This window comes from Acinetobacter sp. CAU_H_S139_7 (assembly GCF_058599305.1).
Map to the genome: position 1 here is coordinate 807,402 of NZ_CM178651.1, position 115,343 is coordinate 922,744.

Annotated in this window: 107 protein-coding genes, 9 tRNA genes, 1 other RNA gene, 3 pseudogenes and 1 riboswitch (2 of these 121 cut by a window edge); of the genes and pseudogenes, 65 read left to right on the forward strand and 55 right to left on the reverse strand. The window is 41.4% G+C overall.

Annotated features, from left to right (window positions below; translation table 11 throughout):
• The 3 genes from serS to AC4MC0_RS03945 all read left to right on the forward strand — a co-directional run.
• A protein-coding gene (serS, locus tag AC4MC0_RS03935) for a serine--tRNA ligase (protein ID WP_078425288.1) crosses the window boundary here: on the forward strand, window positions 1-880 show its 3' portion. It extends 392 nt beyond the left edge of the window; only the last 880 of its 1,272 coding nucleotides appear in the window; its start codon lies beyond the left edge, outside the window; it ends in the stop codon at window positions 878-880.
• 76 nt (window positions 881-956) lie between these two features.
• The gene (gene cysG / locus AC4MC0_RS03940) at window positions 957-2,333 is read left to right on the forward strand and encodes a siroheme synthase CysG (RefSeq protein ID WP_114837045.1); all 1,377 of its coding nucleotides are present in this window, start codon (window positions 957-959) and stop codon (window positions 2,331-2,333) included.
• A gap of 32 nt (window positions 2,334-2,365) precedes the next feature.
• Window positions 2,366-2,845 carry a tRNA (cytidine(34)-2'-O)-methyltransferase gene (locus tag AC4MC0_RS03945; RefSeq protein ID WP_201706651.1) on the forward strand — a complete coding sequence of 160 codons (480 nt, stop codon included), beginning with the start codon at window positions 2,366-2,368 and terminating at the stop codon, window positions 2,843-2,845.
• A 24-nt stretch (window positions 2,846-2,869) separates the two neighbouring features.
• Here the strand turns inward: AC4MC0_RS03945 and AC4MC0_RS03950 are convergent, their stop codons facing one another.
• Window positions 2,870-3,256: a winged helix-turn-helix transcriptional regulator gene (locus AC4MC0_RS03950; RefSeq protein WP_201706650.1), complete on the reverse strand. Its 387-nt coding sequence runs from the start codon at window positions 3,254-3,256 to the stop codon at window positions 2,870-2,872.
• 115 nt (window positions 3,257-3,371) lie between these two features.
• On the opposite strand from AC4MC0_RS03950, the gene AC4MC0_RS03955 reads away from it, so the two are divergent.
• Window positions 3,372-4,142: an SDR family NAD(P)-dependent oxidoreductase gene (locus tag AC4MC0_RS03955; protein WP_333641521.1), complete on the forward strand. Its 771-nt coding sequence runs from the start codon at window positions 3,372-3,374 to the stop codon at window positions 4,140-4,142.
• Window positions 4,143-4,249: 107 nt separating this feature from the next.
• Entirely contained in the window at window positions 4,250-4,804 is a 555-nt protein-coding gene (locus AC4MC0_RS03960) for a flavodoxin family protein (protein ID WP_333641523.1), read from the forward strand.
• A 67-nt stretch (window positions 4,805-4,871) separates the two neighbouring features.
• Here the strand turns inward: AC4MC0_RS03960 and AC4MC0_RS03965 are convergent, their stop codons facing one another.
• The 6 genes from AC4MC0_RS03965 to rpoD form a co-directional block, all read right to left on the reverse strand.
• Window positions 4,872-6,266 carry an APC family permease gene (locus AC4MC0_RS03965; protein WP_004695470.1) on the reverse strand — a complete coding sequence of 465 codons (1,395 nt, stop codon included), beginning with the start codon at window positions 6,264-6,266 and terminating at the stop codon, window positions 4,872-4,874.
• A gap of 265 nt (window positions 6,267-6,531) precedes the next feature.
• Window positions 6,532-7,716 (reverse strand): iron-containing alcohol dehydrogenase, encoded by a 1,185-nt coding sequence (locus AC4MC0_RS03970; RefSeq protein WP_004982825.1) that lies wholly within the window; start codon window positions 7,714-7,716, stop codon window positions 6,532-6,534.
• A gap of 1 nt (window position 7,717) precedes the next feature.
• The gene (locus AC4MC0_RS03975; RefSeq protein ID WP_392453258.1) at window positions 7,718-8,197 is read right to left on the reverse strand and encodes a hypothetical protein; all 480 of its coding nucleotides are present in this window, start codon (window positions 8,195-8,197) and stop codon (window positions 7,718-7,720) included.
• 132 nt (window positions 8,198-8,329) lie between these two features.
• Window positions 8,330-8,989 (reverse strand): lipoyl(octanoyl) transferase LipB, encoded by a 660-nt coding sequence (gene lipB / locus AC4MC0_RS03980; RefSeq protein ID WP_335997514.1) that lies wholly within the window; start codon window positions 8,987-8,989, stop codon window positions 8,330-8,332.
• A gap of 162 nt (window positions 8,990-9,151) precedes the next feature.
• Window positions 9,152-9,439 carry a YbeD family protein gene (locus AC4MC0_RS03985; protein WP_010327321.1) on the reverse strand — a complete coding sequence of 96 codons (288 nt, stop codon included), beginning with the start codon at window positions 9,437-9,439 and terminating at the stop codon, window positions 9,152-9,154.
• Between the two features lie 122 nt (window positions 9,440-9,561).
• Window positions 9,562-11,448, reverse strand: a complete 1,887-nt coding sequence (gene rpoD / locus AC4MC0_RS03990) for an RNA polymerase sigma factor RpoD (RefSeq protein ID WP_335997512.1) — start codon at window positions 11,446-11,448, stop codon at window positions 9,562-9,564.
• A 433-nt stretch (window positions 11,449-11,881) separates the two neighbouring features.
• On the opposite strand from rpoD, the gene AC4MC0_RS03995 reads away from it, so the two are divergent.
• Together AC4MC0_RS03995 and AC4MC0_RS04000 are read left to right on the forward strand one after the other, a co-directional pair.
• Window positions 11,882-12,091 (forward strand): PA3496 family putative envelope integrity protein, encoded by a 210-nt coding sequence (locus tag AC4MC0_RS03995; protein WP_004982817.1) that lies wholly within the window; start codon window positions 11,882-11,884, stop codon window positions 12,089-12,091.
• Window positions 12,092-12,161: 70 nt separating this feature from the next.
• A complete protein-coding gene (locus AC4MC0_RS04000) occupies window positions 12,162-12,686 on the forward strand; it encodes a YecA/YgfB family protein (RefSeq protein ID WP_201952167.1) in 525 nt (174 codons plus the stop codon).
• Between the two features lie 117 nt (window positions 12,687-12,803).
• On the opposite strand, the pseudogene AC4MC0_RS04005 reads toward AC4MC0_RS04000, so the two are convergent.
• A pseudogene (locus AC4MC0_RS04005) lies at window positions 12,804-13,407 on the reverse strand (LysE family translocator).
• A gap of 103 nt (window positions 13,408-13,510) precedes the next feature.
• On the opposite strand from AC4MC0_RS04005, the gene AC4MC0_RS04010 reads away from it, so the two are divergent.
• On the forward strand, window positions 13,511-14,404 hold the full coding sequence (locus AC4MC0_RS04010) for a LysR family transcriptional regulator (RefSeq protein WP_333641534.1): 894 nt from the start codon (window positions 13,511-13,513) through the stop codon (window positions 14,402-14,404).
• Window positions 14,405-14,469: 65 nt separating this feature from the next.
• Here AC4MC0_RS04010 and AC4MC0_RS04015 read toward each other — a convergent pair whose 3' ends face one another.
• From AC4MC0_RS04015 to trhO, 4 genes are all read right to left on the reverse strand, one after another.
• Window positions 14,470-14,883, reverse strand: coding sequence for an ABZJ_00895 family protein (locus tag AC4MC0_RS04015; RefSeq protein WP_333641536.1), 414 nt, complete (start codon window positions 14,881-14,883; stop codon window positions 14,470-14,472).
• Window positions 14,884-14,905: 22 nt separating this feature from the next.
• On the reverse strand, window positions 14,906-15,520 hold the full coding sequence (locus tag AC4MC0_RS04020; RefSeq protein WP_317109800.1) for a DedA family protein: 615 nt from the start codon (window positions 15,518-15,520) through the stop codon (window positions 14,906-14,908).
• 78 nt (window positions 15,521-15,598) lie between these two features.
• A complete protein-coding gene (locus tag AC4MC0_RS04025) occupies window positions 15,599-15,898 on the reverse strand; it encodes a hypothetical protein (RefSeq protein WP_004695491.1) in 300 nt (99 codons plus the stop codon).
• A gap of 214 nt (window positions 15,899-16,112) precedes the next feature.
• Entirely contained in the window at window positions 16,113-17,045 is a 933-nt protein-coding gene (trhO, locus tag AC4MC0_RS04030; RefSeq protein ID WP_151835873.1) for an oxygen-dependent tRNA uridine(34) hydroxylase TrhO, read from the reverse strand.
• A 180-nt stretch (window positions 17,046-17,225) separates the two neighbouring features.
• Between trhO and AC4MC0_RS04035 the strand changes: the two genes are divergently transcribed.
• Together AC4MC0_RS04035 and AC4MC0_RS04040 are read left to right on the forward strand one after the other, a co-directional pair.
• Complete coding sequence (locus tag AC4MC0_RS04035; RefSeq protein WP_317109806.1) at window positions 17,226-17,711, forward strand: DUF1289 domain-containing protein; 486 nt, start codon at window positions 17,226-17,228, stop codon at window positions 17,709-17,711.
• An 81-nt stretch (window positions 17,712-17,792) separates the two neighbouring features.
• Entirely contained in the window at window positions 17,793-18,407 is a 615-nt protein-coding gene (locus tag AC4MC0_RS04040; RefSeq protein ID WP_394804186.1) for a LysE family translocator, read from the forward strand.
• 62 nt (window positions 18,408-18,469) lie between these two features.
• Here the strand turns inward: AC4MC0_RS04040 and ribB are convergent, their stop codons facing one another.
• Complete coding sequence (ribB, locus tag AC4MC0_RS04045; protein WP_333641543.1) at window positions 18,470-19,129, reverse strand: 3,4-dihydroxy-2-butanone-4-phosphate synthase; 660 nt, start codon at window positions 19,127-19,129, stop codon at window positions 18,470-18,472.
• Between the two features lie 105 nt (window positions 19,130-19,234).
• Window positions 19,235-19,397, reverse strand: a riboswitch (FMN riboswitch).
• A gap of 264 nt (window positions 19,398-19,661) precedes the next feature.
• Here ribB and AC4MC0_RS04050 point away from each other — a divergent pair.
• Together AC4MC0_RS04050 and AC4MC0_RS04055 are read left to right on the forward strand one after the other, a co-directional pair.
• Complete coding sequence (locus tag AC4MC0_RS04050) at window positions 19,662-21,446, forward strand: DUF2157 domain-containing protein (RefSeq protein ID WP_333641544.1); 1,785 nt, start codon at window positions 19,662-19,664, stop codon at window positions 21,444-21,446.
• A complete protein-coding gene (locus AC4MC0_RS04055; RefSeq protein ID WP_333641546.1) occupies window positions 21,443-22,045 on the forward strand; it encodes a GDYXXLXY domain-containing protein in 603 nt (200 codons plus the stop codon). The genes AC4MC0_RS04050 and AC4MC0_RS04055 overlap by 4 nt, the downstream gene beginning before the upstream one ends.
• A 64-nt stretch (window positions 22,046-22,109) precedes the next feature.
• Here AC4MC0_RS04055 and panD read toward each other — a convergent pair whose 3' ends face one another.
• The 11 genes from panD to AC4MC0_RS04110 form a co-directional block, all read right to left on the reverse strand.
• Window positions 22,110-22,490, reverse strand: coding sequence for an aspartate 1-decarboxylase (gene panD / locus AC4MC0_RS04060; protein WP_004695506.1), 381 nt, complete (start codon window positions 22,488-22,490; stop codon window positions 22,110-22,112).
• Window positions 22,491-22,633: 143 nt separating this feature from the next.
• Window positions 22,634-23,215: an aminoacyl-tRNA hydrolase gene (gene pth / locus AC4MC0_RS04065; RefSeq protein WP_004695508.1), complete on the reverse strand. Its 582-nt coding sequence runs from the start codon at window positions 23,213-23,215 to the stop codon at window positions 22,634-22,636.
• Window positions 23,216-23,233: 18 nt separating this feature from the next.
• Window positions 23,234-23,530 carry a 50S ribosomal protein L25 gene (rplY, locus tag AC4MC0_RS04070; protein WP_333641549.1) on the reverse strand — a complete coding sequence of 99 codons (297 nt, stop codon included), beginning with the start codon at window positions 23,528-23,530 and terminating at the stop codon, window positions 23,234-23,236.
• A gap of 101 nt (window positions 23,531-23,631) precedes the next feature.
• Window positions 23,632-24,585: a ribose-phosphate pyrophosphokinase gene (locus AC4MC0_RS04075; RefSeq protein WP_004695513.1), complete on the reverse strand. Its 954-nt coding sequence runs from the start codon at window positions 24,583-24,585 to the stop codon at window positions 23,632-23,634.
• A gap of 36 nt (window positions 24,586-24,621) precedes the next feature.
• Window positions 24,622-24,696, reverse strand: a tRNA-Gln gene (locus tag AC4MC0_RS04080).
• A 90-nt stretch (window positions 24,697-24,786) separates the two neighbouring features.
• Window positions 24,787-24,861 (reverse strand) — tRNA-Gln (locus tag AC4MC0_RS04085).
• A gap of 19 nt (window positions 24,862-24,880) precedes the next feature.
• Window positions 24,881-24,955, reverse strand: a tRNA-Gln gene (locus tag AC4MC0_RS04090).
• A gap of 28 nt (window positions 24,956-24,983) precedes the next feature.
• Window positions 24,984-25,058 (reverse strand) — tRNA-Gln (locus tag AC4MC0_RS04095).
• 1 nt (window position 25,059) lies between these two features.
• On the reverse strand, window positions 25,060-25,890 hold the full coding sequence (ispE, locus tag AC4MC0_RS04100) for a 4-(cytidine 5'-diphospho)-2-C-methyl-D-erythritol kinase (RefSeq protein WP_335997498.1): 831 nt from the start codon (window positions 25,888-25,890) through the stop codon (window positions 25,060-25,062).
• Window positions 25,891-25,901: 11 nt separating this feature from the next.
• A complete protein-coding gene (gene lolB, locus AC4MC0_RS04105; RefSeq protein WP_335997496.1) occupies window positions 25,902-26,483 on the reverse strand; it encodes a lipoprotein insertase outer membrane protein LolB in 582 nt (193 codons plus the stop codon).
• A gap of 5 nt (window positions 26,484-26,488) precedes the next feature.
• Window positions 26,489-28,198 (reverse strand): tetratricopeptide repeat protein, encoded by a 1,710-nt coding sequence (locus AC4MC0_RS04110; RefSeq protein WP_335997494.1) that lies wholly within the window; start codon window positions 28,196-28,198, stop codon window positions 26,489-26,491.
• A gap of 78 nt (window positions 28,199-28,276) precedes the next feature.
• Here AC4MC0_RS04110 and hemA point away from each other — a divergent pair, with 78 nt between their 5' ends.
• On the forward strand, window positions 28,277-29,560 hold the full coding sequence (gene hemA, locus AC4MC0_RS04115; protein WP_335997492.1) for a glutamyl-tRNA reductase: 1,284 nt from the start codon (window positions 28,277-28,279) through the stop codon (window positions 29,558-29,560).
• 25 nt (window positions 29,561-29,585) lie between these two features.
• Here hemA and AC4MC0_RS04120 read toward each other — a convergent pair whose 3' ends face one another.
• On the reverse strand, window positions 29,586-31,481 hold the full coding sequence (locus tag AC4MC0_RS04120; protein ID WP_335997490.1) for a DNA primase: 1,896 nt from the start codon (window positions 31,479-31,481) through the stop codon (window positions 29,586-29,588).
• A 191-nt stretch (window positions 31,482-31,672) separates the two neighbouring features.
• Window positions 31,673-32,656 (reverse strand): outer membrane protein assembly factor BamD, encoded by a 984-nt coding sequence (locus tag AC4MC0_RS04125; RefSeq protein ID WP_335997488.1) that lies wholly within the window; start codon window positions 32,654-32,656, stop codon window positions 31,673-31,675.
• Window positions 32,657-32,727: 71 nt separating this feature from the next.
• Between AC4MC0_RS04125 and rluD the strand changes: the two genes are divergently transcribed.
• The 3 genes from rluD to AC4MC0_RS04140 all read left to right on the forward strand — a co-directional run bounded on the left by rluD (window position 32,728) and on the right by AC4MC0_RS04140 (window position 35,225).
• Window positions 32,728-33,780 carry a 23S rRNA pseudouridine(1911/1915/1917) synthase RluD gene (gene rluD / locus AC4MC0_RS04130; RefSeq protein WP_335997486.1) on the forward strand — a complete coding sequence of 351 codons (1,053 nt, stop codon included), beginning with the start codon at window positions 32,728-32,730 and terminating at the stop codon, window positions 33,778-33,780.
• Between the two features lie 30 nt (window positions 33,781-33,810).
• Window positions 33,811-34,551 (forward strand): peptidoglycan editing factor PgeF, encoded by a 741-nt coding sequence (pgeF, locus tag AC4MC0_RS04135; RefSeq protein WP_335997484.1) that lies wholly within the window; start codon window positions 33,811-33,813, stop codon window positions 34,549-34,551.
• Window positions 34,552-34,658: 107 nt separating this feature from the next.
• A complete protein-coding gene (locus AC4MC0_RS04140; RefSeq protein ID WP_183173031.1) occupies window positions 34,659-35,225 on the forward strand; it encodes a flavodoxin family protein in 567 nt (188 codons plus the stop codon).
• A 41-nt stretch (window positions 35,226-35,266) separates the two neighbouring features.
• Here AC4MC0_RS04140 and AC4MC0_RS04145 read toward each other — a convergent pair.
• Window positions 35,267-35,419: pseudogene (locus AC4MC0_RS04145) on the reverse strand (SsrA-binding protein); the annotation flags it as partial.
• A 233-nt stretch (window positions 35,420-35,652) separates the two neighbouring features.
• Between AC4MC0_RS04145 and AC4MC0_RS04150 the strand changes: the two are divergent.
• The 5 genes from AC4MC0_RS04150 to AC4MC0_RS04170 are packed head-to-tail and all read left to right on the forward strand — an operon-like array spanning window position 35,653 to window position 39,646.
• Entirely contained in the window at window positions 35,653-36,720 is a 1,068-nt protein-coding gene (locus tag AC4MC0_RS04150) for a WYL domain-containing protein (protein WP_335997481.1), read from the forward strand.
• Window positions 36,721-36,745: 25 nt separating this feature from the next.
• On the forward strand, window positions 36,746-37,528 hold the full coding sequence (locus AC4MC0_RS04155; protein ID WP_335997479.1) for a hypothetical protein: 783 nt from the start codon (window positions 36,746-36,748) through the stop codon (window positions 37,526-37,528).
• Between the two features lie 13 nt (window positions 37,529-37,541).
• Entirely contained in the window at window positions 37,542-38,339 is a 798-nt protein-coding gene (locus AC4MC0_RS04160; protein WP_335997478.1) for a PD-(D/E)XK nuclease family protein, read from the forward strand.
• A 21-nt stretch (window positions 38,340-38,360) separates the two neighbouring features.
• Window positions 38,361-39,041, forward strand: a complete 681-nt coding sequence (locus AC4MC0_RS04165) for a hypothetical protein (protein ID WP_335997476.1) — start codon at window positions 38,361-38,363, stop codon at window positions 39,039-39,041.
• On the forward strand, window positions 39,041-39,646 hold the full coding sequence (locus AC4MC0_RS04170; RefSeq protein ID WP_333653377.1) for a hypothetical protein: 606 nt from the start codon (window positions 39,041-39,043) through the stop codon (window positions 39,644-39,646). The genes AC4MC0_RS04165 and AC4MC0_RS04170 overlap by 1 nt, the downstream gene beginning before the upstream one ends.
• A gap of 39 nt (window positions 39,647-39,685) precedes the next feature.
• Here AC4MC0_RS04170 and smpB read toward each other — a convergent pair whose 3' ends face one another.
• Entirely contained in the window at window positions 39,686-40,162 is a 477-nt protein-coding gene (gene smpB / locus AC4MC0_RS04175; RefSeq protein WP_004695532.1) for an SsrA-binding protein SmpB, read from the reverse strand.
• A gap of 141 nt (window positions 40,163-40,303) precedes the next feature.
• On the opposite strand from smpB, the gene coaD reads away from it, so the two are divergent.
• The 4 genes from coaD to AC4MC0_RS04195 all read left to right on the forward strand — a co-directional run bounded on the left by coaD (window position 40,304) and on the right by AC4MC0_RS04195 (window position 41,614).
• The gene (gene coaD, locus AC4MC0_RS04180) at window positions 40,304-40,795 is read left to right on the forward strand and encodes a pantetheine-phosphate adenylyltransferase (protein ID WP_004695534.1); all 492 of its coding nucleotides are present in this window, start codon (window positions 40,304-40,306) and stop codon (window positions 40,793-40,795) included.
• A gap of 1 nt (window position 40,796) precedes the next feature.
• Window positions 40,797-41,060 (forward strand): YfhL family 4Fe-4S dicluster ferredoxin, encoded by a 264-nt coding sequence (locus tag AC4MC0_RS04185; protein ID WP_004695536.1) that lies wholly within the window; start codon window positions 40,797-40,799, stop codon window positions 41,058-41,060.
• A 26-nt stretch (window positions 41,061-41,086) separates the two neighbouring features.
• Window positions 41,087-41,464: RNase P RNA component class A (gene rnpB, locus AC4MC0_RS04190), an RNA gene on the forward strand.
• Between the two features lie 73 nt (window positions 41,465-41,537).
• Window positions 41,538-41,614, forward strand: a tRNA-Met gene (locus tag AC4MC0_RS04195).
• A 162-nt stretch (window positions 41,615-41,776) separates the two neighbouring features.
• Here AC4MC0_RS04195 and AC4MC0_RS04200 read toward each other — a convergent pair.
• Window positions 41,777-42,193, reverse strand: a complete 417-nt coding sequence (locus AC4MC0_RS04200; RefSeq protein ID WP_335997468.1) for a hypothetical protein — start codon at window positions 42,191-42,193, stop codon at window positions 41,777-41,779.
• A 178-nt stretch (window positions 42,194-42,371) separates the two neighbouring features.
• Between AC4MC0_RS04200 and AC4MC0_RS04205 the strand changes: the two genes are divergently transcribed.
• Window positions 42,372-42,448, forward strand: a tRNA-Met gene (locus AC4MC0_RS04205).
• A 117-nt stretch (window positions 42,449-42,565) separates the two neighbouring features.
• On the opposite strand, the gene AC4MC0_RS04210 is transcribed toward AC4MC0_RS04205, so the two are convergent.
• Entirely contained in the window at window positions 42,566-44,191 is a 1,626-nt protein-coding gene (locus AC4MC0_RS04210) for an NAD+ synthase (RefSeq protein WP_335997466.1), read from the reverse strand.
• A 203-nt stretch (window positions 44,192-44,394) separates the two neighbouring features.
• Here AC4MC0_RS04210 and AC4MC0_RS04215 point away from each other — a divergent pair, with 203 nt between their 5' ends.
• From AC4MC0_RS04215 to AC4MC0_RS04230, 4 genes are all read left to right on the forward strand, one after another.
• A complete protein-coding gene (locus AC4MC0_RS04215) occupies window positions 44,395-44,901 on the forward strand; it encodes a type IV secretion protein Rhs (RefSeq protein WP_078425310.1) in 507 nt (168 codons plus the stop codon).
• A 183-nt stretch (window positions 44,902-45,084) separates the two neighbouring features.
• On the forward strand, window positions 45,085-46,041 hold the full coding sequence (locus AC4MC0_RS04220; protein WP_335997463.1) for a metal-dependent hydrolase: 957 nt from the start codon (window positions 45,085-45,087) through the stop codon (window positions 46,039-46,041).
• Between the two features lie 15 nt (window positions 46,042-46,056).
• On the forward strand, window positions 46,057-46,902 hold the full coding sequence (locus tag AC4MC0_RS04225) for an SDR family NAD(P)-dependent oxidoreductase (protein ID WP_279733489.1): 846 nt from the start codon (window positions 46,057-46,059) through the stop codon (window positions 46,900-46,902).
• A gap of 18 nt (window positions 46,903-46,920) precedes the next feature.
• The gene (locus tag AC4MC0_RS04230; protein ID WP_335997462.1) at window positions 46,921-48,513 is read left to right on the forward strand and encodes a flavin-containing monooxygenase; all 1,593 of its coding nucleotides are present in this window, start codon (window positions 46,921-46,923) and stop codon (window positions 48,511-48,513) included.
• 146 nt (window positions 48,514-48,659) lie between these two features.
• On the opposite strand, the gene gltA is transcribed toward AC4MC0_RS04230, so the two are convergent.
• Window positions 48,660-49,934 (reverse strand): citrate synthase, encoded by a 1,275-nt coding sequence (gene gltA / locus AC4MC0_RS04235; RefSeq protein WP_004695551.1) that lies wholly within the window; start codon window positions 49,932-49,934, stop codon window positions 48,660-48,662.
• Between the two features lie 1,027 nt (window positions 49,935-50,961).
• Here gltA and sdhC point away from each other — a divergent pair.
• The 10 genes from sdhC (at window position 50,962) to AC4MC0_RS04285 (ending at window position 63,691) form a co-directional block, all read left to right on the forward strand.
• Window positions 50,962-51,360, forward strand: coding sequence for a succinate dehydrogenase, cytochrome b556 subunit (sdhC, locus tag AC4MC0_RS04240; protein ID WP_005400408.1), 399 nt, complete (start codon window positions 50,962-50,964; stop codon window positions 51,358-51,360).
• Window positions 51,360-51,725 carry a succinate dehydrogenase, hydrophobic membrane anchor protein gene (gene sdhD, locus AC4MC0_RS04245; RefSeq protein WP_004695554.1) on the forward strand — a complete coding sequence of 122 codons (366 nt, stop codon included), beginning with the start codon at window positions 51,360-51,362 and terminating at the stop codon, window positions 51,723-51,725. Before sdhC ends, sdhD begins: the two co-directional genes overlap by 1 nt.
• Window positions 51,726-51,737: 12 nt before the next feature.
• Window positions 51,738-53,636: an FAD-binding protein gene (locus tag AC4MC0_RS04250; protein ID WP_010327291.1), complete on the forward strand. Its 1,899-nt coding sequence runs from the start codon at window positions 51,738-51,740 to the stop codon at window positions 53,634-53,636.
• 14 nt (window positions 53,637-53,650) lie between these two features.
• Entirely contained in the window at window positions 53,651-54,361 is a 711-nt protein-coding gene (locus AC4MC0_RS04255; protein WP_004982744.1) for a succinate dehydrogenase iron-sulfur subunit, read from the forward strand.
• Window positions 54,362-55,165: 804 nt separating this feature from the next.
• Window positions 55,166-57,988 carry a 2-oxoglutarate dehydrogenase E1 component gene (locus AC4MC0_RS04260; RefSeq protein WP_062034018.1) on the forward strand — a complete coding sequence of 941 codons (2,823 nt, stop codon included), beginning with the start codon at window positions 55,166-55,168 and terminating at the stop codon, window positions 57,986-57,988.
• 16 nt (window positions 57,989-58,004) lie between these two features.
• Window positions 58,005-59,219, forward strand: a complete 1,215-nt coding sequence (odhB, locus tag AC4MC0_RS04265) for a 2-oxoglutarate dehydrogenase complex dihydrolipoyllysine-residue succinyltransferase (RefSeq protein WP_062033969.1) — start codon at window positions 58,005-58,007, stop codon at window positions 59,217-59,219.
• 59 nt (window positions 59,220-59,278) lie between these two features.
• Window positions 59,279-60,712, forward strand: a complete 1,434-nt coding sequence (gene lpdA, locus AC4MC0_RS04270) for a dihydrolipoyl dehydrogenase (RefSeq protein WP_279734896.1) — start codon at window positions 59,279-59,281, stop codon at window positions 60,710-60,712.
• Window positions 60,713-60,884: 172 nt separating this feature from the next.
• Entirely contained in the window at window positions 60,885-62,051 is a 1,167-nt protein-coding gene (sucC, locus tag AC4MC0_RS04275; protein WP_279734897.1) for an ADP-forming succinate--CoA ligase subunit beta, read from the forward strand.
• Between the two features lie 11 nt (window positions 62,052-62,062).
• Window positions 62,063-62,953, forward strand: a complete 891-nt coding sequence (gene sucD / locus AC4MC0_RS04280; RefSeq protein ID WP_004982733.1) for a succinate--CoA ligase subunit alpha — start codon at window positions 62,063-62,065, stop codon at window positions 62,951-62,953.
• Window positions 62,954-63,259: 306 nt separating this feature from the next.
• Window positions 63,260-63,691 (forward strand): hypothetical protein, encoded by a 432-nt coding sequence (locus AC4MC0_RS04285; protein WP_078388587.1) that lies wholly within the window; start codon window positions 63,260-63,262, stop codon window positions 63,689-63,691.
• Window positions 63,692-63,990: 299 nt separating this feature from the next.
• On the opposite strand, the gene AC4MC0_RS04290 is transcribed toward AC4MC0_RS04285, so the two are convergent.
• From AC4MC0_RS04290 to trpS, 3 genes are all read right to left on the reverse strand, one after another.
• On the reverse strand, window positions 63,991-65,703 hold the full coding sequence (locus AC4MC0_RS04290) for a flotillin family protein (RefSeq protein ID WP_491887292.1): 1,713 nt from the start codon (window positions 65,701-65,703) through the stop codon (window positions 63,991-63,993).
• A 45-nt stretch (window positions 65,704-65,748) separates the two neighbouring features.
• The gene (locus tag AC4MC0_RS04295; RefSeq protein WP_114836766.1) at window positions 65,749-66,393 is read right to left on the reverse strand and encodes a YqiJ family protein; all 645 of its coding nucleotides are present in this window, start codon (window positions 66,391-66,393) and stop codon (window positions 65,749-65,751) included.
• Window positions 66,394-66,852: 459 nt separating this feature from the next.
• Window positions 66,853-67,866: a tryptophan--tRNA ligase gene (gene trpS / locus AC4MC0_RS04300; protein ID WP_335997453.1), complete on the reverse strand. Its 1,014-nt coding sequence runs from the start codon at window positions 67,864-67,866 to the stop codon at window positions 66,853-66,855.
• A gap of 196 nt (window positions 67,867-68,062) precedes the next feature.
• Between trpS and AC4MC0_RS04305 the strand changes: the two genes are divergently transcribed.
• Entirely contained in the window at window positions 68,063-68,989 is a 927-nt protein-coding gene (locus tag AC4MC0_RS04305) for a DUF808 domain-containing protein (protein ID WP_335997451.1), read from the forward strand.
• A 41-nt stretch (window positions 68,990-69,030) separates the two neighbouring features.
• Window positions 69,031-69,936, forward strand: a complete 906-nt coding sequence (gene ypfJ / locus AC4MC0_RS04310) for a KPN_02809 family neutral zinc metallopeptidase (RefSeq protein WP_004695581.1) — start codon at window positions 69,031-69,033, stop codon at window positions 69,934-69,936.
• A 50-nt stretch (window positions 69,937-69,986) separates the two neighbouring features.
• Here the strand turns inward: ypfJ and AC4MC0_RS04315 are convergent, their stop codons facing one another.
• Window positions 69,987-70,544 carry a hypothetical protein gene (locus AC4MC0_RS04315; RefSeq protein ID WP_114836763.1) on the reverse strand — a complete coding sequence of 186 codons (558 nt, stop codon included), beginning with the start codon at window positions 70,542-70,544 and terminating at the stop codon, window positions 69,987-69,989.
• Between the two features lie 223 nt (window positions 70,545-70,767).
• Between AC4MC0_RS04315 and AC4MC0_RS04320 the strand changes: the two genes are divergently transcribed.
• Both AC4MC0_RS04320 and AC4MC0_RS04325 read left to right on the forward strand, forming a co-directional pair.
• On the forward strand, window positions 70,768-72,267 hold the full coding sequence (locus AC4MC0_RS04320) for a cation:proton antiporter (protein ID WP_078388592.1): 1,500 nt from the start codon (window positions 70,768-70,770) through the stop codon (window positions 72,265-72,267).
• Window positions 72,268-72,381: 114 nt separating this feature from the next.
• Entirely contained in the window at window positions 72,382-72,705 is a 324-nt protein-coding gene (locus AC4MC0_RS04325) for an MGMT family protein (protein ID WP_279043672.1), read from the forward strand.
• Between the two features lie 43 nt (window positions 72,706-72,748).
• Here the strand turns inward: AC4MC0_RS04325 and AC4MC0_RS04330 are convergent, their stop codons facing one another.
• Window positions 72,749-73,189, reverse strand: coding sequence for a universal stress protein (locus AC4MC0_RS04330; RefSeq protein ID WP_335997446.1), 441 nt, complete (start codon window positions 73,187-73,189; stop codon window positions 72,749-72,751).
• 510 nt (window positions 73,190-73,699) lie between these two features.
• On the opposite strand from AC4MC0_RS04330, the gene AC4MC0_RS04335 reads away from it, so the two are divergent.
• On the forward strand, window positions 73,700-74,503 hold the full coding sequence (locus tag AC4MC0_RS04335) for a hypothetical protein (protein ID WP_335997444.1): 804 nt from the start codon (window positions 73,700-73,702) through the stop codon (window positions 74,501-74,503).
• A gap of 34 nt (window positions 74,504-74,537) precedes the next feature.
• Here AC4MC0_RS04335 and AC4MC0_RS04340 read toward each other — a convergent pair whose 3' ends face one another.
• The 4 genes from AC4MC0_RS04340 to carA all read right to left on the reverse strand — a co-directional run bounded on the left by AC4MC0_RS04340 (window position 74,538) and on the right by carA (window position 80,330).
• Window positions 74,538-75,155 carry a CatB-related O-acetyltransferase gene (locus AC4MC0_RS04340; protein ID WP_335997443.1) on the reverse strand — a complete coding sequence of 206 codons (618 nt, stop codon included), beginning with the start codon at window positions 75,153-75,155 and terminating at the stop codon, window positions 74,538-74,540.
• Between the two features lie 214 nt (window positions 75,156-75,369).
• Window positions 75,370-75,846 (reverse strand): transcription elongation factor GreA, encoded by a 477-nt coding sequence (gene greA / locus AC4MC0_RS04345; protein WP_005400425.1) that lies wholly within the window; start codon window positions 75,844-75,846, stop codon window positions 75,370-75,372.
• Window positions 75,847-75,939: 93 nt separating this feature from the next.
• Window positions 75,940-79,173 (reverse strand): carbamoyl-phosphate synthase large subunit, encoded by a 3,234-nt coding sequence (gene carB / locus AC4MC0_RS04350; protein ID WP_004695601.1) that lies wholly within the window; start codon window positions 79,171-79,173, stop codon window positions 75,940-75,942.
• Between the two features lie 14 nt (window positions 79,174-79,187).
• On the reverse strand, window positions 79,188-80,330 hold the full coding sequence (gene carA / locus AC4MC0_RS04355; protein WP_004695603.1) for a glutamine-hydrolyzing carbamoyl-phosphate synthase small subunit: 1,143 nt from the start codon (window positions 80,328-80,330) through the stop codon (window positions 79,188-79,190).
• A 308-nt stretch (window positions 80,331-80,638) separates the two neighbouring features.
• On the opposite strand from carA, the gene AC4MC0_RS04360 reads away from it, so the two are divergent.
• Window positions 80,639-81,085 carry a hypothetical protein gene (locus AC4MC0_RS04360; protein WP_279677702.1) on the forward strand — a complete coding sequence of 149 codons (447 nt, stop codon included), beginning with the start codon at window positions 80,639-80,641 and terminating at the stop codon, window positions 81,083-81,085.
• Window positions 81,086-81,171: 86 nt separating this feature from the next.
• Here the strand turns inward: AC4MC0_RS04360 and AC4MC0_RS04365 are convergent, their stop codons facing one another.
• Together AC4MC0_RS04365 and yhbY are read right to left on the reverse strand one after the other, a co-directional pair.
• Window positions 81,172-81,711: a DOMON-like domain-containing protein gene (locus AC4MC0_RS04365; RefSeq protein ID WP_279733505.1), complete on the reverse strand. Its 540-nt coding sequence runs from the start codon at window positions 81,709-81,711 to the stop codon at window positions 81,172-81,174.
• A gap of 12 nt (window positions 81,712-81,723) precedes the next feature.
• Window positions 81,724-82,047, reverse strand: a complete 324-nt coding sequence (yhbY, locus tag AC4MC0_RS04370; protein WP_335997435.1) for a ribosome assembly RNA-binding protein YhbY — start codon at window positions 82,045-82,047, stop codon at window positions 81,724-81,726.
• 194 nt (window positions 82,048-82,241) lie between these two features.
• On the opposite strand from yhbY, the gene rlmE reads away from it, so the two are divergent.
• The 4 genes from rlmE to AC4MC0_RS04390 all read left to right on the forward strand — a co-directional run bounded on the left by rlmE (window position 82,242) and on the right by AC4MC0_RS04390 (window position 86,376).
• Window positions 82,242-82,892, forward strand: coding sequence for a 23S rRNA (uridine(2552)-2'-O)-methyltransferase RlmE (gene rlmE / locus AC4MC0_RS04375; protein WP_004695608.1), 651 nt, complete (start codon window positions 82,242-82,244; stop codon window positions 82,890-82,892).
• Window positions 82,893-83,024: 132 nt separating this feature from the next.
• Window positions 83,025-84,917, forward strand: a complete 1,893-nt coding sequence (gene ftsH, locus AC4MC0_RS04380; protein ID WP_335997433.1) for an ATP-dependent zinc metalloprotease FtsH — start codon at window positions 83,025-83,027, stop codon at window positions 84,915-84,917.
• A gap of 135 nt (window positions 84,918-85,052) precedes the next feature.
• Window positions 85,053-85,904 (forward strand): dihydropteroate synthase, encoded by an 852-nt coding sequence (folP, locus tag AC4MC0_RS04385; RefSeq protein ID WP_335997431.1) that lies wholly within the window; start codon window positions 85,053-85,055, stop codon window positions 85,902-85,904.
• A gap of 160 nt (window positions 85,905-86,064) precedes the next feature.
• Entirely contained in the window at window positions 86,065-86,376 is a 312-nt protein-coding gene (locus AC4MC0_RS04390) for a DUF5713 family protein (protein ID WP_004982696.1), read from the forward strand.
• A gap of 55 nt (window positions 86,377-86,431) precedes the next feature.
• Here AC4MC0_RS04390 and AC4MC0_RS04395 read toward each other — a convergent pair whose 3' ends face one another.
• Both AC4MC0_RS04395 and AC4MC0_RS04400 read right to left on the reverse strand, forming a co-directional pair.
• On the reverse strand, window positions 86,432-86,800 hold the full coding sequence (locus tag AC4MC0_RS04395) for a hypothetical protein (protein WP_335997429.1): 369 nt from the start codon (window positions 86,798-86,800) through the stop codon (window positions 86,432-86,434).
• 97 nt (window positions 86,801-86,897) lie between these two features.
• Window positions 86,898-86,983 (reverse strand) — tRNA-Leu (locus tag AC4MC0_RS04400).
• A 213-nt stretch (window positions 86,984-87,196) separates the two neighbouring features.
• On the opposite strand from AC4MC0_RS04400, the gene AC4MC0_RS04405 reads away from it, so the two are divergent.
• Entirely contained in the window at window positions 87,197-88,966 is a 1,770-nt protein-coding gene (locus AC4MC0_RS04405) for an alkaline phosphatase D family protein (RefSeq protein WP_335997427.1), read from the forward strand.
• A gap of 40 nt (window positions 88,967-89,006) precedes the next feature.
• Here the strand turns inward: AC4MC0_RS04405 and AC4MC0_RS04410 are convergent, their stop codons facing one another.
• The gene (locus tag AC4MC0_RS04410; protein WP_335997425.1) at window positions 89,007-89,735 is read right to left on the reverse strand and encodes a hypothetical protein; all 729 of its coding nucleotides are present in this window, start codon (window positions 89,733-89,735) and stop codon (window positions 89,007-89,009) included.
• A gap of 174 nt (window positions 89,736-89,909) precedes the next feature.
• Here AC4MC0_RS04410 and AC4MC0_RS04415 point away from each other — a divergent pair, with 174 nt between their 5' ends.
• A complete protein-coding gene (locus AC4MC0_RS04415; RefSeq protein WP_335997423.1) occupies window positions 89,910-90,422 on the forward strand; it encodes a hypothetical protein in 513 nt (170 codons plus the stop codon).
• A 47-nt stretch (window positions 90,423-90,469) separates the two neighbouring features.
• Here AC4MC0_RS04415 and AC4MC0_RS04420 read toward each other — a convergent pair whose 3' ends face one another.
• The 4 genes from AC4MC0_RS04420 to AC4MC0_RS04435 all read right to left on the reverse strand — a co-directional run bounded on the left by AC4MC0_RS04420 (window position 90,470) and on the right by AC4MC0_RS04435 (window position 94,899).
• Window positions 90,470-90,754, reverse strand: coding sequence for a hypothetical protein (locus AC4MC0_RS04420; protein ID WP_335997420.1), 285 nt, complete (start codon window positions 90,752-90,754; stop codon window positions 90,470-90,472).
• Between the two features lie 121 nt (window positions 90,755-90,875).
• Entirely contained in the window at window positions 90,876-92,216 is a 1,341-nt protein-coding gene (locus AC4MC0_RS04425) for a CitMHS family transporter (protein ID WP_335997419.1), read from the reverse strand.
• 236 nt (window positions 92,217-92,452) lie between these two features.
• On the reverse strand, window positions 92,453-93,781 hold the full coding sequence (gene paeA, locus AC4MC0_RS04430) for a polyamine export protein PaeA (RefSeq protein WP_058870077.1): 1,329 nt from the start codon (window positions 93,779-93,781) through the stop codon (window positions 92,453-92,455).
• Window positions 93,782-93,909: 128 nt separating this feature from the next.
• The gene (locus AC4MC0_RS04435) at window positions 93,910-94,899 is read right to left on the reverse strand and encodes a LysR family transcriptional regulator (RefSeq protein WP_004695623.1); all 990 of its coding nucleotides are present in this window, start codon (window positions 94,897-94,899) and stop codon (window positions 93,910-93,912) included.
• Window positions 94,900-95,546: 647 nt separating this feature from the next.
• On the opposite strand from AC4MC0_RS04435, the gene AC4MC0_RS04440 reads away from it, so the two are divergent.
• Window positions 95,547-97,151, forward strand: a complete 1,605-nt coding sequence (locus AC4MC0_RS04440) for an isocitrate lyase (RefSeq protein WP_078388603.1) — start codon at window positions 95,547-95,549, stop codon at window positions 97,149-97,151.
• A 103-nt stretch (window positions 97,152-97,254) separates the two neighbouring features.
• Here the strand turns inward: AC4MC0_RS04440 and AC4MC0_RS04445 are convergent, their stop codons facing one another.
• A complete protein-coding gene (locus AC4MC0_RS04445) occupies window positions 97,255-97,629 on the reverse strand; it encodes a diacylglycerol kinase (protein WP_335997415.1) in 375 nt (124 codons plus the stop codon).
• A 208-nt stretch (window positions 97,630-97,837) separates the two neighbouring features.
• The gene (locus tag AC4MC0_RS04450; RefSeq protein WP_335997412.1) at window positions 97,838-98,983 is read right to left on the reverse strand and encodes a glycerophosphodiester phosphodiesterase; all 1,146 of its coding nucleotides are present in this window, start codon (window positions 98,981-98,983) and stop codon (window positions 97,838-97,840) included.
• Window positions 98,984-99,239: 256 nt separating this feature from the next.
• Here AC4MC0_RS04450 and AC4MC0_RS04455 point away from each other — a divergent pair, with 256 nt between their 5' ends.
• The 4 genes from AC4MC0_RS04455 to AC4MC0_RS04470 all read left to right on the forward strand — a co-directional run bounded on the left by AC4MC0_RS04455 (window position 99,240) and on the right by AC4MC0_RS04470 (window position 104,904).
• Window positions 99,240-102,344 carry a multidrug efflux RND transporter permease subunit gene (locus AC4MC0_RS04455; RefSeq protein ID WP_491887293.1) on the forward strand — a complete coding sequence of 1,035 codons (3,105 nt, stop codon included), beginning with the start codon at window positions 99,240-99,242 and terminating at the stop codon, window positions 102,342-102,344.
• A 133-nt stretch (window positions 102,345-102,477) separates the two neighbouring features.
• Window positions 102,478-103,824 (forward strand): magnesium transporter, encoded by a 1,347-nt coding sequence (gene mgtE, locus AC4MC0_RS04460; RefSeq protein WP_335997410.1) that lies wholly within the window; start codon window positions 102,478-102,480, stop codon window positions 103,822-103,824.
• A gap of 141 nt (window positions 103,825-103,965) precedes the next feature.
• A complete protein-coding gene (locus AC4MC0_RS04465) occupies window positions 103,966-104,532 on the forward strand; it encodes a DUF4112 domain-containing protein (RefSeq protein WP_491887294.1) in 567 nt (188 codons plus the stop codon).
• Window positions 104,533-104,538: 6 nt separating this feature from the next.
• The gene (locus tag AC4MC0_RS04470; RefSeq protein WP_335997406.1) at window positions 104,539-104,904 is read left to right on the forward strand and encodes a bleomycin resistance protein; all 366 of its coding nucleotides are present in this window, start codon (window positions 104,539-104,541) and stop codon (window positions 104,902-104,904) included.
• Window positions 104,905-104,976: 72 nt separating this feature from the next.
• Here AC4MC0_RS04470 and htpX read toward each other — a convergent pair whose 3' ends face one another.
• Together htpX and AC4MC0_RS04480 are read right to left on the reverse strand one after the other, a co-directional pair.
• Window positions 104,977-105,882: a protease HtpX gene (gene htpX / locus AC4MC0_RS04475; RefSeq protein WP_004695643.1), complete on the reverse strand. Its 906-nt coding sequence runs from the start codon at window positions 105,880-105,882 to the stop codon at window positions 104,977-104,979.
• A gap of 117 nt (window positions 105,883-105,999) precedes the next feature.
• Complete coding sequence (locus tag AC4MC0_RS04480) at window positions 106,000-106,872, reverse strand: lytic transglycosylase domain-containing protein (protein ID WP_335997403.1); 873 nt, start codon at window positions 106,870-106,872, stop codon at window positions 106,000-106,002.
• Window positions 106,873-107,374: 502 nt separating this feature from the next.
• Here AC4MC0_RS04480 and ttcA point away from each other — a divergent pair.
• Both ttcA and AC4MC0_RS04490 read left to right on the forward strand, forming a co-directional pair.
• Window positions 107,375-108,298 (forward strand): tRNA 2-thiocytidine(32) synthetase TtcA, encoded by a 924-nt coding sequence (gene ttcA / locus AC4MC0_RS04485; RefSeq protein ID WP_491887295.1) that lies wholly within the window; start codon window positions 107,375-107,377, stop codon window positions 108,296-108,298.
• A 227-nt stretch (window positions 108,299-108,525) separates the two neighbouring features.
• Window positions 108,526-108,909 (forward strand): SCP2 sterol-binding domain-containing protein, encoded by a 384-nt coding sequence (locus AC4MC0_RS04490; RefSeq protein ID WP_004695646.1) that lies wholly within the window; start codon window positions 108,526-108,528, stop codon window positions 108,907-108,909.
• Window positions 108,910-108,976: 67 nt separating this feature from the next.
• On the opposite strand, the gene AC4MC0_RS04495 is transcribed toward AC4MC0_RS04490, so the two are convergent.
• Window positions 108,977-110,089, reverse strand: coding sequence for an MltF family protein (locus AC4MC0_RS04495; protein ID WP_335997398.1), 1,113 nt, complete (start codon window positions 110,087-110,089; stop codon window positions 108,977-108,979).
• Between the two features lie 365 nt (window positions 110,090-110,454).
• On the opposite strand from AC4MC0_RS04495, the gene greB reads away from it, so the two are divergent.
• The 5 genes from greB to AC4MC0_RS04520 all read left to right on the forward strand — a co-directional run bounded on the left by greB (window position 110,455) and on the right by AC4MC0_RS04520 (window position 113,502).
• Window positions 110,455-110,949, forward strand: coding sequence for a transcription elongation factor GreB (gene greB / locus AC4MC0_RS04500; protein ID WP_004695648.1), 495 nt, complete (start codon window positions 110,455-110,457; stop codon window positions 110,947-110,949).
• An 89-nt stretch (window positions 110,950-111,038) separates the two neighbouring features.
• Window positions 111,039-111,128 (forward strand) — tRNA-Ser (locus tag AC4MC0_RS04505).
• 220 nt (window positions 111,129-111,348) lie between these two features.
• Window positions 111,349-111,438 (forward strand) — tRNA-Ser (locus AC4MC0_RS04510).
• A gap of 583 nt (window positions 111,439-112,021) precedes the next feature.
• On the forward strand, window positions 112,022-112,600 hold the full coding sequence (locus AC4MC0_RS04515) for a TetR/AcrR family transcriptional regulator (protein WP_335997395.1): 579 nt from the start codon (window positions 112,022-112,024) through the stop codon (window positions 112,598-112,600).
• Window positions 112,597-113,502 (forward strand): DMT family transporter, encoded by a 906-nt coding sequence (locus AC4MC0_RS04520; RefSeq protein ID WP_335997393.1) that lies wholly within the window; start codon window positions 112,597-112,599, stop codon window positions 113,500-113,502. The genes AC4MC0_RS04515 and AC4MC0_RS04520 overlap by 4 nt, the downstream gene beginning before the upstream one ends.
• A gap of 122 nt (window positions 113,503-113,624) precedes the next feature.
• On the opposite strand, the gene AC4MC0_RS04525 is transcribed toward AC4MC0_RS04520, so the two are convergent.
• Entirely contained in the window at window positions 113,625-114,773 is a 1,149-nt protein-coding gene (locus AC4MC0_RS04525) for an acetyltransferase domain-containing protein (protein ID WP_335997391.1), read from the reverse strand.
• Between the two features lie 171 nt (window positions 114,774-114,944).
• Between AC4MC0_RS04525 and AC4MC0_RS04530 the strand changes: the two are divergent.
• Window positions 114,945-115,343, forward strand: a pseudogene (locus tag AC4MC0_RS04530) (TetR/AcrR family transcriptional regulator); it runs 233 nt beyond the window's last position.

Below are 115,343 nucleotides of genomic sequence, written 5' to 3' on the forward strand. Positions count from 1 at the left end.
GTTTGACTTTGAAATTAAAGATCACACTGACTTAGGTGAGTGGATGGGCGGTCTTGAGTTTGAAACAGCGACCAAATTGACAGGTTCTCGTTTCAGCGTGCTCAAAGGACCACTTGCTCGTTTACAACGTGCGATTACCCAGTTCATGTTGAATACGCATACTTTGGAAAATGGTTATACCGAAGCTTATGTGCCGTATTTAGTCAATGCTGATTCACTCCGTGGTACAGGCCAATTGCCTAAATTTGAAGAAGATTTATTCAAATTACAAGGTGAAAAAGAGTATTACCTCATTCCAACTGCGGAAGTGCCTGTAACTAACTTCGTGCGTGATGAAATCATTGATGCAGACCGTTTACCACTGAAATATGCAGCGCATACGCCATGTTTCCGTAGTGAAGCAGGTTCATACGGTCGTGATACACGTGGTTTGATTCGTCAGCACCAATTCGACAAAGTTGAAATGGTGCAAGTTGTTAAGCCTGAAGACTCAATGCAAGCGCTTGAAGAGCTTACAGGACATGCTGAAGGGATCTTGAAAGCACTTGGTTTGCCGTACCGTAAGATCATCCTTTGTGGTGGTGATATGGGCTTCGGTGCGACTAAAACTTACGATCTTGAAGTTTGGGTACCAAGTCAGAATACGTATCGCGAAATTTCTTCATGTTCAAACATGGGCGACTTCCAAGCGCGTCGTATGAAAGCACGTTACCGTGCAGACCAAAAGAAAACTGAATTTGTGCATACGCTGAATGGTTCAGGTTTGGCTGTGGGTCGTACTTTACTTGCGGTCATGGAAAACTACCAACGTGCTGATGGTTCGATTGAAATCCCAACCGTGCTTCGTCCATATATGGGCGGTGCTGAGTACATTGACTAATAAAGTCGATGTACTGCACAGTTTTGTGCACAATAATTGCTTTAAGACTGTCAGATAAAACTCATTGAGGTCGTGTGTGGATATTTTTCCAATCTCTTTAAAGTTGCAGCAGCAACCTTGTCTGATTGTCGGTGGTGGGCATATTGCTTACCGTAAGGCAGTGTTGTTACATAAAGCAGGGGCAGTGATTCATATCATTGCTCCTGATATTGATGCAAATTTATTGCAACTGGTTGAAGAAAGCCAAGGGCAATATATCCAAGCGCTATATCCTGCGCAGATTCAACTCAATGACTATCGGTTAGTGATTGCTGCAACAGATGATTATGCGGTGAATACTCAAGTCTTTGAGGACTGTGAAGCGCTGAAAATACTGGTCAACAGTGTTGATGATCCACCGCATTGCCGTTTCATGGTTCCTGCTATTGTCGATCGTTCGCCTTTGGTGATTTCAGTGGCCAGCAATGGTACATCCCCCGTCTTATCTCGCCAAATTCGAACCCAGCTTGAAACCAGTATTCCACATGGCATGGGTAAGCTGGCTGAGTTTTCAGGAAAATGGCGTGCAGCGGTGAAAGCGAAGATTTCTAATCCTGATGAGCGCCGTGTTTTTTGGGAAGACTTATATGCAAGTCCCCTGAAAGAACAGGTTTTTCATGACAATCTTGTAGAAGCAGATCGTTTAATCGAGCAAGCGCTGTTGGAGTGGAAAACACCGAAAGGTGAGGTATATTTGGTTGGTGCAGGTCCAGGTGATCCTGAGTTGCTGACCCTCAAAGCATTGCGTTTGATGCAACAAGCCGATGTGGTGATTTATGATCGTTTGGTTTCTCCTGCGATTATGGAACTCTGCCGTCGCGATGCAACAAAAATTTATGTGGGTAAAGCCCGTTCTAACCATGCTGTTCCGCAAGAAGGCATCAATGCTTTGTTGGTAGAATTTGCCTCAAAAGGTCAACGTGTTTGCCGTTTAAAAGGCGGCGATCCTTTCATCTTTGGTCGTGGTGGTGAAGAAATTCAAGAGCTTTTTGCCGCGGGCGTACCATTTCAAGTAGTGCCAGGGATTACAGCAGCTTCGGGTTGTTCGGCTTATGCAGGTATTCCTTTAACACATCGCGATTATGCGCAAAGCGTGCGTTTTCTTACGGGACATTTAAAAGAAGGTTCGCCTGAGTTACCGTGGGATGAGTTGGTCTATCAGAATCAAACGCTTGTGCTGTACATGGGCTTGGTCGGTTTAGAAAAAATTTGTGAAAAGTTAATTGAGCATGGGCAGCGCCCAGACATGCCCGTTGCTTTGATCTCGAAAGGTACCACGTCAGAACAAAAAGTGGTGGTCGGGACCTTAGCGGATATCGCATCAAAAGTTGAAGAAAATCATATTCAAGCGCCTACATTGACCATCATTGGTGATGTAGTAAGCTTGCGTGAACAATTACAGTGGCAAGATTAACTTTTGCCAAATTGAAAGAGTAGAGAAAAGCTGTGATCCATGTTGTTTTATACGAGCCCGAAATTCCTGCAAACACAGGCAATATCATTCGTTTATGTGCCAATACTGGAGCGCAGCTGCATTTGGTTAAGCCTCTCGGCTTTGAACTGGATGATAAAAAACTTAAACGTGCAGGTTTGGACTACCATGAGTGGGCGCGCATGCAAATTTGGGAAACATTCGATGAGTGTTTAGCAAATTTAGCCCTAAAAGGTGTCGATATAAACGCGATTTATCCTCTAACCACCAAAGGAACGGAAACGCCGCATACTTCGGATTTGAATCGTCCCGTGGCTTTACTCATGGGGCCTGAGACGCGTGGTCTGCCTGATCAGGTTCGTATGTTGTTTCCAAAAGAGCATTGGATTCGTTTGCCCATGGCTGAAAACTCGCGCAGTTTAAACTTATCCAATGCGACAGCTGTGATTGTGTATGAAGCATGGCGTCAGCAGGGTTTTAAGCCTTTAGCTTGATCAAATTGCTATGACAGAGCCCGCTTAAGCGGGCTCTATTTTTTCTAGCTTTTGATCGAATCCAGCTCTGGATTTTAAAACTTTAAGCATATTGGCTTCGACCCAATCTTTCATTTGATAGGCATTTTGAGCAAAGTCTTTGCCAATCTCGGTTAACGCATATTCCACTCGAATCACGTTTTCTTCATGAATGGTTCGCGTCAAAAAACCATCGCGCTCTAAGATCTTTAATTTTTGTGACAGCACTTTAGGTGAAATACCTAAAACATTTTTCTTGAGCTCATTAAAGTGTTGCGACTCTTGATCCAGCGTATATACAATCAATAAAATCCACTTGTCTGCAAATTTTTCAAAAAAAAGACGAGCAGGACAATCTGGATGAAAAATATTAAATTTCATTGGCTTATTCATTTCTAACCATGCTCATTTTACATTCTATCTTAATTTGAAACAATCAATAAGACCAGTTACCAAGTGGTAACTAATTGATACTAGGTTTCATAAGTGTATCATAAACATAGACTTAATGCAGCGCTGTCATCAGACTACGCTTTCGCAAGATACTGGCAATTGGATGGATCACATGATGAAAGTTTCAGAGGCTGTTGTTTTTATTACGGGTGCAAATCGTGGGTTGGGACTTGCCATCGCTCGGGAGGCCCGCCGTCAGGGCGCTAAAAAGATTTATGTGGGTATGCGCCAGATTGGGAGCTTTCAGGAAGAGGGGCTTATCCCGATTCAACTCGATGTAAATGTTGAAGCATCTATTCAACAGGCAGCAGAACAATGCGCAGATACCACGATTCTTGTGAATAATGCGGGCATTGCGCTTTTGAATGAACATCCTGTCGATGCCAGTATTATCGCGGCTACGCAAAAGATTTTGGAAACTAATTTATTGGGTTTGATGCGGGTGACGCAAATTTTTGCTCCGATCTTGCAAAAGAACCAACAGGCTTATGTGGTCAATATTCTCTCGGATGTATCTTGGGAGCCAAGCACTGTTTTGACCAGTTATGCCATTTCTAAAGCGGCAGCATGGTCCTATACCAACTCAAGTCGTCAGTGGTTGTCTCAATTTAATATTCAGGTCATGGGGGTGCATGTGGGTTTTATTGATACCGATCTGACTCGTTCATTACCCATTCCGAAGATTGCGCCAGAAACAGTAGCTCAAGAAATCTTTCAAGGCATCGAGCAAAATGCTTATGAAGTTTTGGTCGGTGAAAAGACCCAGCAGTTGAAGCAGGGCCTAAGCGCTGAAGTTGCAAGTTATGTGAAGCTCAAGCCCGATTAGGCAAGTGTTTAAGATATTTCATACTGTTTATTTTTAATGCTTTACGTGGCACAGCATCATGATTGGCGCAGCGATGCCAATCAACTAATTCCAAAGAGGAAACTAAAATGTCGAATATTTCAGTGGTTTTTTATTCAGGCTATGGACATACCAAAGTGATTGCACAAACTTTTGCGCAAGAAATTGGTGCAAATTTGGTGGAGATTGACCCAACTGGAGACATTCCAGAGCAAGATTGGCTGACATTGGATCAATCTGATGCAATTGTATTTGGTGCACCAACTTATATGGGCACTGCACCGTGGCAATTTAAAAAGTTTGCCGATGCATCTTCAAAAAAATGGTTTACTCATGCATGGCAAGATAAAATTTTCGGTGGCTTTACCAATAGTGCAAGCTTAAATGGTGATAAGCAAGTGACTTTAATTCAACTACAAACACTTGCATCGCAGCATGGCGGTATTTGGGTAAGCTTGGGCTTATTGCCTGCCAACAGTAAAGTGGCAACCCGTCAAGATGTAAATAATTTGGGTGGTTCTGTAGGCTTGTTGGTGCAATCACCATCGGATGCAAGTGCGGATGAAATCCCAACAGGGGATCTCGAAACCACAAAAGCCTATGCACAACGCATTGCCAAAATAACCAAGCAATTTAAGGGCTAGTTTATTTAGCGGTAGTTTAGAAAAAGAAAAAAGACGCACTTGGCGTCTTTTTCTTTTGAATGAAAGATTAGAGCGGATCGTCAAATTCATTATGTTGTGGTGCAGGTTGCTTAAAGCCTTTGGTTTTATAACCTAAGTATAAAATACCAAACATTGCCCACCATAAACCGAATTTCAACGCGGTTTCTTCAATCTCTAGCCACATGGCAAAGATACTGAGGAATCCACACATTGGAATTATCACAAAGCTAAAGATATCTTTAATATTCTTTGTGCGGCCATCACGCAGTGCATATCTTGAAATCACCGATAAGTTTACAAAGGTAAATGCAGTTAATGCACCGAAGCTGATCATCGAAATAACGATGTCTAAGTCCATGAAGCCAGCGGTTAATGCTACAGCACCTACAATGAGAATGTTATAAGACGGTGTGAAGCTTTTCGGACTAATATGACCAAAAATCTTCTTGTTAATCACTCCATCGCGGCCCATCACATACATTAAGCGTGAAACGCCTGCATGTGCCGAAATACCTGATGCCATAACAGTCACAATTGCAAAGTACAACACCACCGTTTTAAACGCAACGCCACCGACGGCTTGTAAAATGTCAGGCTGTGTTGCAGCAACATCTTCAAAGTAAGTCTTTGGATCGTTCGGGAAGTAAATCTGCATGAAGTAGGTGCTGATAATAAAGATTACACCAGCCAAGAGTGCCGTTAAGAAAATCGCTTTAGGTAGTGTTTTCTCGGTATCTTTTGTTTCTTCTGCCAGCGAGCTGAGTGAGTCAAAACCTGTGAATGAGAAGCACAGCAAAGTTGCACCTGTAATCAGGGCACCCAGTGAAGTAAGCTCATTCCAGAATGGCTCTAAACTCCATAACTGATATTTTGCATTGACCAAAGTACCATCTGCGTTGACGCCACCAGCAAGTAAGCTGTAAACCATCCACGTGAAGTAAGCAATCACACCTAACTGTACAAAAACGATCAAACCATTAAAGTTTGCAACGAAGCGTGCACCACGTAAGTTGACCGCGGTCATAAATGCAGTTAAACCAACCACCCAGACCCAATGGTTTACATCAGGGAATAAGGCTTCAAGGTAAATCACGGCAAGAATGATGTTGACCATTGGAGACAATAAATAGTCTAACCATGATGACCAACCGACCATAAATCCGACATTCGGATGGATGGACTTTTGCGCATAGGTATAGGCTGAACCCGAGGAAGGGTAGCGACGAATCATGTGACCATAACTGATCGACGTGAATAAAATTGCAATTAAAGCAATGATATATGACGTTGGTACATGATAATGACTTTCTTCTGATACTAAACCGAAAGTATCAAATAATGTCATTGGTTGAATATAAGCTAAACCAATAATAATGATGTGCCAGAGACCTAGCGTTTTTTGCAGTTTAGCTGCCGATTGAGTCCCAGAAATATTAGTCAACGGCGTTATCCTCTTAATCGTTGATCAAGGATCAGTCATGTTTAATAAGGATCGTTTGAGACGAACGATCCCCCCTGTGTTTAATTTCAAAAGTGCGCCAATCTACATTAATTTGGCCGCTTTTGTCAGTAACTTTTTCAGATTTTTTAGCAGTTTTTATGCCAATAGTTATAAGGAAAGCATTATTCCTTATGGCAAATAAAAGCCCGATGTTTAAAAAAGCATCAGGCTAAGATTGTCGCTATATTGGCTGATTTTTTATGAATTACCAAGCTTTTTCTAAAATTGCTTTTAAATCTTTTAAGCTGGCTTCTTTCGGGTTGTAAATGATTGAACCATCGTTGAGGGCCTTTTCTGCCACCTCATCGAGTTGTTCTAAGGTCACTTTTCCTGTTTCACTCAAGGTACGGGGTAACTTGGTTAGGGTAAATAAGCGATCACGCATGGTGAGTAATGTGCTGATGGCTTTGTCTGCACGTAAGTGGGCAGGAGTCTGCGCATAAATGTCTGGCCCTGCAAGTGGTAACAGGAGCTCTGCAATCTTGTCTCCATTCACTTCCTTGTTAAATTCAAGCACATAAGGGAGGAACAGGTTCATGCATAGTCCATGCGGCAAGTGTGCCACTGCACCTAAGGCATGTCCAAGTGAGTGTACAAGGCCCACCATCGAGTTTGAAAATGCAATGCCAGCCATGGTCGAAGCTTGAGCCAATTCTAAGCGGCCGTTGGCATCGCTTGGATTATCCAGCACATTAAACAAGTGATTGCTGACTTTCTTAATTGCAGCTGTAGCATAGGCATCTGAAATCGGATTGTGTGCCATGCATGTATAGGCTTCGACGGCATGGGTCATGGCATCCATTGCGGTCATCGCGGTTAAGTGCGGTGGCAGGGTTTGGGTCATGCGTGGATCGAGAATCGCAGCATGCGGCATTAAATAGTACGATGCGAAAGGCAGTTTGACATTTTTCTCTGGATCAGACACCACTGCAACCATGGTAACTTCAGACCCTGTACCTGATGTGGTTGGAATCACAAAAAAGGGTTTGAGTGGTTTAGGTAGGTTGTGTGCCCCAGAGTATTTGAGTAAGTCATCACCACCTTCAGATACCAAAATATTGGTGGCTTTCGAGGTATCAATCACCGATCCGCCACCGACAGCAATAATCGCATCGCACTGGTGTTCACGATATAAATTGGCGGCTTTACGCACCGTCTCTAAGCTTGAATCGGGTGGAACATCATCAAAAATTGCACCAATAACTGCATCGGTAGACTCAAATGCTGCTTCAATGGGTGCCAGTAAATTGTTGGCACGAACACCTTTGTCGGTAATGATTAAAGGTCGGGTTGCCCCTAATGTTGCCAGTTCAAATGGAATGTGTTCTAAAGCAGCATGACCAGCGATCACTTTTACAGGACAGAAAAATTCGTAATAAGGCTTCGCCATGTTATGCACTCCGTTTTAAATATGATTGGGCTACTTTGAGATAAATATTTGCAGCACCAGTGAGTTTTTCTTTTAAGCCTAATTCAGTTGGGTATTCTTTGACGGCAAGTTCAGCGACCATTTTCGGTAAAATCAAAGATTCCATTTTATTCAGACAGCGGACGAGGCGAATCGCATAGGAAATATCGCCATCTGCAATCATACGGTCGTGTGCAAAAGCTTGTGCTGTACTTTCTTGAAATGAAAACACCAAAAAGGCATGGCTTAGATGTTTAAAGGTGATGGTTAAATCTGCCTTTAAACTTCCTGGAGTAAGTAGTTCGAGTTGATGGTTTTCGGTCACTTTGGCTAAAAAAGCCGGGCCGTTTGGAAAGACATTCATCGATAAGGTGAAATTGGCTGGAAATCTGGCAACTTCTTGCTGAATTTCACTATCGACTTGGCTGGCCATGACCAATCCTCGGCCAATTACATCCATCATAAGTTTGACATAGGTCAATTGCAGAGCGGGTTTCACTGAATTTACGTTAATCACTCGCTGTTGTCCTTTCTAAAAATAATTATTAGTTTAGAGTAAATACTCTAATTTATTTTTCCATGAAAAGCAAAGCCTTTATATATGCTGTACTTGAACTTCTTTAAAGTAACCGCTGTGCTGTAAAGTTTCAATAATGTCGGCACATAAGTTTTCAAAGTGCGGGTAGTCTGGTTTGAGGTCTGAGATACGCACCATTTCTAAGCCCGCATAGCCGCATGGATTAATGGTGTGAAACCCAAATAAGTCACAATCAATATTTAAGGACAAACCGTGATAACTGCGGCCTTTACGAATTTTAAAACCCAATGAGCCAATCTTGCGTCCATCGACATACACGCCGGGTGCATCAGGTTTGGCATAGGCTTCAATGTTATATTTTTTGAGTAACTCAATCATTAGGTTTTCAGCATAAGACACCAAGGTGCGGACGTTCCAACCAAGTCGGTTGAGGTCAAACATAAAATAGGCCACCAACTGACCAGGACCATGCCAAGTGACTTGCCCCCCGCGATCCGTTTGTACCACAGGAATGTTACTGCTCATGAGGATATGTTCAGGTTTTCCAGCTTGACCTTGAGTGAGAACATCATGATGTTGCAAAATCCAAAGTTCATCGGGTGTGTCTGCATCCCGTTGTTCAGTCAATGTTTTCATTTCAACAAAGCGGTCAGCATAAGAAGTTAAATTATCAAACTGACGAATAATGAGTTGTGGTTTGAGAACGGCATCTGACACGGCACTTGCGTCCTTATAAAACAAAAAGTATGTCTGAAATTATAAAGAAAAGATCAATAGTGTAGGGGGATTTCTTTAGTGAATAAGCTGAATTCAATAGATCAAAAATTTAGCCACAAAAAAACACGCTCGTAAGCGTGTCTCATTGATACATCATTTGAATTACAGCGCCGTTTTAATTAACGGACAAGCTGCAAGGTCTGCATACAGTTGATGAACTTGTTCTAATTCTTCAAAACGCAATTGGGCAGTTAAAGAATGGTATTTACCTGTGCGTGATGGCTGGACTTGGATCGATTCACCATCAAACTCTGGAAAATGTTTGACTAAAATTTCAACCACTGCAACATGTAACTCAGTGCTGGCAAAGCCAATGAGTTTGATTGGGTAGTCCATCGGGAATACCCAAAGATGTTCTTGTAATTCACGTGATGGTGTACGGTCTAACATAGTCATGAGCGTCAGTCCCCCTTATTTCAAACGCCTGCGAAACTGCAGGCGTTAGGTGTTGCTCTTAAATACTTAATGGAGACTCGTGATTAAATTTCAAGTCTCCAATGTATCGGTATCAATTAGTCGTTTTCTAGGAATGAACGTAAGTGTTCAGAACGAGAAGGGTGACGTAATTTACGCAGTGCTTTGGCTTCAATCTGACGAATACGTTCGCGCGTCACGTCAAACTGTTTACCCACTTCTTCCAAAGTATGATCCGTTGGCATGTCGATACCAAAACGCATTTTCAATACTTTCGCTTCACGTTCAGTCAAGTTTTCAAGCACTTCACGAGTTGCTTCTTTTAAGCCTTCAGACGTTGCAGCATCGACAGGTGAAGTGATGTTGCTGTCTTCAATGAAGTCACCCAAATGCGAATCTTCATCATCGCCAATCGGTGTTTCCATCGAAATTGGTTCTTTGGCGATTTTCAGCACTTTACGCACTTTAACTTCATCCATTTCCAAACGTTCACCGAGTTCTTCAGGTGTTGGTTCACGGCCCATTTCTTGCAGAAGCTGGCGTGATACACGGTTGATCTTATTAATGGTTTCGATCATGTGTACTGGAATACGAATGGTACGTGCTTGGTCGGCAATCGAACGAGTAATGGCCTGACGAATCCACCACGTTGCATAAGTCGAGAACTTATAACCACGACGGTATTCAAACTTGTCTACCGCTTTCATCAAACCAATGTTACCTTCTTGGATCAAGTCCAAGAATTGTAAGCCACGGTTGGTATATTTTTTCGCAATCGAAATGACCAAACGTAAGTTCGCTTCAACCATTTCTTTTTTCGCGCGGCGTGCTTTCGCTTCGCCTACAGCCATACGTTTTGAAATCTCTTTGATGCCTTTAACATCAAGGTCCAAATCTTTTTCAATGTCTGCAATTTTTTGTTGGAACGCTAAAACGTCAGGGCGTACTTTTTCAAGATAGCCTTTTTGGTCTGGCGAAGCTTTCGCAATTTGTTCATCTAACCAAGCAAAGTTTGACTCTTGACCTGGGAAAGAGGTACGGAATTGAGTACGATCCATACGACCACGACGTACTGCATAGCGCATTACTTCACGTTCAGAGGTACGGATTTGTTCATGTGTACCACGAATCATTTCTGAAATGATGTCAAATAAACGTGGTGTAAATTTGAACATCATAAACACAGTTGCAAGTGACTCTAAAGCGTCTTCTGCTTCTTTGCTTGAACGACCATGTTTCTCGATGATGGTTCGGGTGTTTTTCCAAGCAGCAGTTAGTTCGTCAAAACGCGCTTTGGCAATTTCAGGATCTGGGCCAGATTCACCTTCAGAATCGTCATCACTTTCAGACTCTTCTTCTTCCTCGTCATCATCCAATTTCACATTTTTGGTAGACTTGGTTGAAGAATCATCTTCTTCATCAATTTCAGTCTCTTCTTCAAGAACTTCTGGAATCGCTTCATCAGTTTCAGGGTCTAAATAACCTGAAAGGATGTCTGCAAGACGACGTTCGCCCGCTTCATAATCTTTGTATTCTTGTAATACCACTTCAACCGCATTTGGCCAGTAAGCAATCGAGTGAAGAACGTCACGAATCCCTTCTTCAATACGTTTTGCAATACTGATTTCGCCTTCGCGCGTCAACAGTTCAACAGTACCCATTTCACGCATATACATGCGGACAGGGTCAGTGGTACGACCAGGCTCATTTTCTACAGAGGCAAGAACAGCAGCGGCTTCTTCTTCCGCAACTTCATCGGCAGCTTCATTACCACCTTCAAACATTGCATCATCAGATTCAGGTGCACGTTCGTGCACAGGAATACCGACGTCTTGAAGCATTTGAATAATGTCTTCAATCTGTTCGCTTTCAGTGATCGAGTCTGGGAGATGATCGTTAACCTCAGCGTAAGTTAGGTAACCTTGCTCTTTGCCTCGGCTAATCAGAGCCGCTACTTGTGAAGTAGGGGAAGTCATATCGCTCATCTTTGCTTACTCTTCGTTGAATCTGTGGCAGTGGAAAATTGTGCATCTGGGCACAATTCGCTTCATAAACTTATTTGTAAATAACTGCGTATTCCATCAGGGATAGTCAGCCAAAAGCTGCCCGATAAAATATTAAAAATATAAATTCAGTGATTTAGATGGGGGTGAATTTGTTGTTTTCAAGTTCATCCCGAGCGTACTCAAGTTCAAAACCCAAATTTGAAATCTGAACAATTTGGATTTTATGTGACCATTTAAAGTCGTAAACTACAAAGACGCAGGGTGGATTATATCATGCCATAAAAATTGGTTAGAAATAAAGACTAAAAATCAAATTAATTGCTCTAAATGCAAATAAAACTTGACAAGGTTCTGTAACCCATATAAATAGCGGCTAAGACCCTTCACATTTTTTCACTATGAGGTAGTTTTAGTGTCTTCTACAGATTTTGAACTAGATGATAACTACGCTGATGATGATGTTAATTTTGATGAGTCATCAAGTAAAATTAGTGCGAAAGAATCATTAGAAAAACGTCGCCTGATTGATGACCTTCTTGCACAGCGCCGTTTGGAACGTGAGCTTAAAGATTTTGATTACGACATCGACGATGACGACGATTTTGACGACGAAGAAGACTAAAATCAGATGTAGCATCGTGTCTGAAAATGCTATGCTAATGCCCTAATCAGTTTCTGAATTTGGATTTGAAATGAGTGCTTTAGATTTAGACTTATTGAGCGAATATCTAGATGGTGACCAAAATGAGTATGGTCTAGATTTTGCAGCGACTCATGGTTTCTTGTGTGCAATTGCAGTTGGTCCTACTTTTGTAAAATGGTTGGATGAACTTTTTGATAATAATCAAAAGAAAGTGCCTGCCGAGATCATCGCGCAAGTGAAAGCTTGGCTTGAGTCTATTCGTCAAAACCTTGCCAATGAAGAAGGGATTGAATTTCCTTTTGAAATTGAAGAGGCCGATGTTGAGTCAAGTCTAGGGGATTGGAGCGTTGGTTTTGTCGATGCAATGTTCCTCAATGAAGATGCATGGTTCACGCCTGAGTTTGAAGAGCAATTGGTCGATCTTACTTTACCAATTATGGTATTTAGTGGGATTGATGAAGAAGATCCGCAAATGGAAACTTTCCGTCGTAACGGTCAGTTAATGGATGAGCTTGCAGAAGAAATTCCAGAGAACTTAAACGAACTTTATCTCATGTATCATACGCCAGCATAATTGTTCTTGCGTCGTGACATCAGCGACGCAGGCATTAGCAAGCAAATAAAAAAACGTCCCTAGAGGACGTTTTTTTATGCCCAAATTTTAGTGTTTAAACGCAGGTATCACTCATGCTTAGTTTGTGAGAAATAAGCAAAGTCCTAAAGTTGCGAGTACGGTACCGATGACACGGTTAATGCTCACTTGTTTGCGTAAAATTTTATTTCGGATCACTGGGGTAGAGCAGAATAGTGAAATGAGCAAAAACCACAATAGATGACTGGCCGAGATAAAAATGCCATAACCGATTAAATGCGTTAGACCATGATTGCCTCGCAACAACTGTGCAAAGATGCTCATCACAAATAGTGTAGTTTTGGGATTTAAACTGTTGCCAAGAAAACCTTGTATAAATGCTTGACGTGGATGCAGTAAAGTATGAGTGGCATGGTCACTAATTTGCTGTTGGGTAAATGTTTTGTACCCGATATACATCAGATACAGCGCGCCAATATACTGAATGATATGCAATAGGTTCGGAAATGTAGTGCTTTAAGAAACTGAGCCCCAGTACGCTATAGCTAATGTGGATCCATACAGCACAAGCAATACCATATGCGGTATAGATCCCTTGTTTACGCCCATATAGATAACTATTTCGGCTGACCAAAGCGAAGTCAGCACCAGGACTAATGACTGCAAGTAGGGTAATGATTGCAATCGCTATCATTTCATTCACTCATTGATCCTTGTTCGGATTGAATTAAAGGATTTATATATTTTTCATATATTTGCTATAGTGGAAATCGATTTTAATTCTTTCCTTTTGATGAGTTTTTAGAATGATTGAGCGTTTATCACTGAATTCTCTTAAGTTTTTTTATTATGTCGCCCGCTATGACAGTGTAACTATCGCTGTTGAAAAACTCTTTGTCGCTCAAGGGGCGGTCAGTAAACAGTTAAAAAATTTGGAAGAGGCACTGGGGCGTCGTTTATTTCTTCGTGACGGCAAAAAGTTACAGCTGACGGGAGATGGCTTAACACTGTTTGATTGTTGTGAGCAGGTGTTTCCTCAGATTGACCAGTGCCTCGTGCAGATGATAAGAGAAAAGAAGAATGAGAAGAAGACCTTAATCTTATCCTGTGAACCGACTATCGCCATGAAATGGCTGATTCCGCGTTTAGTTCAATTTAAGCTGCGTTATCCTGAGATTGATATCAGTTTGTTAACAGCTGGTGGAGAAGCGGATTTTAAAGTGCAAAACATTGACTTGGCCTTAAGGCGTAATGATTTTGAGTGGGGCAAGGCCATTTATAGTGAAAAAATGGCGGATGAGCATATGGTTGGTGTATCGCGTCACAAGCATTTAGCCCTGACCTCACAGCTGTTTATTTCCAGTCCGCGACCTAAACTTTGGACACAATTTAAAGATGCATATAAAGCGCAGTTTACGCATTTTCAAAAAGTAGCATTGGAACATTTTTATTTGTGTATAGAGGCATGTTTAGCAGGGTTAGGGGCAACAGTGGTTTCAGCCTATATGGTTGAAAAAGAGCTCGATTTTCAAATGTTAGATATGCTTAGCCCGATTGTGCAAGATGGCTCTGCTTATTATTTACTTTCCGCATCTCCTTTTGAGGATGATCCGCATAAAGTCATTTTTAAAGATTGGTTGATTGAAGAAATGAGAGCCAGCCAAACAAAGTTAATGGCACTTTCCGCTCAAAAGCACTAATCACGTGTGGCATTTGATTGTTATCTATCAAGCATAAAAAAAACACCTCAAACGAGGTGCTTTTTTTATGGCAACTGTTTAAAACAATAGTCTGCGTACCAACCATAGGCAATATGAAAAATAGCGCCATGAATCGCGACCATACACAGCATAACGACAGCGGTGAGTCCAATGCCAGCATTATCGACGGATTTCATAATCGCTTCAGCATTGGGATTCATTAGTACTAAAAACAGTACAAAGAAACTACCGATGATAATTGCGACAGCACTTGAACCCCAAACCAGTTGAATTTTTTCATGATTGTTTGGAACACGGTGTTCTTTTTTTACGAAGTGCCCGACACTAATTAGTGCACAAGCCACTAAAGTCGGAATTAAGGTTAAGCCGCCAAGGTTTAAACCAAAGACCAGTACGGTGATTAACAGCACCAAAGCAATGCTATATACCGCCGCAAAATGCAGTAAATAGTGTTTCATGTATTTCCCCAAAATAAATAAATTAGCCGCGTGTTTTACCTAAATGTCTGCGATATAAAAACCAAAGGATAATCACAGCGACAATGGCAATAATGACATAACCGACTTTGCTAAAAATTTGATGCATCAGTGCTTGGTTTTCACCAAAGTAATAGCCGACTGTTGCTAAAAATGTTGTCCAGATAATTGTACCGAGTCCACTATAAAACATGAACTTCCAAAAGGGCATACGGCTCATCCCCGCAGGGATACTAATCAGTGAACGCACTGCAGGAATCATGCGACCAAAAAATACAATACGGTGACCATACTGCTCAAACCAATCTAAGGATTTTTTCACATCGGCGGATTTGATAAATAGATATTTACCATAGCGGTCGACCCATCTGAAAATGTACTCTTGTTTAAATTGATAGCCGATCCAATACAGCACTGCCGCGGCAAAGAGTGAACCAATACATCCTGCAATAATCACCCCAACTAACACCAACTCACCTTGTGATGCGGCATAACCTGCAGAAGGCATAATAATTTCAGAAGGAATAGGCGGAAAAACATTATCAAGAAACATCAGTAAGGCTATTCCCCAATAACCCAGTTGTTCCATGACGGAGATGATCCATGCAGTGAGGTTCATATAGACCATAAAAATAAATGCGATAAGTTATCTTAAGGACTTATCGCATGTGGGTAAAGAATTGAAATGTATTGTTTTCTATTCGTCGAAACGAGTGTGGGTCAGGGTGTGAATATAGACTTTACGTAAGCTATAGGCCAACGCAATCGGGATTAAACTGAGCAACGTATAATTTAAGAGATTTGAGCTTAAATGGTAACCAATGCCGAGCGCGATACTTGAACCAATCAACATGCCCAAAACCACAATAAACAAATGCGTGCGTTGTTCAAGCTTGCTTTTGATTTCGTTGAAGCTGGTATTGTGATATTGCTCGATACGGTTTGCTGCGGCATTGCGAATCAATGTGCGATGGCGGGGCATGATTATTTTATGCATGGCAATCATCCTATTTTCGTCGTTTAGGCATGTCATTTTTATTGTTATGTGGAGACCTACAGGACACCACTTTAGCTTATTATTTATACAGTATGACTCAGATTGAGTTCAATGTTGTGACAAAATTGTTAAATATTTTTAAAAAACGCGAACTGGATAAAAAAATAAGCCCTCAAATGAGGGCTTATTCTTGAACTAAATCATCTGAATGATTTTAAAGGCGTTTACGTTTAGCCGCAGCAATCTGCGACTGGCGCATACGGAAGCCTTCTTTTTGTTTTTCTGTGGTTTTGTCGATACAGTATTTGCATGACACACCATGTTCATAGCTAGCTTCTTCTGCTTCAGCAGGAAGAAGTGGCCAACCACAAGCATGACACTTAATGTTAAGGCCTTCTTCAACACCATGAGTGACCGCAGTACGACCATCAAAAACGAAACATTCGCCTTCCCACATGCTTTGTTCAGCAGGGGTTTCTTCTAAGTATTTTAAGATGCCGCCTTTTAAGTGATAAACCTCGTTGAAACCTTCTTGAAGAAGAAGGGAGGTTGATTTTTCACAACGGATACCACCTGTACAGAACATCGCAATTTTTTTATCTTTGTGCTGTTCAAGGTTTTGCTTAACGTACTCTGGAAATTCGCGGAAACTTTCTGTTTTAGGGTCAATAGCGCCCTTAAATGTTCCGGCTTTGTATTCATAGTCATTACGAGTATCGATCAAAATGACGTCATCACGAGCAATCAGGTCATTCCACTCTTTCGGATCAAGGTAGTGACCGACTAAATCACGTGGCTTTACTTCAACGCCTAAAGTCACGATCTCTTTTTTAAGTTTGATCTTCATTTTACGAAATGGTTTGTCTGCACTGTCAGACTCTTTGTATTCCATTTCGTTAAAACCTTCATTCAGAAGGAATTGATGAATCATATCGATCGCGGCACGGTCGCCTGCAACCGTACCATTAATGCCTTCGCCCGCTACAATCAGAGTACCACATAGGTTGATGGTTTTTACCAAGTCTAAAAGACGTTGTTGAAGATCAGCAGGATCTTGAACTTCTTTGAATTGATAAAGTGCGGCAACAACCCAACCAGTCGTCGCTTGCTGTTCTACAGGTGCAAGCTGTTCTACAGTAGCGTTCATGGAGTACTCCAATGTATTTTGATAGATAATTTTAAGGCCCACATTTTACATGGAATTGAATCAAGATGCGAGATAAGTAAACATTTTAAATGGCTTCTCAAGTAGTAGGTGAGCGTGTATATTCAGTTGCCAAAGACAAAATCCGTTTTGTTTTGGTGCGTTTATTAACAGGAGTATGTTTTGAGTACAGATCGTCGAATTGCCTCTTTGACCCCATGTGCAGGGCGTTGTTCAACGGTATTTGGTGATTCTGTGTGTCGTGGTTGTCGTCGTTTTAATCATGAAGTGATTCAGTGGAACACCTACACTTCGGAGCAGCATCGTTCAGTTTGGCAACGCTTAGATGCGCAACTAGACCAAATTTTAGTGCCAATGTTGCCTTTTGCTGATGTGCAGCAGGTCGAAGCTTTTGTTTTATCTAAACGCGTTCGTTTACGTCCCGACGCATCAAAAGGGCGGAAGCTTTATCATGCGTTAAAAGTATGTGAAAAAAATAAGAACTTTACCGAAGAAAGTGGTTTAGGCATTCAAGCGCAGCAAGTGAAACCGATTTGGCAAGAGTTTGAACGCCGTGTTCTTGCACTTGCTACAGCCAGTTATGATTTGGCATTTTTGCGTGCTGACGCAATTCGACAACATCTCATCCATGTGGAAGAGGACGAATAAGTCCTCTTGGTTTGATATAGAAAAAGAATACTCCGCATACCTCAGCTATTTGCGAGAGTAACTGCGGGAAAGGGTTTTTCGATGGTGAATGTATTCGAACTGGCGTTGTACTGTACGGCTGTGGTGGTCATGATCGCAACACCTGGCCCAGTGATGTTGTTGGTTGCCAGTGCAGGTCTAAAAGGTGGGTATAAACAAGCCTTAAAAACCATTTTTGGGACGAATTTAGCCTCTTTGGTTCTTATTGTACTATCTGTGCTCATCTTAAAAGAATTTTTAAACATTGCAGAGCATTGGTTAAATGCGATTAAGATTTTAGGCTGCGTATATATTGCTTATCTTGGCTTTCAAATTTTAAAAGAAGCCATTGCACAAGAAACAGAAACATCACCTGTGCAACTAAAGGCGGTGCAGGGAGGCTTTAAGCAAGGTTTCTTGGTGGGTATTTCAAATCCGAAGGATATTATTTTCTTTGCTTCATTTTTCCCACAGTTCATTGGGGTAACCAGTGATGTCGATGTCAGCCTTGTACTATTGACCATTCTCTGGATTATTCTAGACTTCAGCACATTGTCTTTGGTTTATTTGGGTTTTAATAAATTATCGCAGTCCGCTTTGTACAATAAGTTGTTAGGCGTTTGTGGTGCGATATTGGTCACAATTGCGCTCTATGGTATTTATACTGTCTTTGTTTGATGCTGATGGTATTGCATCAAAAAGCCTCCAACATGGAGGCTTTTTGATTAGGAGCCTAAAAATTAAACTCCGTGTTTAATGCGATACTGCACCAATTCTTCAATGATGATCACAGTCAATTGATGCGTTTGCGCATAAGCCAACACTTGAATGCCAGAGGCCATAGTTCCATCGGCATTGGTCAGTTCACACAAGACACCTGCTGGCTTTAAGCCTGCTAAACGTGCTAAATCAATGGTACCTTCGGTATGACCACGACGGGTGAGCACACCGCCTTGGCGTGCACGAAGAGGGAATACATGACCAGGGCGGTTTAAGTCGCTGGCAACAGCCCCATCTTTAATTGCTGCTTTGACTGTGGTGGTGCGATCTTGTGCAGACACACCTGTAGTCACGCCAGTTGCAGCTTCAATGGTCACCGTAAATGCTGTTTTAAACTGACTTGAGTTATCTGACACCATAGGCACAAGGTCTAAGTGATCGGCCAATTCATCGGTCAGGCATAAACAGACAATGCCAGAGCCATCACGAATCATGCGTGCCATCGTTTCGACAGTGAGAGTTTCGGCAGCCACAATGAGGTCGGCTTCGTTTTCGCGGTCAAAGTCATCCATCACCAAAACAGGTTTGCCTTGGCGGATATCTTCTAAAGCTTGTTGGATACGTTGTTCAGCTGGAGAAAGGGCTGAAAAGAAAATTTCGGGTTGAATCAAACTAGACATTGAAACGCTCGCGTAAAATTGAAGTACGGTTGAACATTTCAGGACTTTGAAAAATTGGCGTAGCAATAAATCCTCACAGGTTTGCACCTGAGATTCTATTGGTCACGTCGTCTTCTTTCATCCGGACTATACCGTCGGCTTTGGAATTGAACCAAATCTGCGAGCCAAATAGATGATTTCTGCTTGGCTGGCTCGTGGGCTGATTCAGTCTGAATCATTCAACTGAACTTACCACCGGTGGGGAATTACACCCCGCCCTGAAGCGATGTAAATCCATTATAGTGCTAAATATTTAGAAAAACAGGGGGAGTTTTAGAATGATCAGTTTTATACATAGAACAAATTTTGCTATAGCGTTGTTTATGTTATTGGTTTGCTAAAGACCAACACTCTCTGTGTATGATTTCACTTAGTATGAGTTTAATGTCCAAGAATGAATATCTGAGAAAAACCATAAACATGAATAAGAAGTTTTTCTATAGTTTGAATGGTTTGAAATGATCAAGATAAAAATAAGAGTGAGGAGTTAGAATTGATCAAAATTCAACAATATGATTACCCTTGGAGTGCTGAATCCTTTATAAAGCATCTGCAAGTTTTTGGTTTTACACTCATTGCGGTCAGTATGTTGTATTTGGTTGCCGCCAATTGGTTTATGTTGCCACTGAATATTCAGCTGGCTATTCCCCAGTTGTTATTATTCCTCAGTGCGGTTTGCAGTTTGTGGCTGACAAAACATGATTTTCTAGTGCAGTGTTTACATAGTATCTGTGGTTTGATGATTGGTTTAAGTCTGGCTGTGATTGGTCAAATTTATCAAACGGGTGCTGACAGCTATTTATTATTTCTACTTTGGTCTGTGCTGCTTTTACCGTGGTTATATCGTCCGAATATTGGTGTATTTTTCCTTTTATGTATTATCAGCCAATTGGCGCTGTTTCTATTTTTTATACAAACCTTTTGGGGGGATCAATATCCAGATCTCTTTTTAATCAGTATTCATGTATTTGCACTGATTCAATTCTATCTCTGCAATAAATATTATTCGAAACTCCGTTATTTATTCTTGCTGTGGTTTGCCGTTCTCTCGGTTTGGCATATGGCGATGTATCTCTATGCGGATAAAAGCATTCTTTATTTCACAGTGTCTTTTCTCTTGTTGGGCATTTCACTGGCTTACTATTATCAAAATATGGATCAGCTATGTAGCGCACTTTCAGCCGTTGGCTTAGGCATTAGCTTTACCTTGATCATTGTGAAGGCGGTGACGGAGTGGTTTGGTCAGAATGAAATTTTTGAATTATTTTTTATCGCACTGATTATTTTTGCGTGGTTTGCTTTCATCACTTACATGTTGATTAAATTTATTCCACATAGTCGGTTCAATGCTATTCCACTTGCTGTGGGAGCTTGGATTGCGGGCATCGTCTTTGCTACGTTGATGCTGACCTTTTGGGGAAATTTCTCTTTGCTTATGGGCGTTGTCTTTGTGACTTTGGCGGCTTACTTATTGAAAGCCAAACAAAGTTTGTTTTTAAGACAATTTGCTTATTGTCTCTGGGTTGCAGGACAAATTGCGGTGATTTTTCACACCGTTGATTTAATGAATCAAATTCTTCCTATTCTATTGTTACAATTGGCGATGCTAGCACTCGCTTATTTCATGCGAACACATTGGTTCTTTATCTTTGTTCAAATTTTGGGTTTATATGCAGCAGGTGTGGCGTGCATTTGGGATATTAATGCACATCTCAGTTGGCGTAATATTGTTGAAAATTTTGTTTATTTAGCACTTTGGAATTATGTTTTCTATCTGGGAATTCTGGCTATAAAATTCATACAGCCAATTGAATATCAACGCAGTGTATTGCTTGCATCGCTTGGGGTTATTCTATTTTCCATGGGCTTTTATACTTTATTTGGAAAATATGAATTAGCGAAAATTGAGCACATTCCGATATTGGCTTTTGGCTTACCGATTTTATGGTTTGTACTTTTTGTCTTTTTACATATTCAAAAGCAGTTTCATTTATTTGCGCATTTTATTTTGACTGCTTTTGCAGTAGGGCTGATTTTTTATGGTTATTTCGATATTTTTATTTGTTTGGCCATCATTTCATGGGCATTAAAAACACAAGATAAAGTGATCTATGGATTTGCGCTGGCAACTTTCGCTTTAATTTTAGGGTTTTTATATTATTCCCTTGATGTGACCTTTCTATTTAAAAGTTTAAGCATGTTCTTGTCAGGTCTGATATTGCTCTTGCTGACATTGATCTTGATGCTATTTAAGCAAAAAGAGGAGTTCGGCATATGAAGAAAATGATTCCTCTTGCTTTGGTATTACTCAGCATCGCGGTATTTTTAGGCTTAATTTTAAAAAATGAATGGCACTTAAACCATAGTCAAACCATGTATGTGCGTTTGCAACCTGTAGACCCGCGTTCGATTATTCAGGGTGATTATATGGCGCTAAATTATCAACTTTATTTTGCGCCTCAGCATTTGAGTCCAGAAAGTACCAGCCAAGCCAACAGCAATCAAGAAGATCAGATTTTTTCAGGTCATTATTTTGATGAAGTGATTAAGAACAAGTCTTCGGTGCTCACTCATGTTGAACTCGATTCACAGAGGCGCGTGATCCATAGCTACTTTGAGTTCCCGAAAAATGTTCGTACAGCTCGACTGATTTTACAAAACCCGAATAATCGCTATAACGGACTTTATCCTGCGTCGAGAAGTTTTTTATTTGCAGAAGGTTTAGCGGATTGTTATCAGCAGGCAGAATATGCTGAGTTTAAAGTCGATGAGCAGGGCAATGCGATACTCACGGCATTGAAAGGTGATCAGCTACAAGATTTAGGCTGTGAGAGCAAACGAGATTGGTTGAGCGGGTTTCGCGCTGCTCAGAATTGATACAATTGCATTATTCTGCTCATAAAAAAATCCGCACGCAGCGGATTTTTTTAATCTATTGGGCTTAAGCCACTTGTACTGGAATGCAGTTTGCCATGTGACTTACAGTGTTATCTGGATTTGCATAAACTAAACGTGGTTTATGTGCATTTGCTTCAGCTTCTGTGAAATCACCGAATGTCGCAATAATCATTAAATCGCCTACATCGGCTTGATGTGCTGCACCACCATTGACTGAAATGATGCCAGAACCTTCTTCACCACGAATTGCATAGGTACTGAAACGCTTACCATTAGTCACGTTCCACATGTGAATTTCTTCATATTCGCGGATACCGGCTAAATCCAATAAAAGACCATCGATTGCACATGAACCTTCATAATGGAGTTCAGCTTGAGTAACAACACAACGGTGGATTTTTGCTTTTAATAAACGAGATAGCATGGCTAGCGTCTCCTGAGTGGACCTAAGATCGTTATCTTATGGTTGAATCAATCTGAACTTGCTGGATAAGCAATCAGGCAAGCGCATTTTGCCTTTAAAATGACAGTATGGCAAGCTGCATGGTTCAACATTTTTTTGACTTATCAGTTTGGTTTGTAAGCATTGATTTGATTCATGGCAGGCTGAATCTCACCATTCACCAGCATTTTAGTGCGAGCCAATGCGTGATGGATTGCGTCATCCATTAAATTTTGTTCATTGCTTGGTGCTTTGCTTAAGACATGTCCTGAAACACGTTCTTTTGAACCGGGGTGACCAATACCAATGCGCAAGCGATGGAAATTTGGACCGATATGAGGGACTATGTCACGTAAACCATTATGACCACCATGACCACCACCTGTTTTTAGGCGAATGACACCAGGGTTCATATCTAGTTCATCGTGAGCAATCAGTATTGCTTCTGGAGCAATATTGTAGAATTTTGCGAAGGGAACAACACTTTTACCAACAAGGTTCATAAAGGTTGTGGGTAATAGCAGACGGACGTCTTGACCTTCGATATTACCACGCCCACTCATTCCATTGAATTTTGGGTCTTTTTTAAGCGTAATGCCATATTGTTCTGCAAGGCGTTCAACAAACCAAAAGCCTGCATTATGGCGGGTTTGGGCATACTCAGAACCTGGGTTGCCCAAACCAACAATCAGTGAAATATTTGACACTAATTACACCAATAACACTTATGCGCGAACGAAGTCAGCGTGCATAGGCGTGTTTTTAGCTGGGTGACGTTGTAACGCTTTGATTTTAACGCTTTCAACTTTGTCGCCAACTTTGATTTCAACAACTTCTTCGAAGAAAGCGTTGTTTTCTAAAGCTTTAACAAGCTCACGAAGTTCTAAAGTAACAGCTACAGGTTCAGCAGCACCACCGTAGATGATAGCTGGAACTTGAGCAACGTGACGAAGGCGGCGGCTCGCACCTTTCCCTTGGTTAGCTGCTTCACGCGCTTGAGCGTTTAATACGAAGTTTGCCATGATAGACATCCTTAATTTAAGTTTTAAATAAACTAGATCTGCGACCGACCTAGTGAGACAAAGCCCTGCACTGGGCAGGGCTTTTAAAATTCAGCGCTATATTATAGATAAGAATCAAACATTGCGCTAATAGATTCTTCGTTGTTAATACGACGAATTGTTTCAGCAACCATACTCGCAACTGAAACTTGGCGAATCTTACCAAGAGCTTGAGCTTCTTCAGAAAGAGGAATGGTGTCTGTAACAACCAATTCATCAATCACAGAGTTTTTCAAGTTTTCAATAGCTTTACCTGATAAAACAGGGTGAGTTGCATAAGCAACCACTTTGCGCGCACCAAATGTTTTCAATGCATCAGCAGCTTTACATAACGTACCTGCAGTATCCACCATGTCATCTACGATGACGCAGTCACGGCCTTTAACATCACCAATCAAGTGCATGACTTGTGATTCGTTTGCCTTTTGACGACGTTTGTCGATGATAGCAAGGTCAATATCGCCCATTTGTTTAGCAACAGCACGTGCACGAACGACACCGCCAACGTCAGGAGAAACCACCATGAGGTTATCATGTGATTGTTGACGAAGGTCAGCTAAAAGCGCTGGTGTACCGTAGATGTTGTCTACAGGGATATCGAAGAAACCTTGGATTTGGTCAGCGTGAAGGTCGATCATTACCACACGGTCAATTCCTACAGTTGTCAGCATATCTGCGACAACTTTTGCAGTAATTGGAACACGTGATGAACGAGGACGACGGTCTTGACGCGCATAACCGAAATAAGGAATCACTGCGGTAATACGACCAGCACTTGCACGACGCAAAGCATCAGCCATAACGAGGATTTCCATCAGGTTATCATTCGTTGGGGCACAAGTAGGTTGTACGATAAATACGTCTTTACCACGAACATTTTCAGTAATTTCGACAGCAATTTCACCGTCAGAAAATTGACCAATAGATGCAGCACCTAAAGGGATGTGCAAGTGGCTTACGACTTTTTGGGCGAATTGTGGATGTGCAGATCCACTAAAAACGACAAGATTGGGCATGAAGCACCCTTGGCGGTTGGCAATTTAGGAATTAGATGGCAGGGGTAGCTGGATTCGAACCAACGGATGCCGATATCAAAAACCGGTGCCTTACCACTTGGCGATACCCCTAATGCGGCAGAACTTTAATATTTTTGCGTCTTTCTGTCAAGGTAAATTAACAGTAGAACAGCAAAGTGTTGTTCTGTCTTTTTTGGAAAATGGCAGGGGTAGCTGGATTCGAACCAACGGATGCCGATATCAAAAACCGGTGCCTTACCACTTGGCGATACCCCTAAATTTGATTACTGTAAAATGGCAGGGGTAGCTGGATTCGAACCAACGAATGCCGATATCAAAAACCGGTGCCTTACCACTTGGCGATACCCCTAGTACAGTCATCTACAGGTGAAATAAAATGGCAGGGGTAGCTGGATTCGAACCAACGGATGCCGATATCAAAAACCGGTGCCTTACCACTTGGCGATACCCCTATCAGGTAACGTGGATATGTCTTGTTGGTGATTCATTCAAGCTATTGACCAAGTAAGCTTTACATGGTGCATTTGCAAGAACATCATCAATGTTCATATCACTCGTTACTTCAGTAAAAACACAAGCACCTGTACCTGTAAGTTTTGCAACACCGAACTGGTCGAGATATTGCATTGCTTCATCTACTTTTGGATATAAACTTCTTGCCAAAGGCTCAAAATTATTTCCAAAATCAGATGGCTTTAACTGATAGGCGCAAAATTTAGAGCTCTTCGTGTTTCTTGTCAATGTTTTTTGTGAAAAAAGCAATTGAGTGCTGATAAAACAATCAGGTTTTAACACAATGTATTGTTTTTGATCTAAGTCTATGAATGTTAAGTGCTCACCTATGCCTTCAGCCCATGCATTGCGACCATGGATAAAGATGGGAACGTCTGCTCCTAACTGAACACCCAAGTCTGCTAGTTGCTGAATATTTAGCCCGCACTGCCACAGTTGATTGACCACGATTAATGTCGTCGCGGCATCCGATGAACCGCCACCTAAGCCTGCACCCATCGGAATATTTTTTTCAAGACGAATGGATAAACCGGTGGCTGTTTGTGCATACGGCTTAAGTATCTGTGTCGCTTTATAAATCAAATTTTGACTCAAATCGACACTGTTTAAGCCTTCAATATGAATCTCTTGATCCGTACGAGGCTCAAATTCCAACCAATCACACAGATCGATCAACTGGAAAATACTTTGCAGTTCGTGGTAGCCGTTTTCACGACGACCCGTAATGTGTAAAAACAAATTCAGCTTTGATGGGGCAGGGACACGGATCATAACGAGACAAACTAGCGGTTTTGAATGACCATTGTAATACGGTTTTCTGTACCATTTTCAAGTGCTTGTTTTAAAATTAACCGATTTGGCATATGGGCTTGCTCATTATAGGTCAGCTCAACGCTCCAACCATCTTCAATGATCTGTACTGCTCGTTTGGCACTGTCACGTTGGATTTGTGCTTGAACTGTTGCCGGTTTGGCTTGAACCCAATTGACTAAATGGGTGATGGGTGCCTGCCAACCTGTTGCTGTTTTTAAAAGTTCTTCAGGGGTTTCAGCTTGGATGAGGCCAGTTTTAGCACTATTCAGGCTAACTTCACCTGGACGGCCTGTAATTTGCGTTTTACCAACGCCTAAAATTCCACTGAGTTCAATATCAAACTCTTGTTGCTGTTGTACCCATGTAAAAAAAGCACTGCCTGTTTGTTCTGGCGTACGCACCCCAATTTTACCTTGTAAGCTAAATTGTTGATCAGATTCAGTTTGTATGGTGTTTGGATCAAGCTGTGGTTTGGTAAATTGTTGACAGCCTGTTAGTGCCAAGCTACTTGCAGCAAGTAAGCTTAAGCTCAGATTTGAGAAAATACGCATAAAAACTATGAGCTCTTTTTCAGTTGTTGGGGTAACAATAAAGTATTAAGTTGATCCAATTGAGGATCATTTGGGTGTTTTTGTTTGAGTTGTTGTAACACAGTGGAGAATTTTTGCAGATCACCGAGCATATAGACTGAACGCGCATAACGCACGCCAATATTGACACTACCATTGATGAGATAGGCTTTTTCTAAGACTTTGGCTGACGTGCTAAAGTCATTTTGTAAGTAACAAATAAAGCCTAAGGTGTCTAAGATGGAGGCCTGTTCAGGGGCATATTCTAAAGCATGTTCAACAAATCTGCGTGCATCATCTAAGCGTCTGTTTTGCAAGGCTAAAGTGTATGCATAAGCATTGAGATAGGTTGGGCTATTAGGCTCGATACTTAACAGTTGATTTAGCAACTTTTCAAGTTTGTCTTTATCTGTATGTGGATCCAACATTAGCACTTCAGAATAGATCAGTTCAGGATCATCTGGTAAGTTCTTAATCGCCTCATCTAACAGTCGCATGGCTGCGGCTTTATTATTCATGCGCTTTAAAATATCGGCTTGCGCCTGATACAAAAAGCTTGCATGTTGTGGATAGTTCACCCGTTCTTGGGTTAAAAAGCGCAAAGCATCATTGGGTTTGCTTTGCTGGGTATAGATACTGATGAGGCTACGACGCGATACGGTATACAGGCTACCATCGACCAGACGATAGTAGGCTTTTGCTGTTTCAAAATGCTGTTTTCGTTCAGCATTCACTGCTAGATAGTAATAGGCTTCATTTTGATATTCGGCCGAATTACGTAGTTCAACCAGATATTTTTCCGCTTTTTCGTACTTCTTTAAGTCAATACTGGTTAACCCTGCAATAAACAAGGCTTCTTCTTGGTCAGGCCATTTTTTAATCAAGCTCTCAAGCTTGGTTAAGGCCTCATTTGACGCATTAATTTTAATCAGATATTTGGTTTCGGCTAAACGGACATCGACATTGTCACGGTGTTTACGACTCGATTTTGCATACCAATTACGGGTTTCTTCTTCTTGACCGAGTGCGCTCAGTAAGTTGGCCTTCATCAGGATGTAGCCTGTGACTTTTCCACGCTTTTTTAGGGCTTTATTGATGGTGGTTAGGGCTTGTTGAAGTTGGCCATTTTGCGCCTCTAAACCTGCAATCAACGCCAAAATAGAGGGGTTGTTCCGCTCCTTACTCGAACGTAACGCTTGAATGAGAATTTCTTGATCTTCAGGTTCTTCAGGGGCAATCCCAGCAAGGATTTGCTCTAAATCGGCATTGGCATCAATATTGAGAATTTTATCGAGCGTTTCAGCCGCAAGTTCATATTCATGTGCTTTGAGTGCAATGTGAGACAAATAAAATAATGCTGGAACATCGGTGGGCTCTTGCACCACCCAATGCGTTGCAATGTCGAGTGCGGCATGCAAGTCATTTTGTTCAAGAGCAATATTTAAAGCGCGCTGTTTAATGGTGGTGGAATTACTTTTAATCGCCAACACAGTATAGTTGTGTAGGGCAGTTGCACTGTCTTGGTAAGCCAGTGCAAATTCGGCAATCATACTTTGTTGAATTGCATCATAATTAGATAGCGAAAAATCTCCAGCTGCTCTAAGATGAGCACTAGATGCCATGCTACCGACGAGTAAGAATGTGGTAGAATATTGCTTAATTCTCGCGCCGCTCAGTCGGCAATGTGTTTGACGCAATTTTTCTTGATCCAAGTAATGCTTTTTATGACACCGTTATTGCACAATAGCATAAATTTAGCGAAATGATGATCTGATATGTCTTTCTTTGCATTGGGTGTCAACCATCAAACCGCCTCCGTAGAATTGCGTGAGCAAATTGCATTTAACCCTGAAAAGTTAACGCAACTGCTTGAGCAACAAGGCCAAAACCAAGACTTAAATGAAATGGTGGTGGTCTCTACGTGTAACAGAACAGAAGTGTATGCCATGTCTGAAAACTCAGATATGGTATTGAACTGGCTCGCCCAAGCAAATGGCATAGATGTTAAACAATTGTTGAATCATGTATACCGTTATGAAAATGCGCAGGCTGTGACTCACTTGATGCGTGTTGCAAGCGGTTTAGATTCACTCATGCTTGGTGAACCGCAAATTTTGGGGCAGGTTAAATCTGCACTATCTCTAGCGAAGACGGCTCATACTGTTTCTCCTCATTTAAACCGAATTTTTGAATATGCTTTCTATGCGGCGAAACGCGTCCGCTCTGAAACGGCTGTGGGTAGTCATGCCGTATCGATGGGCTACGCGGTGGCTCAGTTGGCATTACAAGTGTTTAGTAAGCCTGAAAAGTTGACAGTCATGGTGGTCGCTGCGGGCGAAATGAATAGCTTAGTGGCGAAGCATTTGGCTGAAATGGGAGTCGCAAAAATCCTCATTTGTAACCGTACACGTGAACGGGCTGAAACTTTGGCTCAAGAAATAGCCCATCGTGTAGATGTTGAAATCATTGAATTTGATCAGTTGGCCAATAACTTAGCGCGTGCAGATGTCATTTCCAGTTGTACCGGTAGTTTACATCAGGTGATTCATTATCCAGATGTCAAAGCTGCTTTAAAAAAACGTCGTTATCAACAAATGTTGATGGTCGATTTGGCTGTTCCGCGTGATATCGACCCGAAAGTGGAAAGCTTGGATGGCGTCTATTTATATGGCGTAGATGACTTACAGTCTGTGATCGATGAAAACCTTGCTCAGCGTCGTCAGGCCGCGGTTGAAGCTGAGGTCATGGTTAACCAATTAGCAACGGAGTTGGTGACCCAGCAGAAGGTCAATCTCGCAGGTGAAACCATCCATGCTTACCGTCAGCAAGGTGAACAGTTAAGACAAGAAGAATTAGATCTAGCGCTGGCACGAATTGCGAAAGGGGAACAGGCGGAACAGGTGATGCAAGAGTTTGCACATCGTTTGACGCAGAAGTTACTACATCCGACCTCGATTATGCTGCGTGAAGCAGCCAAATCTGAAGATCCGAGTCATTTTGAACAAATGCAAACGTGTTTAAATGAGACTTTTGCTAAACGACGTAAAACTAAAAAGTAAATCTAAATATAAAAATGCAATAGGTTTAAGTAATCAGTCTTAAGCCTATTTTTTTGGTCAGTTCAAAGAGTTTATGTTTTAAATTTCGTGTCTCAATTAATGAATTTGGGGCTTTAAGTTTAAGTTTTAAATATTTTTCTTCAAGCGAAAGGGCATATTCACTGGCCAGTTTATCCGCCAGTTCTGGTGTTTTAGTTAGTTCTTCAATATTGGTGCGCTGCATAATATCGGCAATCGCGTTGGCATAACGGCTACACGCACCCAGTACATAATAGGTCGCCAGTTCTTGGTCATCGGGTAAATCATCAAAGATGCCATCTAAGACTTGTAGCACATGCGCTAAAAGTTCATCTTCAGGTAAATAGGCGCGTAGAGTTTCAAAGTGAATATACAAAAACGGATGATGGATCAGAACAGCGAGCGCGAAGTCTTCATCTTTGGTACGAATATTAAAAGACAACGAGGCATCGTTGCTGACTTGAGGTGTCCAGCGACGACCAAAACCGAGTTTTTCTTTGAAGGATTGATTTAGCAAATAACGGAAAGAGCCTGTTTTTGGCAATAAGTCCGTAAGTTGACGTAACTCACTCATGACCTGACTTTTACCTTCAGGGCTGCTGATGTCATGGTTCTGTGTCAGATGTGCAAATACAAAGTCTGACAACAGTGGGGCTTGTTGAAGCAGCTTATTAAAGTTTTCAATACCTTCGCGACGAATCAGTGAGTCAGGGTCATGGTCATTTGGTAAAACAAAAAACTTCAGCTCGCGACCATCATTGAGTAAGGGGAGCGCAATTTCTAAAGTACGGCGTGCCGCTTTTTGTCCAGCCACGTCACCATCGAAGGCAATGGTAATCCGGTTGTTTTGTTTAAACAGAATATTTAAGTGTTCGGTGTTACTGGCAGTTCCTAAGGTCGCTACGGCACCTGCTATGCCATACTGCTGTAGCGCAATCACATCCATATAACCTTCGACCAACAGCCAGTCTTGGGCTTTTTGTTTACGGCCTTCATATAAACCATAAAGTAATTGGTTTTTATGAAATACCTCAGAGTCTGGTGAGTTGATGTATTTGGGCTTAATTTCGTCATTGAGAGCACGACCACCGAAGCCCACCACGCGACCTTTGGCATCACGAATCGGAAATATGACGCGATCCCGCAGTAAGTCAAAGTCACGACCGTTGTCGCTAGTGCGAATCAATCCGAGTAGCTTTAAGCCTTCGATATCTTGTGGGAAGGCTTTTTCTAGGTGTTGCCAGTCCTCAGGTGCATAACCTAAACGCCAATATGCAATGGTATCTCGACTGAGCCCGCGCTGTTTAAAGTACTGCTGAGCAGCGCGACTATGCGGTAGTTGTTGCTCATAGTATTGCGCAATATTTTCTAACAGGTCGTATAAGTTGCCTTCCTGAACGGGGGCGGTGTTGAAGCCTTCGAAAGTATCAAAATCAGCGTAACCCTCTTGGTAGTCCATGGACTGAAATTCAGCAAAAGGATCATGCTCAATCTGAAACTCAGGTTGTGCTGGAGCTGGCTCGGTTTTCTTGGCTTCTGCGACATCGACCTGTGGTTTTTGGGCAGGTTTAGCTTCGCGCTTATACACCAGTTTTTTCGAGTCACGGTTGTCTTTTGGAAGTTCGATGCCTGTTTGGCTCGACAAATCCTTCATCACATCAATAAAGCTACGACTGTCGATGTCCATTAAAAAACGAATGGCATTACCATTGGCCTGACAACCAAAACAGTGAAAATACTGTTTGTCACGATATACGTGAAAAGACGGTGATTTCTCTTGATGGAATGGACAACAGCCTGAATAGGTACGACCTGACTTTTTAAGTTTCACACGTTGACCAATCAGGTCGACAATGTCGGTCCGATCTAAAATTTGGTCAATGGTGTGTTGAGGAATAGCCATGTCGAATCGTCAGTCGCTGATGTTTTGAACCGTGAAAAGAAGCAGAGATGGAGGTTGTAAAATGCAAAAAACCATCGAATCTAGATTGTTTTGTATACCGTTTAGGCGTTTTGATCAAGCGGAAATCGCACAAAACAAAAGGGCAAGTATGATAACTTGCCCTTTCTAAAATAGCGAATATTTCAGAGGAATTATTCGGTTTCAGTATTGATGTTTTGCTGTGTTTCAGGACGATCAAGTAAACCGAAGCTGACACGATTGGTAAAGCTGCGTTCTGCTGTTTGTTTGGGTTGTTCGATTTTTTCTTCAGAACTGTTTTGTTCTTCACGACCAAACACACCTAAAGTCGCACGGTTGACCCAACTTGCTTCTTTACGTGCAGCGCGTAAGTTCACTTCACCATTCGATTTCACTAAATTTGGATAATTTAGTTTCAAGACATCGGTATATTGTTGCGCAGTTTGCTTGTCGCCCAATTGGTCATACGAATAAGCAACAGTTGCTAAAGCCTCAGGCACTTGAGGGCTTTGTGGATAATGTTCAATCACCCATTGCGCACGCTCTAGTGCTGCGACCCATGCTTTACGTTTGATATTAAAACGTGCGGCATTCATTTCGCTTTCAGCCAACTCATTGCTGATAAACTTCATGCGTTGTGCGGCATCTACAGCATAAGTGCTTGAAGGGTAACGACGAATAAAGTCTACGAAGTTTTGATACGCCACTTTAAGATAGCTCACATCGCGATGTGCTTGCTTTAAAGAAGTATAACGAATCAAACCATCATAGTTTTGTTCCATGTTGGCTACGCCACGGACATAGTAGGCATAGTCCACGTTTGGATGCTGAGGGTTCAAACGAATGAAACGATCAGCCAGTGCAATCGCACCTTCATAATCTTTCTGCTGAAACTTCACATAGAGCAGCTCTAGTTGAGCTTGTTGCGCATATTCACCTGTAGGGTAATAGGTATCTAATGCTTCTAAGTGTTTTGCAGCGTCGGTATATTGACCACTTTGCAGTGCTTTTTCTGCTTTTTGAATATAAACCTGTTCACTCGATTGTGGACCGGTATCTACCACTTCTTTCTTGGGATTGCTGCTACAGCCTACCATTGCAGATGCAATGCCAATCGTTAGAGCAAGCATTGTCATTTTATAATGTGGTAGCGACATAAAAATTCCTCTGTTAATACGGGCAATGAGCTACAATTGCGCTATTAAATCACTTTTATTTGAATGATCAAATGGCTCAAGCACAATCTTCCGATCCAAATTTCCCTGAAACTGATTTCAATTTACTTGAAGATTCTGAGGATGCAGATAACCATACTTCAAGCTCTACTGCAACACGTTTATCGTTGCAATTTCAATTGGATGAAACTTATCTCGGACAGCGTATAGACCAAGTTGCAGCAACGATTTGGAGCGACTTTTCGCGTGAAAAACTCAAACAGTGGCTAAAAGAAGGCCATTTGTTGGTAAATGGTAACAGTGTCAAACCGAAATATAAATGTGAAGGATTTGAGCTGTTAAACCTTGAAGTTGAGTTAGAAGCCCAAACTCGTAGTCTGCCTGAAGACATTCCGTTGGATATTGTCTATGAAGATGATGACATTATTGTTGTTAATAAACCTGTTGGTATGGTGGTTCACCCAGGTGCGGGCAACTCATCAGGTACGTTGGTAAATGCATTATTGCATCACTATCCAAAATCGGCAGAACTGACTCGTGCGGGTTTGGTACATCGTATTGATAAAGATACTTCTGGCTTGTTGGTCGTTGCGAAAAATTTAGAAGCGCAATTTTCGCTCAGCAAGCAATTGGCGAAAAAAACGGTTTACCGTGTTTATGACCTGATTGTGTATGGCAATGTGATTGCTGGCGGCACGGTGGATGAACCGATTAAACGTCACCCTGTAGATCGTGTCAAAATGGCGGTATTGCCAGGCGGTAAAGATGCTGTAACACACTACAACGTGAAAGAGCGCTTCCAACATTTCACCCGCATCCAAGCTCGTCTTGAGACTGGACGTACGCATCAGATTCGTGTGCATTTTAGTTATATTGGTTTTGGTTTAGTTGGCGATCCTGTGTATATGCCGCGTGTGCGCGTGCCCGCAGGTGCAACAGAACTTTTAGATGAGACTTTACGTGGTTTCAGACGCCAAGCCTTGCATGCAGCAGAGCTAGGTTTGAAACACCCACGTACAGGTGAAGAAATGTTGTTTAAAGCGCCGTGGCCAGCAGACTTGGCGACCTTGGTTGATGTACTTCGTACGGAAAACAAAGCCTATTAAGTTATAGATGAATCATCATAAGGACAGTATATGCAATTTGTTCAAGGACTTCCGGCAGGTGTTTTTGTGGGGCAAACCCGTGTGCATCATGATCGTGCTTTAGAGACTACTCAAACTGAACTGCAAGGCTTTAACTTGGCTTTGCACGTACAGGATGATGCTGCACGTGTGCAACAGCATCGTATGATCTTGCTCGAAGAGTTTGCAGGCTATGGGGTCGATAAAATCACATGGATGACACAAACCCATAGCACCATTTGCCGTGTAGTGAATGAGCAAATTGACTTTGATGCTCAAGAAGGGGATGGTTTGGTGACACAGCGACCAAAGCATGCCCTGATGATGATGACAGCCGATTGTTTACCTGTGGTTTTAGGTAATGCTGATGGAAGCGAAGTGGCCAATTTGCATGCAGGTTGGCGTGGGCTGGCGCATGGCATTATTGAAAATACCATTGCCAGCATGAACACTCAGCCGACATGGGCTTGGTTGGGCGCAGCTATTAGCCAACCTTGTTTTGAAATTGGGGTGGAAGTAAAAGAAGCCTTTTGTTCAAAGTATGCTGAGCTTGAGTCTGCATTTCAAACAGGTGCACAAGCTGGAAAATATTATGCTGACTTATATGCGATCGCAAAATTTATTCTAGAACAGCACGGGGTTGAAGTGGTCTCTGGTGGTGATCAGTGTTCCTTTAGCCAGTCGAATGAGTACTTTTCTTATCGACGTCATGCCAAAACTGGGCGTATGGCGACCTTTGTGTTTATGCAATAGTTTGAGTTTCTGATCAAGTGCTTGGCTGTTTTAATCCTTGCACTTACTCCCCACTCAGCGAGTGGAAGTGTTAAACTTAACTCAATTCTTTGGTCTTAAAAATTTCCATGTCTGTACCTGATCTTGTTTCTGCTGCACCTGTTCATGTGTGTGTGGTTTATCATAGCGCCTATGGTCATACGGCGAAAGTCGCTCAGTATATTGCACAAGGTGCAGAGCAGGCGGGTGCTGATGTGCATTTAATTTCTGTTGCTGCAGTGCAGTGGGACTTGTTAGATCAGGCCGATATTATTGTGATGGGTTGCCCAACGTATATGGGCAGTCTTACAGCAGCGCTTAAGCAGTTTATGGAAGATTCCTCTAAGCGTTGGTTAGCACGGGCTTGGCAAGGAAAACTGGCTGCAGGCTTTACCAATGGTGGGGGCTTAAGTGGCGATAAACTGGCGGTATTACAACAGATTAATTTATTTGCTATGCAGCATGGTATGTTGTGGGCTGGTTTACCGTTTATGCCGACAGGGCGTAGCCAACACGATATTAATCGGATGTCGAGCTTTTTAGGTTTGATGACTCAGTCAGACAATGCCAGTGTTGAAATAACCCCACCCGAAGGTGACTTGGAAACTGCTCGAAAGTTTGGAAAATATTTGGTTGAGCTAAAAGCTGACTATTAACAGTTCTAATAATAAAAAACCTCCACATGGGAGGTTTTTTATTATTTATGCATAATGTGGGCTTTATCTCGTTGCCAGTCACGGTCTTTTTCCGTGGCGCGTTTGTCATGTAGTTGTTTGTCTTTAACTAAAGCGATTTCTAATTTGGCACGTGGTCCTTTCCAATAAGCAACAAGCGGAACGCACGAATAACCTCAGTATTAAAATTGTTTATGGAATAGTTCTCTAAATGTTGGTTAGTGCATTATTGGCAGGGTGATTCACCTTCATCAATGGCAGATTTACCTATGATGCAGACTGCATTTGGCTTGATGAATATTTAGCCTTTCTACTAAATAAGTTTAGATAAATTGATGTTTTAAGAGACATATAACGTCTCTTAATGCTGTTATTCTATGCCTACAGATTCGATCTAAAGAATAATAGTATGAGTAAAACCAATATAAATCTAATTAACAGAGTGCTAGAACTTTATAAAGTTTTACCTCGTGCTCCGAAATCAGCTTTAACAATAGAAGAATTTAAAGAAAAAGTACGTCATTATTATGATCGTGATATAGAAGAAAAATCATTTGTTAAAGCAATACAAAGAGATTTGGAACTTATTCCTAAACTACTTTCAGCAGGCGAACTTACCTTAATAGAGAGTAGAGGTCGGAAAGCTGCACAATATTGTTTAAGTCAAAATGCCTTTATTGAACAATTTAGTTCAGAATTAGCGTTAGTTTTAGTAATGGCAAATAATTATTTATGTGAATATTTGCCTACAGATATTCAACAAAATGTAAATGGGTTCTTTGACGCAGCAAAACAACAACTAACAAAAGACACTAATTTAGATAATTGGCAGTCACGTTTCCGCTTTGTACCCCAGAATTTTATTAAAAATGCAGAGAATCCTTATGATTCAGAAGAAATAAAAACAATTTATCAAGCAGTTTTAGAGGATGGAGTTTGGCTAGAAGCTGAATATAGGAAAGAAAACCATTTTGATAGTCACACCTATATGTTGAAGCCTCATGGGATTATTCATTGTGGGGATAAACAGTTTTTAATTGCTAGCAAAATTGTAAAAGAGAAAGGAGAGTTACGCACATTCAATATGCTGAACTTTGGGTGTGTAAAAATTATTCCTGAAAGAATATCTGTACATATAGACCCTTATGATATTGATGATTTGGTTGATCAAAGAGAGTTTGAGTGGGCACTTTTTGATAGAGAAGAACTGGATATATTTTTAATTTTTGATGAGAAACTATTGGATGGGCTTCAGCGGAACCCAATAGGAAAAAATCAAATAATTAGCCATTTAGAAGAGAATTATTATGAACTAACGGCTCAATGTGTGATTACAAATGGTTGTATAGATTGGTTTATGAAAAATGCGCATTTAATTCAGGTTATAACTCCCAATATTTTACGCGAAGAAATCGTATATAGAGCGACTGTTGCTTTAGAAAGAAATGAAATAGTTGATCCCTTTCTAAATATTTAAAAGTCAATGAATGATTAGGTAAAAAATGAAAAATGAAATGTCTATAGAGCATGTACTGAATAATTTATCTAACGCAATAAACATAGGGCACTTTCTTGAAGAGATGGTTTCAGAGAAACTTTTTAGCACTATTGAACGTATGACACAAAATCAGCAAAAGCTTAGTTTCCCGATGATGCAGTGGGAAACCATGATATGGGATGTTTGTTGTAGCTTTGAGCATAAAGAGTTGTGGTTTGCTCCAAAGCAATGGATATATTCAAATTTAGAGAATAGTTCAGATGAATTTTTTAATATTAGTCAGAGTTATGCTTTTTTTAAGTTAGCGCATCATGATAAAGAGAGTCATTATAATGCTGATGATAATTTTATGACTAATAGTAGTAATCGGCTTCCAACGTCTAGTTTTTTTAATAATGATAACGGTTATATCACTATAAAATTTATTCTAAATTATGAACTAATTGATCAACTTATTGATAAAAACACCAATATAAGCAAAGCAGATTTTGATTTGAAACGCTATCAAGCTCGACGCAAGTGGAACTCTTTTCGGGCAAGGACATTGATGCAGTATCAAGATTTAAAAAAATGTGGATTTGAGCTTGATGACTATTCAACTTTTTGGGCGTTGAAAATAGAGCCATTAAATTCAGATCTATTTATGTGTGAATATAATCAAGGTTTACTCTATCACTCACTTGAGCCTATTCTCTGTGCAATTAAAAGGATAAATGAAAATTTTAATATATTTGATGAGATGCAGAAAAAAGCAGAAGAATATTATTTAGAAATAGAAAAAGGATAAGGAGGCTAAGGTTATGGTTTTAAATGAGATTGAATTTTTTAATCAGTTGTCAGGTTTTTTTGAAAACTGGAGAGGCCTAGAAGAATCACATAATTTAGATGCATTGGATCAAGAGTTAGCTCAGGGCCTTGACCTATTTTTTATAAGGTGGAGGACTTTACCTTTAATAAAAGTAAATTTAGAGCAACCTTTATATGTTGATGATAGCAAGCTGAGGAGCTTTTTTGAAAATTTTGAAAAGGCAGTAGAGCCAATACATGGGGCAAGAAAAAATGGTTTCAATCTGAATGTTTGGCAAGCTGCTGGTTTAAAAGCAGATGAACTGAGAAATTGCGCAGTGTTAAAGTGGTTCCTAGATTGGCGTGGAGATCATGGCCAAGAAAATGCAATTTTATTAGAGTTCTTACAACTACTGCCAGAACAATTTAGAAGTTTCAAGCCGAATAAATACCAAATTATAGAAGAATGTTGCCCACTTGGTAATCAGGAAAACCGGATTGATATTGAAATTAATTCAGATGAGTTTTTGCTTTTTATTGAGGTGAAAATTAATGCAGTGGAAGGACAAAATCAATTACAGCGCTATGTAAATATTGCCAGAGTAAAAGCAGCCAATAAAAAATGGTTGATTGTCTATTTGACAAAAGATGGAAAGTTACCACAACAGTATCAAAACGATGATGGGGTATTTGGCCTTTCTTGGTTGAGGGTTGCGAAACAATTTACAAGCTATGCAAATATTAGTGCTGCAAATAATCGTGGAACATGGCTTTTAAGTCAGTTTGCAGGTCATATTAAAAACTTTAAATAATTTTCAAAAAGGAGATATGTTATGAGTAATAAGAAGGCTATAGCTTTAATTATTGAAAATATTCAATATTTGGAGCAAGCGAAGAAGCTGGTGGAGGGTGAAGTTTATGAAGAGCTATGTACCGTTATTGATAATAAAGTAAAAGATTATCTCGAAAATTTAGAACATGAATGGAATGGTACCTTTAGTTTTTACGAGGATGGGACTATTCAGTTTGCACCAGAAAGTTGGCGGGCTAAAAATGAGCAAGAATTTAAACATCAACAGTTTTATGCTCGATATTTTTTGGGGTGTGAAAGTCAAGAAACTGGAGGGGATTGCACAGAATGGTGGTTAACGACCTTTTTGAAAAATGATGTGGATTATATGGTTTTTAACTTTTATCCATGGCGAGATAATTATCTGAAATGTACAGCAAAAGATTGGAAAATGTTTACAACTGAAAAAAATCAGATACATCCAGAAATAGAGCAATTGGGGTTTAAATATAATGCAAAAGAAGGTAGTTGGTATTTAGTGATTGATGGAATTGATCCAACAGTTTTTATCGAAAACTATGAAAGTGAGACCTTAGAGGATGCTTTATCGCCATTTGAAACTGCTTTAGATATATTAAAACAAGCCCATTCATATTTTGATGCAATTGTAAAAGCTGCGATTGAAAAGTTTAATATTGAAAGTAATGCAGGGGATGAACACTAATGAATGAAATTTATTGGGATGAGTATCCTTCTAGTTCTGTGAGCTTGACTATACAAAATGATGTATTAGTTTTGTTATTTGAAGGTAAGTCGAGTGAATATAGAGACTTTTTTTCAGGAAAAATTACTTTAGGACTGCATTTAGAAGAACAAAATGTAGTTGGCACCCTTTTATATTGCAATAAAGATGGAAGTAAGAAAGAAGTAACATATAAGTTAATAGGTGCATTTGAAGATGATTCTTGGGAGTTCTTTACAGGAACTTGGGAAGAGAATGGAGAAAACTATCAATTCGATGCTCTTTTAGAACTGGTTGAAAAATTTACTCCAAATGTAGAGATTATTGAAGAATTTGATAATGTTGAAGACTCTAGTAAACCACGAAGTGCAAATGTTCAAGCTAAAAATATTTCCGAACGTTATGGAGCAATGCGACAACGAGCGACTAGAAGTGATGCGCGTGTAAGAAAAATCCAGAGAAGTATTGAGTTGTATTATGGATTGCCACAAGGTTCTGTACGATTGGTCAATCCTGATAAAACTTTGATACATCCATCTGCGAAAATAGGTACGCTGCGTGATCGCTGGATTACAGAAGAAACATAGATTTTAATAGTGAAAAGCTCGGAAAATCCGAGCTTTTTCTTATTTATGCATAATGCGGGCTTTATCACGTTGCCAGTCACGGTCTTTTTCCGTGGCACGTTTGTCATGTAGCTGTTTGCCTTTCACTAAAGCGATTTCTAATTTCGCACGAGGTCCTTTCCAATAAGCAACAAGCGGAACGCATGAATAACCTTTTTGATTCACTGCGCCGAGTAACTTATCCAGTTCACGACGGTTCAACAATAATTTACGGGTACGGGTCGCTTCAGGAACAATGTGCGTAGATGCACTGAGTAAAGGCTGAATTTGAGCACCGAACAGGAAAGCTTCACCATTTTTAAAGGTGATATAACTCTCAGACAGCGTCATACGACCTGCACGTAATGATTTCACTTCCCAGCCTTGCAGTGACAGGCCAGCTTCAAATTTTTCTTCAATAAAATAGTCGTGACGTGCACGTTTATTCTGTGCAATCGTCCCGCTGGTATTTTTTTTAACTACAGTTGCTTTCGCCATAATCAATTACTTCCAACAATGTACCTATTGTGCCTTAAAGCATGGTTAAGGTGAAGTTTTTTCAAATTTATAGAGTTTCTTCACCTATAAAACAAGTTTTTGCTAAAATATGGCTCTACAAAATCAACAGAGTAAAAATGGATGTCTAAAACTCGCGTCATTTACCCGGGGACTTTTGATCCAATTACCAATGGTCATATTGATTTGGTTACACGTGCATCACGTATGTTTGATGAAGTGGTGGTAGCCATTGCCATTGGTCATCATAAAAACCCTCTCTTTAGTTTAGAAGAGCGTGTGAGCTTGGCCAAAGCATCATTAAGCCATCTTGATAATGTTGAGTTTGTAGGTTTTGATGGTTTGTTGGTAAATTTCTTCCGTGAACAGAAGGCAACGGCTGTACTGCGAGGATTGCGTGCGGTGTCTGACTTTGAATACGAGTTCCAGTTAGCCAATATGAACCGTCAACTTGATTCACACTTTGAGGCGGTATTTTTAACACCGTCAGAGCAGTATTCATTTATTTCATCGACGTTGATTCGTGAAATAGCACGTTTAAAAGGTGATGTGACCAAGTTTGTACCGCAAGCTGTAGTCGCTGCTTTTGAACGTAAACATCAACAAGGTTGGTAATGTGTCTTTATATATAACCGATGAATGCATCAATTGTGATGTTTGTGAACCTGTGTGCCCCAATGAAGCCATTTTCATGGGGGAATTGATTTATGAAATCAATCCAGACTTATGCACAGAGTGTATCGGACATTATGATAAACCCCAGTGTCAATTGTTCTGTCCAGTGGACTGTATTCCGTTGGATCCTAATCATGCGGAAACTGAGGATGAGCTCATGGATAAATATAAAAAGCTGATTGCTCAAAAAAGCGCAAGCAATTAAGTCTAAGATTTGATACTATGCGCCTCGAAGTGAGCCAGACGATCGCTGCTGTGGAGATCTCCGTGATTGAAGCAGGGGAGGAAAGTCCGGGCTTCATAGGGCAAGGTGCCAGGTAACGCCTGGGCGGCGTGAGCCGACGGAAAGTGCAGCAGAGAGTAGACCGCCTTCATTGTGGTTTCGAGCAATCGAAATCGAAGGTAAGGGTGAAAGGGTGCGGTAAGAGCGCACCGCATGGCTGGTAACAGTTCATGGCATGGTAAACCCCACCGGAAGCAAGACCAAATAGGGATCCTTTAGGCATGGCCCATGCTGGATCCGGGTAGGTCGCTTGAGCGTATGAGTGATTGTACGCCTAGAGGAATGATCGTTCTCGACAGAACCCGGCTTATCGGCTCACTTCAACAAATTTTGATCAATTAAGCGCGCAAGGTACTTGACGTACTGGTGAGAAAACCACATAATGCGCGCACAGTTTACGGCTATGTAGCTCAGTTGGTTAGAGCACCGCACTCATAATGCGGGGGTCACAAGTTCAAGTCTCGTCATAGCCACCATTTTTATAGATCATGCTCTCAGCATGATCTTTTTTTTTGTGGGAAAGAAAGGCTGTGAAACTGTCTTTATTTACTTGCCATTTCTGAAATGGTCTTGTGGTTCACTGCACCGTTATTTCGATATTTAAACCAAAGCTGTGACTGCGGACATTTATGATCTTTTTAGAACTTCCCCTCGCAGTGAAGGTTTTCAGGCGTTAAATTGATCTGCATCTGTAAGTCTTGAATGTGTTGCCAATTGGCTTGATGTTCGGGCAATGTAAAGATTTGATGATCGACTAAATTGAGTTTTTTTAAAGATATGTGCTGACTTGCACAGTAGCGTCCTTCGGCTCTTTCTAAAGCCAAGTTTTGCTGTGCTGTTGGGCTTAAGCGATCAGCCGTCAGGATTTTTTGTTGTCCTTTGGCATAGTTGACCAATATCTCTCGATCTTTTAGGCTAAATAATAGGTTGGAGTTGATATAGGTCGCTACATCACGCCGTACACCGTTATAGTCGGTGATCATGGGGGAAATCAGCTGACAACTGCTCAATGCTGTAGTACTCAGGATGAAGAAAAAACAGACTCTCTTTTTCATTATCTTTCTCGTAAATATGCATAACTTGAATATAGCTTGCAGTATGAAAATAAGTTTAAAAAGAGTGGGTTGCTGAAAAATTGATAGTTTAAAGTGTATTTGTTTATGGAATAACCATTTGTGTGTAAAAAGGGTTGACGCTTGTCTTTGAACTTTGCATAATGCGCGCACAGTTTACGGCTATGTAGCTCAGTTGGTTAGAGCACCGCACTCATAATGCGGGGGTCACAAGTTCAAGTCTCGTCATAGCCACCATTTTAAAAGACCAAGCTCTCAGCTTGGTCTCTTTTTTTGTGCGTAAAAAATAGATTTGAATATGTCGATATAAAAAAGCCCAAACACATGTTTGGGCTTTTTTATTGGAGAAAGTGCTTATAGGCCAGCTTTCCAGCCATTCATGATTGGGTAGCGACGTTCACGGCTAAATGCACGTGAGCTGATACGCGGACCAATTGCACCTTGGCGACGTTTGTATTCATTGAAATCAACCAAACGAATTACTTTTGCAACCACTTCAGCATCAAAGCCTTTGCCAATGATGTCATCTTGGCTCATATCTTCTTCGATATAGGCATACAAAATGGGATCCAGTACATCATATGGCGGTAAAGAGTCTTGGTCTTTTTGATCTGGACGTAGCTCTGCTGAAGGTGGGCGAGTAATCACACGCTCAGGAATCACAGGCTTGTCTGAAATGCTGTTACGGTATTTCGCAAGTTCAAACACAATGGTTTTATACACATCTTTCAGTACCGCAAAACCACCCACCATGTCACCATAGAGCGTGCAGTAGCCCACCGCCAATTCTGATTTATTGCCTGTAGACAGGACTAAATTACCAAATTTGTTGGATAAACCCATCAGCAGTGTACCACGGGCACGCGCTTGTAAGTTTTCTTCAGTTGCATCCGCAGGGCTGTTACCAAAGAACGGATAAAGTGTTTGCATAAAGCTGTTCACAATTGGGTTGATTTCAGCAATCCCAAAAGTCACCCCCATACTCTTCGCTTGTTCAGCAGCATCTTCTACACTGATTTGAGCGGTATAGGTATATGGCATCATTACGGCTTGGACTTTGTCGGCGCCAATCGCATCAGCTGCAATGGCAAGAGTTAGAGCTGAGTCGATCCCGCCTGATAAACCCAAAATCACCCCAGGGAAACCTGAGCGCTGTACATAGTCGCGAGTCGCCATCACTAAGCTTTGATAAATCTCTGCCATAGTGTCTAAAGCAGGCGGCAGCGCATTGGCCTTAAAGGCTTGTTGTTCTGCTTCGTATTCAGCGAAATACAGAGACTCTTTAAAGCTTTCTGCTTGAAGTACAACCGAGCCATTTTTGGCAATCACGAAGCTTGTACCATCAAAGATCAGGTCGTCTTGACCGCCGACTTGGTTGGCATAAACCAAGTTGAGGTTCATTTGTTTCGCCAATGCAGACATGGTTTCAACACGGTGCTGCGGCTTACCGACTTCATATGGTGAAGCATTTAAGACCAAAGCCGTTTCTACATTGAGCTGTGCCAGTTGTTGTACGGTTGAAAGTGACCAAACATCTTCACAAATCAACACACCAAACTTATGACCCAGATATTCAAAAACAAGGTGTTGATGCCCTTCGGTGAAGTAGCGCTTTTCATCAAATACGCTATAGTTTGGCAAGTTTTGTTTGTTATACACACCCAAAACTTGTCCATCTTTCATGACCGCAGCGGCGTTGTAGCGTTGACCATCTTCGGTTTGGTTGACAAAACCAAAGACCATCACAATGTCTTTTACTGTTTTAAGTTGTTCAAAAACTTGTTGCGTGCGTTTGGTTAGGCTTGGACGTAGAAGTAAATCTTCTGCTGGGTAACCAATGCTCGAAAGTTCTGGAAAAATAATTAAATCAGCATTTTGTTTTTTTGCTTCATTGGCCTGCTCCAACATTTTTTGGGCATTTGCTTCAAGGTTGCCAATGTGCGGAGAGAACTGTGCAAGTGCAATTTTAAAACTTTTCATTTCCAACTAAATCCTATACCTATAGGGATATACACGACGATTGAGTTTGTTATAGCTATAAGTTCTACGTGGTGTAAGTGACGATAAACAAATAGAAGTATTAATCAATAATAAGTGCGAATACTATATACGAAATGCGATTTTTTTTAAGGGATATTCTAAAAAAAATCCGTAAATGTCCTTAAAAAGAACAAATTGTTCTAATGTCTTTATGGAGTGTGATTGTGTGGTTTCAACCGCTTTTACAAAAAATACAGCAAAAGTTTGAACTTAAAAACAGGCCCTTGACTGAAGGGGAGAAAAAGTTTGCCAGCAGTATTTTTGGGAACAGTCTGAACATGGATTCGGTTCGAATTATCGCGCATCGGGCAGTGCTGCCTCATTATGCGATTAGCCCCAATGGACATGTCTATTTTAATATCAAAGACTGGTGCGAAAACTTTGCCGACCAACCGATTCATCAACAAGCTTGGTTGATTCATGAATTAACGCATGTTTGGCAAATTCAGCAGGGACTCGCTGTAGTCCGTAAGGCACTTTTTAACCGTCAATATCGTTATGCATTAAAACAAGGCAAGCAGTTTTTAAGCTATGGCATTGAACAGCAGGCGCAAATGGTGCAAGACTATTTTCTCAAAAAACACTATGGCGAAGAATGCTCAGCCTATGAACAGTGTATTCCCTTTGTGGCACACAAAGCCTCGTTCTGACCCCGATAGATAAATCTGTGGAGTGATTGTTAGACAACAGATTTTAAAGTCATAAATTGCAAATCATTTGAAGAAAAATGCCAGTGGCATAGGGGAAGCGGACTCTTATTTTGAATGCAAAGCACAGGTAAAAATCGTGAGATTGAGCCTAAAAAATGAGCTAAAAATAAGAAGGAATGTCCTATGCGTATCGCTCTTCCATTGAAAGGCAAAGCCAGCCAAATTTTTGCAGGACCCGTATTCGATGCTGAAAAACAGTCTGCGATTATTCCAATTCGGCATAGGAAATTTGACTTTGAAGCTGAGAAAATTGATCCCAAATTTTACTTAAATGCGGAGCTAGCCAGTGCTTACTTTGCATCTCTCTCGATCTTTCTGACCTATGGTGAAGACTTGGTGATTGATACCGCCCGTTATCACCGCGATTTCCTCACAGACCCTGTATTAAAACAACGTGTGACGTCTTTAATTGGACAGGAGGCACTGCATTCAAAGCTACATGAAGAATTGAACGATACTTTTAAACAGGTTGATTTACCCGTTGGCATTTTTCGTTATTTAGCCGAAATCGTTTTTGACTACGGTTTTAACCGTTTACCACAGCCGATGAAATTGTCTTTAATGGCAGGCATTGAACATTTTACCGCAGTGCTGTCTGAATACATGATGAACCATGAAGAGATTTTTTTCGATTCTCAAGACGAAAAGCAACGGGCGATTTGGATGTGGCACATGCTAGAGGAATCTGAGCACAAAGACATTGCGTATGATGTGTTTCAATCACTTTCCAATAACTATGCCTTACGTATTGCGGGTTTTTTCCCAGCCCTTATCACTATTTTACTGCTGATCTCTGTGGCGTCAGTTTTTGTTCCGTTTTATCGCAAACCGTCTAATTTGGTGAGTCTCAGCTATTGGAAGGATGTGCCGCGGAGTTTCAGTCTCTTGTTTGGGCTGAAACGTGGTGTTTATGGCAGTAGTTGGATGCATATTTTTGACTATTTACGTCCGAGCTTTCATCCGAATGATTATGACACTTCTGCATTTTTAGATTATTACAAAGAGCGTTTACTACATCCTGAAACAGGAGTATTAACCCCCTATTTCACCAAAGAATTTACTCCAGCACTTAAATCATAAAGAGGAGGTTATGACATGGGACTGTTGAGTAAAAAAAATAAACCAAGTCAAAAGGCCTATGCAGTTGTAACGGGTGCAGGTAGTGGAATTGGTCGTAGCTTTGCATTGGAACTGGCAAAACGCGGTGGTGATGTCATCTGTGCAGATATTGACTTAAGCTCGGCACAGGAGACGGTAGATTTAATTCAGTCGATGACATCTACGTCAGCCTATGCGGTGCATTGTGATGTTGGATTAAAAGAATCTGTACACGCTTTGGTGGAGCAAGCGGAACAGCTTTTGGGACATCCTGTTACTTTGCTCATCAATAATGCGGGAGTTGGGCTAGGTGGTAAGTTTGATGAGGTGTCGCTGGAGGATTGGCAGTGGTGTATGCATGTCAACCTGTGGGGGGTAATTCATGGTTGCCACTACTTTGTACCCAAATTTAAACAGCAAGGTTTTGGTGCCATTATCAATGTGGCATCGGCAGCGGGCTATACCGCAGCCCCTGAGATGACAGCGTATAACGTGACCAAGTCTAGTGTTTTGGCACTATCAGAAACCTTAGCTTCAGAGCTTCATACCTATAACATTGCAGTCAATGTGCTGTGCCCAACCTTGGTGCCGACCAATATTATGAAGAATGGGCGTTTGCCAAGTCGCTATTCTGGACTGGCTGACAAACTGCTGATGAACCATGCGTTTACCACCAGTGATGCTGTAGTCAAAAAAACATTAAATCGCTTAGATGCGGGCAAGCTTTATACCATTCCACAACCTGATGCCAAATTGTTCTGGTGGATGAAGCGTGCATCGCCAAGCTTATACGTCAAACTTTTAGGTTTGGGTTACCCACTGTTTAATCAAATCACAAAATAAGAATAGAGAAAAATGAATATGGAAACGCAATTAGAGATAGAGCAAGCAGATGTGCAAGCGCCGTCTGATCAAATGCAAGATCAAACCACGACGCCAAAAAGTGTGGAAGCTCAACCCAAGCAGACCCGTAAAAAGGCTGTGCTTCGTCCTAAAGCCGTACATACTTACGATACCATTGTTGTGGGAGCAGGGATTTCGGGCATTGCTGCGGCTTATAAAATGAAACAAGTTGGTTATGAGGATTATCTGGTTTTAGAAAAAGCGGATAGGGTCGGCGGTACGTGGCGTGATAATAATTACCCTGGCTGTGGCTGTGATGTACCTTCGGCGTTGTATTCATTTTCCTTTGCACCTAGTCATCAATGGAGCCATTTATTTGCGAAACAACCTGAAATTTTAAGTTACTTGGAACAGGTGGTTGAGCAGTTTGAATTGCAAGACAAAATCCGATTTCAGCATGAGTTGCTCAGTGCCAAGTGGAATGATGAGACGAATATTTGGCAACTCGAAACTTCTCAAGGGGCATATCAAGCACGAACCGTGATCTTTAGCACAGGGCCGATTACAGAACCATCCTTACCTAACATTAAAGGAATAGAAGAATTTAAAGGAGAGATGTTCCATTCAGCCCGTTGGAAACATGATTATGACTTAACTGGAAAGCGGGTCGCAGTGATTGGAACTGGCGCATCAGCCATTCAGTTTATTCCACAAATTCAGCCATTGGCGAAAGAGTTGATCGTATTTCAGCGGACTGCACCGTGGGTTTTGCCCAAAGCGGATATGCAGCTCAATGGCACAGTAAAGTCGCTGGTGGCCAGATTCCCGATGATTCAGCAAGGCTGGAGGAAGAGTGTTTCCAGTATTTTAAATGGGATCAACTTTGGGCTTCGTCACCCGTCACTGCTTGAACCAGTCAATATTTTAAGCCGTCAATTATTAAAATTACAAATACAGGATGACTCCTTACGTAAAGCCGTAACGCCTAACTTTTCGATCGGCTGTAAGCGACTTTTATTTGCCAATAATTATTATCCAGCACTGCAACAAGACAATGTCACGTTGTTGCCACAAGGTTTGGTCGAGATTGATGAGCAGAGTGTCATTGCGGCAAATGGGGAGCGATTTGAGGTCGATGTCATTATCTGGGGAACTGGTTTTGAAGTGGCACATCCTCCAATTGGACAACGTGTATGGAATGCTCAAGGTGAGCGATTGGCCGACCTTTGGAAGGGCAGTTCTCCAGAAGCGTACTTGGGGACAAGTTTGGAAAATGTGCCGAATGCCTTTTTGGTATTGGGGCCAAATATCTTGGTCTATGACTCTTTTATTGGCATTGCTGAAGCTCAGATTCAGTACATTGTAGATGGTCTACTAAAAATGAAGCAGCAAGGCTTTAAACGTATGGTGGTGAAACGAGATGTTCTGCGTTATCACAATGCGAAAGTGCAAACCCATTTGAAAAACACAGTATTTAACCGAGGTGGTTGCTCAAGCTATTATTTAGATCAAAATGGGCGTAACTTCGCGGCTTGGCCGTGGTCCTTGGCCGAGTTAAAGCAACGTTTATCTGCGCTTGAGCTAAAACACTACGAGGTTATTGAGGCTTAAAGTAGCTACATTAAATATTAAAAACAGCCTGAGTCTGTTCAGGCCTTTTAATACTTAAACTGTGTCACTTGTGAATTGTTGATTTAAAGTTCAACATATAAAAAACCACCCATACGGGTGGTTTTTGTCTATCAACGCAGACCGAATTAACGGTTGATGTCGCGTTGAACTTCGCCAGTGTAAAGCTGACGAGGACGACCGATCTTGTACGGACCGCTGTGCATTTCTAACCAGTGGCTGATCCAACCAACAGTACGTGCAAGCGCGAAGATCACTGTAAACATTTCTGTCGGGATACCAATCGCTTTAAGGATGATACCTGAGTAGAAGTCTACGTTCGGGTATAAGTTACGTTTGATGAAATATTCATCAGAAAGCGCGATACGTTCAAGTTCCATAGCAAGAGCAAGCTGTGGATCGTTGATGCCAAGCGCACCAAGAACTTCGTCGCAAGTTTCTTTCATTACTTTCGCACGTGGATCGAAGTTTTTGTACACACGGTGACCGAAGCCCATGAGTTTAACTTCTTTAGTTTTCACTTTTTCCATGAAGTCAGCAACGTTCTCTACAGTGCCGATTTCATCAAGCATCTTAAGAACAGCTTCGTTCGCGCCGCCGTGAGCAGGGCCCCAAAGTGCAGAGATACCCGCAGCGATACATGCATATGGGTTCGCGCCAGTAGAACCAGCTAAACGTACTGTAGACGTAGAAGCATTTTGTTCGTGGTCTGCGTGAAGCGTGAAGATACGGTCCATTGCTTTAGCAAGGATAGGATCTACTTTGTAATCACGGTCTGCTGGCGTAGCAAACATCATGTATAAGAAGTTTTCAGCGTAGCTTAAGTCATTACGTGGGTAAACGAATGGTTGACCTACAGTGTACTTGTAGCTCCACGCAGCCAAAGTAGGTACTTTAGCAATTAAGCGGATCGCTGTAATTTCACGGTGATCAACATTTTCGATGTCTAAGTTGTTGTGATAGAACGCAGAAAGCGCACCAACTACACCAACCATGATCGCCATAGGGTGAGCATCGCGACGGAAACCATTGAAGAAGCGGCTAACTTGATCGTGAACCATAGTGTGGTTACGAACTTTAGCATCAAATACTTCTTTTTGTTCAGCTGTTGGAAGCTCGCCATTGAGAAGTAAGTAGCAAGTTTCTAAGTAGTCAGCTTTAGTTGCTAACTGGTCGATTGGGTAGCCACGGTGTAAAAGCACACCTTTGTTACCGTCGATGAAAGTGATTTTAGACTCGCATGCAGCAGTAGCCATAAAACCAGGATCAAAAGTGAAGTGACCTGCGGCCAATACATCCTTAACGTCGATTACATCTGGGCCCAATGTGCCGCTGTAAATTGGTAATTCAATTTCTTTGCCATCAAGCTGTAAAACGGCTTTTTTGCCAGTTGCTTCAGACATTCAATAGATCTCCTGTCCTGGTGAATGATTTATCTGACTCGAAATACTCATCTTTTAATGCACGAATCAGACGGATTAAAAATTTGCTCTAAGAGTAGAGAGTGCTGAAATTTTGTCAATTATACTTATGGATAAAATGATGACTTCCGAAGTTATAGTTAAGATTTAATCCATTAAAATTTGCATAAAATCACAGCACCGACACACTATAATAAGTTAATTCAAGGAGCAAGTGCATAAATAAAAAATGTTGCTGGCGCAATTGTAAGCAGTTTTATATTGAAAAAAGCGCTTGAAAAGAAACAGAATTCAAGTCGTTATATATTTACATTTATTATGATTCTCGTAACTTACGCATCATTTTAAAAAGAAAATGCTGCTTTCGTAGTCATTGTTAAAAACAATAAGTGATTCAAAAAAAATGATTTAATTGTATAAAAAATAGCTTATTTGGTATTTCGAAAACGGTATATAAGTCACTTTTTTTATTTATACGGATGTGAAAAAATTGTTTTAATTAAAATTTATTACGAGATATTTCAATCTTGTAGGGGATTAATCTGTTGCACCAACATCATGCATATTTATGCCACTATATTAAAGTAAAATAATGAACATTTTATATATAAATAAAAAATGATTAAAATAAAGCAGTGAAATTAGCCAGTTTTAAAAAGAAGACTTTTTTGTGCATCTTTAGTCTAAAGTCGAATTTTACCGTTTTTGTATAAAATTTAGCGCTTGAATTTGGTGTTTATTTTATAAAAACCAACCATATAGCTGAGATTTGAAGCTAAAGTATTGTAGCGCAAGGTATTTATCTATGTGTTAATGATTCTTATTTAAAGAATTTTTATGCAAAAAGGCCAAGGGCATTGTTTGTATTTTGATAGTTCACGTCTTATAATTCAGTGTCGTTTTAAGTTCAAACGCTATTTAATTTAGAGTTTTAAAGTAGCTGCTGAACAATGCCAGCTTTCCTTCGAATTAATTCCAACAAACTCCGGATGGAGTTTTTACTTACAGGATGCCCGCTGTGAAAAGCAACAGACCTGTCAATTTGTCCATGGGTCAAGTTTTAGAAGTAAACTTAAAATCCCCTGTGGCTATTGCATCAATCTTACACCGTCTATCAGGTGTCATCGTATTTTTACTCGTACCGGTACTTCTATGGATCTTAGACAAGTCATTGTCTTCGCCTGAAGGATTTGCTCAAGTTCAGGCTATTTTTAATAGCTTCATTGTGCGTTTTGTCGTATGGGTATTTGTAGCCGGCTTAATTTTCCACTTTATTGCGGGCGTTAAGCACTTACTTGCAGATATCGGTATTGCTGAAGAACTGCAAAGTGGTCGTATCGCAGCTACTATTTCATTGATCTTGTCTGCAATCGGTATCGTTGCGGCATTTGTATGGATTGTTATCTAATGAAAAGTGCTACTGGTTTAACGGGTTCAGGTTCTCGCGATTGGTTTATCCAACGTGTAAGTGCTGTCGTATTAGCGGTTTATACAGTTGTTGTTTTAGGTTGGATCCTATGCAATGGCGGTTTTAGCTATGAACAGTGGTACGGCTTTATGATGACAGCTCCAATGAAGATTTTATCTTTATTGGCCGTCTTATCTCTTGTTGCACATGCTTGGATTGGTATGTGGCAGGTATTCACGGATTATGTGACTACTCGTCAAATGGGTCCTTCAGCTTCAGGTTTACGCCTTGTACTGACTTCAGCAGTAATTATTGCTGTATTTGCATATGCGATCTGGGCAATCCAGATTTTTTGGGCGAATTGATAGGAATAGATCATGGGCGCTATAACCCCTAAAGAAGATTACACAAATATTCCACACGAAACTTTCGATGCTGTCATCGTTGGTGGTGGTGGTTCAGGTATGCGCGCGTCTTACCAACTTGCTCAAGCTGGTTTGAAAGTTGCTGTTTTAACTAAAGTATTCCCAACTCGTTCGCACACAGTTGCAGCGCAGGGTGGTATTGGTGCATCTCTTGGTAACATGCAAGAAGATAATTGGCACTACCACTTCTACGACACTGTTAAAGGTTCTGACTGGTTAGGCGACCAAGACGCGATCGAATTTATGACGCGTGAAGCGCCACAAGTGGTTTATGAGTTAGAACACTTGGGTATGCCATTTGACCGTAACGCAGACGGTACGATTTACCAACGTCCATTTGGTGGTCACTCTGCAAACTACGGTGAAAAAGCGGTTCCACGTGCATGTGCTGCTGCTGACCGTACAGGTCATGCACTTCTTCACACGCTTTATCAAAGCAACGTGAAAATGGGTACACAATTCTTTGTTGAATGGATCGCACTTGACCTGATTCGTAACGAAGCAGGTGATGTTCTTGGTGTAACAGCAATTGACCAAGAAACAGGTAAAATTGCTGTATTCCAAGCCAAAGCGACATTGTTTGCTACAGGCGGTGCGGGTCGTGTTTACCGTGCATCAACCAATGCTTATATCAACACTGGTGACGGCCTTGGTATGGCTGCGCGTGCAGGTATTCCATTGCAAGATATGGAATTCTGGCAGTTCCACCCAACGGGTGTTGCTGGCGCAGGTGTATTGTTAACTGAAGGTTGTCGTGGTGAAGGTGCAATCCTTCGTAACGATGCAGGTGAGCCGTTCATGGAACGCTATGCACCAACTTTAAAAGACTTGGCGCCACGTGACTTCGTATCACGTTCTATGGACCAAGAAATTAAAGAAGGTCGTGGTTGTGGTCCGAAGAAAGACTACATCTTGCTTGATATGACGCACTTAGGTGCTGAAACGATCATGAAGCGTCTTCCATCTGTATTTGAGATTGGTAAGAAATTTGCGAACGTTGACATCACCAAAGAGCCAATTCCAGTTGTACCAACAATTCACTACCAAATGGGTGGTATTCCAACGAATATCCACGGTCAAGTGGTTGTGCCTGAAGGTTCTGAAACTGAAGCATTTGCAGCACATTATGACAAAGATAGCGATATCTATTCGACTAATGCGGGCGATCGTAACTTTACGAAACCTGTTAAAGGCTTCTATGCAATTGGTGAATGTTCTTGCGTGTCTGTACATGGTGCAAACCGTTTAGGTACGAACTCGCTACTAGACTTGGTTGTATTTGGTAAAGCTGCGGGTGAGCACATCATTGACTACGTGACTAAACATCACGGTGATGAATACCAACCGCTTCCTACGACTGTGCTTGAGCAAACTGTTGCACGTATCCGTAAATTGGATGATTCAACAACTGGTGAAAATGCCCAAGAAGTTGCAGATGCAATTCGTGACATCGTTCAAGATCATGCTGGTGTATTCCGTACAACTGCACTTCTTGAAGAAGGTGTGAAGCAGATTCTTGCGATTGAACCGCGTGTACGCAATATTCACTTGAAAGACAAATCTAAAGTATTTAACACTGCGCGTGTAGAGGCTTTAGAAGTTGAAAACTTGTATGAAGTGGCTAAAGCAACATTGATCTCAGCAGCAGCTCGTAAAGAGTGCCGTGGTGCGCATACGGTTGTAGACTTTGAAGAGTCGCCAGATCATCCAGCTTACCCATATGGTCGTCGTGATGATGAGTGGATGAAGCACACATTATGGTTCTCTAGCGATAACCGTCTTGAGTACAAGCCAGTACGTTATAAGCCATTGTCTGTTGCTGCAATTCCACCTAAACCACGTACATTCTAATTGGGAGAAGTAAGATGAGTAGAGGTACTCGTACATTTAATATCTACCGCTACGATCCTGATAAGGATGCAGCGCCGTACATGCAAACTTTCAAGTTAGAGTTGACTGATAAGCACCGTATGTTGCTTGATGCGCTTCTTGCATTGAAAGTACAGGATGAATCATTAACATTCCGCCGTTCATGCCGTGAAGGTATTTGTGGTTCGGATGGTGTAAACATCAATGGTAAAAATGGTTTAGCGTGTCTTTGGAACCTAAACGACTTACCAGAAGTGATCACAGTTCGTCCTTTACCTGGTTTGCCGGTGGTTAAAGATTTAGTTGTGGATATGAATCAGTTCTACGATCAGTACAACAAAATTCACCCATTCTTGATCAACAACCAACCTGCGCCGCCAAAAGAGCGTTTACAGTCTCCTGAAGAGCGTGAACACTTAGATGGTTTATACGAATGTATTCTTTGTGCATGTTGTTCAACTTCATGCCCATCATTCTGGTGGAACCCAGACAAGTTCTTGGGTCCTTCAGCGTTGTTGAATGCATACCGTTTCATCATTGACTCTCGTGATACAGCAACTCAAGAGCGTTTGGCTCGTCTAGACGACCCATTCTCGCTATTCCGTTGTAAAGGTATTATGAACTGTGTATCAGTGTGTCCTAAAGGTTTGAACCCAACTAAAGCAATCGGTCACATCCGTAACATGCTTTTAGATGCTGCGGGTTAATCTGTAGGCTGATTTATCAGTTAGAAAAAGCACACCTATAGGGTGTGCTTTTTTATTTTATAGCGAGATTTTTGCAATTAAAAATAAGGTTGAATGAAAGTGTGTGGTTGGCACTATTTTTGTTTGTGATAGGTGGCTTTTGTATAAATTGCACCAGATTGGTGAAAAGCGCGGCGATTTAAAACAAATGTCATAAATAAGTGCAAGTATGAGTCTGCAAAAAAAGTTATGAAGATGTTAATATGGATGTTGTTGATGGGGAGGGCATATTGAAAGATGATGCTCTCTTTTCGTATGTGTTTTTTGGAGTAGACTTTGGTCTACGTTGAAACTCGGTTTTATTTAAAGCACCATATATTAGATGAAATTTTGATATGTGTATTTCGCCAATTTATGAAAGGTATGTGTCAAAAAAATCAATTGAAATATGGGGAGTATGTTAAAATTTTTGCACGTTTATATTTAAAAAATGCGCGCTAAATATGTACATTAATTCAACATTTAAGCCGCATTAGAGCGAGTATAAATGAAGGGTTAGTCGCTTTAGAAAAAATAATGCATCGCCTTATTTTTTCTAAGTCGATTTGCAAAAAATTGCTCGGTTTTGGCCGGGTATGAATGAGTGATGATGCCGCTGAGGGCGTTATGATTCATTGTCACATTGGGTAATTCTAATGTAGTGATAACGCCTCATGGCATCCGCCTTATGGGGACTAATGTCATGTTACCAATTTGACATTACTAATCATGGGTTCGCTTAAAAAGCATCCTGAAATGTTTTTGCAATAGGAAATGGGTCCACAAATGCAAGAAGTTGCTGACGCATTGCGTCTTGACACTGAACTTTCCGCTGATAGTGCAGCGTATATTGAAGAACTTTATGAGCAGTACTTGGCTGCACCAGACTCAGTAGAAGCTGACTGGCGTGCATACTTCGATAAATACCCGAAAGGTGATCAACCACACAGCAATGTACGTGAGCAATTCTTATTACTAGGTCGTAATTCAAGTCGTGTTCAAGCAGTGGTACAAAGTTCTGTTAGTACAGAACATGAACGTCGTCAAATTGGCGTACTACAACTGATCGCAGCGTACCGTAACCGCGGTCACCAAAAAGCGAAGCTTGATCCTTTAGGTTTGGCAAAACGTGAAATCGTGCCGGATCTTGACCTTGCTGCACATGGCTTAACCCAATCTGATTTCGACACTGTATTCAATACAGGTAATCTTTTGATTGGTAAAGACGAAGCAACTCTAGGTGAAATGGTTCAAGCCATGGAAGCAACGTACTGTGCTTCAATTGGTGCAGAATACATGCACATTGTTGATACCAAAGAAAAACGTTGGATTCAACAACGTCTTGAAGGTGCACGTGGTCAATTCAACTTCACTGCAGAACAGAAAAAACACGTATTAGAGCGTTTAACTGCGGCTGAAGGCCTAGAAAAATTCCTAGGGAATAAATACGTTGGTGCAAAACGTTTCGGCGTGGAAGGTGGTGAATCTTTCATTCCAATGGTTGATGCTTTGATTCAGCGTGCAGGTTCTGTAGGTTGTAAAGAAGTGGTCATTGGTATGCCTCACCGTGGTCGTTTGAACCTTCTTGTAAACATCATGGGTAAAAACCCAGCAGACCTATTTGGTGAGTTCGAAGGTAAGAGCTTACATAAAAAAGGTTCTGGTGACGTTAAGTACCACCAAGGTTTCTCTTCAAACGTAATGACTCAAGGTGGTGAAGTTCACTTGGCATTGGCGTTTAACCCATCACACTTAGAAATCGTCGGCCCTGTGGTTGAAGGTTCAGTACGTGCACGTCAAGTACGTCGTAAAGACATTGGTGGTGATGACGTATTGCCAGTAATTGTTCACGGTGATGCTGCATTTGCAGGTCAAGGTGTTAACCAAGAAACCTTCCAAATGTCACAAACACGTGGCTATACAGTGGGTGGTACGGTTCATATTGTGGTGAATAACCAAGTTGGTTTCACAACATCTGATCCACGTGATGCGCGTTCTACAGAATACTGTACGGACATCGCGAAAATGATCCAAGCACCGATTTTCCATGTGAACGGTGATGATCCTGAATCAGTATTGTTTGTTGCGCAATTGGCACATGACTTCCGTCATACTTTCCGTAAAGACGTTGTCATTGACATGTTCTGTTACCGTCGTCGTGGTCACAACGAAGCGGACGAGCCAGCTGCAACTCAGCCAATGATGTATCAAGTCATCAACAAGAAAACGACAACGCGTGCGCTGTATGCAGACCAATTGGTTCAAGAAAGCGTATTAGACCGTGCTAAAGCAGATCAAATGGTTGAAGACTACCGTGCTGATTTAGAAGCAGGTAAGCACGTTGCAAATGCATTGGTACTTGAACCAAATACAAAAATGTTTGTAGATTGGGCACCGTACTTAGGGCATGACTATACAGACGTATGGGATACCACATGTTCTGAAGATCGCTTAAAAGAGCTTGGTCGCAAAATGCGCGAGCTTCCTGAAGGTTTTGTGATGCAGCGTCAAGTTGCAAAAGTGATTGATGATCGCTTAAAAATGCAAACTGGCGAAATTCCATTGAACTGGGGTGCTGCAGAAACTTTGGCTTATGCATCTATTTTAGATGATGGCTATTTGGTTCGTTTGACTGGTGAAGACGTTGGTCGTGGTACCTTCTCACACCGTCATGCAAAACTGCATAACCAAGTGGATGGTTCAACCTATATTCCACTTTGCCATATCAAAGAAAATCAACCACGTACTGCTATTTATGACTCATTGTTGTCTGAAATGGCGGTGTTAGGTTTTGAGTATGGTTATGCAACGACTCTGCCTAAGAGCTTGATCATTTGGGAAGCACAATTTGGTGACTTCGCCAACTGTGCACAGGTTGTGATTGATCAGTTCATCGCATCAGGTGAAACCAAGTGGGAGCGTGTGTGTGGTTTAACCTTACTTCTTCCTCACGGTTTTGAAGGTCAAGGTCCAGAGCACTCATCTGCACGTTTAGAGCGTTTCTTACAGCTATGTGCTGAAGACAACATGCAAGTGATGACACCGACTACGCCTGCACAGATTTTCCATGCTTTACGTCGTCAAGCGATTCGCCCAATTCGTAAACCAATGATCATCATGTCACCGAAGTCTTTACTTCGTCACAAGCTTGCAACGTCTACTTTAAGTGAACTTGCAAATGGTACATTCCAAACTGTGATTGATGAAATCGACAACATCAACAAAGCAGACGTAACACGTTTAGTACTTTGTGGTGGTAAGGTTTACTACGACTTGCTTGAGAAACGTCGTGAGCAAGAGTTGAATAACACTGCAATCGTTCGTATTGAACAATTGTATCCATACCCTGAACAACGTATTGCTGAAGTTCTTGCTCAATATCCAAACGTAAAAGACATTGTTTGGACGCAAGAAGAGCCGAAGAACCAAGGCGCTTGGTTATTTATTGCTCCTCGTCTATATGATGATGTAATGAAGTCGGCTAAACCAGTACGTATCAGTTATGCAGGTCGTGAAGCTTCTGCTGCACCGGCTTGTGGTTCACCATATTTGCATGCAAAACAACAAGCTCAGCTCGTAAATGACGCTTTAGCGATCGTAGCTGAATAACAGGAGATTCTTAGTAATGGCAACCGAAATTAAAGCACCGGTATTCCCTGAGTCAGTTGCGGATGGAACAATCGCAACTTGGCACAAACAACCAGGTGAAGCAGTATCACGTGATGAAGTGATCTGTGATATTGAAACAGATAAAGTTGTTTTAGAAGTTGTTGCTCCTGCTGACGGTACAATTGCATCGATCATTAAAGGTGAAGGTGACACTGTTCTTTCAAATGAAGTGATTGCACAGTTTGAAGAAGGTGCTGTATCTGGCGCTGCGCAAACTGAAGCAGTTCAGTCTGAAGCGAAAGTAGAACAAGCAGTTACTCAAACTGAAGCGGGTGCTGCACCAGTCGTTGAGCGTGCTCAAGTTGCTGATCAAGCGCCTGCTGTGCGTAAGGCATTGACTGAGTCTGGCATTCCAGCTGCTGATGTTGCGGGTACAGGCCGTGGTGGTCGTATTACGAAAGAAGATGTGGCAAATCACCAAACTAAACCAGCAGCTCCAGCTGCAGCACCATTAAGTGTTGCTGTGGGTGAGCGTGTTGAGAAGCGTGTTCCAATGACACGTCTTCGTAAGCGTGTTGCTGAGCGTCTGCTTGCTGCAACTCAAGAAACTGCAATGTTGACGACGTTTAACGAAGTGAACATGAAGCCAATCATGGAAATGCGTGCACAATACAAAGACGCATTTGAGAAGCGTCACGGTGCGCGTCTTGGTTTTATGTCTTTCTTTGTTAAAGCGGCAACTGAAGCGCTTAAACGCTACCCAGCAGTTAATGCTTCAATTGACGGTGATGACATTGTTTACCACGGTTACTATGACATCGGCGTAGCCGTATCTTCTGAGCGTGGTCTAGTTGTACCTGTGCTTCGTGATACAGACCGCATGAACTATGCTGAAGTTGAAAATGGTATCCGTGACTTTGCTTACAAAGCACGTGATGGCAAATTGGGCATCGAAGACATGACTGGCGGTACGTTCACAATCACCAACGGTGGTACTTTCGGTTCATTGTTGTCGACTCCGATTTTGAATACACCACAAACTGCGATTTTGGGTATGCATAAAATCCAAGAGCGTCCAATGGCTGTAAACGGTCAAGTAGAAATCTTACCGATGATGTATTTAGCGCTTTCTTATGACCACCGTCTAATCGATGGTAAAGAAGCAGTTGGTTTCTTGGTAACAATCAAAGAATTGTTAGAAGAACCAGCTAAATTGATCCTTGACCTTTAATTCTAAAGAATAAAACATGGGCTTAGAGCGATCCTCTAAGCCCATTTTTGGAGATAAAAATGTCTCAACAATTTGATCTTGTTGTAATTGGCGGTGGCCCAGGTGGTTACGAAGCAGCAATTCGTGCAGCGCAGCTTGGTTTTAAAGTTGCTTGTATCGAAAAACGTATTCACAAAGGCAAGCCATCTTTAGGTGGTACTTGCTTAAACGTCGGTTGTATCCCATCAAAAGCATTACTTGATTCTTCTCACCGCTATGAAGATACAGTACATCACTTAGCTGATCACGGTATTACAACAGGTGAAGTGAACTTTGATCTTGCAAAATTACTTGCTCGTAAAGACAAAATTGTTGACCAGCTTACCATGGGTATTGATGGTCTTCTCAAAGGTAACGGTATCGAGTGGTTAAAAGGTACAGGTAAATTACTTGCAGGTAAAAAAGTAGAATTTGTATCTCACGAAGGTGAAACTCAAGTTTTAGAACCTAAGTACGTTATTCTTGCGACCGGTTCTGTGCCAATTAACATTCCATCAGCACCAGTTGATCAAAACATTATTGTTGACTCGACTGGCGCACTAGAATTCCAAGAAGTACCTAAGCGTTTAGGTGTGATTGGTGCTGGTGTGATTGGTCTAGAGCTTGGTTCTGTTTGGCGTCGTCTAGGTGCTGAAGTTGTTGTATTTGAAGCAATGGACGCATTCTTACCAATGGCTGATAAAGCCTTGGCGAAAGACTACCAAAAACTTTTGACTAAGCAAGGTCTAGATATCCGTGTTGGTGCTAAAGTTGCGGGCACAGAAGTTAATGGTTCTGAAGTCACTGTTAAATATACTCAAGGCGGCGAAGAAAAAACTCAAGCGTTTGATAAGTTGATCGTTTGTGTAGGTCGTCGTGCATACGCTGAAGGTCTATTGGCTGATGATTGCGGTATCAAACTCACTGAACGCGGTTTAGTTGAAGTGAATGATTGGTGTGCGACGTCTGTTGACGGCGTCTACGCAATTGGTGACTTAGTTCGTGGCCCAATGCTTGCGCATAAAGCGATGGAAGAAGGTGTAATGGCTGTTGAGCGTATTCACGGTCATGCAGCTCAAGTGAACTATGACACCATCATTTCTGTGATTTACACACACCCTGAAGCGGCGTGGGTCGGTTTAACAGAACAGCAAGCGATCGAGAAAGGCCACGAAGTGAAAACGGGTCAATTTGGTTTCGCGGTAAATGGTCGTGCTTTAGCTGCAGGTGAAGGTGCTGGTTTTGTGAAGTTTGTTGCAGATGCAAAAACAGATCGTTTACTGGGTATGCACGTAATTGGACCTGCTGCATCTGACATCGTACACCAAGGTATGATTGCACTTGAGTTTGTATCTTCGGTTGAAGATCTACAGTTGATGACTTTTGGTCACCCAACATTCTCTGAAGTGGTTCATGAAGCTGCACTTGCAGTGGATGGTCGAGCGATTCACGCAATTCAGCGTAAACGCAAATAAGACAACGAAAAGAGCGACTACGGTCGCTCTTTTTTGTTTCAGGTGTTGTCTTCTCATGAAGAATCATCTAAAAATAAAGACAAGAAGTTTTAAAAATCCAAAATGTTCACTGTGATAGTAAACAGTTTCGGTGCAACAAAAAGTAAATAAGCAGTAATAAAAAGGTTAGTCGATGAATTTACATGAATATCAAGCTAAAGCGCTATTAAAAAAATATGGTATGCCTGTCCAAGAGGGCATACTAGCCACCACTCCAGAAGAAGCAGTAAAAGCCTTTGAACAAATAGGCGGAAAATTTGCTGTCATGAAAGCCCAAGTTCATGCGGGTGGTCGTGGTAAGGCGGGTGGCGTAAAAGTTGTAAAGTCAGTAACGGAAGCTGCTGAATATGCAAAAAGCATCATCGGGACCAACCTTGTTACCTATCAAACCGATAGTCATGGCCAACCTGTCAACAGCGTACTTGTCGCGGAAGATGTTTATCCTGTTGAGCGTGAACTGTATTTAGGTGCAGTGGTTGACCGCTCAAGCCGTCGTGTGACCTTTATGGCTTCAACCGAAGGTGGAGTCGAAATTGAAAAGGTTGCTGAAGAAACCCCTGAAAAAATTATCAAAGTTGAAGTTGATCCCTTGGTCGGCTTATTACCATTTCAAGCACGTGAAGTTGCATTTAAGTTGAACCTTAAAGATGGTCAAGTGAATCAATTTGTGAAAGTCATGTCTGCTGCATATCAAGCATTCATCGAGAATGACTTTGCTTTATTTGAGATTAACCCACTATCTGTGCGTGAAAATGGTGACATCCTATGTGTCGATGCCAAAGTGGGGATCGACTCAAACGCGCTGTATCGTTTACCTGAAATTGCTGCGCTGCGCGATAAGTCACAGGAAAATGAACGTGAACTAAAAGCGTCTGAATTTGACCTCAACTACGTCGCGCTTGAAGGCAATATTGGCTGTATGGTCAATGGTGCAGGCCTTGCAATGGCAACCATGGATATTATTAAACTGTATGGTGGCCAACCTGCGAACTTCCTTGATGTGGGTGGTGGTGCAACCAAAGACCGTGTGATTGAAGCGTTTAAAATTATTCTGGCAGATACCTCTGTACAAGGGGTATTGATTAATATCTTCGGTGGCATTGTACGTTGTGACATGATTGCTGAAGCAATTATTGCAGCGGTTCAAGAAGTAAATGTGACCGTACCTGTGGTTGTTCGTTTAGAAGGGAACAATGCTGAATTGGGTGCCAAATTACTTGATGAATCAGGTTTAAAACTTATTTCTGCAAATGGCTTGTCGGATGCCGCAGAAAAAATTGTTGCTGCAGTAAAAGCGTAAGGAGTATCAATATGAGCGTATTAATTAATAAAGACACCAAAGTATTGGTACAAGGTTTCACAGGCAAAAACGGTACATTCCACTCAGCACAAGCGCTAGATTATGGAACCAAAGTCGTGGGTGGGGTTACACCAGGTAAAGGCGGCACAACTCATCTAGATTTACCTGTATTTAACACCATGAAAGATGCAGTTGCAGGTACAGGTGCAGATGCGACTGTGATTTATGTGCCGGCTCCGTTTGTATTAGATTCAATTATTGAAGCAGTGGACTCAGGTGTTGGACTGATTGTGGTCATCACAGAAGGCGTGCCAACTTTAGACATGCTCAAAGCCAAGCGCTATCTTGAAACCAATGGCAATGGTACACGTCTGATTGGTCCAAACTGTCCGGGTATTATTACTCCAGGTGAATGTAAGATCGGGATTATGCCGGGTCATATTCACCAACCGGGTAAAATTGGTATTATCTCGCGTTCAGGTACGTTGACTTATGAGGCGGTTGCTCAAACGACGAAACTGGGCTTAGGACAATCAACCTGTATTGGTATTGGTGGTGATCCAATTCCGGGTATGAACCAAATTGATTGTTTGAAACTGTTCCAAGAGGATCCGCAAACTGAAGCGATTATCATGATTGGTGAGATTGGTGGTACGGCTGAAGAAGAAGCAGCAGAATATATTCAATCGCATGTGACTAAACCGGTTGTGGGTTATATCGCCGGTGTAACAGCACCGAAAGGCAAGCGTATGGGGCATGCGGGAGCGATTATTTCTGGTGGTAAAGGTACTGCGGAAGAAAAGTTTGCAGCATTTGAAAAGGCAGGGATGGCATATACACGTAGCCCAGCAGAACTCGGTTCAACGATGTTCCAACTTTTAAAGGACAAAGGTTTAGTTTAAGCCTTTTATATTTTAAAGGAAAAAGCCGTATGTCTTAATTGCACATACGGCTTTTTTGTGGAGAGCATATTGGTTTGCCCTAATACATTTCTCTGTATAAAAATAATATGGGGGTTAGAGTGTTTAATCTCAGCTGAAAACTATATTTAGCCATATTGGACAAAAAACAAAATAGGTAAATTAGAGCAAGATTTGCTATGTACTTAACAATCTGAGAATCGATAAATATTTAGTGTACACTGTTTCTATAGCGGACTATGCTATATTCATAATTAAAATAATTCTTTTGAAGACATAGTATTGCAGATGTTGAAGCCTATTCATTTATTGTTTTGTCGCTGCTTATTCTTGTTCGGGCTAGCAATGAATAGTGCTTATGCTGAAAATGAAGACGTCTACTTGGCTGAGTCTTTGAGTGATGATATTTTCCACTATTATCAGCAGTTAGCTGCACAACATAATGAAGAAGAAAACGATTATACATTGATCAATAATGATTTTTATGAGAATGAATATATTCGCGTATTTAACTACTCGGCCTACAACTCGGATGGTTTGAGCCATAAATTGGGGACAGGGGAGTTTGATAGTTCAGATTTGGATGCACTCAGTATTTCATTTGGGTATGGTATTGAAATTAAAATCAACAAACGAAATAAAGTTGGATATGAGTACCTTTCAAATTTTCCTTATGATCGTGGGCAATTGATCCGTTTCTTTTGGGTGCGTTTGCACTAAATGGTTCAACTCAGTTTATTTGTAAAAAAGGTTGTAGCCATATGGTTTAGAATGTTTTCACTCAATTGTAGAGTCTAGGATGTTTACATTACTTTTGGACTTTTCTGATGGTAGGCTAATCGATTACCAAGCTAAAATAACTTAAATTTTTATAATAGATGATAGGCTTACTATGCTGAGTGAATTAGAGGGTCTATCGTTTTAACAGCTTAAATGTGTATTTTATTGAAAGTTGAATATTAAAGTAGATGATAAAAAACGCGACAGATCGTCGCGTTTTTTGCTTGTAAGTCTAACTACTATTGAGCTTTGCTTTGCGGTTTTAAGCTTTGGGTTAAACCATTGATGTCGCCGCCTTGAATTCCCAGTTCATTCATCAAGCTATCAATTAATGGTGCTTGGGTACGATAGCGTAGCGCACTATTCACCACTTGATCAGACAAAGCAACTTGTGAAGATTCCGCACCATCACCTCCAGTTGTGGCTGAGCCGACATTACCTAAACCGTTAACCTGTAGAATTTTGATGTCATCAATGTTTTCCATCGGCTTAACACTTTCACGAATGATTTCAGGTAAGTATTTTAACAATGCTAGGCGAATTTGCATTTCAACTTGCTCAGGAGATAAGACGTTGTTGGCCTCATTCACGGCACGTGTACCATCTGCATCGACTTGGTATTGTTTTTCCATTGCTTGAGCCAACAGTATTTTGGCATCCGCTTCACCTTTGGCCATTAAGCGAGCTTGTTCGGCTTGAGCTTCCGCTGCAATACGAACTGCTTCGGCATCATCGGCAGCGGCTTGTTTACCTGCTTCAGCGGCAACGGTAATCGCAATTGCGTCTTTTTCAGCAGCTTGTTTCGCTGCAACCAATTCAACTGCTTTTTGACGCTCCGCACGCTGGGTTTCACGTACGGTAATCACTTCTTCTTCAGCTTTCACCGCTTCAGCGCGGGCGCGGTCAGCTGAAGCTTTGGCTTCAGACTCTTCACGTGACTTTTCAGCAATTGCAATGGCACGTGACTGTTCAGCCAGTTCGATGGTTTTCTTTTGTTCAACCTGTGCTTGTTCAATAATTTGTGATTTTTGAATATTTTGGCTTTCGACATCACGTGCTGCACCAATACGCTTCAATTCAACTTCACGTTCAGCTGCAATACGTGCTTCTTCTGCTTCACGTTTTTTCTCCGCCTCTTGAGAGGCAATTTCAGCCAATTGCTCTGCACGGCGAATTGCAATTTCACGTTCTTGTTGTAGTTTGGCGTATTCTTCTTCGCGGATGATTTGTAGACGAGCTTGTTCTGCTTCTAAGTTTTTGGTCTTAATGGCAAGGTCAGCATCTTGTTCAATGTGATTACGTTTACGACGGCGGTCTTCAATTGTTTCAGTCAGCTTAGTTAAACCTTCGGCATCGAATGCATTTTGAGGGTTAAAGTATTTAAAACCTGTTTGGTCTAAACCTGTTAATGACACAGTTTCTAGTTCTAGACCATTTTTATGTAAGTCTTCGGACACCACTTGTTGTACTTTTTGCACGAAATCCACACGTTTTTCATGCAACTCTTCCATCGCCATTTCAGCTGCTACTGCACGCAAGGAATCGACAAATTTACCTTCCACAAGGTTCTTCAACTCATTTGGAGACATGGTTTTTTGTCCCAAAGTCTGCGCGGCCACTGCAATTGATTCTGCTAGTGGCTTCACACGGACATAGAACTCCGCCATGACATCGACGCGCATACGGTCACGGGTAATGAGCGCTTGATCATCAGCACGGCGAACCTCTAAACGTAGCGTGTTCATGTTGACAGGGATAATTTCATGTAATACAGGCAGTACAATTGCACCGCCACCTAAAATAACTTTTTCGCCGCCAAAACCTGTACGTACGAAAGAGATTTCTTTGCTGGAACGACGGTACAGACGGGCAATAATAATGCCGATAATAACCAGAGCTGCAAAGATAATCCCTGCAAGAATAAGAATGTTATAGAAATTGTTGCTGAGCATAAGGGTCCCGATTTTATTTAAAGTTATAAGTAGAAAATGAAAGAATTAAAGTGAAATGGCTTTAAAGCCAATCTTGGTTTTTTGAGTCAAAATGACTTCTTGACCTTGAGAAAAATGAAGGTCTGTTTCAGGTTCAACCAGTACATAATGCGTTTGCCCGAACTGATCTTGAACTCGTGCTTGAGCAGGTGAGTTAACTTTAGCCTCTCCTAAAATAATCAGTGCTGTTCGTCCAATCAGCTCTTCACTGTAAATTGCTGTGGTTTCATCTTGTGGCAAAATTTTAGCAATCAGCATGGCGCTGTAACGTATCATAGGCATCGAAAATACGAGGCAAAGAGGTGCCATGATCCATGCACTCCAATAGCTCCCGGTCCAAGTTTGAAGAATGGACTGTAGAATAAAGCCACTTAAGCTATACAGGGTGAGGAAGATAATCAGCCAAACCAAGAGAGGAACACGGCCGATAAACAACCAATCCAGCAGGGCATTGAGCCAACCTTGATCGGCATCTAGTGCAATGTCGACGTCTTTAGTACTGCCTAGGTCATCAGGTAGAAATTGGTCAAGTAGGCCTTGTGAGCCGCCGCCTAATACCAATAAAATCAATTCGAGCAGTCCCAACAAAAACATGAGACTGAGGCAAATACTAAAAATTAAATTGGATGGGTGAGTAAATAATTCCCACATTCTAAAGGTTCTCTATTTTTATGCTGTTATCAGTTAAGTGTAAATTTTTAAAAAGAATTGTATTGAAATTGGGCTTTAGCATAGCATTCAAAAAACAGAATGTCTAAGTTTGTTGGCACGTAAAGAGAGAGCGGTTTAATTGTGATTTGATAAATTTTAGGCAAAAAAATACGCAATGATTGGGGTATTCATTGCGTAGAACTACGAATCTGTTGTTACACAGTTTCGGTAAAAAGGAGAAACGTTATATCTCAGGGTTAATCTAAGCTAAGGACTCATTATAAGGGCTGTGCATTCTTATTTCATGAGTATTCACGTTAATTACTGTAAATTTAGGTTAACAAACGACACTAAATGTCAGTTTTTGAGATGCATGTGGCTTATTTTTGTTTGTTTCGCGATTAAAAAAGCCTTTCTGAGTGAGAAAGGCTTAAATATGCGCTTTAGTTTAAGGTGGGTTTAGAAATGAAACACCCCTAAACCCGATTTAACTTCATCTAGAGTCTGTTGAGTGATATCACGACATTTGTCTGTACCAGTCTTCAAAATATCCATGATGTAATCAGGATCTTTCGCAAGTTCCATACGACGTTCACGAATTGGCGTGATCAGCTCTTTCAATACGCCTTCAAGACGTTTTTTCACCGTACCATCGCCCAAGCCACCACGGCGGTAATGTGCTTTCAGTTCTTCAACTTCTTCTTTGTTTGGATCAAACGCATCTAAATACGTAAATACAATATTACCTTCAACCTGACCTGGGTCTTCAACACGCAGGTGGTTCGGGTCGGTGTACATCGCATTAACAGCTTTTTTAATGTCTTTATCTGTTGCATCCAACACAATGGTATTGCCTAAAGATTTCGACATTTTGGCTTTACCATCAAAGCCGGGTAAACGGCTCATATTGGAAAGTAGAGCCTTACATTCAGGCAGTAATTCCTGACCAATCTGACGATTTAAGCGGCGTACGATTTCATTGGTCTGTTCGATCATTGGAATCTGGTCTTCACCCACAGGCACAACCGTTGCTTTAAATGCGGTGATATCTGCTGCTTGTGCAACTGGGTAGCATAAGAAACCAGCTGGAATATCTCGTTCGAAACCACGCAGCTGAATTTCAGACTTGATGGTTGGGTTACGTTCTAAACGAGATACGGTCACAAAGTTGAGATACAACATGGTGAGTTCATTCAGCGCGGGTAAGCTCGACTGCACGCAAATGGTGGTTTTGGTTGGGTCGATCCCGACTGCTAAGTAATCTGTGGCAACTTCAAGAATATTGCGGCGAACTTTTTCAAAGTTATCTGCATTGTCAGTAAAGGCTTGTGCATCGGCCAATAATAAATGCTGATGGTGTGAATCCTGCAAACCCACACGTGAACGTAAAGATCCGACAAAGTGCCCTAAATGAAGTTGTCCCGTTGGACGGTCGCCTGTCAAAATAACAGGACGGTTGTCTTGATTACTCATTATCTATTTCCAAAGTCGTCGTAGCGACATGCTATTTCTAAGAATGCAGACATTGTACGGCATAATCTTTTTCAATGTCAGTCTTAAAAAAACTGCAGTGAAAAAATTATAAAATCAGTTAAATTTCAAAAAACAAATATTCAAAAGCTTAGATCACAGATTAAAATGTCAGAATTCTCAAGATGGATAAAAATAAATGGCGAGTAGCTTATTAATATTACTAGATGATATTGCCACGATATTAGATGACGTTGCGGTCATGAGTAAAATGGCGGCAAAAAAAACGGCGGGTGTTTTGGGGGATGATTTAGCACTTAATGCACAGCAGGTCAGTGGGGTTCGTACTGACCGTGAGCTGCCTGTGGTTTGGGCTGTGGCAAAAGGCTCTTTTGTTAATAAATTGATTTTAGTCCCTGCGGCGTTGTTGATTAGTGTGGTTGCACCGTGGCTGATCACGCCACTGTTAATGATTGGTGGTTTATTTCTATGCTATGAAGGGGTAGAAAAAGTTCTGCACAGTTTGCATCACAAAAAAGCCAAAACCGAAGAAGAAGCCGGCCAAGAATTAACTGCGATTGAAACGGATATGGCGACTTTTGAAAAAGATAAGGTCAAAGGCGCGATTCGTACCGACTTTATTTTGTCGGCAGAAATTGTAGTGATTTCACTGGGGACTGTGGCTGCTGCAACTTTTTCAACCAAAGTCATGGTGTTGTCTGTAATTGCCATTTTAATGACCGTCGGTGTGTATGGTTTTGTGGCGATGATTGTCAAAATTGATGATTTAGGGCTGTATCTAACTCAGCAAGCCTCTTCATTTAAGCAAACTATTGGCCGTGGTTTATTGGCTTTTGCACCAAAACTAATGAAGACCTTAACCATCGTGGGCACTATCGCGATGTTTTTAGTGGGTGGTGGCATTATTTCCCACGGCGTGCCTTTATTGCATCATTTCACTGAAGGTTCAGTGGATTATGCTGAACATATTCCAACTGTGGGAAGCATTGTGGGGGCATTAACCCCAACACTGATTAACTTAGTGATTGGTTTTGTGGCTGGTTTGATTGTATTGGCTATTGTGAGCTTGATTAAAAAAGTTTGGTCGAGTTCAAAAAAGGCATAAACTGGATCGGGTCAGCATGAATTAGAAGAAGGAAGAGTGCTATGCGTTGGAAGGGACGTCGTGTGAGTAGCAATGTCGAGGATCGTCGCGGTGGTGGCGGTGTCAAGGCGGGTGGCATCAGTATTTTAGGGCTGATCGTGGCCTTTGTGGCATGGAAATTTCTAGGAGTCGATCCGCAGCAAGCCTACCAAGCCACTAAACAAGTGACCGCACAAACTGGAGCGGCAGAAACTCAAGGTTTGGATAACCCAACGCCTGATCAGCAGGAAGCGATGGACTTTGTCGGTACTGTACTGGCCGACACTGAAGACACATGGAGTCAAATTTTCCAACAGCAATTGGGACAACAATATGTTCCACCGAAGCTGGTGATGTTTTCAGGAGTGATCAATTCGGGTTGCGGTACTGCTCAGTCTGCAATGGGGCCGTTTTACTGTCCAGCAGATCAGAAGGTGTATATCGACACCGCTTTCTTTAAAGACATGCGGACTCAAATGGGTATTGGCGGCGAGCAAAACCAAACGGAGTTGGCGCGCCAAGATCAAGCGGGCGACTTTGCTCAGGCTTATGTAGTGGCACATGAGGTTGGACATCATATTCAAACTATTTTAGGGATTTCTGAACAAGTGCAAAAGGCTCGTGCACAGGGCTCAAAAGCGCAAGGCAATGCTTTATCGGTACGCCAAGAGTTACAGGCTGACTGTTTAGCGGGAGTATGGGCGCATCATAACAATCAACGAACTCAGTTCTTAGAGCAAGGCGATGTTGAAGAAGCGATGGATGCGGCACATAAGATTGGTGATGATTACCTACAAAAGCGGGCAACAGGGCAAGTGGTGCCTGATAGCTTTACCCATGGAACCAGTCAACAGCGTATGACTTGGTTTGGCACGGGCTTTAAGTCGGGGCAAGTTGAAAGTTGCGATACCTTTAATCAAGCCATTTAAGCTATAAAAAAAGAGGCGATTGATCGCCTCTTTTTTTTAACCAATGCATTCTAGCGGTTTAGGAACTGCTTAAAGTTTCGAGCAATACGGACACTCACATATAACGCAATACAGGCAAATAACAATACCCCAAACACCACATATTTTAAGTTGCTCATATCCGCACGGTAAAACTGCTGAATTTGCTCAGGTGTATAACGCAATGTTTTAACATCTTGTGTGCGTGTATCGAGATAACTCACTTGCTGAATATAGTTAAATTGCCCCGCTTTGAGTAGTTCAATCGACTGAATTTGGCGGGTATGTTGTTCGTTGTAGTCATCTACACAAATGTCGGTTAAATAATGATTACAGCTGAGTTTGGCGATATAACCCTGATTGGCCACATGCAAATAAATATGATCATCGGGAGCTTTATTGTTTGAAAGTAGAACCAGTGTTTGATCGGGACGAGAGTTCATTTTAAAACTTTGTGCTGAGGCAAAAGTTTGCTCGGCCTGTAAAATTTCTTTGGTTTTTGCAAAGCAGGTCAGAAACAACGCAAAGGTCGTGAGGAAAATAATCAGTGCGAAGAACATCCGAAAGATGGTTTTAAAAGTGAATTGCATAGGAGATCAAACTTGGCCAAAGGGAAAGTTCACGCATAAAAAACATGCATATGCCCTATGTTAATTCATCATCAGGAGAAATGTTAAAAAAATTATTTTTTTCGGGCGTTGATGTGAAAAATGATTAAAATATTTCGAGCATCAATGTGTATGAAATGAATTTTTATTCCAGATATCAGCACTGAAAGCCGCCGCCTCCCCAACCGCCCAATTTGGAAGTTCAATGGGAAATTATTTTTTTCTACAAGTTTTTACCGTTATTTTTGCATTATCCATTGCAACGACTATTTTCAATAAACGTATTTTAGGTTTTCCTCAAGCCATTGGCGTACCCATCGTTTCTGCCATTTTTGTCTTTATTTTACAGTGGGGCGCGAGCCTACTGAGTGGTAATCAGTTTATTACCATCAATATTCACAACATTGAAGAAGCGGTTCGTCATATCGACTTTTATGACTTTTTAATCAATGGTGTGATTTGCTTCATTTTGACATCTTCGGCATTGAAGTTCAAAGTCTCAGATTTACGTAGTTATTGGAAGCCGATCAGCATTTTAGCTAGTATTGCGTTGGTACTGTGCGCCGTGTTCTTTGGGGTGGTGCTCTATGGTTATCAGTTCATCATTGGGCAGCATGTCGATTTATTGGTGCTTTTGCTGTTGGGGGCTGCATTGGGTGCAACGGACCCGATTGGGATCAAGGGCGTACTCAGTTCGGTACGTGCGCCACATCATTTAATGGTCAAGCTCGAAGGAGAATCACTGTTTAATGATGCCATGTGTATTGCCTTGTTTATGACGCTCTTAAACGTCTTACAAGGTGAAAACTTTACCGTCATGGGCGTGTTGCAGACCTTGCTCTATGAAATTTTTGTCGCCGTCATTATTGGTTGGGCCTTTGGTTTAGGGATCTTGCGACTGCTGCGTGGTAAGCACGAAATGGAGTCTCTCATTTTGACCACAGCACTCTTGGCCTGCGGTTCGTACTTGGTTGCACTGTTTGCACATGCTTCAGCACCGATTGCTTGTGTCATCGGTGGTTTGATTGTAGGGAACAAATGGAAAGAAATTTTACAAGAGCGCGAAATACGGGAAGTAAACCATTTTTGGCATACGGTTGAAGGGATTATTAACTCGTTCTTATTCACCTTAATTGGTTTGGAACTGTTTATTTTAGATCTCAGCTTTAGTCTAATTTTTGGTGGCATCATCGCGTTTATTATTCTGCATGCTTCACGTTTTGCAGCGAACTATTTATCTTTTGCCTTTTTTCCCTCTTTCCGTAAGAAAAGTTATAACGGAAGTTTGGCGATTTTGTCATGGGGCGGAGTGCGTGGAGGGATCTCCTTAGCATTGATCTTAGCGGTAGCTAACGTGCCTGAGTTAAGTGAATACAGCAGTATTTTGATTGGTTATACTTTTATCGCCGTGTTGCTTTCAGGCATGGTCTGCGGTCTAGGATTACCTGCTGTAATGAATGCGTTTTACTACAATCCGAATGAAGAAAAGACGGGTTTTAAAGGTTGGTATCAACGTCTGTGTAATAAAATGAACCGTAAAGGTTTCAAGTACATTATTGGTGAAGATGCACAGGGCTATGAAACCATTATTGTCTATCAGCCTGAAGCATTGATTGATGTTAAAGCAGATGATGGCATTGCCGCGGTGCATAACCCTGAGCGAGTTCAGGAAGTGAAACGTCTGGAAAGTCCTGATAATTTTTAGTGATTTGCTCAGTCAAGAAGCCCCTGTATTGGGGCTTTTTAAAATGAATAAGAGGGTTTATTTGAATCATATAACGATGTCATTATGCAATAATTAGAATAGGGCACATTTGAAATGGCAGAATCGATAGTCAAAGAACTTGCACCGATGATTTTTCAGGTGATCGCTCAGATTCCTTATGGGCGAGTAGCCAGTTATGGACAAATTGCACGTTTAGCAGGCATCCCAAAACATTCGCGTTTGGTGGGCTATGTGCTGAAACATATGGATGCAGACAGTAGTTTGCCTTGGTATCGAGTAATCAACTCACAAGGAAAAATTAGCCTAAGTAAGCTGAATGATCAGGGACAGAACATTCAAGCACAGTTACTTCTGGCGGAAGGTATTTTAGTGGTTGCGGGAAAAGTGAAAATGAAAGAATTCCAGTGGAATATTTAAAATAGAAATGCTCTACCTCCGTGGAAGTAGAGCACTCAATGTATTACTGACGAACAACTAAAACAGGAATGTGCGCTTCACCTAAAACATTTTGTGCAACACTGCCTAGGAATAAACGTTTTAAACCTGTACGACCATGAGAGCCTATGACAATCAGGTCTGCTTTAGATGTTTCAGCTTCTCTGATAATTTCACGGTGCACCACCTGACCTTCCAGTAGTTTTGCTTCAACAGGAATACCCAGATTGCTAAATTTAGCTGCTGCTTCGTCAAGTGTTTTCAAAACTGAAGTACGCGCACGTTCAATTAAGTCATTGGTTTGAGTTGCAGAAATGTATTCGGCAGCAATGTAAGGGTCAAGTGCAAGTACTTGAACGACTGTAATTTTGCCGCCAAATGCTTTTGCAAGTTCAGCGGCTTGCGCAACTGCTGCATATGAAGTTTCGGAACCGTCTACAGGGACTAAAATGTTTTGGTATGCCATGGTTGTTTCTCCTTATTATCAACTGATTATACGTGCAGATTTCTGTTCTAATGTATCACGGGTTAAATACAGCTTATATCTTGATAATAGCTGTATTTTTTAAAGAATAAAACCTAGTAAATTCATATGGATATTTGCATATGAAATGCTAATTTCTCACTTCTAAATTAGCACAAAAGCGTGTGAATAATAATCAATTTAACACTAAAGTTGAATGTAAATGTAGCGTTTAAAAAACATAGGCTTTGCCTAAAAAATAGCTTATATTTATGAACAACTTACTACTTTATAAATACGATGACAGATACAAATGAACTGAATTGGCAACGGACAAATTCAGAGAATGTTGAAATGTTTGTTAAGCTATCTTAAATTTTTCAGATGGTTATATTTAAAGAAGAATAAGTGATTAAATTTTAATGATAATGATGGAAAATACAACAATATATTTTAGTAACTTATTAGATGTTAAGCATTAGGTAGCTAAATATTTACCAACTAAGGCAACTCATGATTTTAGATTTTCTCAGAAAACCACTTACAGTCGTAGATTTTTTAGTCTTACTATTATTGTCACCAGTAATTATTAGTATTGTGATCTTTATTGCCATAATTTTAGAACCTAGTGATATTACAAGTATAAAAGATCAGCCTTACGAGTGTGGGAGATTTGGTGATCAACAAATGAAGATCGATCGAAATTATCTATTTTTTGCAAGAGTTGAATACCAAGATGTGAACTATTGGGGCAAGAATGTTAGAGAACAGCATAATATCAAAGGATGCGATGATCAGATTCAAAATGCTAGTTTTGACGTCAAATGGCCTGAAATGGAGCCATCAGATGGATTTCAGTTGGATTCAAAAAATGTAAATAACATCACAGTAGCACTCAATCAGCGGACTATATGGCTAGAAGAACAAGAGAACAAAGGCTTTTTTGATTCAATTGCTAGTTTAAAACTCTACCTAAGAGATATAGCAACACATGAAGAGATGAGCGCAAAAGAGATCAATGAAAAAAAAGTATTTAACCTAAATCTTGGGCTTTACCAAATAGATGTTAGAGGAATTGGGCGGGTTTCTCAAAGGGTTTTTTGGCAAGAAATTGAGGGGAAAGGAGTGGGTGCTATCATTAATTGCCATTACTTTCAAAGTGAAAATACAAGTTGTGAATTAAGTTATCACGTACCAAATTATGGATTCAATACGAGCTATGTAACGATCTATTTTCATGCAGAATTGCTTCCGCATTGGCAAGAAATACAACAAGATTCTTTTAAAATGATCGATTCTTTTCGGGTGAGGGTATAACAAGAAGAATGAGATGCTATCTTACAACAGACGTTTAATTCAGGTGTTCAATGAGTTGAGTAACATCATCCGTCTGTAACTGCTCACGCATTTTTAAAAACTGCTTTTCATCTAAGTCATAGAGCTTCAGTGCAAGCAGTTTTTCTATATCTGCTTCGGGAAAGCGATACTTAATAATCTTGGCAGGTACTCCAGCCACAACGGCATAGGGTGGAACATCTTTGGTCACGACAGCGCCTGTTGCCACTACTGCGCCTTCACCTAACTCCACACCTTGCATAATCATGGCACGTGAACCAATCCAACAGCCATCGCCAATGATGGTATCACCTGCGGGCACAAAACTACGTGTATCAAAAGGAAAAGCCGAAATCCAATCGGTACGATGCAGTTGGTTACCACCCATCATAATGACGCATTCTGCGCCAAAACAAACGAAGTTGCCGATATAGAGCTGATCAATCGGTTTATCTACGGTCGAGGGCTTATCATGCAAATAACGCACGACACAACGTTCAAAACCTTGATCCCAATACGCTGAGTAGTAAGAGTAATTTCCTTTAATGTGAATATTCGGATTCTTCACCGTTTTAGAGATGAACTCAAACTCACACCAGTGTTTGACAGGAGAATTAATCAGGGGCTCAGACATAAAAAGACAGCGTTGGAGAGTGTGAGAAATTATAACAAATAAAAGTATTGCTTTGAAAAAGAGAGGGTGAAATGGATTCCTTAAATCTATCTCATTCTTGGAGTGAAATTTCCCACGTGCATAACAATAGAGCAAAGGAGAAGTATTTGGGAAAATACAAAAACAAAAAACCCCTCAATCGAGGGGTTTCTACAGCTGTAAATATCAAAGAAACTTAGATATATGCAACTTTTACAATTTCGTATTCAACTTCACCCTGAGGGGTTTGAATTTTTGCTTCGTCGCCTTCGCTTTTGCCCAAAAGGCCACGCGCGATAGGAGAGTTCACTGAAATTTTATTGATTTTAAAATCAGCTTCGTCATCACCCACGATCATATAGGTCTTTTGTTCTTCGGTATCTAAGTTTTCGATAGTGACTGTCACCCCAAAAACCACGCGACCATTCTGTTCAAGTTCTTTGACATCGATAACTTGAGCCGCACCCAATTTACCTTCGATGTCTTGAACACGACCTTCACAGAAACCTTGTTGCTCACGCGCAGCATGGTATTCCGCATTTTCTTTTAAATCCCCGTGCTCACGTGCTTCAGCAATTGCCGCAATAATACGTGGACGTTCAATACTTTTTAATTGATGTAATTCTTTCTCTAAGGCTAATTTGCCTTGGGGAGTCATAGGATAACGTTGCATTGTTGTCCCTCAAGTCTGTGAGTGTAAAAAATATAGGTTTATAAATGAAAAAAGCCCGCCACCGAGAGGTGACGGGACTTCTCGGTAAACGAATTAACCTACAGTTTGTAAATCTTGCAAACGGTATACATCCATTGGCAATTGAATTGCAAAAGCTTGGCATACAGCATCAGCACCGTTCAAGGTCGTAGTGTTATACACTTTCGCTTGAAGCGCTGAACGACGAATCGAGAACGAATCTTGTTGAGCTTGTTTGCCTTCAGTTGTATTGATAATGAGGTGAACTTCGCCATTTTTCAAGCGGTCCACGATATTAGGACGGCCTTCAGTGACTTTATTTACACGTTCACACTCAATACCCGCAGCTTTAATGAACTCATAAGTACCGCCAGTCGCAAGTACTTTGAAGCCAAAGCCTACCAGTTGCTTCGCAATACCAACAGCACGAGGCTTGTCTGAATCACGCACAGAAATAAATGCATGCTTCACTTCGCCTTCTGTAGGAAGACCCGGTACGCGTTCATTAGAGCCTAACACAGCTTTGTAGAATGCTTCACCAAATGTTTTACCTACACCCATGACTTCGCCTGTAGATTTCATTTCAGGGCCAAGAATAGGGTCAACACCCGGGAACTTGTTGAATGGGAACACCGCTTCTTTTACAGAGAAGTGAGTCGGGATGATTTCTTTAGTAAATCCTTGAGATTCTAAAGACTGACCCGCCATACAACGCGCGGCCACTTTCGCTAAAGACTCACCGATACATTTAGAAACGAATGGCACAGTACGAGACGCACGTGGGTTCACTTCTAGGATGTAAACGTCTTCGCCTTTCACAGCAAACTGTACATTCATCAAACCAACAACGCCAAGCTCTTTCGCCATAGCAACGGTTTGACGACGCATTTCGTCTTGGATTTCAACTGAGAGCGAGTAAGGAGGAATCGAACATGCTGAGTCACCTGAGTGAATCCCTGCTTGTTCAATGTGCTGCATAATACCGCCAATCACAACGTCTTTACCGTCAGATACACAGTCTACGTCAACTTCGATCGCATCATCTAAGAAACGGTCAAGAAGAACAGGCGCTTCATTTGATGCTTGAACCGCATCACGTAAGTAGCGTTTAAGTTCGTCGTCGTTGTATACGATTTCCATCGCACGACCACCGAGTACATAAGAAGGACGTACCACAAGTGGGTAGCCGACTTTAGATGCTTCAGCCATACCTTCTTCAGCAGATTTTACAATGCTGTTGTTGGGTTGACGAAGTTGAAGACGTTGAATCATTTGTTGGAAACGTTCACGGTCTTCCGCACGGTCAATCGCATCTGGTGATGTACCGATAATTGGGGCACCTGCTTCTTCTAAAGCACGAGCCAATTTAAGCGGAGTCTGACCACCGTACTGAACGATAATGCCTTTTGGCTTTTCAGTACGTACGATTTCAAGTACATCTTCCAAAGTGATTGGTTCGAAGTACAAACGATCAGAAGTGTCGTAATCCGTTGAAACAGTTTCAGGGTTACAGTTCACCATGATGGTCTCGTAACCATCTTCACGCATTGCAAGCGCCGCGTGTACACAGCAGTAATCGAATTCGATCCCTTGACCAATACGGTTAGGGCCACCACCGATCACCATGATCTTATCTTTATCAGATGGGTTTGATTCACACTCATCATCGTAAGTTGAGTACATGTAGGCAGTGTCAGATTCGAATTCTGCTGCACAAGTATCCACACGTTTGTAAACTGGAGTCACGCCCAAGTTCCAACGGTGCTTACGGAATTGTTTTTGTGAAATACCCATCAAGTTCGCGATGCGAAGGTCAGATAAACCTTTACGTTTGAACGAACGGATGTTGTCTGCGTTTAGATCACCAAAACCTAAAGTTTTGATTTCATTTTCAGTTTTGATGATGTCTTCGATTTGGATCAAGAACCATTTATCGATTTTCGTCGCTTGGAACACGTCTTCTAAGGTGAAACCATGACGGAATGCATCGGCTACATACCAAATACGCTCTGGACCCGGAACTTTAAGTTCAACCAAGATCTTTTCTTTCGCGCCTTCAGTACCTACAGCGATTTTTTCATCAAAACCACACGCACCAACTTCAAGACCACGAAGCGCTTTGTTTACAGACTCTTGGAAGTTACGACCAATCGCCATCACTTCACCCACAGACTTCATCTGTGTGGTCAGTGTTGCGTCTGCTTGTGGGAATTTTTCAAAGTTGAAACGTGGAATTTTTGTTACCACGTAGTCAATTGCAGGTTCGAACGAAGCAGGAGTTGTTCCACCCGTGATGTCATTTTTTAATTCATCAAGGGTATAACCAACTGCTAGTTTCGCAGCGATTTTTGCAATTGGGAAACCAGTTGCTTTTGATGCAAGGGCAGATGAACGCGATACACGTGGGTTCATCTCGATGATCACCATACGGCCAGTATCTGGACAGATACCGAACTGAACGTTAGAACCACCTGTTTCCACACCAATTTCACGAAGAACTGCTAAAGATGCATTACGCATCAATTGATATTCTTTGTCTGTCAATGTTTGCGCAGGAGCAACAGTGATTGAGTCACCTGTGTGCACGCCCATTGGGTCAAAGTTTTCGATCGCACAAACGATAATACAGTTGTCGTTTTTGTCACGAACAACTTCCATCTCGTATTCTTTCCAACCAATTAAAGATTCATCAATCAATAATTGTTTCGTTGGAGAAAGATCGAAACCGCGTTCACAGATTTCAAGGAATTCTTCTTTGTTATAAGCGATACCGCCACCTGAACCACCCATCGTGAATGACGGACGGATAATCACAGGGAAGCCGAAGCGCGCTTGAATCTCTAAAGCTTCTTCCATGTTTTCAGCAATCGCAGCTTTTGGACATTCAAGACCAATTTTACGCATTGCTTCATCAAACAGTTTACGGTCTTCAGCTTTTTCAATCGCCTCTTTAGTCGCACCGATCAATTCAACATTGTATTTTTCTAAAATACCGTTGGCATCCAGTGCAAGCGCACAGTTCAATGCTGTTTGACCACCCATTGTTGGAAGGACAGCATCTGGACGCTCTTTTTCAATGATTTGTGCAACAGTCTGCCAAGTGATTGGCTCGATATATGTTGCGTCTGCCATTGTAGGGTCGGTCATAATGGTGGCTGGGTTAGAGTTCACCAAAATAACACGGTAGCCTTCTTCACGAAGAGCTTTACACGCTTGCGCACCTGAGTAGTCAAACTCACATGCCTGTCCGATGACAATCGGACCTGCACCAATAATTAAGATACTTTTAATGTCTGTACGTTTAGCCATGATCGCTTCCTTAATTACTTCTTAGATGCTTCGATAAGTTCGATGAAATGATCGAACAATGGTGCGCAGTCATGCGGACCAGGGCTTGCTTCAGGGTGACCTTGGAAGCTGAACGCTGGTTTGTCTGTACGATGAATCCCTTGAAGAGTTTGATCGAACAAAGACTTGTGCGTAGCTTTCAAGTTTGCAGGAAGGGTTTCTGCATCCACTGCGAAGCCGTGGTTTTGAGAAGTAATCATCACTGTGCCTGTTTCCATGTTTTGAACAGGGTGGTTAGCACCGTGGTGGCCATGCGGCATTTTCACCGTTTTTGCACCTGAGGCAAGTGCAAGAATTTGGTGACCCAAGCAAATACCAAAGACGGGTAGGTTGCGAGCGTCTTCTACAATTGTTTTTACAGCTTCAATTGCGTAGTCACATGCAGCTGGATCGCCAGGGCCGTTCGATAAGAACACGCCATCCGGATTCAATGCAAGCACGTCAGCAGCAGGAGTTTGTGCAGGCACGACAGTGAGTTTACAACCGCGGTCTGCAAGCATACGTAAGATGTTGGTTTTGACACCGTAGTCGTATGCGACAACATGGAATTTAAGTTCAGGTTGTGTGAAGCCTTTGCCTAATACCCAAGAACCTTCTGTCCATTCGAAACCAGTTGGGTCACAGCATTCTTTCGCTAGGTCTAAACCATTTAAACCACCAAATGCGCGTGCTTTTTCTAAAGCCTGCTCTTCAGTAATATTTTCACCAGCAAGGATGCAACCATTTTGCGCACCTTTGTCACGCAAAATACGGGTTAATTTACGCGTATCAATATCTGCAATTGCGACAACATTATGTTCTTTTAAGTATTCGCCTAAAGATTGCGTTGATCGGAAGTTGCTATGCAATAAAGGTAGGTCACGAATGATTAATCCGTTGGCCCATACTTTATGAATTCGACCTGACTCAGCGTCTTCATCATTACAACCTGTGTTACCGATATGAGGGTAAGTTAAAGTCACAAGTTGCTGTGCATAACTCGGGTCAGTCAAAATTTCTTGATAGCCAGTCATGGCAGTGTTGAAAACGACTTCACCAGTCGTACTACCCGATGCACCAATAGACGTTCCTTTAAAGATCGTACCATCGGCAAGGGCTAAAATTGCTGGGGTGCTCAAACCAAAGCTCCTGAAATTTAGGCTGTAAAAAAGCGAGTAGACGAAAAAAAAGGAAGGCTATCTAAAAACCTACCCTCCCTATGTCTGCTCGCTTGAACTTAACATGGCACTATACGCAACTTCACTAACAAAGTCCATGCCAATAAGATGGAATTAACAAGATAAAGTGCTTTTATTTTGTAGCGGAAGCTGTATCTAGGTTTTGTAAAGAAAAATGTAACAACAAATAATTGTCTAACAAATCAAAATCTAAATTTTATCGAATCACGCTAAGCTGTCGCTGTGTATATAACAACAGGAATAACATCATGACTGAACAAGACAAAGTGACCAAACCAAAGCCAGCGTTGAAAGAAGTTGTTGCAGAAAGCACTGAAAAGCTTGAGCAAGTGGCGAAAGAAGCAACAGAGCAGGTCACTGAAGCGGTAGTTGAAAGTAAAGAAAAGCTTGAAGCTGAAGCGAAGCAGTTGAATGCCAGCGTGCAAGAGCAACTCCGCCAGTTTAAACAAGATCTTTTACTGCGCTTAGAAACCATTAAAGGGCAGTTATCGAACTCTCAAAAAGACTTAACTGAACTAAAAGAGTTTGTTAAAACTGAGTTTACTGCTGTTTTAGATGACTTGACCAAACTAGGTAAAGAGTTAAAAGGTGATGTCAGCGAAATTTCAGTAAAACATAAAGATCAGTTGGCTGAAACGTTTAAACGTTCAAAAGAACACACCTTAGATGCGTGGAATAAGGTTTCAAGCAAGTAATCTCGCTGTATGAGGCTCAAGATTAAGTGCATAAAAAAGTGAGGTCATAGCCTCACTTTTTTATTGATCTGGTTTATTTGTCTGGATTAAAACTGATGCAACCAATCACGTTTATTGTGAAAGTCAGCTTGTTGGCCACTATGCTGCATGGCATAGAACTGTTGACCTTGTGAGGTATTCAACACCGCGGATAAACCCAGATATAGGTCAACCCATTTCAGTTTGTGTTGCAGCATAAATTCAGTCAGATCAATGCTGACATTTAAACCATAGTGGGTGCGCTTCAATTGATTGAGTTCAATATCGTAAGCGATCTGTGGCGGCATATCTTCAGGATAACGATATTCCTCAAACTGATAGGCCTGCCAAGCTTGCGAAGGGGAGAGATTGATCTCGCGATAATAATCTTCGCCTTTTACCCCGATAAAGACTTCAAAACAGGTGCTTTCCCATAAAAAGTCTTGACGAGGATTTGCATTCACGACTTCGGGCCAGTGCATGTACAAATTGGGATCGCGTAACCAAAAGCCGATATTGAGAGCATATGGGCTTTGTTGTTCAATCGCACCAACAAGCGAAATTGCTTGAAAGCGACGATCAAATGCACTGAGTTCGTAACTTGCCATAAAAAACTACAATTATTTTGCTGCGTGAGCGAAACGAACTAAATTAGACAATTTGGCATTTTGTTTCGCCGCTTTTTTGTAAAGCAATACAATTTTACCAATGGTCTGTACAATTTCTGCACCTGTAGTTGAGGCAATTTCTGCAATGATTGTAGCGCGCTCTTCACGGTCTTCACCCGCGACTTTGACTTTAATCAATTCGTGGTCGTTTAAAGCACGTAAAATTTCTTCAACGACATTTTCAGTCAGACCTGAACCGCCAAGCATTACTACAGGGTTTAAAGCATGACCGATTTGACGCAAACGCTTGCGTTCCTGAATGGATAAAGTCGCCATAAAGATAACCTAATTTTAAAAACGGCTTAGTATAACAAACTGCGAAATTAAACGCTTTATATTCTGTGGAAATAATCGATTTAGATAATAGAAAAAAACAACTAAAACCCAAGATTTGGATACAGATGTATACTGCAAGCCTAGAGAATTTAACGTACAATTAAGTTTAAGAAATTTTAATGTTTTAGAGAGATATGGCAACACGCATTACCAACCAAAAGTTATCCAAAAGTAGCCGTGCGTGGATGAGAGAGCACCTTGATGATCATTTTGTGAAAAAAGCGCAAAAAGAAGGTTATCGAGCACGTGCAGCTTATAAGTTACTTGAAATTCAAGAAAAATATAACATCATTCGTCCTGGCATGACCGTGGTTGACTTGGGTGCTGCACCTGGAAGTTGGTCACAAATTGCAGGAAAGCTGGTCGGTGATCGAGGATTGGTGGTTGCATCTGACATTTTGGAAATGGATGCACTTCCAGATGTGACCTTCTTGCAAGGTGACTTCCGTGAGCAAGAAGTATTCGATAAATTGTTAAATATTTTAGATGGACGTAAAGTAGACGTTGTAATTTCAGATATGGCCCCCAATACTTCAGGTAACAAGGCTGTAGATCAACCTCGCCAGATTTACCTCTGTGAATTGGCCATCGATTTTGCTACGAAAGTGCTCGGTCCAAATGGTCAATTTGTTGTAAAGGTATTCCAAGGTACAGGCTTTGACGAGTTCCGTAAGCAAGTAGTCGACAACTTTGATGTGTTAAAGACAGTAAAACCTGCTGCATCACGTGCCCGATCTAAGGAAGTATTCTTAGTTGGGCAAGGCCGTAAGAAGGCTTTCAAATAAAGTTTACTTGCCAAGTCGTTAAAAATTGTGCATTTTGTACCTTTTTATTATTTTGCGAAGCTGATCTTCAGCAGAAACTTTAAGGTCACCCGATAGGGCATGATCAAATTAGATTGATATGGGAATAAAGCTTTGAGCGATCTCTTCAAGAATGCCATATTGTGGCTAGTGATACTGGGCGTACTGATCCTTATTTTCAGTAATGTCAGTAGCAATGAAAAGCCGACAGCGATGAATTATTCAGAGTTTGTTGCTGCGGTGAATGCTGGTCAAATTAAGCAAGTGACAATTGATGGCGAACGAATTCATGGCCAAAAATCAAACGGTTCAGAGTTTGAAAGTATTCGTCCTGCGGTTCAAGACCCAGAGCTTATGCCTAATCTGATTAAAAATAACGTTGTCGTTGAAGGTACTGCACCTGCGCGTCAAGGTTTATTGATGCAACTTTTGATCGCAAGCTTCCCTGTACTTTTAATCATTTTGTTATTCATGTTCTTTATGCGCAACATGGGTGGCGGAGCAGGTGGTAAAAACGGTCCAATGAGTTTTGGTAAGTCAAAAGCAAAAATGTTGGCAGAAGACCAAATTAAAGTGACTTTTACTGATGTCGCTGGCTGTGATGAAGCAAAGCAAGAAGTTGTAGAAATTGTTGATTTCTTAAAGGATCCTTCAAAATTTAAACGCTTAGGTGCAACGATTCCTAAAGGCGTGTTAATGGTGGGTCCACCGGGTACAGGTAAAACTTTACTTGCAAAAGCAATCGCAGGTGAAGCAAAAGTACCATTCTTTAGTATTTCTGGTTCTGACTTTGTTGAAATGTTCGTGGGTGTGGGTGCGTCTCGTGTCCGTGACATGTTTGAACAAGCGAAACGTCATGCACCATGTATCATCTTTATTGATGAGATTGATGCTGTGGGTCGTCATCGTGGTTCAGGTACAGGTGGTGGTCACGATGAGCGTGAGCAAACCTTGAACCAAATGTTGGTGGAAATGGATGGCTTTGAAGGTAATGAAGGTATTATCGTCATTGCTGCGACAAACCGTGCCGATGTACTGGATAAGGCTTTACTTCGTCCGGGTCGTTTTGACCGCCAAGTAATGGTTGGCTTACCAGACATTAAAGGTCGTGAGCAAATTTTAAATGTTCACATGAAGAAATTGCCTTCAGTGACTGGTGTCGATGTACAGGTGCTTGCACGTGGTACACCTGGCTTCTCGGGTGCACAATTAGCGAACCTTGTGAACGAAGCTGCATTATTTGCTGCGCGTCGTAACAAGAACACTGTCGACATGCATGATTTTGAAGATGCAAAAGACAAGTTGTACATGGGCCCTGAACGTAAGTCGATGGTGATTCGTGAAGAAGAACGTCGTGCAACCGCGTACCACGAAGCTGGTCATGCGATTGTGGCTGAAATTCTACCGGGTACAGACCCTGTGCATAAAGTAACCATTATGCCGCGTGGTTGGGCGTTGGGTGTAACATGGCAGTTGCCTGAACATGACCAAACCAGCCACTATAAAGACAAAATGTTGAATGAACTTTCAATTTTGTTTGGTGGTCGTATTGCTGAAGAAATCTTTATCAACCAAATGTCGACAGGTGCTTCAAACGACTTTGAACGTGCAACTAAAATGGCACGTGCAATGGTGACCAAGTACGGTATGTCTGACAAACTGGGTGTAATGGTGTATGAAGATGATTCTCAGCAATCATTCATGGGTAGCATTGGTAGTCGTACGATTTCTGAAGCAACACAGCAACAAGTAGATGCTGAAGTTCGCCGTATCATCGATGAGCAATACCATGTAGCGCGCAATATCTTGGAAAACAATAAAGATATTGCTCATGCGATGGTTAAAGCTCTGATGGAATGGGAAACGATTGATCGCGAGCAAATTCGTGACATTATGGAAGGTCGTGAGCCACAACCACCAAAAGTATATATTGCAGAAAACCCTGTGATTGATGTAACTCCAACGGATGGTCCAAGTACACCACCACCATTACCATCTGCAACTTAATTTTTAAAAGTTAAAATAAAAAACCACCTTCGGGTGGTTTTTTATTGCGCAGATTTTTCACTGCCGATGAAGAAAAATAGGCACTTAAAAGTGGGAACGCGTTAAGATAATGTAAGTTGAACTGGAGAATATCACATGCAATTGATGGCTTTGCCGAAGAAAATCCTACGTTGTGGTGAGCTATCACTCGATCTATCGGTACCGCATGTGATGGGTATTTTAAATGTGACGCCAGACTCGTTCAGTGATGGCGGCAAACATAATGGCAAAGCACAAGCGCTTGCGCATGCTCAGCAAATGATTTCGGATGGGGCGACAGTCATTGATGTTGGGGGTGAATCTACACGTCCAGGTGCATCTGTAGTTGAGGTTGAGGAAGAGATTCGTCGTGTCGTCCCAGTGGTGGAAGCTTTGGCTGAACTTGATGTAGTCATTTCGATTGATACCTCTCAACCTGAAGTGATTCAAGCTGCAGTCGCAGCAGGCGCACATATTTGGAATGATGTGAGAGCATTAACACGCCCGAATGCTTTAGAGACTGCAGCTAAACTGAATATTCCAATGATTATCATGCATATGCGTGGTGAACCGACTACCATGAATGGTTTGGATCAATATGATAATGTCACTCTAGATGTCATGACTGAGCTTTCCCAGCGCGTGTCGGATGCACTCAAGGCTGGTGTCAAAGCTGAAAATATCATGATTGATCCGGGTTTTGGCTTTGCTAAAAATGCAAAGCAGAACCTTAAGCTTTTAAAAGAATTCCATCAGCTAAATCAGCTCGGGTATCCCATCTTGTCCGCATTGTCACGGAAACGCTTTATTGGTGAAGCTTTAGGTGGGGCAGATGCAGGCCAGCGGGCTGTGGGTTCTGTAGCGGGACATTTGCTGAGTATTCAACAAGGTGCGTGTATGGTGCGCGCTCATGATGTCAAAGCCATGAGTGATGCGATCAAAGTTTGGCAAGCGATGAATATGGCTTAATGCGGCGGCGGAATGCTGGGCTAATGATTTAATTTGAAAATTTGATCTATATCAGATTTTTAGACTAGCAGCATTTTGAGATGCTGCTTTTTTATTTGGTGATTTGTTTGGTGTATGTTATACAGACTCGTTTTTTAAGTTTCTCGTTTTGAGTGCCTGTATGTTTGCAGATTTACTTCTCCCTATGTTTGATGATGAATATTATCCCGATATTCTTGTTGCTGAAGTGAAGCAGCATGTTGAGACTTTTGCTAAAAAAATTGTAAAAGCAAAATCTGAGGGTGATATTTATCAATATGCCAATGCCACAGTGGCTGAAATTAATGAAATGAAGCCACATTTTGAAGATCTGGATTCGTCGTTAGATGATTCTGCTGCCGATTTTATTGCTGAAGCGATGATGATGGTGGTACAAGATGCTGGGTTTATGGATATTGAAATGGAAGAATTGGTGGTGAACAGAGAGTGGTGAGTCACTCTCTCATTTCAAGTGCAGTTGGTTTTTGCTTTAGAAGCTGAGATTGCTGTTACAGTTCATCTAAAAGATCGGTGAGATGACAGCTTTGATTTAAATGCTCATCTCCAATCGCATCGACCGTCATCAGGTATTCGCCTTCGACCATTTCAGCATTTGCACTGAGATTCAGCCAAAATTTTGGATGCTTTTTCATGAGCTCACGAATATGTTGCTCATCTTTAGTGTGATTAAAGCTTAATTTAAAATGAGCATCTACTGATTTACACACATGTAAATAAAGTTGGTGGTCTTTTTCAATAATCGTGCCTGCAAACAAGTCATAAAACGTGTCGCCACCCGTTTGTTGAGAGAGTGTTTCTGCATGGCCGATGTTTGAAAAAATTAGGCATAAAATGATAATGAGAGTGTTCTTTTTCATATTGTGATTGTTATGTGATTCGATGCATAAATTATAGACATAAAAAAACCAGCATATCGCTGGATTTTTTATTGCACCATCTTAATTAGCTTAAGAATGGTGCCCGAGGCCAGACTCGAACTGGCACGCTTTGTGGGCGGGGGATTTTAAATCCCCTGTGTCTACCGATTTCACCACTCGGGCATGAGCGCAATAATAGAGGACGAAATAAAAGTTGGCAAGTCTATTTGTGATTATTTGGTTTCTTTTCAATCAATTCAGCGGTTTATGTTTAAAAAATAGCAAAATTATCTGTGCTGCACTTGTTCAGGCTTCATAAAAATGTCATCGACTTGAGATATGGATGTCATCTTTTTCGCATAAATTTCAAGTCCATATCGTCTTTAGGCAATCCACATGACAAAAAAAATGAACCGCCGAGAACTTATTCAAAAAACTTTGGCAGGATTTGGTGCTTTATCTTTACCTATTTCACTGACTGCTTGTGGTGATGACGCCGACTCAAACACACAGCCCAATACGCAAGTGCAATTTTTGCATGGGGTTGCCAGTGGTGATCCTTTACAAACTCAAGTGATCATTTGGACACGTGTAACACCGACGGACAGCAGTGCGCGTTTAGAGGTGCTCTGGGAAGTGGCAAAAGATGCAGGCTTTAAACACATTACAGCAACAGGAAAGGTGCTGACCACGGCTGCACAAGATTTTACGGTGAAAGTGGATGTGACGGGACTTGCTGCGGGACAAGTGTATTTCTACCGTTTTAAATCGGCGTCGAAGTATTCAATCACAGGGCAAACCAAAACCTTGGCAACGCAAGTACAGTCGGTACAGTTTGCCGTATGCTCATGTTCTAATTATCCAGCGGGTTATTTCCATGTTTATAAAGAAATGGCAAAACAGGATGTGGATGTTGTGATTCATTTGGGGGATTACATTTACGAATATGGCATGGGCGGATATGCAACGGAAGAGGCGGTGGTGATGGGGCGCACACTGGCGGATGATAATAGCTTAGAAATTATTCGCTTAGATGACTATCGCAAACGTTATGCTTTATACCGACTAGATGCAGATTTGCAGGCCGCGCATCAACGTCATCCTTTTATTGTGATTTGGGATGACCATGAACTCGCAAATGATACATGGGAAAAGGGTGCTGAAAATCATCAGTCAGATACTGAAGGCGATTTCCTTGAACGTAAACTTGCGGCACTGGCGGCCTATTTTGAGTGGATGCCAATCCGTCCGCTTTCTGAAAAAGATCATTTGAATATTTATCGCCAGTTTAACTTTGGTAATTTAGTGCAGTTAAATATGTTGGATACGCGTATTCTAGCGCGGAGTAAACAGTTAGATTATGCAGATTATTTAACCGCATCGGGTTTGGATGCTGTGCGCTTTACTACAGATATGCAAGACCCAAATCGAACGTTACTGGGGTTGAATCAACGCGCATGGTTAACAGAGCAACTTGCGAGCTCTAAAGCCACATGGCAAGTTTTGGGTCAGCAGGTGTTGATGAGCAAAATGCTTGTTCCAGCCGAGATGTTACAAGTGCTCAGTGCAATCAGTAGCGGCGCGGTGACTCCAGATGTTTTGGCGCAGGTGAATCAACTCATTAAAGAATTGGTAGAAATAAAACTTCGTTACTTAAATCATGATCCATCTTTAACAGTAGAGCAATTGTCTCGTATTAAAACTGTGGTTCCTTACAATTTAGATGCATGGGATGGTTATGCGGTTGAAAGGGAGACGCTGTACGGCACACTGCAGTATTTAAATAAAAAAGTCGTGGTCTTGGCTGGAGATACCCATAATGCTTGGGCTTCGGACTTACACGATTTAACAGGGCAGTTTGTGGGTGTGGAGTTAGCGACAAGTTCAGTTTCCTCGCCAGGTATGGAAAAGTATTTGTCTATTCCAATACAACAACTCAAAGAGTTTGAGTCTGCTTTTACAACCTTGATTGATGAGCTGAGTTATTGCAATTTAAATCAACGCGGTTATTTGAAAGTCTATTTTACCGCAGAGCAAGTACAGGCGGATTGGATATTTGTGGATACCATTAAGAACAAAGAATACATCGTTGATGAGACTCGCTCACATCAAGTAATATTAGATCCGACATTATTGCCAATCAGTGCGTTAAAGCAAACGGCCTAAAATGACCTTAGAAAAAACCGAGCATCATTGCTCGGTTTTTTTATAATTTCTCATCGATATAGCTGTCGAGATCGATGTGCTTAATCTGTTTACAGTAAGCATGCTCATACTTCAGCAGTTGCACATACAAATCTGCTTCATGCCCCAGCTGGGTTTTACGTGCCTGATAATCTTCAGATTGATGGGAGCTAAAGCGTAATTGGAGTCGTGATTTGAGCGTTTGCTTATAGGCCCAAAAGCAGACACGTCTAAGTTGTTGTAACTGATGATGTTCAACCGACTGGCTGTGGTCTCGAAATAAATTTTCTTTATAGAAGCGCACAAAACCAAAGTTTACACCAAAATAAAACAAGACCCACATCAGCAAACTGCTTTCAAGGAACATCAGATTGAGTCCACTTAAAAGAATCACGGCAGCGAGTTTGATGGGCGCATGGCGTTGCAGTTGATACAGGGAGTTTGATGAATGTTTAATTTGCTTAATGACAAAAGGTAAGACCCACATCAGCACCAATAAAATAGTGATAATGGCGTAACTATGACTTTGCAGCGGGTCGAGATTCTCCAAGTGAGTTAAGTAAAAATTTTTTAGAATTAAGCTGATTGGAATAAAAATCATCACCGCCAAAACCCACGGAATAATTTCACGTTGGTCATCTAAAATACCGCGTGTTTTGATTTGACTATAAAGCAAGTAATTACGTTTAAATGCGGCAGGGTAGCGGGTCTCTAATTGTTGCAGTAACAGTTGAACTTGTTTGGATTGCATCGTCAAAAAAGAGCGTATGAGAAAAATAGCCTTTACTATAGTAGATTTGGAAGGGGGATGGCTCAAAAAAATAAGCAAAACAGAATATTCACAGAGAAAAGCACAACAATTTCGCTTTTTCGCTCTGAATTATGCGAAAATGTCGGATTCAATTTTTTTGTCTAAGGGCAGTTCATGACTGATCATTCTCCTGAATCTTTAAGTGATATCGAAATTTTAGACATCTTGCAGTCTATGAAAGACGATGAGCTTGATACAGAGGCAAAAGAAGAGATTCGTAAAGGTGGTAAAGCAGGTCGTCAAGAAGCACATAAACTGGCGATTGTGGCTTTGAACCAATCTTTTGAAAGTAAGTTTGTTGAAGCTGTAGTTTTGGCGTTGGGCTTGAATGAAGCTCAAGCCAAAAAAATTCGCTATAAGAAAGACCGCATCCGTATTTTAAAAGTACGTGGGATTGACTACATGGCGATTGATGGTGCGGAAACAGCACAAGTCTTGTCACAAGTTGCACAAGCCATTGTACGTGAAGATGCGACCGTGACACATGATTTGCACAACATATTCCCATTTTGGAAAGAAGGCTGGCCAATGGTTCAGTTTGACAGCGCATATAAAATTTTATCTGAAGATATTACCATTCACTATCAAGCGACTTTAGATAAATTGCTTGAATTATATGGTCGTTAAGATCGCAGCACCAAAAGCACCTTCGGGTGCTTTTTTATGGCTTCTATTTAACTATGGAAAATCCAAGACAGTAATAAGCTGATGGGCCAAATAAACAGTCGCCACCATGTAATCAGTGGATCCCAAAAATACTGTCCAAAAGAAAGAGTATCGTTAAAGCTTCGTTGCCCATGTTCATAAGCATAAGGTGTAATCCGCCATGCCAAAATCAGCAAAAAAATAGCACTTACGATCAGCAGCGTGTGGCTGGATTGAGCAAAATAATAATAAATCAGATAAAGCGCAGAATAAAAGAAAGTACACGCCAAAATAGCAAGCAATGAAAAAGACATAAGCTTGACTCTATTATATTGTTATATCAAGGCATTATAAATGAAAATACCCGATGTGATACATCGGGTATTTATCGGTTGTTGAGCTTAAGGTTCGTTATAACTCAGCATGAGTATTTGATTACCCCAGTGTTGAGTAAAGTGGGAAAATACCAAAGACCATTGCTGTAACCAGCATCACTAAACAAGTAATCACCGCCCACCTGATGGTAAATTCTTGGTGTTCACCAAAGTTAATTCCAGCCAATCCACAGAGTAAGTAAGTCGATGGAACCAATGGGGACAGTAAGTGTACAGGTTGACCAACAATCGATGCACGAGCCATTTCCACAGGGGTAATACCATAGTGTCCAGCGGCTTCAGAGAGTACAGGCAGTACACCAAAGTAGAAGGCATCATTCGACATGAAGAAGGTCAGTGGCATACTAATCACAGCCGTGATAGGTGCTAAATACGGCCCCATACTTTCTGGAATAATGGCAACCAGTTCTTGAGACATGGCTTCAACCATACCTGTACCCGATAAAATACCGGTAAAAATACCTGCCGCAAAGATAATCCCGACTACAGCTAAGGCACTGGCAGAGTGGTTACCAACCAAACGCTTTTGCATGTCTAGATCTGGATAGTTCACCACCAAGGCAATACACAGGGCAACCATGAACAGAATCGCCGCAGGTAAAATGCCCATTACTAAGCAGACCATCAAGACCAAAGTTAGTAGAGCGTTAAACCATCTTAAGTGGGCACGGTTGGCTTCAGGTTCTTGCGAAATCTGAATACTGTCACCATGGCTAATATCTAATTCCACAATACCAATGCGTTTACGCTCCATACGGCCATACATAAAGCCGAGGAAGTATAACCACCCAATTGCAACGAGCATTGGTAAAATCATCGGAACAAAGACATCGTTTGGATCGACATGCAATGCCGTTGCAGCACGTGCTGTTGGTCCACCCCATGGCGTTAGGTTCATGATTCCGCTCGCAAGCATCATTAGACAAGCCATAATTAAAGGGCTCATACCAATACGCTTATACAGCGGTAGCATTGCGGCAACACAGATCATGTAAGTGGTTGAACCGTCACCATCCAAGGAAACAATTAAAGTCAGTGTAATGGTGCCGAGGGTCACTTTTAAAGGATCACCTTTAACCTGCTTTAAAATCCACTTCACTGAAGGGTCGAATAGACCCGTGTCGATCATAATTGCAAAATAAAGGATTGCGAAAAGGAGCATTACGCCCGTAGGAGCGAGCTTTTTAATGCCTTCCATCATCATATTGCCAAGTTCAGCAATATCAAATCCAGCAAGGTTGTCAACAAAGAGACTTAAAACATAAGTAAGTAATGCAAAAATGATAGGGATTAAAGTTAAAGCAACAAGAGCGCTCAGTCGTTTGGACATGATTAAGTACATGAAGCACATAATCATGCCTAAACCTAAAATGGTCAGCATGGATCAATCCTTTGAACGTGTTAAGTCTGTTTATTCATCAAGTGACAGCGATAGTATGCAATTCAGCATGATTTTTAAATGCTCTTAAACATATGTGATTTTTCATTCTATTTTTCTAATAAATAATATATATCTGTAAAGTATGGTTAAGATACTTATTTTGTATAACTTCATATGGTTAAATCTGAAGCAAAAAAAACCTTGCAGTTGCAAGGTTTTAATTCAAGGCGATGTTCCTATTCCTCGACTGTTTTGGTTTCAGGCTGTAGTGTTTCTTCAAGTAAACGCGTCACTAAAAGTTGGTCAATCTTAAAATGGTCGACATCAACCACTTCAAATTTAAAGCCTGCGTATTCTACGGTATCGGCAGGGCGTGGAATTTTGCGTAGACGGTACATCATAAAACCAGCCAAGGTTTCATAATTTTCTTCATCTGGCATTTCATCAATGGCCAGTGCATGCTTCATGTCTTCAATCGGCGTGCTGCCATCAATCAGCCATGAATTATTATCACGTTTAATGATCTGTTGTTCGGCTTCAATAGGGGTGACCCAATCGCCCATGACCGTAATCATAATGTCTGACAGGGTGATGACGCCCACGACCAAAGCATATTCGTTAATCACAACAGCAAACTTTTCTTTGGTGGAGCGGAAACGGTCTAATAACTCAGACAAGGTTAATGTGTCTGGAATGGTGAGAACATTACGAATAGTGCTTTCATTGAGTTGTAGTAAAGATTGATTATTCAGAATACGGACCAGAATGTCTTTGGCATCCACATAGCCAATTACATCATCAATATTTTCACTACAAACTAAAAACTTAGAATAAGGATATTCAGCCAATTTTTGACGAATGCTGGCTTCAGATTCATTTAAAGTAAAATACACCACATTTTCACGCGTGGTCATACTTGAAGGTACATTCCGCTCTTCAAGTTCAAATACGTTTTCAATGAAATGGTGTTCTTGCTTTTGTAGCACCCCAGCTTGCGCACCCGCATCCATCACTGCCGAAATATCATCAAAGGTAATGTTGTCATCACGTGTGGTATTCACTTTAAACAGGCGGAATAACAAGTTGGCAAGGGCATTAATAATCCAAGCCAAAGGTTTGCAGACCTTAATAAATACCTGAATGGGGTTAATCACCGCAATAGAGATTTTCTCTGGGGCAATCATGGCCAAACGTTTTGGCATGAGGTCAGCAAACAAGATAAATAGCGAGGTGACTAAAGTGAAAGATAGAGCAAAGCTAATGGTTTCAGACCAAGGACCTGTATAAAAACGAGAAACAAAGCTCATGAAGTAGGGACGAAAAGCCCCTTCACCTAAAATACCGCCCAAGATCGCCACTGCATTTAAGCCAATTTGTGAAGCGGCAAAGAAGTCAGCAGAATTTTCTTGTAAATTCAAAACTTTCTGTGCGCGATCATCGCCCGACTCAGCCAAGATTTTTAGCTTGACTTTACGTGCTCCTGCCAGTGCAATTTCTGTCAGAGACAAGAAACCCGCCCCAGCAATCAGGACTAGAATGATAACTATGTTTTGAAAAAGGCTCACGGAATCCACCTGTGATTCATCGTTATTATGAATATTTTTAACACAAAAAATAAAGACAGTAATCACTTACTGTCTTCTATCATACCTGAGTTATTGGTATGAAAATGAATTATTTAGAGCTTGAATGCTTAATAATGTGAGAATTGCGAGTTATTGCCTAAAAACTCACGATTTTCTTCCTCAATCATTTGACGTGCCACATACAAAATCAGCTGTCTGAGCCAGCGATGTGCAGGATGGTGATGTAACAGTGGACACCATGCCATTTTCAACTCAAGTTCTGGAATATAAAAAGGTGGGTCTTTAATCAGGAGGTTTTGACTTTTGGCTTGCAAGCGTGCAATACGGGTCGGTAAAGTTGCGATCAAGTCTACATTTGAAGCCAATAGTGCAGGCATTTGATAATGTCGAGTGAAGACCGAAATTTTACGTTTTTGGCCAATACGCTCTAAAGCTTGATCAATCCAACCTAGACCTGCTTGTTTTTCAGGGTTAACGCCGAAACCAACGCCCATACCTGTTTTAGAGACCCAAATATGCTGTGCATCGAGGTAACTTTTTAGGTTTAAATTGCTGGCAGCAGGGTGTTTACCATTGAGCAAACATGAAAAACTGTCACGCCAGACTAAAACTTGGTGGAAGCTTTGTGGAATTTCATTGAAACGGTTAATCGCAAGATCAACTTTACCTTGTTCCATATCACGATATGACACATCACTTGGGGTTAAGAAGTCTAAGACCACATTGGGAGCTTCTGAACGCAGTGCTTTAACGAGGCGGGGAACTAAGGTGGCTTCGGCATAGTCCGAAGTCATAATACGGAAAACACGATTTGAGGTATAAGGACGGAACTCGGTACGAGGTTCCAAAATCATGGAGAGATCAGAAAGAGCGTCACGTATGCGGGGTTGTAATTCTAAAGCTCGTTCGGTCGGTGTCATACCTTCAGAAGAGCGAATTAGCAGGGGATCATTAAATAAGTTACGAAGACGACGTAGAATATTACTCATTGCTGGTTGGGTGACACCCAATTGTTCAGCTGCTCGGGTTACATTTTTTTCGCGTAAAAGTACGTCCAAGTAAATTAAGAGGTTTAGATCAACCCGCTCCAGATTCATAAAATAAATACCGAGAATAAAATCATGAAATTATTTGCATTATGCCATAAGCCATCGGGCTTGTGTAATAAACTGACGAAAAAAAAAGCATCGGGTTGTATAAAGAATGCCCCCTTCATTTTCTAAGAAAATGGGTTTTTATGCTTAAAAACGGAGGGCATATTAGTCCTAAGGAATGTTTTAATATGTGTGAATTGAGGCTCAGATTATCGCCTAGAAAATGGCTTGATATAGCTTATTTTTGGTGGAATAAAAGCGTGATAAATACTCTTTTTTCTGAATATTGAACTTTTGTCATTTCGGTCACATTAAGTATTGATTTTCGGTTGGGACTCTTTTTTTCAACGGCCGAGACTTAAGTCTAATGAAGAAATATTCGACAAAGGATGTATTTTTTACGTTTTTCTTATTTTATTTAAGTTTAAAAATAACAATTACTTAATTATGTTTTATCGAAATATAATTAGACTTTTATCTATATATTTTTTAAATAAATACTGAAAATTAATGCAGAATATTGGATTAATTTATTCTGTCAATCTAATCTGTATTCATCGCAACGAAGCGCTCTAAATCTAAGCAAAAGCTTGAGGGTCTGATTTTAGCTTTTCGTTGAAGAAAATCCTAATATTATTACAGGAAATATCATGACTACATATCAAACAGCGATTGATGCAATCCGCGAATTAAAAGCAAAATTCGGTAGCACTTGGGCAGACATCAGTCCTGAAGATGCTGCGCGTATGCAAATCCAAAACCGTTTCAAAACTGGTTTAGATATCGCTAAATACACAGCTGCAATTATGCGTCGTGATATGGCTGCTTATGATGCTGACTCTAGCAAATACACTCAGTCTTTGGGTTGCTGGCACGGTTTCATCGCACAACAAAAAATGATTGCGAACAAAAAATACTTCGGTACGACTGAACGTCGTTACATCTACCTTTCTGGTTGGATGGTTGCTGCGCTTCGTTCAGAATTTGGTCCACTTCCTGACCAATCTATGCATGAAAAAACTTCAGTACCTGCGTTGATCGAAGAAATCTACACGTTCTTACGCCAAGCTGATGCGAAAGAATTAAACGACCTTTTCCGTGCGCTTAAAAAAGCAAACGAAGCAGGCGATACTGCTAAAGCTGCTGAAATCACTGCACAAATCGACGGTTTCCAAACTCACGTTGTGCCAATTATTGCAGACATCGATGCTGGCTTCGGTAACGAAGAAGCGACTTACTTACTTGCTAAGAAAATGATCGAAGCGGGTGCTTGTGCACTACAAATCGAAAACCAAGTATCTGACGCGAAACAATGTGGTCACCAAGCTGGTAAAGTAACTGTTCCTCACGAAGACTTCATCTCTAAAATCCATGCATTACGTTATGCATTCTTAGAAATGGGTCTTGACGACGGTATCATCGTTGCGCGTACTGACTCTGAAGGCGCTGACTTGACTCAAAAAATCCCAGTGGTTAAAGAGCCAGGCGACATCGCTTCTCAATACATCGGTTTCCTAGACACTGTTGAAATTGACATTGCTGATGCTCAAGAAGACGAAATCTTAATCAAGCGTGATGGTAAACTTCACCGTCCAAAACGTTTGGCTTCTGGTTTATACCAATTCCGTCCAGACACACAAATTGACCGTGTTGTTCTTGACTGTGTATCTAGCCTTCAAAATGGTGCTGACCTTCTTTGGATCGAAACTGCGACTCCAAACGTTGACGAAATCGCGCACATGGTTAACCGTGTTAAAGAAACAGTTCCAAATGCGAAACTTGTTTACAACAACTCTCCATCATTCAACTGGACGTTGAACTTCCGTCAACAAGCTTACGACCGTTGGGTTGCTGAAGGTAAAGACGTTTCTGCTTACGACCGTGCTAAATTAATGAGCGCTGAGTACGATGCTACTGAATTAGCTGCTGATGCAGACGCTAAGATCCGTACATTCCAAGCAGATGCTGCTCGTGAAGCGGGTGTGTTCCATCACTTGATCACACTTCCGACTTACCATACTGCTGCTCTTTCTACTCATGAGCTTGCACAAGGTTACTTCGGTTCTGAAGGTATGTTGGCTTATGTTGCTGGCGTACAACGTAAAGAAATCCGTGGTGGTATCGCTTGTGTTAAACACCAAGCAATGGCGGGTTCTGACATCGGTGATGATCACAAAGAAATCTTCTCTGGTGACAACGCTCTTAAAGCGCACGATGATGCTAAAAACACAATGAACCAATTCGCTGCTCACTAAGCACTGAACTGATTCATAAAAAAACCCTGCTAAAGCAGGGTTTTTTTATGAATTAATTTTGAGCTTTTTGAACAGATTGAACGTGAAATATTGAACAAAGAGGTTAAGGCATCAGAATCAGTAGCCAAACAATAAAGATAATACTTAAAGAAACAAACTGTGCAGCACTACCCATGTCTTTGGCATTTTTTGAAAGCTCATGGCGCTCTAGTGAAATACGATCCACAATCGCCTCAATGGCTGAATTGAACAATTCAACAATAATTGCAAGTAAACAAACGGCTACCATGAGGGCTTGTTCTAAGCGACTGACATCACAGAAAAAGCTTATTGGAATCAGAATCAGGTTAATCAATAGGACTTGGCGAAAAGCTGCTTCGTGCGCAAATGCGGCCTTAAAACCTGAAATGGAATAATGAGTTACATTAAAAATACGCTTAAAACCTGACTTGCCTTTGAGTGGGGAATATTGGCTCATACCATCAACCATTTTAAAATTTCAGCCACAATACATGATCTATATTAAAAGTCACTTAATTATAGTATTCAAAAAGTGCTTAATCTATGTACACCTAAAATAAGGAGAAAGAGATTAAAAAAGCCTACTTTTTAATCTCTATAGTTAAAGGATGGATATTGGTTGAAAGTAAACGAGATGCTCAGTTGTTTGGTTTTCTTTGTGTGACTTATTCTATTTTTTTCAAAAAAGCATCCGCTGCTTGACGTCCCAAAGCAGGGTCATCGGTAAAGATACCATCCACTCCAGCTTTAAAGAAAATTTCAAACTCTGCCAGCGCGCCTTTTTCGCACTTTTCAGCGGCTATCGCGCTACAGTCTAAATAGTCTGCTAAGAAATTATTTTCTGGGCGTAGGGTATAAGGATGTACTTTTAAGCCCACTGCGTGTGCATCGTTTACAAAACTGGTCGGGGTCGCCGGCTGAGTATTGGGCACGATATAGGTTTTACTTGGCCCAACACCATGTGCATAACTTGCGACGTCTTTCAGTCCTTGAGGTGTTGCCATATCACTATAGCGGAGTGTTGATTTGGCAAGCACAGCATCGGCAGGTTGTTCGGAGTTACCGCCATAGAGTTGAATAATTTTGGCATGTTGAATCGATTTTAATTGATCTAACTGTTGACGCATCTGTTTTAAGTTGCTGACTTCAAATGACTGGATATAGACTGGTGCAATGTCACGACTATAGCTGTGTTTGGCCAGCGTGGTTAATAGGCGTTGCTCCATGGCCAAATTGAGACCTTGGAAATAGCTGGGATGTTTGGTTTCGATATACAGGCCCACAATTTTTCCTGTCTTTTTATAGTGCGCATCTACGAGTTCAATAATTTCATCTAAAGTGGGCAGATCAAATTGATCATTATATTGGGCATTTGCTGGACGAATCTCTGGAATACGTTCTCGTGCCTTCAGTTGCTTCAGCTCGTTTAAAGTAAAGTCTTCAGTAAACCAACCTGTGTAAGTCACGCCATCAACGACTTTACTGGTCTTCCGTTCTGCAAACTGCGGCAAGCTGCTGACATTGGTGGTTCCTCCGATTTCATTTTCATGGCGAGCGATTAAATAACCGTCTAGAGTTGGCACCAAATCAGGCTCAATAAAATCTGCACCATCATCAATTGCTTTTTGGTAAGCGGCTAAGGTATGTTCAGGGCGTAGCGCGCTGGCGCCGCGATGTCCAATAATAAGCAATGCAGGCTCAATGTATTCGGCGTTGTTTGATGGTGGCTGGGATGCTGCATTGTCTTTCTCATCATGATGACAGCCCAATAAACTTAAAAAAATAAAACTCAATAATGTTCTTTTTAACATGTGTTCCTCAACATTTTATTGTGGTGTTGCGGACTCAGTGTTCAATTTTAATATCTCAGATTAATGACAAATTGCGAAAAATTACAGGATGTCATCAATTGGTCAAAAAGCTTTCTTCATAGTTTCTTCATATTTAGCTTTAATGTTCTATTTCATGTTGTTAAGTCTTGTTTTTTAATGATTCGTCATAGAAGATCAAGCATAAAGTGATACCAGTTTCTAGATCTAGCCTCAGACCCAAGAGTACCGCAGACCCATGCTGTCTAAATTTTTTATTCATCGTCCAATTTTTGCTGGTGTGCTGGCGATTATCGTGATGGCATTTGGTTTATTTGCCGCCTTTCAGTTGCCTGTAGAGCGCTACCCCGATATTGCACCTCCGCGAATTACAGTGAGTGCAACATATACAGGTGCGTCGGCAGAGACGGTGGAGGAGAGCGTTACTCAGGTTTTAGAACAGCAAATTAAAGGGATTGATCATTTACTGTATTTTAGTTCGAGCAGTGACTCGAATGGCCGTAGTCGAATCAGCATTAGTTTTGAAAATGGAACTGACCCAGATACCGCTCAGGTTCAAGTTCAAAATGCCATCAATGGGGTGATTAACCGCTTACCAGAAGATGTGCAGCGTCAAGGGGTCAATGTCTATAAGTCGCTTGGCGATACGCATATGGTGATTGGCCTATATGACCAAACAGGCAAAAGCAGCAATATTGCACTCTCTGATTATATGATGACGCATTTGGAGCAAGATTTAGCCCGTATTGATGGGGTTGGCGAGGTTGATGTTTTTGGTGCGCAGTATGCCATGCGCTTATGGCTGAATCCGCACAAATTGCGTCAATATGGACTGATGCCGAGTGATATTCGTGCAGCGGTTGAAGCGCAAAATACGCAAGTGGCCGCAGGGGCAATTGGTGAGTTACCAAGCCTGTCAGATCAATATTTAAATGCCAAAGTTACCTCAGGTACACGTTTAAAAACCGTTGAAGAATTTGAGAACATCATTGTCAAATCGACCCGCGATGGCAGTTTTATTTATTTAAAAGACGTCGCACGGGTGGAACTAGGCGCGGAAAATTACCAGTCATTTAATACCATTAATGGTTTTCCTTCAGTGGGGATGGGCATTTCACTGTCTTCAGGTGCCAATGCCTTAGCGACGTCTGCATTGATTAAGCAAGAGGTTGCCCGTTTATCTTCTAAACTGCCTGAAGGCTATCAAATTGTTTATCCACGTGATAACACGCCTTTTGTGCAAGAGTCGATTAAGGAAGTGGTCAAAACACTGTTTGAAGCAGTGCTTTTGGTGATTGTGGTCATGTTTGTCTTTTTGCAAAATTGGCGTGCAACGTTGATTCCTACTATCACAGTACCTGTTGTAATTTTAGGCACGCTCGCCATTCTGTATTTGCTCGGCATGAGTATCAACACCTTAACCTTATTTGCATTGGTCTTAGCCATCGGGCTTCTGGTGGATGATGCGATTGTGGTGGTGGAAAATGTTGAGCGGCTGATGCATGAACAGCAGATGAGTGCTCAACAAGCCTCAATTGCATCGATGCAGGAAATCAGTGGGGCATTGATTGGGATTACGTTGGTGTTAACCGCAGTGTTTATTCCCATGGCATTTTTCGGTGGCTCGACAGGAGTGATCTACCGTCAGTTTTCAATGACCTTAGTTGCTGCCATGGCGCTATCGCTGCTGGTCGCATTGATTCTGACACCTGCACTATGTGCCTTAATTTTAAAACCCAATGATAAATCGGCACGATGGGCAACTTGGTTTAATCTGAAGTTAGATCAGCTAAAGCAGCGTTATTTAAAACTGAGTACGCAGACCATTCAGCACAGTAAAATCATGCTGGTGGTTTTTGTAGCGTTAATTGCCGTCTTTGCATTGTTTTATCGGGCATTACCGACCAGTTTTATTCCCAGTGAAGATCAGGGTATTTTAAGTGTTCAGTTTAAACTGGCCGATGGTGCACCAATGAGTCAAAGCCGTGTGGTGGGAGAAGAAATTCGCCAATACTTTTTAGATAAAGAACAGGCCAATATCAATTTGGTGATGATCCGCTATGGTCGTAATTTCTCAGGGACCGGACAAAATTTAGGTCAGGGTTTTATTGCATTGAAACATTGGGATGATCGTAAGGGGAAAGAGAACTCTGCACAGGCGATTCGAGAACGGGCAATTGCTCATTTTAGGTCACATCGAAATGCGCAAATTAATGTAAATATGCCGTCCTCAGTCAGTGGCTTAGGACAAACCGACGGCATGGAGTTTTGGATACGTGATATCAATGGCGAAGGTCGTGCTTATTTAGAAGCACAGTTTAAAACTTTGCAGGACGCATCCAAGCAGTATTCTAGTTTTAGCAATTTAGATAAACGTTCTAACCCAGATAAAGCCGAACTCAAAGTGGATATAAACCAAAAACAAGCTTTGGCGAATGGACTTAGTCAGACCGCTATTAATAGCACCTTATCCAGTGCTTGGGGTGGAAGTTATATCAATGACTTTATTGACCGTGGTCGGATTAAGCGGGTAATTATGCAAGGGGATGCCGAATTTCGTTCAAAACCTGATGATCTTCAAGCGTGGGCCGTACGTAATGATCTGAACCAAATGATTCCTTTTACAAATTTTGCCCAAGTGTCTTGGAGCGGAGGCCCTGAGGTGGTGAATCGCTTTATGGGCTATACCGCGCTAGAAATGGAGGCGGATACAGCACAAAATGTCAGTTCGGGACAAGCCATGCAAGACGTACAAAACATGGTGCGAGCGCATGACGGTATTGATCTGGCATGGAGCGGATTATCGTTCGAAGAAAACAAGTCCAATAACCAAGCATTGCTGCTGTATTTGGTCTCAATAGGTTTTATCTTTTTATGCCTTGCTGCACTTTATGAAAGTTGGAGTATTCCAACGGCAGTCATGAGTGCGATTCCATTAGGTATCGGTGGCAATATTCTGTTCAGTTATCTGACGGGTTTTCCGAATGATATTTACTTCCAAATTGCCTTGCTGACCACGATTGGTTTATCTTGTAAAAATGCGATTTTAATTGTGGAATTTGCTTCATTGGCGCAGCAAAAAGGCCAGACAGCAATTGAAGCAGCGTTGGAAGGCGCAAGCTTACGGTTACGCCCGATTTTAATGACGTCTTTGGCTTTTGGCGCGGGTGTCACACCTCTGGTCTTTGCCTTTGGTGCAGGGGCAGCAAGTCGTCAGGAAATTGGGGTGAGTGTACTCGGTGGCGTGATTTTTGGCACGGTATTAGTGTTGCTATTTATTCCTTTAATGTATGTCTTGGTTCGCCGTGTGTTTCATGGACGAACACCTCAGGACGAAGGTTAAGCTTGAATCCGAAACATTCGTATGCAGCGAATCGGCAAAGCGAACCTTTAACCCAATCAGGCCGAAAGGCCTGACATTTAAAGATCCTTTGCTATACTCGCATAGATAAAGAAAAACAATATTTGAGTGGTGTATGCCAAATCCGTCATTTTCACAGCAAGATTTCCAAGCGCAATTAAATCAGCCCGATAACCATGCTTTTATCCAAAGTTTGAAACAGTACAGCACTGCGGATTTAGCTGATATTTTAATGGCCCTGCCTATAAATGACCAAATTCGGCTATTGGAACAATTACCACAAGCCAGTTATGTCTTTGAGTTTTTAGCATTAACCGAGCAGCAGCAGCTAGCAGCGCAATTGCCTCAGGCTTTGCTGGTGAAGTTATTGGCTCAGATGCATTCGGATGACCGTACCGATTTATTTCAAAGCTTGGCACAAGAGGTTCAAGGTCAGATTTTTCCGCAGCTAGATGCGCATGTTCAAGCCCAGCTGAATGATTTAATGCACTATCCTGCCGAGTCTGCGGGTGCAATTATGAGCACTGAGGTTATTACGGTACATGCCGAAATGACCATGCAACAGGCGATTCAACATATACGACAGCATGCAGCGGAAAGTGAAACTTTATATCTCATCTATGTGATCGATGCCTCGCGTTATTTACACGGTGTGATTTCGCTGCGGCAAATTATTCAGTCTCCGCCTGAGCAATTGATTGGACAGGTTATGACCAGCCGTGTCATTACGGGTTTAGTCAGTGAGGATCAGGAAAGTATTGCACAGAAACTGGCTCATTATGATTTTATGGCTTTGCCCATTGTCGATGAGCAGCAGCGTCTATTGGGGATTGTGACTTATGACGATGCAATGGATGTGGTACAACAAGAAACCACAGAAGATATTCTAAAAAGTAGTGCGGTTGCGGCCAGTCCGCAGATGAGTATTAAAACGGCTCCAATCTTCTTACTGTATCAGAAGCGGGTGTTTTGGCTGGTGTTTCTGGTTTTTGGCAGTTTACTCTCGGGGCTGGGAATTGCACACTTTGAAGACTTGATTGCGGCGCATATCGTTTTGGTATTTTTCCTACCTTTACTGGTGGGAAGTGGGGGAAATGCGGGGTCACAGTCCGCAACTTTAATGGTACGTGCACTGGCAACCGGTGATGTACATTTTAAAGACTGGTTTTATTTGCTAGGACGTGAAAGTTTGGTTGCGCTGTGCTTGGGTGGAACCATGGCAACGGCAGTCTCCATTTTGGGCTATTTCCGTGGGGATATTCTGGTCGCTGTAGTATTGGCACTGAGTATGATGGGCATTGTGTTGATGGGTTGTCTGATTGGTATGAGTCTGCCGTTTATCTTAAACCGCATGAAACTCGACCCCGCCAGTGCATCTGCACCTTTAGTCACCTCAATTTGTGATGCGTCAGGCGTGGTGGTATATCTACTGATTGCGTCACAAATCCTGACCTTGTCTTAAGCTAATAAGTAATTGTTTCAGCACAAAGTTAGCACAGAAAAAAGTCATGAAAACCAGCATAATTCAGTGGTTTTATGATGTTAAAGTGGTTGAAATGATGGAGGTCAGTAACAACATGCCTGAACCCTTAGAACAAAAAAAATGAGCCAGCAAAATGTCATTCGTTTAGAGCGTGATTTGGCCAAATATGCCAATATGATGGATTCTGTGGTGCGTATCCCGTTCACCAAGCAGGGTGTAGGTGCCGATGCTGCGTTGAGTACTGTTCCGATTGCTGGTGATATCGCTGGTTTTGCCCTAACGTGTTATGCCATTTATAAAGCCAAGCAAATTGGTGTACCGCAAGAGAAATTGAGTCCAGTATTGAAGCTGGCTATGATTGATGCTGTGGTCGGTTTTATCCCTGTGTTAGGGACATTATTTGATATTTTTATACGTCCGAGTCGTAAAGCACTGGATGTGGTTCATGACCATATTCGGGAAGAATACCAAATCCATTCAGAACATCATGTGACTCATCCTTTTCTTCATGAAAAATTGGAAAAGAAACAGCAACAGTCCGCATTTTGGCGAAACCCAGTAGTGGCATGGCTTTGGCTACACATCCCAGATTTGTTTGGCCTGATCTTTTTGGTGTGTTTTATGGGCTTATTGTGGTGGGGGGGCAGTGTGATGTGGCATTGGTTACAGGGACTAAACTTAGGATAGCCACTTATGAAATTTGAAGGTCAGATTACGGCAAATTTGCCAGCGATTGATTTGGCGTGCACTGCTTCATTTTATCAAAGCTTGGGCTTTGATCTGGTGTATCAGTCCCCCGAGTGGATGATTATGCGTTTGGGTGAAATGACACTGGAATTTTTCCATCATCCGCATTTAGATCCAAATAGTTCATGGCATAGTGCCTGTATTCGCGTAGCGGAAATTCAATCCTATTATGAATACTGGTCTAAAGTGAATTGGTCGTTGTGGGAAATTGCCCGTATGAGCGATATTCAGAATTTTGATGAGATCCGCCAGTTTTGCATCATTGACCCAAATGGCAGTTTATTACGCTGTATCGAAGTGACGATTGAATAAAAATGTTCTGTTATGCAGAGTCACAAAAAAGCCTCCAAGTGGAGGCTTTTTAAAATCTTGTGAACGAATTGTTTATGGACAATCGAGCTGTTGTAAAGCAGCAACACGTTGTTCAATCGTCGGGTGGGTTTGGAACAATGCGGCTAAACTAAAGCCTTGTTCTTGACCCGCCGCGATAGCAAACGCTTTCATTTCTTTAGGCATCGCATCTGGAAGTTGTGACTCCGCTTGTAAGCGTAACAAGGCTGAAATCATTGCTTGTTTGCCTGCAAGACGCGCGCCTGCTTCATCTGCACGATATTCGCGGTAGCGGGAGAACCACATCACGATTGCAGAAGCTAAAATACCAAAGACAATATCAAGCACGATGGTAATGGCAAAATAAGCTAAACCTGGTGCTTCACCATCTTCACGACCAAAGACATTGCGGTCAATGAAATCACCTGCGACACGTGCAAAGAACATCACAAAGGCGTTCACTACACCTTGAACGAGCGCCAAAGTCACCATGTCACCATTGGCGACGTGACCAATTTCGTGAGCCAAAACTGCACGAAGCTCGTCTTTATTCATACGCTCAAGTAAGCCGGTAGAAACTGCAACTAATGCATCGTTCTTGTTCCAACCTGTAGCAAAAGCATTAGATTGGTAAGACGGGAAAATACCGACTTCTGGCATTTTAATACCAGAACGTTGCGCCAATTGAGCGACTTCTTGTAACAACCATGCTTCAGCTTGGTTGCGCGGGGCATTGGGGTCAATTAACTCTGTACCAGTTGTTTTTTTCGCCATCCATTTTGACATGAATAGAGAAATCATTGAGCCAACCATACCAAAGACAAAACAGATAACCAGTAGGTTACCTAGATTTAAGCCACCCGCGCCATGGTAACTACCGACACCGAAGAGTGACAAGATAATGCCAGCTACAACCAGTACCGCGAGGTTGGTTAGCAAGAACAAACCAATCCGCATCATTGAGAAAATCCTCTTATAATAAAAAAATAATCTGATTTATAAATCGAAAATCATTGATCTCAATATGAGGTGAAACTCTTCAAAATTCAAGAAAAAATAATAAAACTGCTATAAAAATTATTCTGAAATTTGAATGCGGGCAGAGGCGGTTGCATTGGCGGTGGCATAGGAACCAGGCGCATCAGTAAAGCTGCCATCGGCTGCGAGGATAATTTGGCGTGAAGGTGCGCTACGACTCACACTGAGTTGCGTGCTTGGGGAAGAGTCTGCATCGTAATGTGCAGATTGGGCAATGACTTGAGCATTGGCCGGTGTGCTATTTGAGCCTGCATAAATGTTAATCCCGCCCGCATATAGATTGCTATAACGGCTACTCACGCGGCGAACATAGTCTTGAGTTTCACGGAAGGGTGGAATACCACCGTACTTTTGTACATTGCCTTCGCCAGCATTGTAGCCTGCAAGCGCAAGACTGGTGTTGCCGTTAAAGCGTTTCATTAGCCATGCCAAATACTTGGCACCCGCATTAATGTTTTGCTGTGGATCATACGCATTAGAGACATTAAAGCGCCGTGCTGTCGCAGGCATGAGTTGCATAAGCCCCTGAGCCCCAACAGGTGAACGTGCATTGACATTAAAGCCTGATTCGGTATGCATGACCGCTTTAATTAAGCCTTCAGAAACGCCATGGGTTTGAGCCGCTTGGCGAATAATGTGGTCAAAAGCATTTTTGTTGCGACTATAACTGGGCAACACGGAAGACTCAGAAGCCCCCCAGTTACTATAACTGTGGATATTACTGTCTGGATAATAGGTTTTCTTTTCGACTTTTAAGTTGCTATAACGACTTTGTTTATTGGTTAACAAGGTCGTACCGTTGGAATCTCTCAATTGGTAGATAGTTTGACCCGCGTGACAATCCAGTGCCATGAACGAAATCGTCATACACCCCAAAACGTAAAAACGACTCAAAAGCAGCTTATTTTTCATTATCTATTATTAATCGTAAAAAAATCGATTTCAGTGACTAGAAATGAGTTTAGCAAAAAAAGAACAGTCTGAAACTATTTTAAGTTCAAAAAATCTAGGTCTTTGTAAAAATCAAGTCAAATTGTTGAGCAATTAATCAAAAAAAATAATTAATTTATTTTTAATGAGGATTGCTTGACTGGGTTAAGTTATTGAAATTTAATAGTAAATAAATTGATCAAAAAATGATCAATTTAAATAGAAGCCTTAAAGAGTGGGGGGAACACCCTGTCAAGTCGATTAGAATCCACAAAGTTATCCCCAGCTTTTGTGGAAAAATGTGGAAAAGTCCAAAACATAAGCAGTTCAGCTAAAATATGAACGCAATCGTTCAAAGTTAAACCGATTTCAATACATGAATATGACAGCAATGACAATTCATGAGAATTTACATTCTTTAGGTGCGAGATGGCTGTGAATCGGATAAAATTGCGCGGTATTTTTTTTAAGGTTTAACTCGTCTATGTTCTCGCCAGTTGAGTCCAATCAGGGATTTAATTTTAAACCAGAACTACCCACTAGCTCTGCGTATTATCGTCTGTTGAAAAAGTTACGCCGTCAGGTGGGTCATGCCATTCGCGATTTTAAAATGATCGAAGAAGGCGATAAAGTGATGGTCTGCATTTCCGGTGGTAAGGACAGTTATACCTTGCTCGATATTATGTTGCAGTTTAAACGCATTGCACCGATCAATTTTGATGTGGTGGCTGTGAATTTGGACCAGAAGCAACCCGGTTTCCCTGAGGACGAGTTACCACGTTATTTAGAAGAGAATAATATTCCCTACTATATCTTAGAAAAAGACACCTACAGCATCACCAAACGTTTGACGCCTGAAGGTAAAACCTACTGTGCAGTTTGTTCACGCTTACGCCGTGGCTCTTTATACGGCTTTGCGCAAGAAATTGGCGCAACCAAAGTGGCATTGGGGCATCACCGTGATGATATCTTGGCGACCTTCTTCTTGAACTTATTCCATGGCGGCAGCTTAAAGGCGATGCCTCCTAAATTGTTATCGTCAGATAAAAAGAATATTTTGATTCGCCCACTGGCTTATGTGGAAGAAAAAGACATCATTAAATATGCTGAAATGCGTCAGTTCCCGATTATTCCGTGTAACTTGTGTGGTTCTCAGGAAAATCTGCAACGTGCCATGTTAAATGACATGTTGCGCGAGTGGGATAAAGCACATCCAAAGCGTCTACACAGTATTTTTGGTGCCTTGCAAAATGTCTCGCCATCGCAGCTGGCAGACCGTGAGTTATTCGACTTTGAAGCGTTAGATAGCGAACGTGAATTCGACTTTAAAGGTGAAAGTTGTTCAACGGAAGATGAACCAGAGAACAAACGCATTAACATGGTTAATCTTGGCTTTGCAGCAGACTAATTTTGTCAGTTAAGCCAATGCAAAACACCAATCAATGATTGGTGTTTTTTTTATGTGGATGATTTTGATAAACTTTGTATAAGAAATATAAAATATGAACGGTACGTACAAAAAACTTTAGGCACATGTAGGATATACATGCTATAACAATCTCCGAGCATATTTAGCTTCACAATGATGCCGTCTGGATAGGCAGCACACAACGAACAAAGAATTGAGGAAACATCATGCCTGCTTTTTTAACTGATGATTGGTTTTCAACTGTAGAAACATTAACTGCTCAAGCGGGGAATCTGAACCTGCCGCCAGCACTTGCGAATCTTGCAATTAACTTAGTTGTTGCTGACAATGCGGGTAATACCGAATTATCTTTAGATGGCGGCGCAATTAAAAAAGGCTTGTCTTCAAACGCGAAAACAACCTTGAACATGGATGCTGAAACACTACGTAAAGTGTTCCTTGAGTTTGATATGGCTGCAGCAATGCAAGCGTTCATGACGGGTAAAATAAAAGTTCAAGGTGATATGTCACAGTTGATGGCATTGCAAACAGCGAAGCCAAGCCAAGAGCAAAAAGATTTATTTAAGAAAGTGCTTGAGCAAACAGCTTAAGTGTTCTGAAATAAAAAAAGCTTACCTTTATAGGTAAGCTTTTTTTTATGCCGATAGAGAGGATCTTTTAGATATTGACCAACTGCGGCGTGGTTTTAATATGTTCAAGATAAGCACGAATACGTGTCACATACTGTAGTGCTTGACGGTAACGGCCATTCTTTGCTTGGTTCTGTTGTAAGTAAACATACAAATTGAGCCAGTTATTGGGGTCTTTACCTTGTGCCTGAATCCGTTTTTGAATCTGATTCACCGCACCCGGTCCCATATTGTACGCAACCAGTGCATACCAGTTCCGGTCAGGAAAGGGAATATCATCATAGCGACTCAGCATTTGGTCGTAGTACTTGGCACCACCTTGAATGCTTTGCGCTGGATCAGTACGGTTACTTACACCCATGGCTTTGGCTGTGCTATTGGTCAACATCATCAAACCACGTACACCCGTGGGAGAAACGGAGTTCGGCTTAAGATAAGACTCTTGATAACCAATCGCTGCCAATAAGTGCCAATCTAAATCGTACTTTTGCGCTGTGCTTTTAAAACTGGCCTTATAGATTGGCATACGCTGACGCAAATCGCGTTGAATCGTATTCCAGTTTTCAGGCTTCACGACATTACGGTTGTAAAAAGAGGCTAATTGACCAATTGAACCAGATTGTTTACCACGGCAGACAAATCCACTCGCCGTTTGCGTCAATGGATCATTCGCATGTTTAAACACCCAGTTCAGCTCAGTATTGAGGCCATTTTTACGTAAAACGTTTAAATCACCACAAGTAGCAGAAAAGGTTGCGAGACTTTTTTGCTCAATCGTTTGAACACTTGCCGTCGTCATTGCAAAATTTGCTTTGCCCTGTGCTACCCATTTAAGTGCTGTAGCATTATCGGGGACGGTTTTGAAGTCTAGCTTTACATTTAAGCTGTCTGCATAGTTACGTGCAAGGTCATAACCAAAACCATGCAAATGCTGACCATCTTTAAAAACGGTCGTTGGGTTTTCCACTGAAACGACAGTCAATTTATTATGATTGACGACGTTATCATATTGGTAGGTCTTACTTGCATTAATACTATGAAATGGAATTAACAAAGTACTTAAAGCAAGGGCTTTCAACGGGAGAGAGAAAGTTAATGAATTAAGGCAAAGCCTCGATCCAGAAGTTGAACTACTGTGCATGTTGTCTCCGCTACAAGTAATTTATGCCCTAGAACGCAAAGGCAAAAACATGCCTTAAAACGAGTTCAAGTTGTCTAAATTCAATAAGAGGTTGGGCATTCATGACGTCATTCAAAATGACATGGGATTAAGAAGATTATGTAGAAAAACTACATAGATTAAAAAATAGGCAACTAATTTAAGATGTGCGCATAATATATATCAATTTTAAAAGTGTCAAATTTTGTGCAATATTTTTTTGAAAAATGTAACATAACAATTTAATTTAATTCAGGAATTTATTTTATAAACTTCTGTTGTGGAGAAATAAGGGATAAAATAATCCTTTGTTGTAAATCAATAAGCAGATTTAGACGGCATTCATCATGAAATCAAACTTAATTACACGTGCAGGTCACGACAAATTGGTGGCGGAATTAAAGCAGCTTTGGCATGAAGAACGCCCTGAAATTACCAAGAAAGTAAACTGGGCGGCGAGCCTTGGCGACCGTAGTGAAAACGCGGATTATCAGTACAACAAACAGATCTTACGTAAGATTGATCGACGGGTTCGCTACTTGGGAAAACGCCTCGAAGAACTTCGTATTATCGACTTTTCTGAAGAGCAGGCTGGCAAGATTTATTTTGGCGCTTGGGTCGAAATTGAAAATGACGCAGGGGAACAAAAAACCTTACGCATCGTCGGAGTAGATGAAATTTACGATCATCACCCGCAGCACATCTCCATCGACTCGCCGATGGCACGTGCTTTACTGTCCAAACAAGTCGATGATGAAATTGAAGTGTTGACGCCAACTGGAAAAAAACACTGGTATGTCAATTCAATTCGTTATGACAGACCTGAAAGTTCAGAGAACTAAAAGATTTTGTTTTAATTTTAGCCACTTGGTGTGATTTTTGAAGAAAAGTATTTGCCAAGTAGATTGAATGTTTATATGATGTCGCCCATGGAAGCGTGGCAGAGCGGTTTAATGCACCGGTCTTGAAAACCGACGAGGGTGTGAGTCCTCCGTGAGTTCGAATCTCACCGCTTCCGCCAAATTCAAAAACCCTGACTAAGTCAGGGTTTTTTTTATGCCTTTTTTAAAGTTAATTTTTAAAAGATGCCAGAGTTATTGATCAATTTTCCATCCTATAGAGGCTGTAAATTTAATATCTTATTGAGATTGAACATTTTTTAGCTGAATAGTGGCTTTTTGCAGGCCGTGAGATGAAAAATATTTGCCAAAAAATATTTTTATTTATATGATAGCGCCCATGGAAGCGTGGCAGAGCGGTTTAATGCACCGGTCTTGAAAACCGACGAGGGTGTGAGTCCTCCGTGAGTTCGAATCTCACCGCTTCCGCCAAATTATTTTTAAATACAAACTAAAATTAATCAGTAATCAATAACCCAAGTTTAAGTTGGGCCATTACGGCAAGTAGTGTGGGGCACACCACATAGATCGGCAGTGATCAAATTCTAAAAAAAGCAGTTAGACTTTCTCTTACTGCTTTTTTTTATTTAAGGTATTTAACCTTCTTTTATAGTATTCAGCTATAGCTTGAGTTGTCCAACACGATCCCTTTTTAGATTCGCTATTCGTTTTCAGACAAGCAGTTATAGAGACTACACTGCTGTGCCATGTAGTAGTCGTTTTGGTAGATCAGTTTTTCGAAAGTTTCTCAATTTCATCTGAGCGGTTTTTAGCATCCTTCGTTTGGTTTATCTAGCAACTTCTTACATATAAGTTGGAACTACATATGCTTTGTAAAAGTATAGAGCGATTGTTCCGTTTCGCTTTTTATCCACTGTCATTGTAATGGGGTGATTGAAGGGCATTCTTCCGTTTTTGATTCATCTGATATTTCCTTCATTAAATAAGCAAAGGTGACTTGCATATTTTTACAGATTCTATAAATTAGGTAGATCGGTCTACTTAGTTGAGTGTGATGAATACGAAAACTGCGAAACAGAAAATTTTAGATGCAGCCGCGATTTTGTTTTATAACGATGGAATCACCAGTACAGGGATTAACAGCATTACCGATAAGGCTAAAGTTGCCAAAATGTCCTTATATAATAATTTTCCAACCAAGGCTGACTTGATCACCTCTTATATAGAAGCACGGCATCAAGAGTGGTTAGATTTGTATGCACTTCGAAACCAACAAGCGCATACCCCTATTGATAAAATTGTCGCGGTTTTTGAAGCCTATCAAGACCATGCCGAGTTTGCCTATGAAAAAGGCTTTCGGGGCTGTGGTTTGTTGAATGCTGCTGCTGAGTTCCCAGCGCACAGCGCCGAGCGCTTGGCTGTAAAACGGCATAAGGATGAAATTGAAAACATTATCTCTACACAGCTTGCCCTTATCATTTCGGACGCAGACAAGGTCAAACAAATAGCTTTATTGTTGTCTTTTGTTTTAGAGGGATCGATTGCGCGAGCAGGCTTGGAAAGCTCGAGTGAAAAAGTACAAGCTGCAACAGCGATGGTGAAAACACTTTTAGCACAGGAAATCAGTACGTGAATCAGTCTGTTTCTGCGGTACCGAATTATGGTTTTTTCGCGGTGCTGTTCGCTGCTTTTCTATGGGGAACGACGGGCACAGTCGCATCTTTTGCACCCAATTTGAGTCCTTTGGCTGTTGGCGCTGCCGCCATGGGCGGTGGTGGACTGTTGCAGGCACTTTTGGCGCGAAAAAGTATTATCTACCATCTGGCACATATCAAAGCCAATGCTGTGATGCTCGGTGTAGGTGTAATTGCGGTTTTTATTTATCCTTTGGCCTTTTATTCATCTATGTACTATGCAGGCATCACCATTGGAACAGTCGTTTCGATTGGTACGGCGCCTTTATTTACCGCACTTTTAGAAAGGGTATTTGATCGAAAAGAACTTTCGATGACATGGCTGATGAGTTTCGTCTTGGGAGTGACGGGCGTTGCGCTACTTTCTCTCGGGGAATCACATGCTGTAGCAACCACGGAGCATCTGTCCCAAAATCGACCAATGTTGGGTATTGCTTTAGGGGCGGTTGCGGGATTGACCTATGCTTTATATTCTTGGGCGACAAAACGAATGATTGACCAAGGAATGGATGCAAAAGCGTCTATGGGGCTCATCTTCGGACTTGGTTCTTTATTATTACTTCCGACTTTATGGATAACAGGTTCAAACTTGTTTGAAGAAAACATCAACCTTTATGTCGTGGGTTATATGATGTTGATCCCCATGTTTTTGGGCTATGTTTTATTTGGATATGGCTTAAAAACTGTGCCTGCGAGTAAAGCCATTACCTTGACCTTATTTGAACCTTTGGTTGCCGCTGTTTTTGCAATCCTGTTGGTGGGAGAACAACTTGCACCAATCGGTTGGATTGGGATGGTTTTAATTTCAATCTGCTTAGCACTACTCACCAAAGCAGAGTAAATTTTTTGCTTCAGACATTCGTTGGCGCATAAAGCATATTAGCCGGGTGTCGGGAAATCTGATGCCTAGTTGGACTAAGCATCAATGTTATTTCAGTGAAATTGGCTATACACCTTAAATCCTTAGAGGTATTTAAGAATGCGAATGTGTTTGTTTTTATGTTTAAAGGCTGAAAATTTCAACATCAACGGATAGAGAGCTACAGTTAAAATAATCGAAATGAGCCATAGGGTAGAGACATGATCGACTCCGAAGTATTCGCCATGGGTCGTGCCAAACAGTGCGACCGCAATGAGATAGAGGGCTTTCAGCACATATAAGTGTACGATATAGAAAAACATCGGCACGGAACCAAAGATAATCAAGGGTTTGACCCAAGGTTTACTTTCAACCTTTTGAAGTAACACTAACAGAATTAAGCCTAGTCCGACATTCCATAGAATAAACAGCAGCGATGGCGGATACTTGGTCAAGTTCAAAAAACCCATAACGGTTTCAGTGCTGGTCGGCATGATTGACCATGCTTGGTCGCCATAGAGATTGATCATTCTTAAAACGATAAATAAGCTGATACTGGCAAGCCCGAAGCCTAACAAGATTTGATTTCTTTTTGCGATATCATGTGTGCTGTTAAATATGGTATGACCGATGCAATAGCCAAGGGTAATCACCCCAATCCAAGGCAGTACTGGGTAAGAGGTTCTAAAACGAATCAGATCTCCAAATTCGATCCAACCACGTTCATGCAAAATAAACCACAGATTTTGCAGGATCGGTATTTGTGAAAATGACACTTGATCCAGCGCATTATGTCCAAAAATAATGCTGAGACTGATCACCCAGAGCCATTTTTGTGATAGCCCAATCAAGCCTGCTAAAACCACCATACTCAGACCAATGGCCCAAATTACTTGTAAATAGATGACATCGGGCGGGAACTGTCCAGTCCAAGCGAAGTTGATAATGATCAGTTCGAGAAAAATCAGAAATAGACCGCGTTTGAGTAAAAATTCACGTGTCATTTGAGCGCTGTTGTTTTTTGCTTGGTAAAGATAAGCCGATAAGCCTGTTAATACCACAAAAACAGGTGCACATAAGTGAGCCAAGATCCGGCTAAAGAAAAGGGATTCTTCGGTTCCTGGAATCAGCATCGGGTCGGGGACTTGCTGGTGGAGATAAAAAGTTTCTCTGACATGATCGACCATCATAATCAGAATAACCAATCCTCTGAGGGCGTCAATCGCTTGTAAACGTTGTGAAGGTGTAGACATAAGATGAATTGAAAATTAGTGTTATGGTATAATGTAACATTTATTTCAATCATTTATATCTGAAATTTAATCAGTAAAATTTATATACAATCCAATGGTTCGAGATGAAGTATCAAAGGTAGATGCATTAATTTGTAGACGACTGGTCTATTATTGATTTATAGTGTGGATATGAAACGATCAGACAAAAGTGAAGCAACACGACTACACATTTTAAATAGCAGTTTTCAACTGGTATTACATAAAGGTTTTGTCGGAGTGGGTTTACAGGAAATTCTAAAGAATTGTGATGTGCCGAAAGGTTCATTTTATTATTACTTTGCTTCGAAAGAGGCTTTCGGCTGTGCGCTACTCCAGCAGTATCTGGCCGATTATAAAGTCAAAATCGATCAGCTGATACAGCAAGAACAGCGAAGCGCCTATGCAAGTCTCGTGGCACTTTGGCAAGCATGGATTGATAACTCATCACATATTGAAAGTGGAGTTGAACATCATAGCGATGGAGGATGGGCGGAGAATTGTCTGATCGTCAAGTTGGCAGCAGAAGTCTCAGATTTATCTGAAGATATG

What these genes read in the sequence shown, in the direction of transcription:
- AC4MC0_RS04200 (WP_335997468.1), bottom strand. Translation starts at nt 42,193, where the DNA reads ATGAAAAAGAGAGTCTGTTTTTTCTTCATCCTGAGTACTACAGCATTG.
- AC4MC0_RS04495 (WP_335997398.1), bottom strand. Translation starts at nt 110,089, where the DNA reads ATGCACAGTAGTTCAACTTCTGGATCGAGGCTTTGCCTTAATTCATTA.
- lolB (WP_335997496.1), bottom strand. Translation starts at nt 26,483, where the DNA reads ATGCGTATTTTCTCAAATCTGAGCTTAAGCTTACTTGCTGCAAGTAGC.
- AC4MC0_RS04000 (WP_201952167.1), top strand. Translation starts at nt 12,162, where the DNA reads ATGAGTGCTTTAGATTTAGACTTATTGAGCGAATATCTAGATGGTGAC.
- AC4MC0_RS04315 (WP_114836763.1), bottom strand. Translation starts at nt 70,544, where the DNA reads ATGCAATTCACTTTTAAAACCATCTTTCGGATGTTCTTCGCACTGATT.
- AC4MC0_RS04215 (WP_078425310.1), top strand. Translation starts at nt 44,395, where the DNA reads ATGTCTTTATGGAGTGTGATTGTGTGGTTTCAACCGCTTTTACAAAAA.
- AC4MC0_RS04395 (WP_335997429.1), bottom strand. Translation starts at nt 86,800, where the DNA reads ATGAAAAAGAACACTCTCATTATCATTTTATGCCTAATTTTTTCAAAC.
- rlmE (WP_004695608.1), top strand. Translation starts at nt 82,242, where the DNA reads ATGGCAACACGCATTACCAACCAAAAGTTATCCAAAAGTAGCCGTGCG.
- AC4MC0_RS03960 (WP_333641523.1), top strand. Translation starts at nt 4,250, where the DNA reads ATGTCGAATATTTCAGTGGTTTTTTATTCAGGCTATGGACATACCAAA.
- AC4MC0_RS04230 (WP_335997462.1), top strand. Translation starts at nt 46,921, where the DNA reads ATGGAAACGCAATTAGAGATAGAGCAAGCAGATGTGCAAGCGCCGTCT.
- rluD (WP_335997486.1), top strand. Translation starts at nt 32,728, where the DNA reads ATGGCTCAAGCACAATCTTCCGATCCAAATTTCCCTGAAACTGATTTC.
- AC4MC0_RS04225 (WP_279733489.1), top strand. Translation starts at nt 46,057, where the DNA reads ATGGGACTGTTGAGTAAAAAAAATAAACCAAGTCAAAAGGCCTATGCA.
- AC4MC0_RS04075 (WP_004695513.1), bottom strand. Translation starts at nt 24,585, where the DNA reads ATGCCCAATCTTGTCGTTTTTAGTGGATCTGCACATCCACAATTCGCC.
- AC4MC0_RS04285 (WP_078388587.1), top strand. Translation starts at nt 63,260, where the DNA reads ATGTTGAAGCCTATTCATTTATTGTTTTGTCGCTGCTTATTCTTGTTC.
- sdhD (WP_004695554.1), top strand. Translation starts at nt 51,360, where the DNA reads ATGAAAAGTGCTACTGGTTTAACGGGTTCAGGTTCTCGCGATTGGTTT.
- folP (WP_335997431.1), top strand. Translation starts at nt 85,053, where the DNA reads ATGCAATTGATGGCTTTGCCGAAGAAAATCCTACGTTGTGGTGAGCTA.
- ypfJ (WP_004695581.1), top strand. Translation starts at nt 69,031, where the DNA reads ATGCGTTGGAAGGGACGTCGTGTGAGTAGCAATGTCGAGGATCGTCGC.
- AC4MC0_RS04140 (WP_183173031.1), top strand. Translation starts at nt 34,659, where the DNA reads ATGTCTGTACCTGATCTTGTTTCTGCTGCACCTGTTCATGTGTGTGTG.
- AC4MC0_RS04165 (WP_335997476.1), top strand. Translation starts at nt 38,361, where the DNA reads ATGAGTAATAAGAAGGCTATAGCTTTAATTATTGAAAATATTCAATAT.
- AC4MC0_RS04330 (WP_335997446.1), bottom strand. Translation starts at nt 73,189, where the DNA reads ATGGCATACCAAAACATTTTAGTCCCTGTAGACGGTTCCGAAACTTCA.
- lpdA (WP_279734896.1), top strand. Translation starts at nt 59,279, where the DNA reads ATGTCTCAACAATTTGATCTTGTTGTAATTGGCGGTGGCCCAGGTGGT.
- AC4MC0_RS04340 (WP_335997443.1), bottom strand. Translation starts at nt 75,155, where the DNA reads ATGTCTGAGCCCCTGATTAATTCTCCTGTCAAACACTGGTGTGAGTTT.
- AC4MC0_RS04290 (WP_491887292.1), bottom strand. Translation starts at nt 65,703, where the DNA reads ATGCTCAGCAACAATTTCTATAACATTCTTATTCTTGCAGGGATTATC.
- AC4MC0_RS04220 (WP_335997463.1), top strand. Translation starts at nt 45,085, where the DNA reads ATGCGTATCGCTCTTCCATTGAAAGGCAAAGCCAGCCAAATTTTTGCA.
- AC4MC0_RS04410 (WP_335997425.1), bottom strand. Translation starts at nt 89,735, where the DNA reads ATGCAATCCAAACAAGTTCAACTGTTACTGCAACAATTAGAGACCCGC.
- mgtE (WP_335997410.1), top strand. Translation starts at nt 102,478, where the DNA reads ATGCCAAATCCGTCATTTTCACAGCAAGATTTCCAAGCGCAATTAAAT.
- coaD (WP_004695534.1), top strand. Translation starts at nt 40,304, where the DNA reads ATGTCTAAAACTCGCGTCATTTACCCGGGGACTTTTGATCCAATTACC.
- AC4MC0_RS04415 (WP_335997423.1), top strand. Translation starts at nt 89,910, where the DNA reads ATGACTGATCATTCTCCTGAATCTTTAAGTGATATCGAAATTTTAGAC.
- AC4MC0_RS04470 (WP_335997406.1), top strand. Translation starts at nt 104,539, where the DNA reads ATGAAATTTGAAGGTCAGATTACGGCAAATTTGCCAGCGATTGATTTG.
- AC4MC0_RS04405 (WP_335997427.1), top strand. Translation starts at nt 87,197, where the DNA reads ATGACAAAAAAAATGAACCGCCGAGAACTTATTCAAAAAACTTTGGCA.
- AC4MC0_RS04450 (WP_335997412.1), bottom strand. Translation starts at nt 98,983, where the DNA reads ATGTTAAAAAGAACATTATTGAGTTTTATTTTTTTAAGTTTATTGGGC.
- AC4MC0_RS04160 (WP_335997478.1), top strand. Translation starts at nt 37,542, where the DNA reads ATGGTTTTAAATGAGATTGAATTTTTTAATCAGTTGTCAGGTTTTTTT.
- AC4MC0_RS03970 (WP_004982825.1), bottom strand. Translation starts at nt 7,716, where the DNA reads ATGGCGAAGCCTTATTACGAATTTTTCTGTCCTGTAAAAGTGATCGCT.
- AC4MC0_RS04010 (WP_333641534.1), top strand. Translation starts at nt 13,511, where the DNA reads ATGATTGAGCGTTTATCACTGAATTCTCTTAAGTTTTTTTATTATGTC.
- AC4MC0_RS04015 (WP_333641536.1), bottom strand. Translation starts at nt 14,883, where the DNA reads ATGAAACACTATTTACTGCATTTTGCGGCGGTATATAGCATTGCTTTG.
- htpX (WP_004695643.1), bottom strand. Translation starts at nt 105,882, where the DNA reads ATGATGCGGATTGGTTTGTTCTTGCTAACCAACCTCGCGGTACTGGTT.
- AC4MC0_RS04455 (WP_491887293.1), top strand. Translation starts at nt 99,240, where the DNA reads ATGCTGTCTAAATTTTTTATTCATCGTCCAATTTTTGCTGGTGTGCTG.
- yhbY (WP_335997435.1), bottom strand. Translation starts at nt 82,047, where the DNA reads ATGGCGACTTTATCCATTCAGGAACGCAAGCGTTTGCGTCAAATCGGT.
- AC4MC0_RS04170 (WP_333653377.1), top strand. Translation starts at nt 39,041, where the DNA reads ATGAATGAAATTTATTGGGATGAGTATCCTTCTAGTTCTGTGAGCTTG.
- AC4MC0_RS04515 (WP_335997395.1), top strand. Translation starts at nt 112,022, where the DNA reads ATGAATACGAAAACTGCGAAACAGAAAATTTTAGATGCAGCCGCGATT.
- sucD (WP_004982733.1), top strand. Translation starts at nt 62,063, where the DNA reads ATGAGCGTATTAATTAATAAAGACACCAAAGTATTGGTACAAGGTTTC.
- AC4MC0_RS03955 (WP_333641521.1), top strand. Translation starts at nt 3,372, where the DNA reads ATGCAGCGCTGTCATCAGACTACGCTTTCGCAAGATACTGGCAATTGG.
- greB (WP_004695648.1), top strand. Translation starts at nt 110,455, where the DNA reads ATGAAATCAAACTTAATTACACGTGCAGGTCACGACAAATTGGTGGCG.
- AC4MC0_RS04210 (WP_335997466.1), bottom strand. Translation starts at nt 44,191, where the DNA reads ATGAAAAGTTTTAAAATTGCACTTGCACAGTTCTCTCCGCACATTGGC.
- ispE (WP_335997498.1), bottom strand. Translation starts at nt 25,890, where the DNA reads ATGATCCGTGTCCCTGCCCCATCAAAGCTGAATTTGTTTTTACACATT.
- AC4MC0_RS03985 (WP_010327321.1), bottom strand. Translation starts at nt 9,439, where the DNA reads ATGTTAGACCGTACACCATCACGTGAATTACAAGAACATCTTTGGGTA.
- AC4MC0_RS04295 (WP_114836766.1), bottom strand. Translation starts at nt 66,393, where the DNA reads ATGTGGGAATTATTTACTCACCCATCCAATTTAATTTTTAGTATTTGC.
- AC4MC0_RS04125 (WP_335997488.1), bottom strand. Translation starts at nt 32,656, where the DNA reads ATGTCGCTACCACATTATAAAATGACAATGCTTGCTCTAACGATTGGC.
- AC4MC0_RS04120 (WP_335997490.1), bottom strand. Translation starts at nt 31,481, where the DNA reads ATGGCTATTCCTCAACACACCATTGACCAAATTTTAGATCGGACCGAC.
- AC4MC0_RS04525 (WP_335997391.1), bottom strand. Translation starts at nt 114,773, where the DNA reads ATGTCTACACCTTCACAACGTTTACAAGCGATTGACGCCCTCAGAGGA.
- AC4MC0_RS04360 (WP_279677702.1), top strand. Translation starts at nt 80,639, where the DNA reads ATGACTGAACAAGACAAAGTGACCAAACCAAAGCCAGCGTTGAAAGAA.
- AC4MC0_RS04250 (WP_010327291.1), top strand. Translation starts at nt 51,738, where the DNA reads ATGGGCGCTATAACCCCTAAAGAAGATTACACAAATATTCCACACGAA.
- AC4MC0_RS04335 (WP_335997444.1), top strand. Translation starts at nt 73,700, where the DNA reads ATGATTTTAGATTTTCTCAGAAAACCACTTACAGTCGTAGATTTTTTA.
- pgeF (WP_335997484.1), top strand. Translation starts at nt 33,811, where the DNA reads ATGCAATTTGTTCAAGGACTTCCGGCAGGTGTTTTTGTGGGGCAAACC.
- odhB (WP_062033969.1), top strand. Translation starts at nt 58,005, where the DNA reads ATGGCAACCGAAATTAAAGCACCGGTATTCCCTGAGTCAGTTGCGGAT.
- AC4MC0_RS04040 (WP_394804186.1), top strand. Translation starts at nt 17,793, where the DNA reads ATGGTGAATGTATTCGAACTGGCGTTGTACTGTACGGCTGTGGTGGTC.
- panD (WP_004695506.1), bottom strand. Translation starts at nt 22,490, where the DNA reads ATGCTATCTCGTTTATTAAAAGCAAAAATCCACCGTTGTGTTGTTACT.
- AC4MC0_RS04365 (WP_279733505.1), bottom strand. Translation starts at nt 81,711, where the DNA reads ATGGCAAGTTACGAACTCAGTGCATTTGATCGTCGCTTTCAAGCAATT.
- AC4MC0_RS04435 (WP_004695623.1), bottom strand. Translation starts at nt 94,899, where the DNA reads ATGAATCTGGAGCGGGTTGATCTAAACCTCTTAATTTACTTGGACGTA.
- AC4MC0_RS04425 (WP_335997419.1), bottom strand. Translation starts at nt 92,216, where the DNA reads ATGCTGACCATTTTAGGTTTAGGCATGATTATGTGCTTCATGTACTTA.
- carB (WP_004695601.1), bottom strand. Translation starts at nt 79,173, where the DNA reads ATGGCTAAACGTACAGACATTAAAAGTATCTTAATTATTGGTGCAGGT.
- rpoD (WP_335997512.1), bottom strand. Translation starts at nt 11,448, where the DNA reads ATGAGCGATATGACTTCCCCTACTTCACAAGTAGCGGCTCTGATTAGC.
- AC4MC0_RS04465 (WP_491887294.1), top strand. Translation starts at nt 103,966, where the DNA reads ATGAGCCAGCAAAATGTCATTCGTTTAGAGCGTGATTTGGCCAAATAT.
- AC4MC0_RS04255 (WP_004982744.1), top strand. Translation starts at nt 53,651, where the DNA reads ATGAGTAGAGGTACTCGTACATTTAATATCTACCGCTACGATCCTGAT.
- AC4MC0_RS04445 (WP_335997415.1), bottom strand. Translation starts at nt 97,629, where the DNA reads ATGAGCCAATATTCCCCACTCAAAGGCAAGTCAGGTTTTAAGCGTATT.
- AC4MC0_RS04025 (WP_004695491.1), bottom strand. Translation starts at nt 15,898, where the DNA reads ATGCATAAAATAATCATGCCCCGCCATCGCACATTGATTCGCAATGCC.
- trhO (WP_151835873.1), bottom strand. Translation starts at nt 17,045, where the DNA reads ATGAACGCTACTGTAGAACAGCTTGCACCTGTAGAACAGCAAGCGACG.
- AC4MC0_RS04155 (WP_335997479.1), top strand. Translation starts at nt 36,746, where the DNA reads ATGAAAAATGAAATGTCTATAGAGCATGTACTGAATAATTTATCTAAC.
- AC4MC0_RS04020 (WP_317109800.1), bottom strand. Translation starts at nt 15,520, where the DNA reads ATGAACCTCACTGCATGGATCATCTCCGTCATGGAACAACTGGGTTAT.
- rplY (WP_333641549.1), bottom strand. Translation starts at nt 23,530, where the DNA reads ATGGCAAACTTCGTATTAAACGCTCAAGCGCGTGAAGCAGCTAACCAA.
- greA (WP_005400425.1), bottom strand. Translation starts at nt 75,846, where the DNA reads ATGCAACGTTATCCTATGACTCCCCAAGGCAAATTAGCCTTAGAGAAA.
- AC4MC0_RS03975 (WP_392453258.1), bottom strand. Translation starts at nt 8,197, where the DNA reads ATGATGGATGTAATTGGCCGAGGATTGGTCATGGCCAGCCAAGTCGAT.
- AC4MC0_RS03950 (WP_201706650.1), bottom strand. Translation starts at nt 3,256, where the DNA reads ATGAATAAGCCAATGAAATTTAATATTTTTCATCCAGATTGTCCTGCT.
- AC4MC0_RS04320 (WP_078388592.1), top strand. Translation starts at nt 70,768, where the DNA reads ATGGGAAATTATTTTTTTCTACAAGTTTTTACCGTTATTTTTGCATTA.
- AC4MC0_RS04325 (WP_279043672.1), top strand. Translation starts at nt 72,382, where the DNA reads ATGGCAGAATCGATAGTCAAAGAACTTGCACCGATGATTTTTCAGGTG.
- hemA (WP_335997492.1), top strand. Translation starts at nt 28,277, where the DNA reads ATGTCTTTCTTTGCATTGGGTGTCAACCATCAAACCGCCTCCGTAGAA.
- AC4MC0_RS04440 (WP_078388603.1), top strand. Translation starts at nt 95,547, where the DNA reads ATGACTACATATCAAACAGCGATTGATGCAATCCGCGAATTAAAAGCA.
- AC4MC0_RS04150 (WP_335997481.1), top strand. Translation starts at nt 35,653, where the DNA reads ATGAGTAAAACCAATATAAATCTAATTAACAGAGTGCTAGAACTTTAT.
- trpS (WP_335997453.1), bottom strand. Translation starts at nt 67,866, where the DNA reads ATGAGTAATCAAGACAACCGTCCTGTTATTTTGACAGGCGACCGTCCA.
- AC4MC0_RS04420 (WP_335997420.1), bottom strand. Translation starts at nt 90,754, where the DNA reads ATGTCTTTTTCATTGCTTGCTATTTTGGCGTGTACTTTCTTTTATTCT.
- AC4MC0_RS04260 (WP_062034018.1), top strand. Translation starts at nt 55,166, where the DNA reads ATGCAAGAAGTTGCTGACGCATTGCGTCTTGACACTGAACTTTCCGCT.
- AC4MC0_RS04490 (WP_004695646.1), top strand. Translation starts at nt 108,526, where the DNA reads ATGCCTGCTTTTTTAACTGATGATTGGTTTTCAACTGTAGAAACATTA.
- AC4MC0_RS04390 (WP_004982696.1), top strand. Translation starts at nt 86,065, where the DNA reads ATGTTTGCAGATTTACTTCTCCCTATGTTTGATGATGAATATTATCCC.
- sdhC (WP_005400408.1), top strand. Translation starts at nt 50,962, where the DNA reads ATGCCCGCTGTGAAAAGCAACAGACCTGTCAATTTGTCCATGGGTCAA.
- sucC (WP_279734897.1), top strand. Translation starts at nt 60,885, where the DNA reads ATGAATTTACATGAATATCAAGCTAAAGCGCTATTAAAAAAATATGGT.
- smpB (WP_004695532.1), bottom strand. Translation starts at nt 40,162, where the DNA reads ATGGCGAAAGCAACTGTAGTTAAAAAAAATACCAGCGGGACGATTGCA.
- ttcA (WP_491887295.1), top strand. Translation starts at nt 107,375, where the DNA reads ATGTTCTCGCCAGTTGAGTCCAATCAGGGATTTAATTTTAAACCAGAA.
- AC4MC0_RS04305 (WP_335997451.1), top strand. Translation starts at nt 68,063, where the DNA reads ATGGCGAGTAGCTTATTAATATTACTAGATGATATTGCCACGATATTA.
- AC4MC0_RS04055 (WP_333641546.1), top strand. Translation starts at nt 21,443, where the DNA reads ATGAAGAAAATGATTCCTCTTGCTTTGGTATTACTCAGCATCGCGGTA.
- gltA (WP_004695551.1), bottom strand. Translation starts at nt 49,934, where the DNA reads ATGTCTGAAGCAACTGGCAAAAAAGCCGTTTTACAGCTTGATGGCAAA.
- AC4MC0_RS04480 (WP_335997403.1), bottom strand. Translation starts at nt 106,872, where the DNA reads ATGAAAAATAAGCTGCTTTTGAGTCGTTTTTACGTTTTGGGGTGTATG.
- ribB (WP_333641543.1), bottom strand. Translation starts at nt 19,129, where the DNA reads ATGTCTAGTTTGATTCAACCCGAAATTTTCTTTTCAGCCCTTTCTCCA.